The sequence below is a fragment of the Agromyces sp. Marseille-P2726 genome (assembly GCF_902809835.1).
In the GTDB taxonomy this organism is placed as follows: domain Bacteria; phylum Actinomycetota; class Actinomycetes; order Actinomycetales; family Microbacteriaceae; genus Agromyces.
Window position 1 is genome coordinate 1 of sequence record NZ_CADDWM010000007.1, and the last position, 114,728, is coordinate 114,728.

Sequence of the window (114,728 nt, forward strand, 5' to 3'; positions counted from 1 at the left end):
GGGTCGAGGAGCGCCCGCCGTACCTGCGGGGACGTCTCGACCCGCGGACGTGGGGGAGGGGCGCTGATGGGGTTCTTCGAGCGAGCGCTCGTCGCGGCCATCGTCATCGGAGCCGGCGCCGGGTTCGTCGGCGCACTCGTCGTGCTCCGACGTCGCACCTTCTTCGCCCAGGCGCTCACGCACGGAACCTACCCGGGAGCGGTGGCGGCAGCCGCGCTCGGCATCAGCGTGCCGCTGGGGGCGGCCGTTGCCTCGGTCGTCCTCGTCGGGGTGATGGCCGGCATCGCCAGGGTGCGACGCCAGGGCGCGCAGGTCGCCGCAGGTATCGTGCTCACGGGCGGGTTCGCTGCCGGCGCCTTGCTGCAGTCCCTCCTTCCCGGCGTGCCCGTGCGGGCGGAATCACTGCTGGTGGGCTCGATCCTCACGGTGACCGACGGAGATATTCTCCTCGCGGCATCCATCGCCCTCGTCGCCGTCGCGCTCGTGGCGATGTTCGGCAAGGAGATCGCGTACTCGACGTTCGATCCGGCGGGGTTCCGCGCCGCCGGATACCGCGAGTGGCCGATCGAGCTGCTCGTGCTCGCGCTCACCGCCGCGACCGTCGTGAGCGCCCTGCCGGCGGTCGGCGCGATCCTCGCCATCGCGCTCATCGCCGCACCGGCGGCGGCGGCGCGCCTGGTCGTGCCGACGTATCGCGGCATCCTGATGGCGACGCCCCTGATCGGTGCGGCGTCGGGAGTGCTGGGCGTCCTGGCGTCGCGCGCGTTCGCCATTGCAGCCGGCCCGTCGATCGCCCTCGCGGCGACCGCGTTCTTCCTGCTCGCCTTGGGCATCTCCAAGCTGCGCGGGCTACCTTGGAACCGAGTCTCCATCCCCGTGGAGACCGCAGAGGATGCACGCATCGCATGAAACGCAACACCTGGCAACGCGAAGCCGTTCGCGAGGCGCTCGACGCCACCGACGGCTTCATCAGCGCGCAGGCGTTGCACTCGTCGCTGCACGCGACGGGGTCCCCGATCGGCCTTGCCACGGTGTACCGCGCGCTCGGCGATCTTGCCGCGAGGGGTGAGGCCGATTCCCTGCAGTCGCCAGAGGGCGAGGCGCTCTATCGGGCGTGCACGACCACCGGCCACCACCACCACCTGATCTGCCGCAACTGCGGACTGACCGTCGAGATCGCCGCCGACGAGGTCGAGGCGTGGGCGAAGCGCGTGGCGTCCGAGCACGGGTTCACGAGTGCCGCCCACGTCGTCGACGTCTTCGGGCTCTGCGAGAACTGCACGAAGTCCTTCGCAGGCTGACCTGCGCTCGGTGCCGTCGTCGTCGCCGCGTCTCAGTCGGGCTCGTGCCGGAAGTGCTCGCGAAGGAGTCGCGCCGGGGCGACCGCCGCCCACGCCTCGGCGACGACCTCCCCGAGCCGGCGCCGGGAGATGCGGTCGAGATGCACGAGCACTGCGGCGTAGCCGTCGAAGTGCGGCGTGGTGAAGAACACGGAGGGATCCTCGGAGATGAGCGCGAGCTTGACTGCCTCGTCTTCGGTCTTGGCGCCGAGCACCGGACCCGGCTGCTGTGCGATCCCGAGCGACTCGAGGTCGGCCCGGCGCAGGGGCCGCTCCCAGACGAAACCCTTCGCGTGCACCTTCCACTGCGCGTTGCCGCGCGAGAGGTGCTCGCTCGCCTCGGGTAACGCGAGCGCGAGATCGCGCACGTCGTCCCACGTCGCCATGCGCGTAGGATACGCCCGCGGATGCCGCGCCGCATGCGCTCCTTGACAGCGCCGCGTATAGTGACAGTGAACACGTCACTCGCGGACCTCCACCGTCGAGGGGACCCGCATCCGAGCGATCAGCCGATGCGGAGGGCGGGGAGGTCGGCCGCCGATGGGGGATGACTGATGCGAGTTCGTTCCGTGCTGTTCTCGGCCGGCCTCGTTGCGGTTGCGTCGGTGACGACCGCGTGCTCGGGCTTCGTCGACGTGGCGTCGACTCCGACGCCGCATGCGACGGATGCCTCGGAGACGCCGGGATCGGCACCGGGAGCCTCCCAGCCGGCCGACCAGGTGAGCGCGATCCTGGTCCAGCCGATCCACGACGCCCAGGTCGTCCTCGGCAGCGACGAGATGAACCACGTCGAGTACGGGCTCCTCGTCGTCAACGTGTTCAGCGATCCGGTGACCTTGACGGGGGTGACGGTCATCGGTCCGGATGGCGCAGAGCTCCAGGAGATCGACGGGGGCGACCTCGCGGCAGCGACCCAGTCGCTGTACACCCATGCACCGTCCCCGGTGGTCGCCGCATCGGCGGCCGTCTCGGTGGACGTCGACCTGATGCTGCCGCCCGGCGACGCGCCCGAGCGCGTGACGCACCGGATCGAGTACACGCTCCCCGAGGGTCTGCCTGGAGGCGTGATCATCGATGATCAGGTCGTGCACGGTCCCGAGGTCGTCGTCGACCGCAGGGACGCCATGGTGATCGCACCCCCCGTCGCGGGCGACGGGTGGATCGCCACCTCCGCATGCTGTTCACCCAACGTCCACCGGGATCTTCGACTCTCGATCGACGGACTCCGCATCGCGACGGCCGAGACCTTCGCCATCGACTGGGCCCTGGTGAAGGGCGATCGGGTCTACGACGGGGACGGCAGCAGCAACGAGCAGTTCTACGACTTCGGAGCGGACGTGCTGGCGGTCGCCGACGGAACCGTCGTCTCGGTCAACGACGGCGTTCAGGAGTCGATCCCGTTCAACTCCACGCCCCCTGAGACCAAGGAGGGCTTCGGCGGCAACCAGGTGATCCTCGAGATCGCCCCCGACGTCTACGCGGCCTACGGGCACCTGCAGCCGAACAGTCTCACGGTGGCGGTCGGCGATGCCGTCGAGGCGGGGGACGTGGTCGGCAAGCTCGGGAACACCGGGCCCTCGCAGGGTCCGCACCTGCACTTCGGCCTCCTCGACAAGCCCGACCTCTTCGCGGGACGGAGCCTGCCCTTCGTCCACGAGCGGTTCACCCTCGTCGGCACCGTGGACTTCTCGGCCTTGACGGGCGATGAGCTCCTGATCTCGCCCGAATCCCGCGAGCTCTCCGCGGCCTACCCGCTCTACGGCAGCATTGTGAACTTCCCCGACCGCTGAGCGCTCTGCCGCGACATCCGCTCGATTTCAACCGCGATCAGCCGATCTGGTAAGCTCTCCCTTTGGCTGGGCGCTTCCACCGCTCAGACCGTGGACAATCCCCCAGTATCGAACCGCGCGAGCGGATGGGGTTGCGTCTGCAGACAAGAGACCTTGGGAGGGGCATCCGCCCCTCGGTATTGGAGGAAAGACCAATGGCAGCAGTGTGCCAGGTGACTGGAGCCGTTCCCGGCTTCGGGCACAATATCTCGCACTCGCACCGCCGGACGAAGCGCCGCTTCGACCCGAACGTGCAGAAGAAGACCTACTACGTGCCGTCGCTTCGTCGTAACGTCACCCTGAACGTGTCCGCCAAGGGCATCAAGGTGATCGACGCCCGCGGCATCGAGGCCGTCGTCAAGGACATCCAGGCACGTGGGGTGAAGCTCTGATGGCGAAGCAGCAGGACATCCGTCCCATCATCAAGCTCCGTTCGACGGCCGGCACCGGATACACCTACGTGACCCGCAAGAACCGTCGCAACAACCCCGACCGTCTCGTGCTCAAGAAGTACGACCCCGTGGTGCGCAAGCACGTCGACTTCCGAGAGGAGCGCTAAGACATGGCGAAGAAGAGCAAGATCGCGCGCAACGAGCAGCGCAAGGCGATCGTCGACCGGTACGCGGCGAAGCGCCTCGAGCTGAAGAAGGCGCTCGTCGACCCGAACGGCACCGACGAGACCCGTGAGGCCGCTCGCGTCGGCCTGCAGAAGCTTCCCCGCGACGCGTCGCCCGTGCGCCTGCGCTCGCGCGACGCCATCGACGGTCGCCCCCGCGGCAACCTCTCGAAGTTCGGCATCTCGCGCGTCCGCTTCCGCGACATGGCGCACCGTGGCGAGCTGCCCGGCATCACCAAGTCGAGCTGGTGAGCGAAGACGCTTGACACGAAGGGCACGTCCTCGAGGACGTGCCCTTCGTCGTTCGTCGGCCCATCTCGTCTCTGCGTCAGTTTCCCGCGAGCCGCGGATCCGACGACGTGCCACAGGCCGCACCTGACCGCCGAGGGCGGGGTGCGGCATCCGCTCGATGTGGACCGCTCGCGAGATCCATCGAAAAGTCCCGGAAATCCGCGAGATTCCGCGGATCTCTGTTACATTCGAGGCGGCCTGACGGCCATGGGGGCGGTTGAACGATCGTTCCCGAGACTCTCATCGATAGCTGTACCGAACAGCGAAAGTCCGAGGAGGACACTCAATGGCTGACAAGTCGCTGAACAAGACCGAGCTCGTCGCGAAGATCGCTGCGTCGACGGGCCAGAGCCAGGCCACCGTCGACTCCGTGCTCGGCGGTCTCTTCGAGGCGCTCTCCGAGTCCGTCAAGTCGGGCACCAAGGTCTCCATCCCGGGCTGGCTCGCCGTCGAGCGCACCTCGCGCGCCGCTCGCACCGGTCGCAACCCGCAGACGGGCGCCACGATCGACATCCCCGCCGGCCACTCGGTCAAGATCTCGGCCGGCTCCAAGCTCAAGGCTGCCGTCAAGTAGCATCAGAGGCTCTGCGAGGGGCGTGCGGCTTCGGCCGTGCGCCCCTCCGTCGTTTCGGCGCCGGGATGCCTCGTCGGCGTTGGCAACGCAGGAGATGGGGACCTCGCCTGCCTCCACAGCCGGGCGAGGTCCTCGTTTCCTGCGTTACGCCCCGGAGTGAGTGCGGCGCCCCTGCGCGGCCCCCTCGGGCGACCCCTCGGGGGTCCTCGGAGGCCGCGCCTTCAGGCGCGCCGTCTAGGCTGGTTCGGTGCCCCGCTCTGTTCGTGTGCTCGGCCCTGCCGTGCTGCTCGCGGTCGCGCTCCTCGCGCTGATCGCGGGCCTCGCGTACGGCGGCGGCGCCGCGCCGCTCCCGATCCAGGATCCGGGCCCGGTCGCCCGCTGGGGCCTCCCCGTCTCGAAGCTCGTGGTGAACCTCGGCGCGGCGGGCATGATCGGCGCGCTCGTGCTCGCGCTGTGGGCGCTCAGCCCGAAGCGACGCGAGTTCGACCTGGCACTCGACGTGGCCGCGGCATCCGCCGCGGTGCTCACCGTGGCCAGCGCCGCGACCGGCGTGTTCACCTTCATCGTCGTGACCGGCACGCCCGTCGACCTCGGCAACGAGTTCGGCGCACGGCTCGGGCAGTTCATCACCACGATCGAACTCGGACGCGCCTGGCTCACCACGACGCTCGTCGCCGCGGCGGTCACGGTGCTGTGCTTCGCGGTGCGCAACCACACCGCCCTCGTGTTCGTGGGCGTGCTCGCCGTCTTCGCGCTCGTGCCGATGGCACAGCAGGGCCATGCGGCGGGCGCTGCCGGCCACGACGCCGCGGTCACCGGGCTCGGGCTGCACCTCGTGTTCGCGGGCGCGTGGCTCGGCGGACTCCTCACGATCGTGCTGCTTCGCCGCGAGCTCGGCCCCGATCGGCTCCCCGAGGTGCTGACCCGGTACTCCACCGTCGCCCTGATCTGCTTCATCGTCGTCGCACTCTCGGGCTACGCCAGCGCCGCCCTGCGCATCGGCACCTGGGACCAACTCGCCACCCAGTACGGCGTGCTCGTGCTCGCGAAGGTCGCCGCCCTCATCGTGCTCGGGCTGTTCGGCGCCGTGCAGCGTCGGTTCCTGATCGAGCGCATGGTTCGTGCGGATGCCGCGGGTCTCGACGCGCGTGCGACGTCGTCGCGCACTCCTCGACCGGCGTCGAAGACCGGCCCCGCGGCATCCGGGCAGAAGGACTTCTGGCTCCTCGTCGTCGTGGAGCTCGCGTTCATGGGCATCGCGTCGGGTGTGGCGGCCGCCCTGGCCCGCACCGCCACGCCGGTCGTCGAGGACGTCGGCTCGCTCGCCCGCACCCCTGCCGAGATCCTGACCGGCGAGCCGCTGCCACCGTGGCCCGAGTGGTGGCGCTTCTTCACCGAGTGGCGGCCCCACCTCATCTGGGGGCTGGCGTGCGGGTTCGGCATCTTCTTCTACGTCGCCGGCGTCATCCGCCTGCGGCGCCGTGGCGACCGTTGGCCGATCTACCGCACGATCCTCTGGATCGCGGGCCTGCTGCTGCTGGCGTACATCACGAGCGGCGGCATCAACGTCTACGAGAAGTACCTGTTCTCGGCGCACATGGGCGCCCACATGGCACTGACGATGGCCGTGCCCGTGCTGCTCGTGCCGGGCGCGCCCGTGACCCTCGCCGCCCGCGCCATCCGACCCAGGAAGGACGGCTCCCGCGGTGGCCGCGAGTGGATCCTGCTCGCCGTGCACTCCAGGTTCGCCGGCATCATCGCCAACCCGATCGTCGCGGCCGTGCTCTTCGCGGGCTCGCTGTGGGTGTTCTACTACTCACCCCTCTTCCGGTGGACGATCGTCGACCACATCGGGCACGAGTGGATGATCGTGCACTTCCTGATCACCGGGTACCTGTTCGTGCAGTCGCTCATCGGCATCGACCCGGTGCCGTACCGGTTGCCGTACCCGTTCCGGCTCCTGCTGCTGCTCGGCACCATGGCGTTCCACGCCTTCTTCGGACTCGCGATCATGTCGGGCACCGGGCTGCTGCTGGCCGACTGGTACGGCGCGATGGGGTGGGGCACCGATGCGCTCGCCGACCAGCAGGTGGGTGGCGGCATCGCGTGGTCGGTGGGTGAGCTGCCGACGGTGGCGCTCGCCATCACGGTCGCGGTGCAGTGGGCGCGAAGCGACGAGAAGGAATCGAAGCGGCGCGACCGCCACGCCGACCGCACGGGCGACGCCGAGCTCGAGGAGTACAACGCGCGGCTCGCTGCGATCGCCGACCACGACCGGCAGGGGTGACCGGGGGCGGATGCCGCGGCATCCCCGCTTCACTTCAACTGGATCGCGATGCTGCCGTCGGGCCTGATCGAGGCCGTGAGGGCGAGCGTGAACGGTCGGTCCTCCTCGACCTGCGAGAACTCGCCGTCGAAGAGCGACTGCACCTCCACGGAGACGTGGGCGACGCCCTCGGTGGGCGGCATCTCGAACGCCGTCTCGCCCGGCACGAGCGTGACGACGGGCGACGTGACGATGCTCCACACCGGCGGGCTGACGACGCGGTCGTCGATCTGGATCCCGAACGGGCACCCCGCGGGCTGCAGCACCTCCTGGTCGGTGCACTGCTGCAGGTACTCGTCGACCTTCAGCTGCACGCGCTGCACGAACGTGGCCGTGGGGACGGAATCGACCGTGACGGCGGCGTTGGCGGCCGGCTCGACCACCACCTCGGTCGGCACCGCCTCGAGCAGGTCGGACGTGTACCCGAACTCGTACACGGCGGGCGCGATCGCGAGATACGGCGCGACCTGCGTGAAAGCCGCGAGCTCGTCGCCGGTCTTGTTCGCACGGGTGTCGAGCGTGAGCGTGCCGACGGTGAAGAGCGGGTTGTGCGCCGCCGTCACGTTGATGACGGCGATGGGACTCACCGCGAACTCCCAACGGTGCAGGAGGCCGTACAGGGGTTCGATCGGGCGGACGTCGAAGGTGGTCTCGACGATGGACGTCTCGAGGCGGTAGCTCGCGGTCACCGAATGGGAGCCGTCGGGGTTCGCGATGTCGCTGACGATGCGCACGTCGTCGGGCCCGGATGCGATGACGTCGGAGCGGAACATGGCGGTCGAGACGCCCTCGGGGAGGCCGAGCGCCGCGATCTCGCCGGCGTCGAGGGCGACGCCCGGCGTGGTGGACGCGGTGGCGATGTCGTCGTCGGCGATGGCCTCGAGGTAGCGCTCGACGAAGCTCGATGACCCGTAGATCGTCTGGTTGAGCCCGCCGAGCGCGGCGAGGAAGGCTCCGACGAGCAGCATCGCGAGGAGCACCCAGCCTCCGACGGCCATGGGTGACAACCGACCCCTCGCCACCCCTGATGCATCCACCCGCACAAGTCTAGGTGGGCCCCATCGCGGACTCGGGCGAGGTATCCCCAGCCCTTCCCGCGCTCGCGCCCCGACCGGCCGGCGCGGTCTACAGTGGGAGCGCGCCCACTCGGCGCCATCGCCGCGGGGCCGCTCGCGGCATCCGATCGCCAGCTCGAAGGCAACACCGTGCAGAACGTGACCCTCACCCGCGAACAGGCCGCCGTGTTCCAGGCGATCGAGGGCACCCGCGACCACGTGTTCGTCACGGGTCGCGCAGGCACCGGCAAGTCCACGCTGCTGAACCACCTGAACTGGCACACGAACAAGCAGATCGTCATCTGCGCGCCGACCGGGGTGGCCGCCCTGAACGTGGGCGGCCAGACCATCCACTCGCTCTTCCGGTTGCCCATCGGGGTCATCGCCGACCACCAGATCGACCAGAACGACGCCGTGCGCAAGATCCTGAACGCCATGGACACCCTCGTCGTCGACGAGGTGTCGATGGTGAACGCCGACCTCATGGACGCGATGGACCGGTCGCTCCGGCAGGCCCGCCAGCGACCGCACGAGGCGTTCGGGGGTGCGCAGGTCGTGCTCTTCGGAGACCCGTACCAGTTGGCTCCGGTGCCCGGGGATCTCGACGAGCGGCGGTACTTCGCCGACTCGTACGCGTCGATGTGGTTCTTCGACGCCCGCGTCTGGAACGAGGCCGATCTGCGGATCTTCGAGCTTGGCGAGGTGCATCGCCAGCATGACGACGAGTTCAAGGTCATGCTGAACGCGGTGCGGCACGGGCGTGTCACCGCCGAGATCGCCGGCGTGCTGAACGATGTCGGCGCACGGCGGCCCCTGCCCGAGCACGGAGCGATCACGCTCGCCACCCGCAATGACATGGTCAACCGCATCAACGCGACGCAGCTGCATCGACTGCCGGGGCATTCGCAGGCCAGCGAGGCCGAGGTGAACGGCGACTTCGGCGGCCGGGCGTTCCCCGCCGACGAGCGGCTCGAGCTCAAGGTTGGGGCGCAGGTGATGTTCCTCCGCAACGACACGGCGATCGGCCCCGAGGCGCAGCGGTGGGTGAACGGCACGATCGGCACCGTGACCTCGATACGACGGGAGGTGCGGGTCGAGATCGACGGTGAGGAGCACGAGGTCGCACCCGTCACCTGGGAGAAGTACAAGTACGACTGGGACCCCGTGCGCAAGAAGCTCGAACGGCAGGTCGTCGCCGAGTTCACCCAGTTCCCGTTGCGACTCGCCTGGGCGGTGACGATCCACAAGTCGCAGGGGGCGACGTACGAATCGGCGATCGTCGACCTCGGCGCGCGGGTCTTCAGTCCCGGCCAGACGTACGTCGCGCTGAGCCGGCTCACCGCGCTCGACGGCCTCTACCTCAGCCGGCCGCTGCGCCCGAACGACATCATGGTCGACCGCGACGTGGAGCGGTTCATGTCGGGCGCGGTGCACGAGCTCGGCGGGGCGCTCGACCCACCCGGCACGACCGGGCCCACGAGCGAGGCCGAGTAGCTCACCCGACCCGGTTCGAACGCCGCCCCACGGCGGAAATGGTTGTCGCCACCTCACCGGGTTACAATCACTGCGGACACACGGCAGGGGGCTCGGTGGCTGAACGTCTGCGAAGCACACGACGGCGGGTCCTTCCCGCCGTCGTCGTACTGGCCGCCATCGCGCTCACGGGATGCACGGGCGGCGGACTCGATCCCGCGGCCCAGTTCGATCCCGTCGACGCCTCGCTGCCCGACGACCTGACCACCGAGCTCGAGGCGGTGCTCGACCAGGCCGTGCTGCTCAGCGGCTCGAGCGGGGGCGTGGCCGGAGTGTGGGCTCCATGGGCGGGGGAGTGGACGGGAGCCTCGGGTACGGTCGACTTCACCGAGGGCGCCCCGGCAGTGAAGACCGACACCGAGTTCCGGATGACTGCGGTGACCACCGAGATCACGTGCACGATCCTGCTGCGACTCGTCGACTCCGGCGAGGTCGCGCTCGACGACGAGGTCGCCGAGTACGTCGACTGGATCCCGGGACTCGACGGCATCACGCTCGAGCAGCTGTGCCGCCACACGTCGGGCCTCGCCGACTATTACCCCTCGTTGCGCAGCCACTTCGTCTCGAACCCCGAGCGCAACTGGCCGGTGAACGAACTGCTCTCGAACGGGCTCGCCCTGAGCCGTACCGGCCCGCCCGGTGAACAGGTGCGGATCTCGCGCACCGGCATCATGCTGCTCACCGAGGCGCTCGAACGGCGCACGGGTCGCTCATGGTCGGAGCTCGCCGAGCAGTACGTGTTCGATCCGCTCGGCCTCGAGGACACGCGCCTCCCCGCGCCCGAGGTGATGGAGCACCCGGGGGTGCTCGGCGGCTACTCGGCGGGCATCGCCCAGACCGGTGCGGTCGACTGCGCAGTGGTGGTCGACGACTCCGACCAGTCGAGCTCCAGCGGCGGCACGGCGGCCGGCGCGGTGTCGAACCTCGAGGAGACGGCCAGGCTGAACGAGGCCTTCGCGACGGGCGCGCTCCTCTCGGAGGCGACCGCGCGGGCGCAGTGGACGGTGGTTCCGCTGGGCGGGACGACGCCTGCGTGGCAGTCGGCGGGCATCGGCGCCCAGCAGTACGGGCCGATGCGTGGAGCGGCCGGTGAGTCGATCGGCGCGTTGTCGGCCGCGTTCACGGATCCCGACACGGGTCTCACGGTCGTCGTCGCGCTGAACAACTCGACCTCCGGTGCCGATTTCGTACGGGAGGTGGCCTTCGCGCTGGCCTCGCTCGGATCGAAGGCCACCCCGGCCGACGGGCGCGAGCTTCCGCTGGTCGAGCTGCCCTGGTCGGTCGACCAGGCGACGGCGAAGATGCTGGAGCTGGCGAAGTGCCCGCCGCCCGGCGAGGCGCCGGCGGCCGGCTGACGCCGCAGCGGTCGGCGGGACGAACGCCCAGGGAGGACGCCATGGACGTGCAAGGGGCTCCATCGCCCACCGATTTCGCCGGCCGGGCAGCCTTCGGACGCGAAGCGCGTCGCCGCGTTCCCCGCTCGAGCCACGCCTCGTGGGTGCCACCCGCCGATCGCTTCGACCCGATCTCGCTGCTCGAGGAGCAGGCCACCACGCGGGTGCCCGAGCTGGTGCCGATCCGACACGCGCGCATGTCGGTCTCGCCGTTCACCTTCTATCGCGGTGCGGCGCTCGTCATGGCGGCCGACCTCGCGGGCACGCCCGTCTCGGGCATCACCACCCAGATCTGCGGCGACGCGCACCTGTCGAACTTCGGGGTGTTCGGCACGCCCGAGCGCCGGCTGCTGTTCGATATCAACGACTTCGACGAGACCCTGCCGGGGCCATGGGAGTGGGACCTGAAGCGGCTCGTCGTGAGCTTCGAGGTCGCCGGCCGCCATCGCGGCTTCAGTGACGCGGAACGCGACGCGGTGAACCGTGCGGCGGTGCGGGGGTATCGCACGCGCATGCGCCGTGCTGCCGAGTCGCGAGTGCTCGAGGCCTGGTACGACCGGCTCGACGCCGAGGCGGCCTCGATGTGGGTTCGTTCCGAGAAGGAGGCCCGTCGCCTCGACAAGCGGTTGGTGAAGCGCACCGAGGCGGCCCTCGCGAAGGCCCGCGGCCGAGACAGCCTCCGGGCATTCTCGAAGCTCGTCCGCGTCATCGACGGCGAGATGCGGATCGCTGCCGATCCGCCCCTCATCGTGCCGCTCGAGGACCTTCGTCCAGAGGGCCGCACGCTCGAGGAGGACGTGCAGCAGATGCAGGCGATGCTCGAGAGCTACCAGGCGACACTGCCCGGTACGCGGCATCCGCTCGCCGAGTTCAGCTACGTGCACATGGCTCGCAAGGTGGTGGGCGTCGGCAGTGTCGGCACGCGCGCGTGGATCGTGCTGCTGCGCGGTCGCGACGACGCCGACCCGCTGCTGCTCCAGGCGAAGGAGGCGGAGGGGTCGGTGCTCGAGCGGTTCCTGCCGCCCAGCGAGTACCCACAGCACGGCGAGCGCGTCGTGCGCGGACAGCGACTCATGCAGGCGGCGAGCGACATCTTCCTCGGGTGGCAGCAGGTGACGGGGTACGACGGCGTGACGCGCGATTTCTACCTGCGGCAGCTGCACGACTGGAAGGGCGGTGTCGACGTCGAGATCATGGTTCCCTCGGGTGCTGAGCTCTATGCGAATGCCTGCGGTGAGACCCTCGCTCGTGCGCATGCGCGTTCAGGGGATCGGGTGTCGATCGCGGCCTACCTCGGCTCGACCGACCGGATGGACCGGGCGCTCGCCGAGTACGCGATCGCCTACGCCGACCAGAACGAGCGTGACTTCGCGGAGTTCCGTGCGGCGGTCGACTCGGGGCGACTGGAGGCGGCAGCACTCGCCTGACGCGACCGGCACGGCGGGCCGCTCGGAAGGCGACTCCACGTTCCCGCGCCGCTCCGACCCGACCGCCAGGTCACCGGGGTCGAGCCGTGGATGATCTCCCGGCGGGCGTGCGCACCACGCGGGCGAGCCGCTGCGCGGCACGACGGATGGGCGAGCGGGCATCGGGGAAGGCGCGCACCGGCGGGAACTCCTGACGCGCGCCCTCGGCCTCGAGCGCGATGGAGCAGACCAGCGTGTTGCGCCCGCCGACGAGCCTGCTGCGCTCGGCATCGAGCCGCCACGTCAGTCGTGCGTCTCGGGCCGGCATGCGGGTCTGCACGAATGCGCCGCTCTTCGGCTGACGCAGGGAGATCGCGACCCGCGCCCCCTGCGGGACACCGCGCAGGTTCGCACTCACCAGGATGCGGCCCCGACGGAAGCGGAGCCTGACGTTCTCGAGCGAAGCGTCGAGCGGCGGAGTGGGACGCGCGTGCCATCGCGCCGCGTCCGCCAGCACTCGTGCCCACTCGGCGACGACGGCCGCATCCTCGTGCCGCGTTGCTGCCCGCCTCGCCGCCTGTCGCATGCGGCGCTGCACGTCGGACGGCAGGTCGGCGATCCGTCCGATGGCAGCGCCGGCCGCCGCCCTGTCCCCGTCGGGCACGAGGAACCCGTCGACGCCGTCGTCGATGAGATCGGCCGGCCCGTATGGGATGTCGTAGGCGATGGGAAGGCAGCCCCGTGACATCGCCTCGGCGAGCACGAGTGGTGCGCCTTCGAACTGGCTGGTCAGGAGGGTCCACGAGGCGTGCCGGAAGGCCTCCGCCGCATCCCGGCGATGGCCCGCGAAGGAGATGGACTGCTCGAGACCGGCGGCAGCGACGCGCTCGGCGAGCGCCGGAGCCTCAGGTCCGTCGCCGTAGATCGTGAGCGAGACCGGCGTACCCGCATCCCGGCGCGCCGCCACGATGTCGACGGCGTGGTCGATGCGCTTGCGTGGGGTGAGGCTGGCGAGCACGACGCCGGCAGTCGGGTCGCGGTCGTCGTCTGCGGCGTCCGCGGGACCGGCCGCGGGCAGCTCGACCCCGTTCGGCACGACCGCGAGGTTGCCGGGGTCGGACAGGAGCTCCGCGGCATCCGCTCGCTGTCGCTCGGTCAGGAAGACCACGGCATCGAACCGCTCGAGGTGCGCGAAGACCGACCGGCGCGATTCCCGCAACAGGCCGAGGGGCCGGTCGCCGCCCTCGAGGTGCGAGTTGTGCACGACGTGCGCGGTGACGACGCTGGGGCGGCGGTACTGCGCCATGAACCGCGCGGTCGTCTTGCTGTCGACGATGGCGAAGGCCGGCTGGTCTCCGATCAGACCGTCGAGCCACGCGGCGTACCGCTCCCACTTCGTCGGCCACTGCCCCGAGAACCTTCCCTCGCGAACGTCTTCGTGGAGGTTGTGCAACCGGATGCCGGGAATCAACTCGCCCGCATCGATGAGCCGCTGCCGCACGGCGGGGTAATCGGGGCGCTCGTCGAACGTGACGACGTCGACCTCTCGGCCTGCCAGCCGGACGAACGCTCGCGACCGGTGCAGGAGGGCCGACGTCATGCCGCCGAAGTCGTCGGGGATGCCCCACGTCACGGCGAGCAGCCGCCCCTCGGGCAGGCGGACGGTCGACGACCTGGTCGGCGCCTCGTCTCGCATCACCTCACCGTACTCACCGCCGCCGTGCCACGGGAACAGGCGCGCGATCGACCGCCCCAAGCGGAGGCGTTTCACTCGTATTGGGTGATGCCCGCAGCACGGGCAGGGCGGTACGGTGTGGCATCTCGTCCACCGTTCGAAGGAGAGCCATCGTGGTCGGTCCTCGCCCCGGAGGGGTCACACTCGTCGCCATCATCGCCTGGATCAACGGTGTGCTGACGCTCATCACGGGCATCCTCCTGCTCGTCGGTGGCGCGGCCTCCGACGCCGCACCCGTCATGTGGGTCGCCTGGCTCAGCATCATCATCGGCATCCTGACGATCGCCGTCGGCGTCGGCCTGCTGCGGGGGAACAACACCGCCCGGATCGTCGCCGCGGTGGTGTTCGCGCTGAACCTCGTCTCCGCCGTGATCACGATGTTCACCGCACCGAACCAGCTCTGGTCGGCGATCATCTCGGCGGCGCTGGCCGTCATCGGCCTCGTGCTGCTCTTCAGCGAGAAGGCGAACGAGTTCTTCCGCACCGCGTGATCGGTGGCCGGCGGCATCCGGCCGAATCGAGGTGTCCCATGTGGGCGAAGGCGGTCGCCGTGACTGCAGTCGCAGGTGCGGTGATCGCCCTTTCGGGGTGCGCCGCATCGCCCGACGGGCCCGCTGACGACACGACGACCTCGGCGTCGTCCCAGCCGCCGTCGCCCGAGCTGGACGTGGCCGGCACGTTCGACATCGGCGGCGGACGACAGATGTACCTTCAGTGCAGCGGCACCGGCACACCGACCGTCCTGTTCGTGTCGGGGCAGCGTGCCTCCGCCGACGACTGGCTCATCACGGCCGACGGCGTCGACTCGGCGCCAGTCTTCTCCCTCGTCGCGGAACAGACGCGGGTCTGCTCCTACGACCGGCCGGGAACCCCCGTCGGTGACAGCCCGAGTCGAAGCGACCCGGTGCAGCAACCGGCCACCGCGGCAGCCATGGTCGACGACCTGCACGCCCTCCTGGCTGCCGCGGAGATCGCCGAACCGGTCGTGCTCGTCGCCCACTCCGCAGGCGGTCTCGCGGCGCGCCTCTACGCCTCCACATATCCTGACGAGGTGGCGGGAATGGTGCTCGTCGACGCGCTCTCCGAGGGCCTGCAGGACGCCATGACGCCCGAGCAGTGGCAGATCCAGATTCCGCTCCTGAGAGGCGACATCGACGCGGCGATCGCCGAGTATCCGCCGCTGGAGTGGGTCGACGCCGACACCAGCTTCGACCAGTTGCGAGCGGCGCCACCCGTGTCGCCGATGCCGCTCATCGTGCTCACCTCCGACGAGCCGATCGGCCCGACCATCCCAGCGCTGAAAGCGGCCGGGGTGATCGGCGACGAGATCCCCGACGACTTCGGGTATGTGACGGATGCCGCGCGGGCCAAGAGTCAGGCACGGCTCGCCCAGCTCGTGCCCGGTGCCGTGCACATCACGAAGACCGACAGCGGTCACAACGTGCACTACGAGCAGCCGGCCCTCGTCGCGGAAGCGGTCGTCACCGTGGTCGATCTCGTTCGTGAGGGGGCGGATTCCGCCGGTGGGTGACGCCGACGCCGCGATTGCGAAGGAAGCAGCACGCTTGCACGCGCTCGTCGATCGCCTAGCGGATGCCCGACCGGAACCCGCGCAGGCGCAGGCTGTTCGTGACGACGAACACGCTCGAGAAGGCCATCGCCGCGCCCGCGAGCATCGGGTTCAGCAGGCCGAACGCGGCCAGCGGGATGGCAGCGACGTTGTAGGCGAACGCCCAGAACAGGTTGCCCCTGATCGTCCCCAGCGTGCGCCGCGAGAGGCGAATCGCATCCGCCGCCGCGCGGAGGTCGCCGCGGACGAGGGTGAGGTCGGCGGCCTCGATGGCGACATCCGTTCCGGTTCCCATCGCGAGGCCGAGGTCGGCCTGCGCCAGCGCGGCCGCGTCGTTCACCCCGTCACCGACCATCGCGACGACCTTGCCTTCGGCCTGCAGGCGTGCGACGACGTCGACCTTGTCGTGCGGCAGCACCTCGGCGATCACCTCGTCGATCCCGACCTGCCGGGCGACATCGCGGGCGACCGCCGCGTTGTCGCCCGTCAGGAGCACGGGGGAGAGGCCGAGGCGGCGGAACTGCCCGATCGCTTCGGCGCTCGTCGGCTTGACGCGGTCGGCGACGACCAGCACGCCTCGCGCGGCGCCGTCCCAGGCGACCAGCACGGCGGTGCTGCCCGCCAGTTCGGCGTCGCGAACGGCCACGTCGAGCTCGTCGGGCACGTCGATCGCCCAGTCCTGCAGCAGGAGGTCGCGACCGACCACGACGAGGTGACCGTCGACGACCCCCTGCACCCCGCGACCCTCGAGCGCCGTGAACGACTCCACATCGGGCAGCGCGCCGGTGCGTTCGGCTGCCGCGGTGGTGACCGCGCGTGCGATCGGATGTTCGGATGCCGCCTCCACAGCGCCGCCGTAGCGCAGCACGTCGCGCTCGGCCGTGCCCGCAGCCGTGTGCACCCGAGTGAGCGTCATGGTGCCGGTCGTGACCGTGCCCGTCTTGTCGAGCACGATCGTGTCGATCCGGCGGGTCTGCTCGAGGACTTCCGGACCCTTGATCAGGATGCCGAGCTGAGCGCCGCGGCCGGTGCCGACCAACAGGGCGGTCGGCGTGGCCAGCCCGAGTGCGCACGGGCACGCGATGATGAGCACCGCGACGGCTGCGGTGAAGGCCGCCTCGGGCGGGAACCCGCCTCCGAGCCACGCCCCGAGGGTCGCGACGGCGAGCGCGATCACGATCGGCACGAACACCCCCGAGACGCGGTCGGCGAGTCGCTGCACCTCGGCCTTGCCCGATTGCGCGTCCTCGACGAGCCGGGCCATCTGCGCCAGCTGCGTGTCGGACCCGACGCGGCCGGCCCGAACGACGAGTCGCCCACCTGCGTTGACGGTCGCCCCGATCACCGTGTCGCCTACGGCCACCTCGACCGGAACCGACTCCCCCGTCAGCAGCGAGGTGTCGACGGCGCTGCGCCCCTCGGTGACGACGCCGTCGGCCGCGATCTTCTCGCCCGGTCGCACGATGAACTCGTCGCCCACGGCGAGCTGCTCCACCGGGATCCGCACCTCCGCGCCGTTGCGACGCACCGCGACATCCTTCGCTCCGAGCTCGAGCAGCGCCCGCAGTGCCGCGCCCGCCCGCCGCTTGGAGCGCTTCTCGAAGTAGCGTCCGGCCAGCACGAACATCGTCACGCCCGCGGCGACTTCGAGGTAGATGTTCGATGCTCCATCGGAGGGAGCGATGGTGAGCTCGAACGGATGCGTCATGCCGGGCATTCCGGCGGTGCCGAGGAACAGCGCCCAGGTCGACCACAGCAGGGCCGCCATGGTGCCGACGGAGATGAGCGTGTCCATCGTCGCGGTGCCATGGCGCAGATTGACGAGCGCCGCACGGTGGAACGGCCACGCGGCCCACAGCACGACCGGTGCGGCCAGCGCGAAGCAGAGCCATTGCCAGTACGTGAACTGCAGGGCCGGGATCATCGACATGGCGATCACCGGGATGGTCAGCACCACGCTGGCGAGCAGCCGAGTGCGCAGCGACCGCAGCTCGTCATCGCGGGGGTCTCGTGGTTCGGCCCGCGTCGACTCGCGTGACGGGACCGGCAGCGTCGCCGTGTACCCGGACTTCTCGACCTCGGCGATGAGTTCGGCGGGGTCGTAGCCGGCCGGCGCCTCGACGCGGGCCTGCTCGGTGGCGTAGTTCACCGTCGCGGTGACCCCGTCGAGCTTGTTCAGCTTCTTCTCGATGCGCATCGCACACGACGCGCACGTCATGCCCCCGATGTCGAGGTCGAGCCGTCGCGTCGATGTCGTGTCGGTCATCAGCTCAGTTCCCGTGGTCGGTGTCGGTTTCGGCGTGGGTGTCGGTATCGCCGCGTCCGTCACGGCCCGCATGGCCCGAACCGGCATTGCCGGGCGCGACGGTCGTCGATGCCGTCGCGGCGAACGCCGCGGTGTGCACCTGCCCGTCGATCTTCACGTCGAGGTACAGCAGGTAGTCGCCGATCGTGGGAACCTCGGCGGCGAACGACACCGTCGCGGCATCCGTCGCATCCCCGTGCTCGGGATGCACATGCAGGTAGGCGAGGTCTCCGGTACGAAGTGCCACGAGGTGGCCGTTCGCACCGAGGTACGGCTCGAGCACGACGGGCGCGCCGTCGCGGGTGATCGAGAAGGCCAGCTCGGATGCCGCGCCCGCGACGAGCTCGCCGTGCACCGTGACCTCGTACGGGCCGGTCGTGACGACGGTGGAAGCGGGCGGGACGGGCGACGTGGCGACGTCGCCCCCGACGTGCAGCGAGCTGGTCAGGGTCAGGCTCTCGTCGAGCGCTCGGGGCAGGAAATCGGCGAAGATCCGATAACCGCCCGCGGCCCGCCACGTCCACGGGATCGACCAGGTGCCGTCGCTCGCGAGCGTCGGGTGCACGTGCCGGAACTCGGCGCCATCCGTGCGCACGACGATCAGGTGCAGGTCCTTCTCGTGCTGGGTCGTGTAGTCGGTGACCCGGGCTCCGTCGGGTCCGGTCAGCACGAACGCGAGCGTGCCCGGCTCGCCGACGACGGCCGGCGCCGAGACATCCTGCAGCGAGTACCCGTTCTCGCTCGAGGCGACTCCCTTCACGGATGAGCCGGAGTGTGCGGCATCCGCGGGTTCGCGCTCGGAGTCGGATGCCGCGTGCGTGCCCTGCTCGGCGCCCCAGCCATCAGCCGCCGACGACGGAACGAGCACGCGTCCGCCGCCGAACGCGGCGACGAACACACCGACGAGCGCGGCAGCGAACAGGCCGAGGCGCAGCGGCGCGCGCATCTCAGACGCGCTCGGCTCGGTAGCCGGCCTCTTCGACGGCGGCGATCACGGCGGCGTCGTCGATCGGAGCCGTCGCCGTGACGACCAGGCGGCCGCTCGCGACCGAGACATCGACGGCAGAGACTCCGCCGAGCTGCTCGACCTCTTCTCGGACCGACATCTCGCAATGCCCGCACGTCATTCCGGTTACCGTGAACTCCGTCGTTGCCATGACTCTCCTTGATAGGTCCCAGGGGTATACGAACGGTGAAGACTGTATACCCCCCACCAGTATTGCGCAAGCGTCCGAATCCTGCGCTCGCACGCTTCGGTTTCCACTCTGTGCATCCGATTCCGCTCGAGGCATTCGACTCTGCTAAGAAGAGATGGTCTGCCCTACCAGCGATTGGATACGCGTGATGAATCAGTCCCACCTCGAAGAGCGCAGTGACTACGCAGTGGTGGGAGGGGGCCCGGCGATCGCAGCGGTGGTCGACCGGTTCTACACACTGGTGCTGGGCGACGACCGGCTGCGCGGGTACTTCGAGGGGATCGAAATGGTCCGGCTCAAGCGTCACCAGGTGGCGCTGGTCTCGCAGGTCATGGGCGGCCCCGTCGGCTACGCGGGGCGCGACCTGCGCGCGGCTCACGAGGGAATGAACATCTCCCGCGAAGACTTCGCCGCAGTTGCCGGCCATCTCGTGACAGCCCTGACGGAGGCGGGGGTCGAGCCCGCCATCATCGACCGCGTGACCGGCGCGATCCTCGGCACGGAGCCCGACATCGTCGGGGCCGAGGCTGCGGGCGCCTGACGAGTGGATACCGCGGCGCTGAAGGAGACGTGGGCGCTCGCCGAGGGACTCGGCGACGAGGTGCCCCAGTTCTTCTACTCACACCTGTTCATCTCCCATCCCGAGTTGCGGAGCATGTTCCCGGTCTCGATGGCGAACCAGCGAGATCGGCTCGTCGGAGCGCTCGGCCGAATCGTGTCGGCTGTGGATCAGCTCGACGAAGTCACGGAGTTCATCCAGCAGCTCGGCCGCGACCATCGGCGCTTCGAGGTCATCGCGGCGCACTACAACGCCGTCGGTGCGTCGCTGCTCGCCACGCTGAAGCACTTCCTCGGCGAGCGGTGGACCGATGACGTTGCGGCGGATTGGGCCGAGGCCTACGGCGTGATCGCCACGGTCATGGTCCAGGCAGCCGAAGAATCCGAACTGACCAGCCCGGCATCCTGGGCGGCTCAGGTGATCTCGGTCGAACGGCGCGGCCTCGACCTCGCGGTCATCCAGGTTCGCCCCGAGTCCGAATTGCCGTACGTGCCCGGCCAGTCGGTGGCGGTCGAGATCCCGTCTCGTCCGCGGCTGTGGCGGTATCTCAGCCCCGCCAACGCGCCACGCGACGACGGCACCATCGAATTCCATGTCCAGATGGTTCCCGGCGGCCAGGTCAGCAGCACGATCGTCCGCTCGCTCCCGGTCGGCGAGACGATCCGTCTCGGAGCCGCCGTTGGTCAGGAGCTGACGTTGAACGAGGCCGAGCGCGGGCGTGATCTCATCATGGTCGCGGGCGGAACCGGCCTGGCGCCGCTCCGCGCGCACCTGGAGCGAATCGACCAGGAGTGGAAGTCCACCGGAAGGGCTCCTCGGGTCCATCTGCTGCACGGCGTGCGGCTGCCGTGGAACCTGTACGAGAACCGGTTGCTTCAGAACCTCGCCGGCCGGCCCTGGTTCACGTACACACCCGTGGTCTCCGACGACCCCAGTTACCCCGGCCGCAAGGGCTTGGTCGGCGATGTCGCCGCCGAACGTGGAGCGTTGCATGGACTTCTTGCGCTGGTGTGCGGATCGCCTGAGATGGTTCGGCACACTGCCGCCCGTCTTCGTGCCGCGGGAGTCGACCCCGCCGACGTCCGGTTCGAGCAGTTCGCGACCCTCGACGAAGACAGTCACGCCCTGCATCACCACACTCATGACCCGCAGCCGTCTCGGCTGCCGCAGAAGGTATAGGGGACTCCGAATGACACAAGATGCAACCGATCCTGACGGCCTCGTCGCCCCGCCGGCCACGACCCCTGAGGAGGCGCTGGCCGTCGCCGTGAGTCATCTGCCCGACGCTCATCCGGTGCCCTTCACCATGAAGATCAGGGGCGGCGCGTACGACCGACTCGAGGTCGACACCTTCATGAGTCGCCTCTCGCAGGCGATTACCGAGGTCAAGTCAGCCACGACGGCCGTCCAAGAGGAGGTCGCTGCGCTGCGTGCCGAGAAAGGCAAGGCCCGGGCGAGCAATGCCGGCGACGAAGAGGAGATCACGGCGAGCGCGGTCGGGCTGCTGACCCAAGCCCAGCTGATCGCCGACAAGGCGGTGGCCGACGCCGAGCAGTACGCTCGCGACTTGGTGCTCACCGCTCGCAATCAGTACCGAGAGATCCTGGAACGGGCCGAGAGCAGTGCCAGTCGGGCGACTGCCACGCTCCCCAGGCAGCAGAGCCCCGTCGTCCCCGAGATCGAGTACGTGCGAACGTACGCCCAGGTCGCACAGATCCAATTGCGTTCGGTACTCGACGCGCTCACCGAACAGGTCGACCGCCTCGGCGCCGTGCCTCCGCCGACGCTCGACCCCGCGGCCCAGCACGAGTCGGATGACGGTCCCGCAGGCGAACCCGAGTGGCAGCCCTCGATCTCCGGAGTCCCCGCGCCGCAGCCGCACTGACGAACGTCGGGCGCGGCCCCTTTCGGCGCCTTGGCTGCCCCGAATCCGGGGCTGTGCGAGGCGGCGTCGGTAGCATTCACCCATGGACTTCACGGTCCGCCCCGCCCGCATCGAGGATGCCGCCGCCATGGCGAAGATGCACATGCAGTCGTGGCGGGAGACGTACCGCGGCCTGATGCCCGATCGAGTGCTCGACGACCCCGGGCTCGTCGCCGCTCGTGAGCGGTTCTGGGTCAGCATCCTCACGGATGACCGCTTCCGCGCCAATCGCACCGCGCTCGCCGAGCGCGACCGAGCCGTCATCGGCGTCGCCATGGCCGGACCGGCCGACGACGGAGCCGAGCCAGACGGGGTCGCCCACCTCTACGTGCTCTACGTGGTGGCTGCCGAGCACGGCTCGGGTGCGGGGGCCGCACTGCTGAACGCGGTGCTTCCGCCCGAGCAGCCGGCGACGCTCTGGGTGGCCGACCCGAACCCGCGTGCGCAGGCGTTCTATCGCAAGCACGGGTTCGTGGCCGACGGCACCGAGCAGGTCGATGACGGCGTGCGGGAGATCCGGATGGTGCGCCGGGCGCAGTAGCCGCGGGAGCCGCGGAAGCCGGGGCCGCGATCAGATCGCCGCCCTGAGGCGCTCGAGCGCGGCCGTCTCGGCCTCGTACATCGCCATGACGGAATCGCCGACCGGAGGCGGCACATCGGCGGCCTCGTCTCTCGCGCGTTGGAGCTGCCAGCGTGCCGCGGCCGTCTCGGGGCCGCCGTCGATGAGCGCCCGCAGCTCGTCTCCGGGCGGCAGCGCGGTGTCGACGATCCGCTCCCAGGCGTCGGCGGCGACCCTCCACGCGTCAGATCCGAGGTCCCGTCCCAGCAGGATCGCCGCCTCATCGAGGAAGTCCGCATACAGGCCCCGGAGATGTGCGCCGTGGGCGGCATCCGAGTAGATCGACGCACGCAGGCTGCCGATGCCGAGACCATCGGCGAACACGTTCGGCCAGCCCTTCTTGTTGCGGGTGTCGGTGGTCATGCGCGCCCACTTGCGCCACGCGGGCAGCGAGAAGGAGTCGGATGTCTCGCTGAGATGCTCGACCTGAAGCCGGAGCCCCTCCTCGACGGCCCGGTGCAGCTCGAGGTCGACCCGTTCGGGATCGATCGTGATCAGCCGGTGCTTGTAGGAGCCCACGCGTGCACGCGCGGCGGCCAGCCGCGCGGCAGACACGACGATCGGTGCCATCGAGCGGTCATCGATGGCGTACGAGTCGCCGTTGCGCTCGTAGACGATCACTGGCGGGCCGCCGAAACCGTCGCGCGACTCGGGCTCGCCCCGGTGCCCGAGCGTGTACGGGTCGATCCAGGCGATCGCCGGGAGTCCCTGATCGAGCTGGGCGTCGAGCGCCGACGCCGCGGACTTCGCGCCGCCGGTCTCGTGCAACTCGGCGTGCAATCCGAGCCGCTCGGTCGTTCCTCGCGCCCAGCGGTCGGGGTACTGCCACTGCCGCCGGAACCCCAGCGTGAGCACCCGCGAGCGCAGCGGCAGCGAGTCGAACTCCCACATGATGTAGCCCGCGCCGAGTCCACCGCCGACGCCGAGCACCATCGCCTCGGTCAGCGGCTCACCGGTGTGCGGTGCGACGACACCGAGGTTGGCCAGGACATTGGTGAGCGCGGCCGCCTCTCCGTCGAGCCCGCCGCGGAACTCCCAAACGGTCTCGCTGGTCTCGGCGCCCACGATGTGCCGCCGCGCGACGGTGTATGACTCACCCGTCTTGCGCATGCGGTCGCGGACGAGGTGCTTGAGGTGCTTGCGAGTCGTCATCTTCGTTCTCCAACCGGCGTCGGCGCTCGGACTCCACGCGACCGAGGCCCGCCGGAAACGGGAACGGTGTACTGCTCGCACAATCCCCGAGGACACGAATCCCCTTTGCCCCCGCGACGTCGGCCGGCGTGGACGGCCGATCAGGGGGTCCGGCGCTGAGGTACCGCCGTGGGGCCGAGGATACACGGTTCTGGTGGCGACCTGAACAGGGGCGTAGGCTCTGGCCACGAGCCGTCGGGAGATGTGGTGGGAACCTACTCCGGAGCAGCGCTGCGACATCCGGCAACGCCGAGCGACCTGCTGCGCGCCGGGCTCGAGCGGGACCCGCGCGGTCCGGCCGTCGTCTCTGCCCGGTCGCGCCTGAGCTGGGAGGCACTCGACGAGTTGACCGGCCGGCTCGCGGCCGGCTACCTCGCCCTGGGACTCGAGCCCGGTGATCGCATCGCCTCGCTCATGCCCAACCGGTACGAGCTCATCGCGCACTACCTCGCCTGCTTCCGGGCAGGCCTGATCGCGACACCGCTCAACTACCGGTACACGGTGGCCGAGATCGACCACGCCCTCGACGTCAGCGAGGCACGGATGTTGCTGACGCACGTCGAGCGCGAGCCAGACCTGGCGGCGAGTGAGCGAGTGGCCCGCCTGCCCCTCGGCACGATCGGCTACCTCGAGGCCGAGAACGGCGGCTCCGCATTCCAGGGATTGGTGGAACGCGAACGGCACGGCTCAGACCCGAGGCCGATGACTCCGGAGCCCGGCGCGCCCGCGGTCATCTTCTTCACGTCGGGCAGCACGGGTCCGCCGAAGGGCGTGACGCACACGCACCGCACCCTCGGCTGGATGTTCGCCACGGCGGCGGCCGCGCTCGAGTTCGGGGCCGGCGACCTCGTGCTGGCCGGCTCCTCGCTCTCGCACGTGGGGGCCTTCTACGTGTCGTTCGGAGCGCTGAGCGCCGGCGCCGCCATCGCTATCGCCCGCACGTTCGACGGAGACGAGCTCCTCGGTCTCCTGCGCGACGATCGACCGACCGTGTTGTCGATGCTGCCCTCAGCCCTCTTCGCGCTGACCCGCGACCACGGCGCCACCCGCCATGACTTCGCGTCGTTGCGACTCTGCCGGGCCGCGGGTGACAAGGTCTCGGCCGAGCTCGAACGCGAGTTCACCGCGCTCACCGGGTTCACCATCGACGAGGCGTACGGGCTGTCGGAGACGGGCCTCGTGAGCGTGAGCCCTCCCGCCGCGATCAGGATCGGGTCCGTGGGCCAGGCCGCCCCCGGCGTCTCGCTGTCGCTCCGCGACGATGCCGGTGACGTCGTCGAGGTCGGCGGCGAAGGTCGCGCCTGGATCAGGACGGAGGCCGCCTGCGTCGGGTACTGGGGCGATTCGACGGCGACGGATGCCGCATTCGCCGACGGTTGGCTCGACACGGGCGATGTCATGCGCGCCGATCCCGACGGCTACTTCTACTTCGAGGGACGCCGCAAGCAGATCATCGTGCATGACGGCTCGAACATCAGCCCGCAGGAGATCGAGGACGTCCTGGAGGACCATCCATGCGTCGACAGCGCCGGAGTGATCGGGATCCGCGACGAGATCCACGGTGAGAACGTTCGCGCGTACATCACGTTGCGCGAGGGGACCGAGCGGCCGCGCGACGTCGAGCTCATCCGCTTCGCACGAGCGAGGGTCGGCTACAAGGCGCCGGAGGAGATCGTCGTCCTCGACGAGATGCCGTGCACCGCCACCGGCAAGGTCGACCGCGCCGGCCTCAAGCGCATGGCCGAGGCTTCGATCCATCGGGGACGCGTCCGCTGAGGGAGCGCATCGGTGCGGACGGGGAAGCGGCGGCTATGGCCGCGCCTCGGACTGCTCGTCTCGCTCGGCGAGCCGCTGGAGTTGCCACCGATGCACGTCGGGCAGCCAATCCAACGGGGCCGATGGGCCGACCCGGGCGTCGTCGAGAGCGCCCCCGTTTCTCAGGGCGTCGACATACGCGCGATCCATTTCGATTCGCGTTCTGAGCTCTTGGGCTCGACCGACTGAGCCGTGGCCGGGGATGACGGCGTCGATCTGGTCGGCCACCCGTTCGAACAGCAGCAGCGCGGCGAGGTAGTCACCGATCGGATCCGCCGCCTCGAGGTCGAGGAACGGCATCAGGATGTCGGAGAGCATGTCGCCGGCGACGAGGACCCGGCGCTCCTCGATCAGCAGCGCCGCGTGGCCTGGGGCGTGGGCCTGATGCTCGAGGATTCGGACCTCGGGGCCATCCCATGGAATCCGTGCGGTGCCCGCGGGCAGGCCGGTGATGAGACCGAGCAGGTCCATCGGGATGTCGTCGGCGTACTCCGGCGGTAGCCCCTCTGCGACCTGCGCCTCCCAGTCGGCGTTCGACAGCAGCTCCCGCATGGCGGCAGCGCAACGCGTTGTGCCGTAGCGGGGCGCGTCGCCGAAGTCGGCGTGCCAGAGCACGTGGTCCCAGTCGGGATGCGTCGAGAAGCCGGCCGCAACGCGCTGGCCCGACTCGCGAAGGTCGTTGGCGAGATCGGCCATCTCGTGGCTGGTGATGCCGGGGTCGACGAGCAGCACCCCGTCGCGGCCCTCCACGACGACGGCGTTGCTCTTGATGAACTCGCTCTCGTGCACGAACACACCGTCGGCGACCTGGTTCAGCATGGATGTCCTCCGCTCGTCTTCGAAACCGCTTCTCGAGACGGTAGTGCCTGCGGATCGCAGATTGCGAGCCTCCAGCGCGAACGGCTCCGGGTTCATCCGATCACGACGGCTTTCGGACCCCCTCGGATGTCCCGCCGCGGTCGTACAATCGCCCTCAGGGGCGGTTCTGGTCCGCCTCGGGGTGGTGAACGCCGATGGCGTCGTCGACGAAGCGAACGATCGCGGTGGTCGGCGCGACCGGCCGTCAGGGCGGGCAGGTCGTCCGCCACCTGCTCGCAGACGGTTGGCGCGTCCGCGCACTCAGCCGCACACCCGCCGGCAAGAAGGGTGCGGAACTCGGCGGACTGGGCGCCGATGTGGTGTACGCCGACCTCGAGGATGCGGCATCCCTCGACGTCGCCTTCGCCGACGTCTCCGGCGTCTTCGTCATGCAGCCCCCGGGATCCCGCTCGATCGAGATCGAGGTCGGTCAGGGCATCAACGCCGCAAACGCCGCCGCCCGGGCGGGAGTCGCGCACGTCGTCTACGGATCGGCGGGGCCGGGCAATACCGAGACGGGTGTGCAGCAATGGGATGCCAAGCTTCGCGTCGCGCGCGGCATGGAGGACCTCGGCTTGCCGCTCACCGTCCTGCGACCCATGGCGTTCATGGAGCTCATGGTCGATCCCAGCTTCTACCCGCAGAGCTCCACGTGGTACACCATGCCGCGGCTCGCGGGCGTCGACAGCCGGATCCCGTGGCTCAGCGTGCGCGATCTCGGCGCGGTCGCGGCGAGGGCGTTTGCCGAGCCCGAGCGGTTCATCGGGAAGGACCTTCGGCTCGCCGCGGACGTGAAGTCGTTGGCGGAGTGCCGGCGGGTCTTCCGCGAGGGCAGGGGCAAGAACCCGCCGCGGTTCCCCATGCCGTTGTTCCTCTTCCGGCGATTCGTCGGCGACGACATCCTCACCATGTGGCGGTGGCTGCGGGAGAACCCGGTGGATGCCGACACCGGCCCGACCTACGAGGTGTTGCCGACGGCGATGGACGTGCAGGCCTTCCTCCAAGCCGTGCGCTGATCGCGCCACACGGCGCCGGGCGCGGCATGGCGGTGCGGCTTGGCCGTGGCACAGCGCGGAGAGCCGATGACGGGAATCGAATCGGCGCTGCGGCGGCGTTCCTTGCCGCGATCTGCCGCATGCTCGTGGCCCAACAGCCTTTCGATGAACAGGCGTATCTTCGAAGAAGGCTCAATCGCGGACGGTGGCGGCCGTCACTTCACGAGACACACGCCAGACGAGGGGGAGTTGTGCAGGGAGAGACGAACGACGGTCGGTCGCGTCCGCATGGCGGTCGCATGCCGGTCCTATGCGGGTGACCCGCCTCGGACTTTGTCAGTCGAGTGCCAGTACGGCTTGGAGTGCGGCGTCGATGGCGCGCATCTCGGTATCGTCGAGTCGGCCGGCAAACTCTCCGAGCCGCGACTGCGGGTAGATCACGGTGAGTTGTTCGATCATCACGCGGGTCTTCGTGCCGTTGATCTCGATCTCTGGCCGGAACGATGCTGGCCGTCGGCCGGTCGAGGTCGGGGCGATGATCCACGTCGACAGGGGCAGGTCATCGGACTGCAGCACAACGGCGTAGCGTGCTCCCGCCTGCTCGTGGCCGCGGACGTCTTTGGGTGCATTGAGCCGGTAGAGGTCACCACGCACGGATCGCGTCCATCTCCGCGGCCAACTCCCGCGAGGCGGCGACGTCATCGGGGTCGTCGCGCAGGCTCTCGGCTTCGGCCCGCAGCCGTGCACGACGGTGTGCCCGTTCGGTTTCCAGGATTGCGTTCCGGGCCGCCTCTGAGCGTGACTGTCCCTCGCTGGTAAGCGACTGCAGCGCCCGTTCGACCTCGGCATCAGTACGAATCGTAAGTGTGCTCATGTGACGAATTGTACTACGGAACGCACGGCGTTTACGGCGACGATTCAGCCTAGCCGCGCCAATCGAAAGTACCTGCGCCGTGCAGCCCGTGGGAGGATCCGTTACAGGGCCGCCGGGGGTCCAGGAGGTGCGTCGCGATGCTGCCGTTCGTCGGCAAGTCGAAGGGTGATTCCTCGGCCTTGGATCTCATCGATGGGCGCGTCGGCGGTCACCGATGTCCTGCTGGAGGCATCGATTGGCCAATCGATGCGCGGGGTGACCCGATTCAGGTAGTTCGATTCGTACGTCGAAAGTGCAGTACGCCCTGGATCGACTGACTGGCGCCGTGATCGACCCGGTCTCAGGGTCCTGAGCAAGAATCCTACGGCGATCAACGCCCACAACCCGGAAACGATCCATACTTGCACGCCCGGAGCAGCGACCAACGCAACCGCCCACCCGACCAGCCCCGCGACAAGCGCCAGCGCCAGAAGCAGCGCCTTCACCAGCGGTGCTCGCACATCACGCGAGCTCATCCTGGGGCGGCGGGAACCGCCAGCGGCGGGGACGATCAGCGATCCGATCGCCGCGCAGCCGCCGGTCGATGTAGACCATCACCAACCCGCCCGCGACAAGCGCCGCACCCAACGGAGCGAGCAGAGTCCGGGCGATCGCCACGACGATCTCCAGCACGCCGAGCGCCGAATACCACTCATCCGTGTTCGGCGCCCACCACGCGCTCAGCGTGAGCGGCGCGGCGGCGACCAGGATGCCGCCGGCCAACCCAACACCCACACCGACCCAGATCACGGTCCTGGGCATCGACTGGACACTCATGCAACTCCCTCGCCACCAAGACACGTGCCCGCAACCCTACCCAAGGGTCAGCAGGTCCCGCGATTGCCGTGAGTGCGCCGAAACGAAATTCCCTCGGGAGCGGCCGTCCGATGAGTAACGGGTTCCAGCCCTGGTACTCACCCGCTTCCAGATCGATCCTTGACGAAGATCGGCTGGCCGCGCGGTCCGTTCTGCGAACCGGCCCGCAATACGATGATTCCGACGTGGAGGCGCTCACCGCGCCATTGGAGGCAATCGTGTCCCAGTCATTTCAGAGCGGCGGGATGTACTTCAGCGAAGCCGAGGTCCGGGCTCGCCAGGGCCGACTCGATCGTGAACTAGCTGACCTCCGCGCCGAAACCGAGCGTAGGCAAGATACGCCGCCCACCCCAGCAAGGAGAGAACGGCGTGGTTGGCTCCGCTGGCTTCGGCGGTCCTAGGGCTGCTGCATTCAGTGTCGATCGCACCCCAGCGGCCGCCCATTCCCGAGTCGTACTGCCGGGCTCGGCGAAGGGGGCGATCGTTGCCCTCCGACGGATCGGTCATCGGGCGATCAGCCGGTGATCGCTCGCGCGTAGATACCGAGCGCCACGATCGCGCCGAGGCGGCTCTGACCAAATGGTTACAGGCCATTGGGTTAGGGCCGCATGTAGATTCGCCCGAGGGCTCGTTTCTGCGCTCGTGCGCCGCGCGCTTGCGCGTCGCTGCTCTAATGCCCGTCGGCTCCTTCAGTCCACGCTTACGTGCGCCACGGCACTGGCTGGCGGATAATCTGGCAATCGTGCGGGTCCGCATTCTCTGGTCCGTCGCAGCGATGTTCATCGCGGCGACCCTTTGCGGCTGCTCGGCGAGCCCGCCGATCCACCCGATCGGCACAGGGGTACCTCTGCCCGAGCTTCTACCGGTGCCGACGGTGAGCCCAGAGGAACTCGAACGGCTACTCGAGACGGGCAACGTCATGACGGAGGAGCAACTCGAGCTCTCGAACAGCGTGCAAGCTCACTTCGGCGCGGATGCATCGTTTTCGGGGCTCGAGTGGGTTCAGGAGCGAGAGGTCTACGTCGTCTGGTGGTACGGGGAGCCACCATCAGAACTCGTCCAGTTCGTCGACCAATCCGATAATTTGCTCGAGATCCGCCCGACGGTGAACGCGCCGAACGATGTCGCCGCGGCTGTAAGGGCGATCATGGAGCCCGGCGCCATCCCTGGCGTTCAGGTGTTCGGCGCAGGTGCGGCGATCGACTGCTCGAAGCTTCACGTCACTGCCGAACCGGTCGATCCGCTCCTGACTGATTCCGATGTGCGGGCGCGCATCGAGGCCGTAGCTCAGTTCCCCATCGACCTCGAGATCGGTTCGATCGTTCCCATCACCGGCTGAGTGGTCATTGAGTGTTCCGTCGGCATGCGCGCGCAAGCTGGGGAAAGAGGCGAATCCTTTTGTTTATAAAATGCTTCTGATCAGGGAATTTATCTCGGAGCCGATGACGGGAGTCGAACCCGCGCTGTCTGCTTGGGAAGCAGAAGATATCCAGTAGTGATTCACTCGACTTCACCCGGGCTCACGAGCCCCGGAAACACGGGGAACTGTGAACTCGAGCGAACCACCGTGATCCCGATTTTGTGACTATTAAGTGACTACGAGCAGCTCCTGCCGACGCGTCAAAGGGTGCGGGGATGTCGTTCTGTACGATTCGGGCCATCCGGGGGCTCCAATGATTACCGTTGGGGCCAGCTGTGCGGGATCTTGCCCGTTGTGCGGCCGTGTAGTCGACCATCGTCACCGACTCGGACGGTCATCGTTCTGTACGCGGGCGGTAGGGGGATGTGCCGCATGGTCATTTCCGGTACTCGTCTTGTCTCCCTCCAGGTCCTACCCGTCGCTCATTCGGCGCATTTATCTCGGCACGGAAGGCATGCTCGGGGTGGAGGGGGCACCCGATCATCTTCCCGCATGTCGCGTTGGAGCGGGGCCGATGCGGAGGAGATGCACATGCGAGCAGATGCCTGCCGCTCGCACTTAGTGCCGGAGTCGCGACTAAGCCTCGATGCACCGATCGGCTTGGGGATGGCGGGGTAGGCCTGGCTCGGGAGCGTTGGCTTGTCGCGGGCAGGAGTGAGCTACGGGCGTCGCATCCCGGTCGTCCACTGGTGGTCCTCGGTCGTGCCGCGTCGCGGCGATGGTCAGTTGGCCGCGGATGGTGGCGCGTGGGTCGTTGTGAACAGCCGCGCGAACGCGGATTCCCATGGCCAGGCTTGCGGGAGGTGGAGCGTGATGCGGCGTGCGGAGCGAGCCAGCCGCGCGGGCACCGCGATGAGGGTGCGGCGGATCGTCGCGGTCGTCGCTTTCGCCAATCGGCCGGCCTGGTCGGCGATCACGCCGGCGGCGCGGGTGAGGTTGAATGCGATGACGGCGAGGACGAGCCAGGCGCTGTTCGCGGTGAACACCCCGGAGGGCAGGTGCGCGAGAGGTCCCGCTTTGAGATCGGCGTGGACTTGCTCGATGATCGCGTGACCGCGGTGGGTCTTGTCCGCGACCACCGTGTCCATCACGTCGGGATCGGTGGTGGTGAAGAACGCGTGATGCCGGAACGTGTCGAACAGCGTCGGCTGTTCCAGATTCTTCGGGTTGAGGTCGGGGATGCGCCGCACCACCAGACGCCCGGTGGTGCGTTCGGCCTTCTTCCTGGAGCGAAACGCGGTGAACGGGATCTCGGCGACCTCTGCTTTCGAGACCCACTGTCCGCTCGCCTCGTCACGGACCGCGTCGGTGTACTCGATCATCGTCCACGCATCCTCGCTGATCGTGGTGATAGCGGCCTTCACGGCCGGGTTCATGCGGACGGAGACCGAGACGTCGGCGCCGGCTTTGATGGCGGTGCCGACATCCTCACCCCATCGGCTCCGCACGGAAGATCTTCGAACATGAGGTCACGCTACGCCTGCAGCGGGTGGGCAATCCGAGTCCAGCTGTATGTGTGGAAACTGGCTGGCCGGTAGGCCGCGACACCACCGTAACGGCCTCTCCGAGAGCCTCCTCGGACTCGGTGAGAAGCAGCGAGCCATCGAAGTTGGGGCGGCAAATCCCGCCGTGACTATTTGTGACCTCTCAGGCATTGCCGGACAATACAGAATGTGAGCACCGTCGGATCGGACGAAGCCGCGTTGTGGAGACGCAGTGTCGCGGGTGAGGGTATCGCTTTCGGTGCGCTGTTCGATCTTCATCGTGATCGAGTGTTCCGACACAGTTTCTGGCTCTTGGGTGATGTTCACGAGGCTGAGGATGCGTCTGCGTCAGCATTCATGGAATTGTGGCGTTGTCGTGGACAGGTCCGGCTCGTCGCCGGTTCGGTCTTGCCTTGGCTTCTTGTGACTACGAGCAATGTGTGCCGAAACCTTCGTCGGGCACGGCGTCGCTATCATGCCCTCCTGGATTCGCTCCCCCGGTCGGAGCCGGCCCTGTCGGCAGAGGACACCGCGGTCGAGCGGCTCGCAATCTTCGACGCGGTATCCCCTGAGTTGGCGGACGCCCTCAAGGACGTGTCGGAACGGGATCTCGGATTAGTGTCGCTGACGATCTTGGAAGGGTTCTCGATCGCCGAGGCTGCCGCGGCACTCGGGATGTCACCGTCGGCGGCAAAGACGCGGCTATACCGTCTGCGAACCGGACTTCGGCAAAAGCTCGCAGCACCGGTGAACGCGCTTGATCGGCAATTGGAGGGGTGATGACGATGCAGATGGACGAGCGTTTCGCAGACGAGCTGCGGGCCGCTCTCGTGGCCGAAGCGGGACGCAAACGCACGCGCCACGCGCGGAGAGCCTGGTTCGCGGGTGGGGCCGTCGTCGTCGGAGTACTCGGCGGTTCCAGTGTCGCGACCGGTGTGCCCATTCCAATCGGTGGGATAGCGGATCCGGCGGACAAGCCGGGATCTGCCGCAGTCGATCCCGTCGAGCGTGCGGAACACGACTCGATTCTCGACTTACCGTTGGCAGACGAGATCCAGTCGGTCGAGCAGGCGCTATCGCAGCTCGGTGTATTCGGTGAATTCCCCGATGTCTTCGGGGCAACGGAGGTCAACTATGACACGGCGGAGCTCCTTGTGTACTACAACGAGGCTGCGGCGCCGGAACGAGTCGCGACATTCCTTGCGCGCGTCGACGCCGTCAGCGCGCCGGCGGAATTGGGCATTGTCGCCGTCGCTGCCGGATATGCGCGTGCCGAACGCGAACAGGTTCTGCGCGGGCTACTCATGCGGGCAGGCGAGCTCGCCAGCCAACTCCAGGTGTCCGAGATAAGCGGAGGCGGCATAGATCATCGCACCGGTCAGATCGTCATCCACACAACCGACGACATGGGAGCCCGCACAGTGACGATAGGTAAGGAGTCGATTCGTGTCGTCGGGTCAATCGGACCAGCCTTCACCGGGTCCACACCACGTAGTGGCATGGACAGCATGTGAGCCCTCGGGCTTGATTGTTTCTCGACCGCGCGCGAGACGGAGGTGCAAGCCGACCCAACAGTCAGTTGGGGTCACCTCGTGGCCAGGGTTGCACTCATCGCGAAGCTGATGTCTTGAACGTGGAAATAGAAGCAGTTCTTGACACCATTGACAAGGATGTGGCCATACTGCTGGCCGTGCGCAATCGCGTCTCCGGTGGCCGTGGTCGTGAGCCAAGGCCCCCCGGAGTCGCCCTCAGCGCATTCCTGGTAGTTCGTCCGGACGAACGGGTAAAGGAAGATGCCGCCTTCACCGATCGTCGCCTGTCCAACTGCGTTCACCCATCCGATATCCAATCCTGAAACGCCACCGCTCAGCGCGACGGGTTCTCCGATGGTCGGGGTTGCATCCGCGCCGGTGACGGAGCGGATATCGGAAGTCGCGTAATTGCCAACGAAGACGCTTGCGCTGAACTGGCTCAGCGGTGAGCTACGGATGAGCATGGTGTCAATTGCTAGGTCGGAACCGAGCCTTGTGCCAACATACTCGCCGTAATTGTAGAAGGTGGATACCCCACCCAAGTAATTGCAATGCTCGGCGGTGCTGCCTCGAAGCTCGAGGTTTGACCAAACCTGCCAAGTGAAACCGCTCGTGCAACGGATAGTGCTTGTGAGCCCGGTGTCGGCGACCAGCCTCAGCCCGCCAGTCCAGGGAGCATAGTCGTCATAACGCGTTTGCGCTTCAGGTTGCCCGGACGAACCAACGATCGTGAAGCGTTCATCACCGACGGTGACCGGCACGTGCGTCCGACACTCGAACTCGACGGTCACGGCGATCAGTGTCCCACCTCGGGCAAGTCGATAAGTCGGAGGCGCATGACCGCCGGCCACGGTCGCTGAGGCGAAGGGTCCGCTCGAATTTGTGACTATTAAGTGACTACGAGAGCGGTTCTGCAGTCGAGAGTCGCGGGCCCGCAGTAGCCGAAATCCCTGATCAGCCACGCGAACCTATCGAGGTGCATCCGCGTGGACTGTTTCCGTGCGTAATGTGGGATTGCCTGCCTGCTGCCGGAGCATCGAAAGGGCGCCTGATCAGCCAGTTTGCAGAGAGCCGATGACGGGAATCGAACCCGCGCTGTCTGCTTGGGAAGCAGAAGATATCCAGTAGTGATTCACTCGACTTCACCCGGGCTCACGAGCCCCGGAATCACGGGGAAGTGTGAACCCGAGTGAACCAACGTGATCTCGATTTTGTGACTATTAAGTGACTACGAGCTCCTGTCCAGCCTGCTTGAGATGTGCACGAATCGAGTCACCTCCGGCGATCGACCGCCGGGCATTTCATCGCACGCTTCACCATATTGGCGACGCCGGTAGGCGCCCATTCCGTCGCGAACTGGTCGCGTCGTCGCGTCGAGGAGTGCCCGAAAGGATGGCGCGATGCAGTTAGGGACCGTCATCCGCGCGCTTGCCGACCTCTGACAGGCTCGCGCAGACCCGTTGCGCTACGTTCTCTCCACCCACAGGCTTCTGCATGCCGACGTGCGATGCGGGCCGTACTGCACACCCATCGTTGATACCTGATCAAGGTGGATTAGCTCCGCAGAGCCGCTTCGAGTTCAGCCTCGGTGAAGCCGAAGGTGTAGTCCTCATCTTTCCCGTGGGACGCCCAGATGTCCGCTGCCTCGTGCACGCTCAACGACTCACCACTCAGCTCATCGTCCTCATCGTCAAGCCCGAGCCTGCAGCTTTCGCAGTACATCTCGGAGTAGACGTAGCGCTTGGTCAACAACGTCCCGCAGCGCGGGCATGGAGGAGTATCCCCGTGGTAGGCGTCCGTCTCTTGCCAGGACTTGTCTCGGAAGACGTCGAACAGCCCCATATACAGCCCCAATCGCTTCGCCAGACCGGCCTGCGTCCTGCCTGTACGGGTGTTTATAGCTTATCCGGCGAGTGTCCCTCGGCGCAGGCGCAACGGTGCTAGATCAGCACTCATGATCAGGATTCGGTCGCGCTGTCCGATCAGCTCGGTCTCGTTTGATGCAACGGAGGCCGAAGACGTGCATCGCGTTCTGCGCTGGCCGCAAGTTGAGTACGAGGTGGTGTTCGCGGCCCTCGATGCGTTTCGCGAGAAGGCAAGCCAGAGCGACCGGCGCTGAACGAATCCCGCACCGTTGCGCTGAGGGATCGTCCGTGCGTCGCCCGCGGACCGGAATTGAGCACGCTCCAGGTGGCTTGCGCCGGCCGTCGCGCCCCGCCGTTGTCCGCGCTGCCTCAGTCGGCCCCGAGTGCGGAGGTGTATCGAATCGCCACCCCGACACTGTCGGGTGTACGTCGGCCATACAGCCAAGCCCAAAGGACGGCTGCCGCAGCGCCCGCACCTGCGATCGCACCGGCCCTCAGAGCATCGTCGGGTGTGCTCGACGCGGCCACCGCCGCCTCGATTGCTACAGGGACGCCTCCTGCTTTTAAGCGATCTGAAAACGAGGCCTTCGCAACGCTCGCTCGGAGCCGAATAGACGACTCGACCATTCGCTCGCGAAAGAGTAGTCCTGCGCTATCAGCATCTCCGTCCTCCAGTTCGTTCTCGAGTTCGTCGAGCGCAGAGTGAAGGTCAGCACGAAACCCAGCGAAGGTATCGTGGCGCCGAATCGCCAAGGCGTCGTCACTCGATAGATCAAGGCGGTCCATGTTCGGAATCTCACCGGCCGACGTTCGCACTAGGTGGCGGCTCAGATGGACCCCACTACTTTGATGAGGGCGCACGAGTGCCGACGTTTCAAGAAGGTAGTCGAGCAGCGAGATCTCTGTTGCGCTCGCAAGTGCGACGTCGATAGCGGGATCACCCGCTGTAACAGAGAGCTGCCAGCTGAGGTGAAGAAGTGCTTGCCCCAGCTGCTCGACGCGCTTCCGTGTCTCCTCGACCTTGCGGTTCAGCGACCACGACGGCTCCATCTCGGGGACGAGTAGACCAAACGCAAACAAAAGCTCCGATCCTTGGTCGATGTATGAACGGGCCGCTGACCCGCCGAGCATTGCCGCGGTGTCTGCGGCTTCCGCGAAGTTGGTAAAAACACGCATATCCGGATCGACACCAAAAGCCCGCAGGACGCCCTGCCTGGATCTGTCAGCAAGAGCTGGTCGGACAGACCGGAACTGAAGTGTGCCAGCCGCCATCAGGGACTCGACCTCTGCCAGTAAGCCGGTCAGTTCAGTGAGGGCCGCCGCGGCGGCCTGGACACCGCTGCGGGTCCTGATCTCCTCGATCTCACGCACAGGGTCGGAACACACGAGCCCGTCGTGTGCCAGCAGCATTCCGAGCGCACGCCCCCCTATCGTCTCGCGTGAGCCAGTGCCAAAAAGCGACAGCTTGTTGAACCGATGATGACTGAGCAGTGGGTAAACACGCCCGTGTCTGCTCCGCCGCGCGGGGGTCGTTGGCGCGTCCAACGCGAGTTGCCATTCGTCCAGAAACGCCTCGAGTTGCGCTGATGAGATCGTTTGCTTGGTCATATCGAGTTGAGCCGGGCGAAATCCAAGCGATGCCTCATAAACGGCAAGCAGATCCATGAACCACACCGTAGCGGCGGTGGTCCTCGCGCAACGCTCCCACACGGATGGCGATTACAAAGTGGACGGGTCCGCACTCGACCTTCCCTCTACACGCAGTGCGCAGAAGGGATGGCTTCGAACGCGCTCGGAGGCTTACTCGTGGTTGCCCTCGCCGGGCGATGCCCGTACGGATCGTCTGTGCGTCGCAGGCAGACCGGCAATCGAACGACCCTAGTCACGGGCCAGAAGCCACTGTTGATTGCGAACGACCGAAGTTGGGGGCTGTTGCCGCGGCCTAATGCGTCGAATGGAGCAGTCCAGGCTTGTCCGAAGGACCAGTTTCGAGGGGCGAAGCCCGTCCCGAGCGTTAGCATCGTGCGGTGAGTCACCTCGGCCGAAAGGGCATCGACAGGAAGTTCGAACATGCGCTGGAGGTAGCCGGCCGCGTGGATCAGTTCGCCGCTGACTATTTCGCCAGCGAGCCGATCGAACTCATCCCAGTCGACGACAACCCATTGGGCATGGCGGAAGTCAAGGTGCGCCTTCCGCTGGACGAGATGTCCTTGGGCATCCTCGTCGGGGACGCGGTGCACGCGGCGCGAACCGCCCTCGACCACCTGGCGTGGCGTCTTGTGGAGGTCGGCGGCGGAAACCCGTCACGATCCACCCAGTTCCCAATTCAGGAGACCTCCGCTGGGTTCGCTGATCTGGCGAGAAAGCAATTGAAAGGAGCCAGCCTTCCCGCGCGGCAGATGGTCAAGGAATTGCGGCCCTATCTCGGCGGGGACGAGAGATTCGTTCTGCTGAACCAACTCGATATCGCGGATAAGCACCACATGCTCCTGCCAACGGTCTTCACGGCCACCGGCCTGATGTTGAGCGCACAAGCGGGGCGCCGCGTCGACGGTCAGATGGTGTACGAACCACAAGGGATGGACGTAATGCTTTCAGCCGCGGATCCAGATCCAGTCGTGGACGGACTGCTCGTGCAGCGGCCGTCGGTTCTAAGTCCGTTCGACGACGATCCCGAGCAGGAGATCGGCCTTCGCATGGGGCATGCGCCGGCGTTCGCGATCCACGTCGGCGCGAAGTCCGCCGGCAAGGATTTGAAGGTCAACGAGATTGCGCCTCTGATCTCAGGTATCCGGGCTGCGGTTGAGCCGATTGTCCAGCTAGTCGCGTGACTAAGGAGCGCATGCTCCGGTTGGGCCGCACCGTTCACCGAGACCGAGCGGCACCCCTCGCCTTTGGGCGCACGATCAACGACGGGCTAACGGGCGGCGGCTTCGCTGGGCGTGTACGCCACCGCCACGATGAGAGACGGGCCCCCGGCAGCCGACCTAGGATGATGCGGTGTCTCGCATGCTGCTCGTGCTCTGTCTGGGGTTCGCTCTAGGTGCGCTCGTATGTGCGATTCAGTACGTTCTGATTCGCGCTGGACGCTTCCCTCGAAACCCATACATAGGGCTCCCCGGCTACGCTCGCGAGTCCGATGAGGTGTGGGCACGAGCGCACAAGGCGGCACTGCCGTGGATCGGTCGCGCCGGCCTGCTTGCTGCGGTCACAGCTACCATCGGGGCGTTTGGCTTGGCGGTCGGTGCTGGCATTGAGGCATGGGACCCTCTGAACGTCGCCTGCGGCATCGGCGGCGCTGTCGCCGCGGGGCTCTATCTGTTCGGAGCGAATGGCGCTGCTGACGAAGCCACAAACGGATGACCAGACGTCGGTGAGCCCAGCTGACGCTGAGGGATCGCTTCAGGCGCCAAACCGTCGGCGGAGAGCCACCGGGATCGAGCGCGCCGGGATCGTCGTCTGACCGCGTCGTGTGGAGGTATGCACCGTCCCCCGATCGTCGACGATGCGGGCCTGGCATCGCACGAGAGCAACCGTGTGCGGCGTCGAGCTGCCGACGTCGACCGTGAGCGATGCTTCTCGCACCCAACCGACCGGTATGTGTCGGGCATCGAGATGGCGCACGAGATCTCGCTGGAGCACCTCTGCGACCGCGCGAACGTCGCCGGACGCGGGTATGGCCGTCCCAGCGATCATGTCGAACGCGTACACCGTTCCCTCGCCTGAGCGAACCGCCTGGGCGATGTGCGCGAGCGGCCAGTCCGGGTTTGCGGGCGAATCGAAGATGACGTGCCCCGTGATGCCATCGGCGACGTCCGCAAGTTCACGCCTTCGAGCCACGATGAGACCCTATCCGCGGACAATGCCACTCGCCCGCTGTCGCATTGGCCGATCCCGCGTTGGCCGTCGGGTGGCGGGATCGCCACCGACCTGCGTCGACCGATCGTCGCACCCCTTCGCTGATTAGTGCCCACATCGCAGCCCAGCACGAAGACCTCGAAGCCATCCGCCGCGGGGTGTCTCGAGCTCATCTGCAAGCGCCTCGTCGAACCACCGAGTCCTGTTCGTGGCTCAGCTCCGACCCGATGTCGCCGCAGCACAATATGATCTGGCCGGAGAAGGGCGGCCTGCTTGATGACTGATTTCATTTCCGCCACCGCGGACATTCGTGGCGATTACCGCTACACGCTGACCCGCGTCTGGGACGCAGCGCTGCCAACGATCACGTTCGTGCTGCTGAACCCGAGCACCGCCGACGCGGAGCAACTCGATCCGACGCTGCGGCGGTGCGTCGGGTTCGCGGAGCGCGAGGGGTACGGCGGCATGGTGATCGCCAACCTGTATGCGTTCCGTACCAAGTCCCCGAAGGTGATGATGGCCGCAACTGATCCTGTGGGACCGGAGAACGATCGCGTGCTCGGCAACGTTACTGGCATCGTCGTAGCGGGGTGGGGCACGAACGCCGATCCGGCCCGTGTCGCGCAGGCGGTCGCGCTGCTGCCGCCGCTCAACGCATTGGGCGTCACGAAGGATGGGCACCCGAAGCATCCGCTCTACGTGCATCGTGATGCGCCGCTCATTGACTGGCCGCCCGCCGGGTGAGGTAGGCGCCTCGCCTTAGTCATTCGACTTGTTGGGAGGCCTGGATTCTCGCTTTGGCGAACGCGGTTCGGCCTCAGACCGGGCGAGCTGCTCCGCCTCGTACGCGGCGCGAAGCTCATCCTCCTCTGCCCACCACTCGTGAACCTCGTTCTGTTGCTGGCGAAGAACACCGAGTTCATGTGCGACGTCTTGTGCCAACACCCGCTCGCCTCGGAGCCATGCCGACACCACTTCGAGACCGGCCCGTCCAGCGCGCCGAACAGCCTCGCTCTGGCTACGTGCATATCCCACCTGCTGTAGGGCGAAGGCCATCCCGATTCCCTCACGCACGGTCGTGAGGTCGCTCCGGACCTCGACAGAAGGAATCAGCGCGATCTCGCGTTCAAGGAGAGGATCCTCGTCCTCCCATGACTCGGGAAACCAATCTTCAAAGTCCGGCCGATCCCGATCTGGCGGCTGGTAAGGGTTCGGAGGTGAGGCGCTTCGAACGACTCTGATCAAGCGCTCCCGCACCGCCTCGGCTGCGGGCCGTGACATTTCCCAGAGCTCTCTCTCGCGGTCCTCCTCGCGATGAGCACGAGCCTCCTCTCGGGCTGTTCGCTCACGCCGAGAGCGCAAGAGTTCGACGGTAACTACGCCGGCGAGGGTCAGGATCGCGCCCAGAATCGCGCCGGCCACCTGCGGATTGAACGCCACGGCCGCCAAGTCCATGCTTCACCGTACTTGATCGGGAGTCGCAAGTCTTCGGACCGATCGGCCGCTCTTGGTAGCTACCCGGCTCGCGCGCGGTTGGCGACCGGCTGCTGTCGCGCTGCTGCGAGCCCGCGCAAGTGCGGCGCGACGCGCTTGGCATGCGCGTCGCCGCACCGTATTGGTGCCCAGGGATGCCGGGTGTGCGAAATCCCCGGGATCGCACGCTCGCGGCCGCCGACCCGCTGGGTAGGGTCACGACATGGGGATTGCTGGGGAGCGTGCTCGGGTACTGGTGACGGTGAAGGCGTCGCCCCAGCCGTCAGCGAAGTACGGGGACACCGTGTGCGTCGCCGGGTTGCGGATCGATGAGTCGCCGCACCGGTGGATTCGCTTGTACCCAGTGCCGTTCCGCTGGTTGAGCTCTAGCAGCCAGTTCAGCAAGTTCGACGTCATCGACGTGACCGTGAATCGACGAGCGCAGGATAGCCGCACCGAAAGCTTCGTCCCGGATACGCAGTCGATCCAAGTGGTGGAGCATCTGGATGGCTGGGATGCTCGGGCGCCTTACATGAACATGCTTCCGACGACGACGACCTGTCGGCTGACAAATGAGGCGGAGCGTGATCATGCGGCCCCCTCGCTGGGGATGGTGAGGGTAGCGAGCCTAGAAGGGTACGCGCTAGAGAATCACCCGGGCTGGACCGCCGAGGAGGAAGCGAAGATCGCGAAGGCCATGCTGAGCTCGGAGCTAGATCTGTTCGGAACGAATGCTCCCCCGGCGACGAAGCTCAGAGCGCCGCGACTGAAGCTCCGGTATCAGTACAAGTGCCTGGAGCCCGAGTGCCCGACACATCAGGGGTCGAATCTGGACTGGGAGCTGACCGCGCTGCAGAACCGGTATCACCGTGAGTCGATCGATCGCCTGCGGGAGATCGTCGAGGACAAGTTTGTCCGACAGATGTTCGAGGGCCGCCGACAGACATCGTTCTTTATGGGGAACTTCGAGGCCCCGTTCAAGCGGTCGAAGTTCAGCGTGCTCGGCATCTACTACCCGCCGTTGGCGGTGGCCTCGAAGGTGCCCCTGTTCTGAACTGCTACGCGCTGACGAACTCGTTCATGCGGTTGCGGATCGCAGTAAGAGCCTCGCGGCGATGACAGTGGAGCTCTGACGCTTCGAAGCAAAGCAACGCGACCTTTACGGTGCTCGCCAGATCCGCGAGCTCATCGATGGCCGCGGCCGCGTCGGGCATGGTCAGGCCATCGGCATACTTGGCACGCGCAGCGCGGCCGAGGTCCGTGCGCCACTCCTCCGAGAAGCCGGCGCGGTTGTCACGGGCGTTTCCGAGCTCGGGTCGATGTTGGTAGGAGATGCCGGCGGCCTCGACGGCATCGGCAAGCGCGCGCTTGGAGAAGCCCTTCTTGCGCGAGATGGCGTTGAGCCGGACATCCACCAGGACGGTCACCCCGAGGGCGGCCAGGTCTGCAACCAGCAGCTCGATGGTTTTCCCCTCATAGCCGACGCCGGTGAGGCCCCCAGTCTCAGTCCACATGTTGCCCAGCGTACCCGGCGCGATATGGGCCCTCTGGATGCCGCGGCCGCCATTGACACGGGCGGAGTAGCGCGGCGAGTTGCCGGCCGCGAGCGCCCCGCCCGGATTCGTTCACGCAGTCGATCACGCGCGGGCCACAAGACGGCGGGGGATGAGGCTCACCTGGCCCTTCCGTATCCACTGCTCCGCCCGAGCGAGCCTCGCTACGATGACGAGCATGACCCGGCCGCAGCCGCTCCAAACGTTCGATGCCAGTGGAGACGACATTCCGCTGATGCTTGCACGAAGCTGGGCGGATGCGACGTTCGAACTGCTCAACAGTTCGAAGGAAAGGCGACGGCGCCACCACAATCTGGATTCGATGCACGAGCGAGTGGACGGTGATGGCATCACCTGGGAGGCGGTCGAGGAGTCGCTTCGAAAAGTCTGGACAACCGATTGTCTTCTGATCCTCAGCGCCGCCAACCTAGAGGCATGGGTGCGCAAACTCTACATCGCACGCCGACGCCGGGTACCCGAGTCGCTCGAGAATCTGAAGCGACTTCGGAACGCCATCGAGCATCTCGATGAAGCGGACCTCGATGAGGAGTCATGGACTGCGACGGCGAGGACCGCTGTCGCCCGTACTCGTGGAATCGGCGCGTTGCCCAATCAGTCACTCGCAATTGGCGTGACCGGCGACGGGAAGCTGTTCGGGGTGATGACCCATGACGAACTGGAGGGCCTCGTTCGTAGTTTGCTTGATGAACTCGCGCAGGAGCTCGATGACCACGCGCGCGACTGGTTCGAGTTTGCGCGGTCAGGTCGCTAACGGACGGAGGCGCAGCACCAGGGGACGAGCTCAGCGGTTACGACTAACCCCAGGCTTGGCGTACTCGTGCCTGCGTCTAGTTTGTTGACTTATTCGGCACAAGGTAGTGGGGGCCCACGAGGCCGACATGAACGATCTTGGTGGGCCCATTTGTGTCGTCGTAGAAGTAGACGCGAGGAGCGAGGGGGCCTCCACCTTCGGAGATCTTGAGGTGCGCGAGCATCTTGACTTCCCCTAGCTCGTTCACTCGGCGGTCGACCTTGAAAACCCGAGACCGGCCGAGGCTGTTCTGGACATACTCACTCTCGGTCATCGAGAGCTTCTTGCTCGTAGCCGGCCATCCCAGCACGGGCCCCGAGGCACACCACTCCCAGAATCCGCCGGCGTCCCATCCGCCAGCTCGGTCTTCGGCATACGCAGCAAGCGCACGCAATCCACGCCACGTGGTGTTGCCCCAGGCGTAGGCGTTCGGGGCAGTGTCGATGTCGTCAAGTTCCCGAACAGCGGTGTCAGGCAGGGCAAGCCAACGCGGAAGGTACGTCTGCGCGGCGAGCACGGCCTCAGAGGTGTCCTGCACCTCGTCGGGAATCGATGTAGCATCTTCATGCTGGGTCCCCCAGAGCACATCGGCGAGGCCACGGGAGATCAGCTCTTCCTTGAGGCGCGCCAGGTGGCCGTTCGCGGCGGCGAGCTCCTTCTCTAGTGCGCTGTGCTCGTCGCGAGCGAGCTCGCGTTCGAAATCCCACTCATCCCGCGCCGCCACCAGCTCCGCGGCCGGAATCATGCCATCGAGGGCATCGGCGGGGAGGCCGTTCTGCTCACCGAACACACGGAACACCTCGGGAACACGACGCCGAGCGGAGAGTTGGGAGACTGAGTACACGATGCGGTTGATCGTCCGCTGTCTCGCTTCCTCGAACAGCGATCCGAGATAGTAACGGTGACGCCATCCCTCGGACTCGGCGGTGACAGGTCCAGGAATGTAGACGCGGACGCCTCCGCCCCAGATCGCGAGCGCGCCGAGCCTGCTCCGGAATGCCGTGACGGCTGCGTTGTCGAGCGTGAACACCACGGCCACGCCCTCCGCGCGCCGCGCGATCGTTTCGGCCACCCTTCGCCATTCGCCGATGTGGTCTCCGCCCGGCTCGGTGCAGACGATCACGGGTAGCGAGCGATCCGGGTCCGCTAGGAGGCCGACGAGGATGTCGATACCGTTCGCCGGGATCGACAGCGTCTGGGTGAGCACAGTGCTGCCGCCCAGGCTCGGCTTCTCGGACGCCTCTAGAAGCTGGTGAACCACCAGAGGCCGGCCGACGATCACCCTCTGAGTCAGGTTGTCCGACTCCATGCGGTTCTCGACGAGGATGTGCACGCGGGCCTCGTCCACGACCACCCGGATCACGACCGTCCACTCGGTCGGCTCGCCGGGAATCTGGTCCGTCACGATGACCTCGAAGGCCGCGGCGCCGACCGGTCGATACTCGACGCGGCGCTGGCGCTCCTGCGACACGACCAGTTCGCTCGGCCCCTCGACCAGGGCCGCCGGTTCGGAGGTCTCTTGAGTCCAGCCGGCGACGCGCCGCTTCAGGTCGTCGAGAACCTGGCCGAGCCCTGACGCTGGCTTGTCAGACCAAACCGCCCGATAGAGAACAGTCACCGCAACCCCCTTCGCGCCGAGGCGCCTGCAGTCGCCTTGGCCCGCGCCATGGACACCGTTGACGACTCTAGTGACAACGTGCGACCTGGGCGCGAGCCCCCCGAGACCATATGGTGTGTGACTGTTGCTCGGTGGATGGCGGCGGCATTCTGTTATCGCCCGTGTCGCTCGGCGCACCGTCTCGGCAAGCTGTGGCGCCCCGGCCGCGCGCCGTCGGCGGAGCACGCCATCATGGCTTCATGGAGCAGCGTCGGGTCTTCGAGATTGCGAATGAGTTCAGAGTCGACACTCGTACCGTCCTCGAAGCGCTGCGCAGCATTGGTGTGGTTGCGCCGAGAGAGGAGACCCAGCTCAGCGGTGAAGTCACGCAGCAGGTTCGCGCGCTGCTGGAAAGCAGGCGTGCACTCCCGCGCCAACCAGGCGGAGCGAAGCCGTCACGCCCACGCGAACAAGGCGCTGGGAAGTCGTCACGCCCACGCGAGCCGGGCGATAGGAAACCATCGCGCCCAAAGTCGGCGCTCGCCCAAAACCCTCTTCGCGGAAAGCACAACCGCGCAATCAGGGAGCTCATCTCCACGATGGCGGCGCGACTACGGGCGTCGGTAAGGCCCGCTGCAGATGTCAGTGTCATCGTCTTCTTCCACGACCGCGAAGCGACGACCCCGTACGGAATCTGCACTCTCGACGGCGACCCACTGACCTCGGCCGCAATCGATGACGCCGACGTCGCAGACGTGCTCGCACCCATGCGCGACGCCGACCGCGACTACCTCCGCCGGGACCGGACGCCACCCAATCTGTACATCGCGTTCGATCTCGTCCACCAGCACGTCTGGTACGGCAGGTCACTGAAGACGGTTCAGAAGCACAGCGGCTCTCGCCTCGATATGGAGACGCTCGTACGGGTCCCAGATCCGTCGACCGGTGAACCTCCACGCCTCGCCCCACAGGCCCAGCTCTTCACACCGGACCAGGTGCCACGTCTGACTGCGGCGATCGCCACGGGCGAAGACCGTCCAGAGGAGTCCTTCCTGCTCGACGAGGAGTTCCTGCACCTCGCCGTCGACAGCCTCGTGGACGCCGAGCTGCTCGAGCCCTTGCCCGTCCACATCAATGCGCTCTGGGTCTTCTCGCGACCGATCATCATGCAGCGCCCGGACCACAGCGACCGCCATGTTCGAGCCGTCTGGTTCCGGCAGGGTGCGACACTGTGGCGCATGCGCACGTACACCGCCGGAGTCGGCGCCGGCATGAGGGTCAGGCAGGTCGGCGCTCAGCTCGCCGGACGTGTGCCATTCGTGCCGGTGTGGGACGACACCCGACCGGAGCAGAAGCTGCTCGCGGCCGTCTGGGCGCTGATGGCTCAGGGCGGCGTCGCGGAATCTGAACGCATCGGCTTAGGCGGCGCTGTCATCAACGGGATCCCGGAGCGCTCGGGCGATCTCACTGTCGTCCGCGTGAAGGCAGGGACCGATCACGCGACCGTGTACCGAAGAGAGGGCGCCGGCGAGCGATCGGATCGCGCGGCTTGGTCGGTGCGCGGGCACTGGCGACGGCAGCCGTACCCATCGCTGGGACTCGATGAAGACGGCAATGTGCGCACCAGACCGATCTGGATCGCCTCGTATACGAAGGGCAGCCGCGAAGCCCCAGTGGAGCCGAAGGTGATCACGGTCCATCCGTAGGCGGACGAGCCATCTGCCGGCTGGTGCGCCTAAGCCAATAACGATCGTTTTGGCGCGGATCACGAATGTGATCCAGTCGTCGACGAATCGCCGTCGTCGTGTGACATACGGTGGTACTTCGGCGGCATGGAGCCGGTGGGATGCGAGTTCCCGCCTGAGGGGAACAAGCTCGTACCCGTCGTCGCGATCGGGGCGCCACTGTTATGTCGGTGCAGGATCTCTCGGATGACGAGGCGAGCGGACAGGGCGACCGAGTTCCGCGGCACGGACGGTGCGAGCGTTTGCGGGACAGACCCGCGCGATAGCTTTGCGCCACAACGAACGCGAATGGGGAGCGCGGTGGACCGGAAAGAGAAGAAGAGACTCCGCGAACACGTCGGTGAGCACCTGGACGTCTCGCATGCACGCCTGACCGACGACGAGGCGGTGAAGTGTGCCCAGTTCGTCGACGAGTACGACGAGAATTACAAGGGTCACAGCGTGACCCGGACTCATAGCCACGACGGCTGGAGCTCCGACGGAAAATCCACGAGGGAGGAAACCTTCACGGAGACGTTCACCGATGATGTCGGCATCAGATTCGACTACGAGTATCGCGATGACGACGGCCAGACCGGATCGTCGACCAGCGTGGTCAACGATGCGCGGGGAATTCTGAACTGGCTCCGCCGCAATTGAGGCCTCATGTCGCTGACGAGTCACCTGAAGGACGCCGAATCGCCGGTCAGGCAGTTTATCCACGAGAGTGCGCCGGAGCTTGCCCTCGCTGGCACCCGAGGCGCCGACGGCAAGGCGGCGGCATCGCGACTCGGCTTTGATGAGCTCACAGCGCTTGAGACCAAAATCCCCATCCCGGCCCAGGTGAAGCCCGCGGAGCGCAAGAGCCACGCGATCGTGGCGGGCATGGCGCTCGACTACCGCATCCGCATGGATCTGCCGGGCTTCAACCTAGAGGAGACCACAGCGAGGAAGGGGCTGGATAGACTCGCGGCCAACCCCGATGTCGTGCACAGAGGCAAGCACATCTACAAGTTGCTCCACACGGCCTACGGACTCACCTACCTCACGGTGAAGAACGATCCACATCCGTTGAGCCTCGCTCGCGCGTCGGTGCTACTGGCATGGTGCGAGTCGATCTATCGGGCGGGGCCGATCGCAGCGCTTACGAATGACCTCGGCCGGCACATCAAGCGGGCGAAGGACTCGTCCGGCCTGTTGATGAGCATCGACGCCCCGTTGATCTTCGATATCGCCGACATGCACAAGCCGCTCGTGCCTGTGCTTGACGAGTGGAACCAAGCGGCCGCCAAGGGCATCGCCTACGTTCCCAACCCGACGTTCCTCGGAAGCGTGGCTGTGGGGGGAGCAGATGGTGACTTGGTACTCAATGACCTGCTCGTGGACGTCAAGACTCGGGAGGAGATCACAAACCCGTGGCTCCGTCAGAGCCTGTTCCAGCTTCTTGGCTACGCGCTCCTCGACGTCGAAGACTCGCTCGGCATCCGCCGCGTCGGAATCCTGCTTCCTCGACAGCCGTATTTCTCGGTCTGGAAGCTGGACGATCTCCTCGGCAAGGACGCCGAGGATGCCCTGCCCGAACTTCGAGATCGTTTCGCCGGCCTGCTCAGTGGGATGCTCCGCGCTCGTCCCATCTGAGCAACGTCGCGATCGTGGACCATGTCCGGGCACTTCATCGGACAGGCTTCTGCGAATGAGGGCTATGTCTGGTTCTGGCGAAGCGCCGCTGCGACGGCCGGCGCGGCCCCAATGGCTCCTGTCCGGGCGCTTCGCTCGGCGATTCGCAGCAGTAGGTCTGCGAGGTGAATGATGTCGGCCGCTTCGGTGGGATGGTCGAACTCAACCGCTCGGTGACTCGCCGGGTTCTTGAACGCACCGATTGTGCCGGCGAACAGATTCGCGATCGCCTCCCTCTCCGATTTCAGATCTCCCGTGGCAAGTGGGCCGGACTCGGGATTGAATGCGGCTCGCATGAGTCGGTCCCCGTACAACTCTGGACCGGCACCCGACAGCTCGCGCACACGCAGCTCAACCTGGTGAGTGGCAGCGAAGACTGCGGTCTGGTAGCTACCGCGCTCGAACAGCGTCCTCGCCTCCTCCAATGCCGGGTGAAGATCTGCGTGCAGGCGGTATGACGCCTCCGCGCGGCCGATGTCAGCGGACTCCGCCGCCGCGATGCCAGCGGTGGTCAGGCTGTACTCCCCGGTCGCCCCGCTGTTAAGGGATGCTGGCCCGACGAGGGCGCGTGAGATCAGCCAGGCGAACGCGTCAGTCAGCACCTGCGGGAGGTTGAGCTGCAGGTATGCGTCGGGCAGCTCCCGCTGGTTGTTGACGCGTCGGGCCTGCGCGCGCGCGCTTGCCTCGGCGTGTGCGCGCATGTTCGGGACTGACCACTCCGGCTTCTCTGAGAGGTGCATGGCGCGGGCGATCAGCAGCCCGGCCTCGGAGGGGGTCATCAGTCCCAGCTCGCGTGCGCCCACGGTGAGGACCTCCGCGATCGTGACTGCTATGTCCTCGGACGGTTCGGCTGCGATGCTCATTCGCGAGTTCCGTGCATCCGCATTTGGTCAACGTAGCGCACCGCATCCACCGTGCGGCACAGTCACCACGATTCGAATTGGAGCCTCTTCGGGTCGGCGCCACGTGCGAGCACGGCGCTTCTCTGCCATGCGTGAGGCGCGACAGGGACCTTGCTGCCCAGGCAGCCCTCACGAACCATGCCGTTGCATGAGATCACCACGCCGTTCCTGGTGATAGCTGACCGGCGCGCCGCGAGCTTTAAGCGCTGCCGCTGGAACCGGCCGTACGGGGCGTTGATAGGGCCGCGGTGGCATAGTCTTCGATCGTGGCTGATCCTGCGAAGTTCGATCATGACAGACTTGGACATCTCCTCTCCGACCAACTCCTCGTCGTTCCGCCCTTCCAGCGACGCTATTCATGGCTTGAAGAACATGTCACAGAGTTCTAGTCAGACATTGAGAAGGCGAGGGCTGATGGAAATTCGTACTTCATGGGCACAGTTGTGCTTGCCGACGCCCCGAATGGAGACAATCGCAAGCTGATAATTGACGGTCAGCAGCGCATTACGACGACCGCGCTGCTCATCGCAGCCGTTCGTGATCGTCTTCGCGAGCTCAAGAAGGACATGCCCGCCCAGTCCGTCGAGAGCACGCACCTAAGCAACTACGTGCTTGCCGAGGAAGAGACCATCTCGAAGCTGACGCTCAGTCCCGAAGATCAGCCGGCGTACGATGCCATTCTGGTCAGCACGCCGCGCGTTGCGAAAGCGGATGGTGTGTCCCGTTCCTATTGGCAACTCAAGGCCCGTGCAGACGATCGCGCTCCGTCGGAGGATGACTACCGGCAGTTGATCGAGCTCGTAACATTCCTCGATAAGAACGTCCAAGTCCTGCTTGCGGTCGCGACTGGTCTGCCCGAAGCGTATGTGATTTTTGAAACTCTCAACGACCGGGGGGCGGACCTCACGACCGCGGACCTCCTCAAGAACTTCCTCTTCAGCGAGGCAGGAGCGAGCGCCATCGCGTTCGCTCAGGCGTCGTGGACTCGAATGAGCTCGCGGTTTGACAAGCCAGAAGACTTCGTCAAGTTTCTTCGGTACGAGTACATGTCTCGCCGAGGCCAGGTTACGAACCGTGGACTATACAAGGCGTTGCAGGCCGACATCAGCGGTGGTGCGGCAGGGGTGCGTAAGTACCTCGAGCACACCGAGAAGGCCTTGGCGCGCTACGTCGCATTGCGCGAGCCCGATGACGCGTCATGGTCCTCGCAGGCCATTGAGATCAAAGACTCGCTCCTAGCATTCCGGCGCTTCGGATTCGAGGCAAGTACGCCGCTACTTCTTGCGGCCTTTGCGAATTGGTCCCATTCGAACGCAACCCGCTTCGTCGACACTGTTGCCGCGTGGTCGGTCCGCGCGCTGATGGCCGGCACGCTCGGCGGTGGAGTTGCCGAGAAGGCCTTCTGCGATGCGGCAGTGGCAGTCACGAGCGGGGCCGCGAAGTCCGCGACCGATATCCGGCCGATGATGGATGACCTAGTTCCAGATGACTCAGCGTTCCGACAGGCCTTCATGGCTTTCGGTCCGATCACGACCACGCGAGCAAAGTACCTGCTGGCCTGCCTGGAGCGTCAGTACCTCGATAATCTCGGCGAGCCAACAGACGCCATGCCCGACTGGAGCGCCAAGACGGTTTCAGTCGAGCATATCTTTGCCAGGTCTAGCAACCGCGAGCGCTTCGACACGGACGATGACTTCGATCGTTTCGCACTGCTGCGAGATCAGCTGCAGAATCTTGCACTACTTGAACGAAGTCTGAATGGCAATCTGGAGGACAAGCCCTTCGAGGAGAAGGTCGCGACGTACTCGGAGTCGAAGTTCGCGCTCACGCGCCGGCTTTCCGAGCTTGAAAACGGTTGGAACTTTGGCGCCGCTCAGCAGCGGGCAGAAGAGCTCGCCGGGCTCGCCATCGGAGCTTGGCCCCGTTGAATTTTCAGCATGCGTCCCTAGCGGCGAACGCTCTGTCTACTGGCCAATCCGATGGCTGCGCGATACTGCTCCTGCACGTCAGCGGGGATGCGGCCGCGAGCCGGAACCACAATGCCGTGATCGGCCGCCCAAGCGCGGATCTCCTTCAACGTCGCGCCGCTGGAACTGACGCCGCGGCGGGCGGAACGGCGGGCGGTTCTGCGGGCCACCGCGGTGTACGGCGCAAGCGCGGAGCGGAAGTTGGCGGCGTTGTCAGCCGAGAGGTCGATTTCGTAGCTTTTGCCGTCGAGGGTGAAGGTGATGGTCTCGGCCGCCTCCGTACCGTCAATATCGTCGATGAGCGTGACAACCGTCTTCTTGGACAATGACGCATTCCTCTCGCTGGTTCAGCCCGGGCATGTGCAGCATAGTGACCCGCGCCTTATGACGAAGTGCGACCATCACGGCAAGTTACGCAGAAGATGGTATTGATCACTTCGGCGCACCCCAAGGATAAGCGGGCCGCCGCGGCCAGCGTCTCTGGCGAGGCATCTATGGCGCAATTGCGCCACGCTATCTTGCGCAAGCCCGGCGACGGGTTCAATATCCGCCATCGCAAGGAGTCCGATGCCGATTCAGGAGGGCACCTCTTGCTCGCCCAGCCGGTCCACTTCGCCGGGTTGGTACGCCGGGTTGCCGGCGCCTGGTCTGTTCACCGTCCAGAGCACCGCGATCTCGCAAGTGCGGCAGTAGATCACGCCGCCGAGACCAGTCACGCACCTCGTGGCACAGCTCGGACAGTCGGGCTCAGTTGAGGCAAACTCCTGCACGCGGTCAGGCTATCCGGCGTCGCCAAGCGAGCTGCGATCCGTGAATCGGTATCCACAGGCAGCCGCACTTCGCACTTACCCGGCGCTCCCAACCAACGCGAGTTCGATGTCTCGAGCCGGCCGGCATCCCATCTGAACACTCCATGCTCGCATCTGCGTGTCGAGCCGCAACCCCGAGTGCGGTGGGCGGATGGCTCGGGACGGTGCTCCGCACCATGCGTGGAGACTTCCAGCGCTTGGGGTTGCACCACGCCACTCCGATGCGCTCACTCCGCGTATCAGATGGGATGCCCTCCGAAACGGTGGGGCCAACGGAAGGGGATGCGGGGATGAGCAGGATCACGGTCTACAGCAAGCCCGACTGCGTGCAGTGCACGGCAACGTGTCGCGCGCTCGACGGCGCGGGACTCGAGTACACGGTCGTCGACCTCTCGATGGACGCGGCCGCGATGAGCTACGTGTTCGACGAACTCGGTTACCGGCAGGCGCCCGTCGTCGTTGTCGACGGTCACGGCCACTGGTCGGGGGTCCGCCCCGACCACACCGACCTCATCGCCAAGGCCGGGCAGGTGATCGCGTGACCGCGGTGATGCAGCTCGAGTTCGACCTCGCCGCTCTCCTGCCGCCGCCGCCCATTCCCGAGTACACGGGTCGTGCGCCGATGCATTACACCGGCGATTTCTACATCGTCGACGACCTCGCAGCTGCGTTCCGTGCGTGGGTCGCCCGGCACGGGAGCTTCGGGAGCCACCCCCGCTCGCACATGTGGGTGTCGGCCACCGGCCATCCGGCGCCGGCTGGCCACACCTTCACGACCATGACTGCGGATCTCCGCTGCAGCGTCGCGTACGACCATCCGCGCGGCTGCAGCTGCGTCGGCGCTCTCCTCCACCGTGCACAGTGCGACGCCTGCGAATGGGTCGCGGCCGGCAACGAGAACGGCGTCGTCGAGGCGTGGCACGACCACGCATGGCCCGGGTGGCGCGACCTGCCGGTCATGCCGCTCAAGGACCACGAATCGCCCGCCGCCCGCTCCAATCGGATCACGAGGTGGGCGCAGGAACACCAGCCGGTCGACTGGCAGGTCGAGGGCGCGCCGATCCGTACCGCCCGCGCCAGCCTCGCCAGCCGCCACGTCGAAGGCCGATCGCCGTGGAAGGGTTACGACCTCGCGGACACGGAGAACGCACGATGAGCCAGGTGCTGCAGCTCACCTTCGACTTCGACCTCGACGACGACTGGGTGCCCCTGCAGGATCCGCCGTTCGACTGGGCCAGATACGAGGCTGCGCCGAAGGCCGAGCGCCGCCGGCTTTGGAAGGCGCACCTCGCCACCTACCGATGCCGCGACTGCGGCAGCGCGAAGGGCCTCAACCAGGGCGGATCAAGCGGTCACGTCTGCGACGACTGCGCCCACCTCGACGAGTGCGAGAGCGGCCGCTACGGCCAAGACGACGGTCTGCACCACTCGAGGTGGGGCGTCCCACCCCACGGGCCAGCCGAACACGTGACGCTCTCCGCCGCGCGAGCGCGACGCCGCGCGCAGTACCGCATCAGGAACCAGAACCGTTGACGAAAGGCATCGCAATGAACGACATCGAATCCCGGGTCCGAGCCTGGGCCCGAGGCCTGTATCCCACCGAGGCTGGCGTCGAGCTCCTCATCCGGCAAGGCAAAGCCATTCGCGAGGGCGCGCCGTGGCTCGCCCCGCACGGCGACCTCGTCGCCATCGACGTCGACCGGCTGCTCGCCGCGGCCGGCGCATGGTCGGGAGGCGAACAGCGAGTGGTCGCGATCGCCGCGTCGCTGCTCGGTGGACCAGCCGTCGACCTCTCCGAGGTCATCCCCGGTCTCGACCGCGACAACGCCGCGCTCGTCCTCGCTGCGATCGCGCACGCAAACGGCTCCCGCGAGCACAGCGGCGTTCGCTTCAGCGACGGAGGTGTACCGGTCGGCTTCTTCCAGGAAGCCGCCCTCTTCCCGTGGCCGGCGGTGGCCCAGCAGACCTGACCGATGACGGCCTCACCATGTGCGGATGTCGCGCCTCGTGTCGTGGGTGACATGTCGCCACCTCGCCGTCGATCGTCGCCGGTCTCCGTCATCGGCGGCTCCTGTCCAGCCGCGACCGGATACGCGGCGGCGACGTCCCCAATGGGAGAGCGTGAGGCGTGGCGTGTGTCGACGCCTGCACCGCGACATGAGGGTTCTCGTTCGAGGACGATGTTGTCTGGCACGTGTGCGTGCCGGCTTGAGAGGGCGAGCTCGGCTCTCGGACGCGAGGACTCGACACCGAGAGCAGCGAGCGCTCCGGGACTGTCGCGGGTGGAAAGTTGCCACGAGCGAGTCTGACTGCGTCGGGCGTCCCTGAGGCACAGCGCGAGCCTGCCACAGATCATCCGACGGGGCGAGGCCGGCCTGCGCCTCGACCGACCCCAGGCGGTGCCTGCCGCTTATCGAAGCAGAACACGTCTGGCACTTGAGGGCGGCTGCGTCGCAACCGCGTTACATGAAATGCGCGGGCGTCCCCATCGGTAGGGCATGAAACAGAACAGCTACCCGTGTGGGGGTGCGGCGGATGCGCCTCGCGATCGCTGATCCCCCGTACCTCGGCCGCGCGAACCGTTGGTACGGCGATGGTCGCGGCGCGGGTCGCGTCCGTTCGGACGGCGGCGGCAGCGGTCGGAACGGGCGCAAGCCGGACCATCACCCTGAGGCGAGGGTGTGGGACGACCCGGCTTCGCATGCGGCGCTCGTGGAGCAGCTCGCTGCCGAGTACGACGGGTGGGCGATCGCCGGCCATGCGACGTCGACCGCGCTGTTGCTCGCGGCCGCGCCGGAGGGAGCGCAGCTCGCGATCTGGAGCCGACCGAACGCACTGCCCGGCGGAGCTCGCGTCGTCAATGCGTGGGAGCCCGTCGTGGTCTACGTGCCGCGGCCGAGGCGCGATCGTGCGACCGGGCTAAGGGTCCGCGACCTCCTCGTTGCGTCTGTACGCCCGCAGGGCTTCCTCGGATCCAAGCCACCCGAGTGGACGCGTTGGGTGCTGGACATGCTCGGCTACGACCCCGCAGCCGACGAACTCGTCGACGTGTTCGCCGGTTCAGGTGCTGTCGCGTCCGCCGCTGACGGGATGCTTCCACTCGTCGCCAACTCAGGGATGGAGGCGACACGATGACGCGTCAGCTATCGCGGGCGATGACGCTGCTCGGCGACGCGGCGCACGCGCCGCAGCGCATCGGACATCGACGGTTCGCGTCGTGGTGTCGCGAATGTCGTCGCCGGTTCGTCGGGGGCACTCAGCACACGTCGTTCTGCTCGCAGGCGTGTCGTGACGCGGCCCGTCGCCGTGTGTCGCGCCAGGGTCGCGACGCGGCGACATCCGTACTGGCGCGCCGTTGCGAGGGTTGCCTGTCGTGGTTCGTGTCGGCCGTGTCGCGTCAGCGGTTCTGCTCGGCGACATGCCGCAAGCGTGCGTGGCACGACGCGGCTCGTGTCGCCGCGCCGCGACGGACGACGTGCGCGAACGCATCGTGCCAGGCCGACATGTCGCGGGCTCGGGCAGGTCAGCAGTACTGCTCGACGCGATGCCGCGTCGCGGCGTTCCGGGCGCGACAGGCGACGTCATGATCTCGATGGTGAAGATCGCGTCGGGCGAAGACGCGTGGCGGTACTTCCAGGATTCTGTCGCGGCCGAGGCCGGCCGGGGCGACGCAGTCGACTACTACGCGGCCGAGGGCACGCCGGCCGGGCGCTGGTACGGCGCCGGTGTCGCTGGTCTCGGTGTCGCCGAGGGGCGAACCGTGACGCCTTCCGAGCTGTCGCATCTCTTCGGTGCCGGCGCACACCCGTTGACCGGTGAGCCGTTGGCGCGGAAGTACGTCGTCGTCGCGACACTCGAGGAACGAATCGACGCGCGCGTGAAGAAGCTCGACACGTCACTAGATGACGCGACGCGCGAGCACGCGGTGGCGAAGATCATCGCCGAGGAGACGGCGCACACCCCGCCGTCATCCGTCGCGGGGTTCGAGTTGGTGTTCAATCCGCCGAAGTCGGTCAGCGTGCTCTGGGCGCTATCGCCAGCTTCGGTGCAGGAGCAGATCAAGGCCGCACATGAGCAGGCCCTGGAGGAGACCCTCGCGATCCTCGAGCGTGACGCGCTGCGCACCCGAGCCGGCGCCGGGGGTGTCGCTCAACTCGAGGTACTTGGCGCGGTCGCGACCGGGTTCGACCACTGGGACTCGCGAGAGGGCGACCCGCAGCTGCACACCCACCTGCTGATCGCGAACCGGGTCCAGACGGCGGACGGACAGTGGCGCACCATCGACTCGCGGCATGCGCTGTCGCCTCACGTCGTCACGCTGTCTGAGACGTACGACGCGGCGCTCATGGACGCGCTGTCGAACCGGCTTGGCGTCCAATGGACGGAGCGGTCGGTGGATCGCCACCCAGAGCGGTATGCCCGATTCCTCAACGAGCGGAACCTCAACGACTCGCAGGAGAGCCGCGCGCTGTTCGCGGACGAACTCGGCGTCGCCGCACGGAATCGGAAGTGGGAGATCGACGGTATCCCGTCGTCGCTGCTCGACGAGTTCTCGCAGCGATCGACGCAGATCGCACAGGCCAAGGACGAGCTCATAGAGGAGTACCGCGCGGCGACCGGCAAGGAGCCGTCGCGATTCCAGATCTGGCGAATGCGGCAGGCGGCGACCCGGCGCACCCGCGCATCCAAGACCGTGCATTCGCTCGAGGAGCTGTCGGCGTGGTGGCGAGAGCGCGCTGCACGCATCACCGACCCCGACCGGCTCGTCGGACGCGTCGTCGAGGCCGGACACCGGCGCCTGTCGTTGCAGTCACAGTGGTCGCTGCACGGCGACGACCTCGCCAACGTCGTCGACGTCGATGAGGTCGCCGGTCGCGTCCTCGCCGCGCTGACCGCGTCCCGCACGACGTGGACTCGAGCCAACGCGCTGGCCGAGGTGCACCGGGCGCTCAAGCCCGTTACGTTCCGCAGCATCCTCGACCGCGATAACGCCTCGCGTCGGGTGCTCCACCAGGTCGTCGCGGCCGCGGTGCCGTTGACGCCTCGGAACCCACTGCACGCACCACGCGAGTTCCGGCAATCGGACGGCGCCAGCGCATTCGCGCCGACCGCGCGGGAACTGTTCACCACCCGCGCACTTCTGGATGCTGAGCGCCGCCTGGTTGCGGCATCCCATCAGGCCAGCAACCTAAGCGTCGGCGCGGACGCGATCGCGGCCATGCTGGATGCTGCCGACAACGACGGTCGGATGCTCGGAACAGACCAACGCGACGCGGTCGCCCGCATCGCCACGTCAGGACTCGCCGTCGACGTGCTCGTCGGCCCCGCCGGGGCGGGCAAGACGACCACGCACGCGAAGCTGCGCGAGCTATGGGAGCACCAGCACGGGCAACACTCCGTGATCGGGCTCGCCCCATCGGCCGCGGCCGCGCGTGTCCTCGGCGACGCGCTCAGCATCGAGACCGAGAACACCGCGATGTGGATCACCGGGTCGACCGGCGATCGGCCCCGGTTCGCCATGCGCCCGGGGCAACTCGTCATCGTCGACGAGGCCGGCATGAGCGGCACCCTCGCCCTCGACGAACTCCGCGCGCAGGCCGCGGCGGCGGGGGCGAAGCTGCTGCTCGTCGGCGACTGGGCACAGCTCGGCGCGGTCGATGCGGGTGGCGCGTTCTCGCTCATCGTCGCCGAGCGCGGCGATCGCGCCGCGCAGCTCGACCAGGTGTGGCGATTCACGGCCGAGTGGGAGCGGGATGCCTCGGTGCTGCTACGACTCGGTGACGTCGGAGCGATCGACGCATATGCAGCGCACGATCGCATGGAGTCAGGAAGCAGCGACGAGATGCTCGCCGACGCGCTTGCCGCGTGGAGGGCGGATGTCGCGGCGGGCCTCGAGTCGCTGCTAATCGCGTCAGACAACGCCCAGGTTCGTACGCTGAATCTCCACGCCCAAGAGTGGTTGAGGGAGGCTGGCAAGCTCGGCGACGAGTCAGCCGGGATCAGTGAGCAGCTGCGCGCACACCTTGGCGACAGGGTCGTCACTCGGAACAACAACCGGACGCTGCGCGACTCGCATGGCGAGTGGGTGCGCAACGGTCAGGAGTGGACCGTCGTCAAGCTACGCCGGAACGGTGAAGCCGTCGTTGAGAACGCGGATGGCGCACGCGTGACGCTCCCGGTCGCGTACCTCAGGGAGCACGTGCAACTCGCTTACGCCACCACGGCCCACCGGTCGCAGGGCCGCACGGTGGACACCGCGCACATGCTCGTCGACGAGACCACGACCCGAGAGGTCGCGTACGTCGGCCTCACCCGCGGCAAGCAGTCGAACAAGGCGTATGTGACGGCGGGTGTCCCCGACTCGGACACGAGCCGGCAGCTCGAGCGGGGTTGGCGCGACGTACTCGAGTCGGTGCTCCGTTCGACCGGCGCGGACACGTCCGCAACCGCAACGGCTCGAGGCGAGCAGGCGCGAGTGTCGAGCATCCGGCAACTCGCGGCCGAGTACGACACCCTGGCCGCGCACATCGCCGCGGAACGGTACGGCGCCGTGCTGAGCGCGTCGCTCGGGGAGGAACTACACGCGCAGCTTCGCGGCGATGGCGGCTACGACGCGCTCGTGGCGCTCATGCGTCGCCTCGACGAGCAGCAACTCCCGGTCGCGGAGATCATCACGGAGGCGGTGCACGCTCGTCGCCTCGACACCGCCAACGACGCGGCCGCGGTCGTCCACCAGCGACTCACCGACCGTCTCGCGATCGCCTCGGCGAACGCCCCCCAGGCGAGGCGCGAACGCATCGCCGGCCTCATCCCGGTGATCTGCAGCGACCACGCCGACATGCAGCGTGCGCTCGACGAGCGTGCGACCGCCATCCGTGATCGCGCCGAGCGCGTACTCGACGACGCTATCGCGGCAGGTGAACCATGGACATCGAGGCTCCGCATACCAGGCGGAGACGACTGGCGCGAGCACGCGGTGACGATTGCCGCCTACCGTGACAAGTGGGGCGTCACCTCGTCGACGCCACTCGGCCCAATCGATGACCTGAACCATCAGCGGCGCACGGACTACGAGATCGCCCGCACGGCGCTCCCCCACGTCGAGGCAGCCGCCCCGGCCGTCAACGTGCCGCGTTCGGACGACGCGTCGCGTTACTCACAGATGCCCGCCGAGCAAACGACACGTCAGCGGATCCGTCTACCGTGAGCGCTATGCGGCACGACGATCACTACGAGACGCTCGGGATCACCCCTGGCGCGTCTGCCGAGGCGGTGGAGGCGGCGCTCACCGAGCGCGCGTTTGCCACGCACCCCGACCTGGTCGGTAATCGCCGCACCACGCGTGAGCACGCGCGCGTCGTCTCCGCCGGCGAAGTCCTCACCGACCCTGCACGTCGGGCCGCGTATGACGCTCAGGCAGAGAGGGCGCGCGAGCGCCGCAAGATTCCGAGGTGGGTCGCCGTCGTTGCAGCGATCATCGTGCCTGCGGTCGTGCTGACGATCGCTGCGGCCATGCTGGGAGCCGGGATCACTGAGATTCCCGCTGCAAGCGGGCCCCCTGCAGTGCTGCAGATGGTCTCGCTGCAGATGGTGATCGTCGCCCTGGTGGTGGCGATCGTGCTCGCGTACCTCCCACGACGGAGCTTCCTACGTCGATCCTTCGCGGCACTCATGGTCACGGCAATGGGCATGGCCCCGGTGACGGTCAGCCCCGCGGGCCTCGGTGCCGACGGGCTTCTCGTGCTAGAGGGCGCGCTCCTGATGGGACTCGCCGTGCTCGCCGGTGGCGAACTCATGCTTCAGCTGATCGCGGTTTGGGCTCGGAAGCGCTGGGTCAAGATGCTTGAGCTCGCCGAACGCGCGAACATGCGGCTGCTCTATGCCGAGCGCGCACTGCTGTTCCCCTCACACTCACAGGTGCTCGGATACGACCTTCGCGCGGGCGAATGGCGGACGGTCGACCTGTGGGGTCGCGTCGTGACCGGATACTGGCAGCTCGTCGACGACCGTGGCGTCGTGAGTGTCAAGCCACGATTGAGCGGCCGTAATCAGCGGCTCACTGACCGCTGACTACCCGTTCGACTGGCTGCTTGAGGCGGACACGTACGAGCCATCGGCTGCACCGTAGGTGGCTGACGTCACCGGGGTCTCACTGAGGCGCTCGAGGACGTGGCCCTGCTCGCAGAACCAGGCAACAGCATCGGCGTCATCGGCAGGTCCGAACCTCTCCGCCGGGCACGCGGCATCCGTGTGACTGCAGTGAGCCGTCCACCGTCCTGCGGGCACGCATCCATGATCTGACCCTACGTCCCCTCGCGAGCATCCCAAGCGTGCGGTTCGAACTTCGGGTACCCCTGGAACGGGCCGGGCCCATGTGACCTTACGAACGCCAGATGAACCGCCTCGAGCGCAGCGCGCAGCGTCCGGTAGCGGCCCACGAGCTGGCCGTCGAACTCGCTGACGTAGCCGACCTCGTCGGCGATGCGCACGATCCTGACGCGCCCGTAATCGCGGCCGAGCGAGTCGACAAGCGTCCACACACCTGGCTCGCGCTCGTCCGCCGCAAGGAACGGATGCCAGCGAGGGCGGTGTTCGAGGGGCATCGGCCGGGCCTCCTTCTCGGCAGCGCGCCGGCCCGCGATGTGATGAGTCTACGACTGCCCTTCGCTGTCGAGGTCCGGAGAATCCGAAGCGGCAAACCAGCCACACGTCCTGCGGTCATCGCGACGCGTCGATCCGAGGTTCGCTGCTCGGAGGCGAACTCGCCGAACGCGCCTGAGTCGGCACGGTGCCTACCGGCGTGGGGCAGTAGATGCGTGCACGGCGCCGAATGATGGCGGCTCCGCGCCCGTCGAGCGCGGAGCCGGACCCAGGGAAGGCACGCTCGGCGCGTTACCAACTCCGCCGTAGAGCGCGCGAATGTGCGCCGATCGCCCAGCGGTGGTGCCGAACTCCCGGACCTCGACTCCAGCGCGGCCGATCGTGAGCAGTCGCGCGTCACCGTACTCGTCACTGACGAGGAGCACCTGCTGGGGCACGACGCCTGCACGTGCGGGCACGATCCGCCAACCGGCCCGGACATTCGCCCTCACGAGCTCGCGCACACTGCCGGCGGTCACCACCGCGCCGCTGCGGTGCGCTTCCAAGATCCGGCCCGTTTCGTGCTCGCGGGCCTCACCTTCCCGGATCGCTGCAACGGCGCGTCGCCGTACCTCGAGGAGGATGTCGTACGGCGGCTTGCCGACCAACTCTCGTGCGCGCGAGTCCAGGAGAACCTCCTCGTGCAGCCGCTCGGCGTGCTCGAGGTGATACACGTCCACCGCGCGCCGGAACCGTAGCCGCTCCCGAAGCTGCGCGGTCCGGTCCTTCCACTGGCTGATCAACTCGGGCGGGGTCGGCTCGTCCTGCCTCCTGATCCTCGTCAGCTCGACGTCAGATCGCCGGCGAACGATGAACGCCTCGTCCTCAGCCGCGTTCCTGCGCCTCTCGAAGGCGAGGACCCGCTGGAGCTTCCGGGGAGGGAGACCGGCCCTGGCAAGGGCACGTTCGACCCGCTTCTTGTCGCGTTGCTGAGCCTGGTACCGCGCGCGCTGCTCGGGCGACGGCGGCTTCGCCGGCTTCGTGCGATCTCGCTTCTCATTGTCTCGTCGCGCGTCTGCCCGCACCTTGTCCGGCGTGCGGGCAGCATCCCGGCGCGCCTTGATCGCCTCCTTGTTGCGGTGGTAGTAGGCCCGCTGCGACTCGCGGAACTTCTCTGGGTTCGCAGTCTTGTATCGCTCCCGCGCGGCCTGGCGCTTGTCGGGGTTCTGCTTACTCCACTCGCGGACGCGCTCGACTTCGCGCTCTCGCCGCTTCTTCTCGGCGGCTTGGGCTCGCATGTAGTTGCGATTCTGCTCGCGAAGCCGCTCGAGATTCTTCTCGCGATGTTCCGCGCGGTAGTCCGGATTGGCGTCCCACCAGGCACGCTTACGCGCCCGGTCTCGGGCGATGCGTTCCTCTTCCGGGAGGGGCCGAGTCATTCTGCGGTGGCGTCCGGGTCCGCCAGATCGGACAACGCCGCGAAGAGCTCTTCGCGGTACTCGCTCGGATCGACGATCGCTCGTCCCACGGATTCCCTCACCGACGCGAGTGCGTCACCTTCGAGGTCACCGAGCGGTTCGACGCACCAGTCGACGTCCTCGTCGAGACGATAGTCCGGCTGATCGACGTGGATCTGGCGGTAGTAGATGAACGCGGCGATCGCAGTGCGCTGAAGGGCGGTGTCGATCTGGTCTTGGGTGCTCATTCCGGCGGTTCCTCTCTTTGGGTGTTCGCGCTCGACGCTATTCACCGTCGCGGCGGCTCAGTCGACACGACGAGTTGCTGTGGATTGGTGCTGACTATCTCGCGGCCGCCCTCGCGCACGTCACCGGCGCGGACGGATGATCGCTGAGCTGGACGCCGTCCCTGACGGCATCGGTGTGGCTGCGCCCGCGCTGTAGCGGACTTCGGATGCAGGCGGAGTGCCCTGCTGATCCGGAGCCGGCCCACGATAGGCCGCCGGGAGTCGCCCGGACGGGTACGCGGCGATATCGCGGGGGCCGTCTGCTTCCCCGGTGCGCCAGAGATCCTCGGCGACGGTGTCGACGTAACGCTCGCGCTGTTCGACGGAGTCGAACTCCCATTCCTCGGTGTCGCCCTCGATGTACAGCAGCGCTCGTGGCTTGTCGTAGTCGTCGCTGAACATGACGACGGTGGTCGGCCACCGCCCGAGATCCCATCCCTCGGCAGCCCAGTCGGGGACGGCGCGCCAGCCGACGCGCTCGTTGATCGCGATGAATGCGTATCCGTCGCCGTGCGTGGGCACGACGCCAGAACGGTGGGAAGGGACGGGGACGCCGCTTTCGCGCGCCTCCGCCGGTCCGAGGGCGTCGCGCGCCAGGTCGTCGCGCTCAGCGGATGCCGCCGCAGTGAGCAATCCCCGGTTGGTGATGTTCGCCGCCATGGCGATCTTCCTCTCGCTCATCGTGCCGGCCCCCACACGAGATCTCGCATGGGGGCGGTGACGGGATGTTGGTCAGCGTGCGAAGCTCGCGGCCTGCTCAGGCGTGTGGTGCTGCGCCTGCGCGGGCGCTGGCGCTTTTGGGCCGCGTTCGATCACCACCCGCCCGCTTGCGAGGTCGGCGCCGATTGTCTGGATCGCGAACTCGTGCGACGAGCGCGAGTTGCCATCCTTGTCCTCGTAAGTCGAGAACCGAAGGTCGCCGGTCGCGACAAACGCGTCGCCGGAGCGCAGCGTGCCCTCGATGCGCTCGGCGAGGGGCCCATACCAGACGACGGCGTCGTGGAATGCACGGTGCGACACGACGGGGTATCCGTTCTCATCGCGGACGAGCTGGCCGTTCTCGCGCTTGTAGTCCTCCTCGACGAAGCGGAAGCGGAGCTTCGGCCCGCTCTCGTGCTTGGACCGCTCCGGGTCGCTGACCAGCCTCCCCTTGAGCGGGATGTTCTCCTTGGTGGTTGCCATGACTCCTCGACTCTCGATCGGGGTCCAGTCGCTCTGAACCTCTATCCCTCAGATGCGGTGGGGTGCGCAGCGCGCGCCTCGGGGCACGGTGCACTCCGGCGAAGCACGGCGAGGGCGTGTGCATTCGCAAGGTGAAGAGGCATTCTTCGCCGGAGCCTGAGGCGGTCGAGCAGATCGTGGACGTCATCGTGCGCTTGGCGATGGAGCGGCACAAGGTCGTCATGGTGTTCCGCGCCGAGTCGCGAGTACTCCATGTGGTGGAGGTCGTCCCGGCGGATGTCCCACGGGTGCCCGCAGACCGCGCACACGATCGGCCCGGGCGATCGGCGAAGATGCTCGGCAGCCCATTCCTCTCGTCGGCGCCGCCACGCTTCGGAGTCGATGTACGCGTCGTAACGCCGCCTTCGGGTCAGTGCAACGCCCGCCCGGATGTCGCGACGCCGCATTCGGGTCATCGGTTGTGCTGCTCGTTCCACTCGTGGAGACGCGCGGCATACGGGCTCGCAGCCTTGAGCCGCGCGGCGACGAGCTCGCGGTCCCGCTTGAGCTGGTCGGCGATCGGGAGTTCGATCCACGGCGAGAGCTTTGCGATGGCAGGCTTGAGCTGGCGGAAGAACACGAGCGCGGTGCCGAATGGCAGCGTTCGAATCTCGCTCGCCCGCAGCACCCGCTTCTCCTCGCGCGCGTACTGGTGTGAGACGCCGGCCTCGGACGTCGAGTAGGAGCGACGCTCGAGTTCGACCTCGCCCACGAGCGTCTCCAGGTCCTTGAGGTCGGACGGGTCGGATGCGCCCGGCAGGACGATCTTGAGGCTCGCCGCGCCCCACATCGCTCGAGCGCCTTCACGTCCCCACGCCATTTCCGCCTGTGAGATGGACTGCAGCACGACGATGACCGTCAGACCCGAGCCGCCGCTGTAGCTGATGAGCTTCGGCAGCGTCGGAATCTTGAAGTTCGCGGCCTCGTCGAGGATGAACTGCACGGGAGGGTCCAGCCGCGCGGCCGGGGACGCGCCGGCGATGCCCTGGGCGACCGCGGAGATCTCCTCGACGAGGGCCACGATCAGCGGTTCGAACGCCGCGGCCGACGCTGCGTCGCCAATCAGGTAGAGCGTCCCGCGCGACATGATGAACTCGAACGGGTCGAAGGCAACATCTTCCGGGTCGGGGATCATGCAAGCCCGCACCTTCGGCGACGCCATGTATGCGACATCCGCATACGCAGCGGCCCAATCGTTGCCGCGCTGTTCCGGGCTGCCGGTAAGTACGGCGTTGAGCGACCGTGCCGTGGCCCGGTCGGCATCGGGCGAGGTACTGAGGATGTCGAGCGCTTCGGTCTTCGCGAGGTTCGGGTCGCTCATCCACCGCCAGAAGTCCTCGATCGTGCGGCCGTCGAGCGCGGCCGCGTGGAACAAGGCAAGGATGATCTTTTTCGAGGTCGCCTCCCAGTAGCCGGCGTTCTGCACACCTTCGAAGCCATCGCCGGGGATCAGCGACGCGAGTCGGCGCATCGCAACGTCGAGGTCCTCGGCGCCCTCGAGCGGCGACCAACGCAGCTCGCTGCCAGCGCCCGCCGCGACGCCACCCGGGTCGAACACGAACACGGGCCCGCCGGTGCGCTTGCGGTGCTCGATCGTCAGGAGCAGGTTGTCGGCACGCGTCGACGTCGTGACGATGGCACCCATCGCCTTCGTAAGCATCGGCACGATGAAGTTGAAGCCCTTGCCCGACCGCGACGGGCCGACGAGGATCGCCGAGTCTTCGACGCTCATCCAGATCGGTAGCCGCTGCGAAACTCCGATGCAGTAGCCGACGTCCTCGGGGTTGGCTATCTTCGCGTCAACGGACGGTCGAAGCGTGCTCGCTCGTGCGGTGAGTTGCGGAGCACCGGCGTACTTCTTGAGGTCCGTCCGCCGGGCCGTCCCCCTCCGGATTGCGTCGGACCTCGCGGAGCGCTGTCGGCGCTTGGCCAAGTATGTCAGCGGCGTGACGAACGCAGCGACCAAGAGAGCAACGAGCGCCCAGTGGACGAGCCCGAGCACAGGCTGCGCCGTGATGGACGTCGGATCAGGCTGCCCGTAGAGCCCGAGCATCTCCCACGACGTCAGCGGCGGGTACGCGGTCGACGTGATCCCCGCCAGAATCCAGAGCACCGCGGCTTGGACGGCGACAAGAACTCCGGCGACGCCGACCCCACCGACCGCCAAGTTTGCGCGCCATGAATCCGGTGAACGCATCTCTATAACCCCCTTCGGTCACGGTTGTGATGCGGATTCGTGCGCATTCACCGAGAGGACGATCGGCGAAGCAAGGGGCCGCGAATCGTGACGCTTGCGAGGACATCCCAAAGCCAGATCCGTAGGCGCGTCCGGGCGCCGACGCGCCTACGCTCGTCTCATGAGCAGCAGCTCCTGGGCGTCGAGTCCCGCAGCGCGAAAGGTCATGCAGGCTAATCGAAGCCGTGACACGAGCATCGAATGGGCGGTGCGAAGGATCGCCCATTCGCGCGGCATGCGGTACCGAGTGAATGCACGGCCGGAGCGGGACATCCGACGCACAGCCGACATGGTGTTCGGCGGGCCGAGAGTCGCCGTGTTCATCGACGGCTGCTTCTGGCATGGTTGCACGGCTCACTACACGCGCCCTGTGGCGAACTCTGACTACTGGGGCGACAAGGTCTCCCGGAACCGCGCGCGTGACATTGAGACCAACAACCTGCTTCGCGAAAGGGGTTGGACGGTCTTGCGCTTCTGGGAGCATGAGAAGCCCAGCGAGGTCGCTGATGTGATCGAACGGGCTGTGCGTGGCGTAGAAGCTCATCCTGAAGGTTCAGGTCCGCCATCCAGTGGTGCGGCAAGCGAGGGGCGACGCCGCCTGGTATGAGTTCATGCCCCGACGCGAGGCGAGGGACGCCGACCCGTCCCAATGTGCTGATGACAGCCCGGGCAATCCCATCAATGATGGCCATCTCGCTCTTTCTGTGACCGTGCTTACGATGTGGACCGGATCCACCCGAGGGCTCGGCACCAGGGTTGGGCAGTCGGCTTTGGAGACAAGCCGGGCCGCGGCGGTGCACCGGCCCAGCGGTGGCATGCCACGATGGGTCCCATGCCGGTTCAGGATGACGCTCGTGAGAACCAGATGATTCAGCTCTTCAATCTCACCGTGCCTGAGGACCGCGGCCGCAGCGACATCGACGCGCACCTGAACATCGATGGCCGGGTTATCAACTTCGAGCTCAAGTCGACCACGAGCGGATCCGTCTCGACTGTGCGCGACTTCGGGCCCGACCACATCCGGAAATGGCGGGACGACCTTCACTGGATCTTCGCGTTCTACGACAAGTCGGGCACGAAGCTTCAGCAGTGCGTCTACGCATCGCCCGACGACATGGAGCCCTGGATCGCGGAGAAGGAGCGTTACGTCCGCCCGGACATTCTGCTCGCCAACTCGCTTCCGGGCCTCGTCACCGCCGACATGGTCACTGCGATCCTCGGCGAGAAGGAAACATACTCACTCGTCGACGCTAAGTGGATCATGAAGAACCAATGGCGCGCGGCGCAGTACCGCGAGCAGCAGGATGTCGCGGGTGGATACTCGCTGGGACGGATGACGGAGATCCTTCAGCAGCGGGCCCGCTACGTGATCCTTCGCGGTGCCACGCTGAACAACCCACACATCGAGTCGGGGTACTTCGAGGACTTCGAGAAGATCACCGAAGAGCACGCCAGCAAGTTGCGCGAGTTGGTTCGCGCCTACCTCAGTAAGGCGTCCGCGACGGACGACGCGACTGCGTAGCCGACTGGCGGCGCGACCGAGTTGCCGATCTGCCCGAGTTGCATGTAGACGGCTCCGGAGAACCGCCAGGACTCTGGGAACCCCTGCAATAGGGCGACATCGGGCACAGAGAGGCGGAAGTGGCCGTTCTTCGCGACGAAGGCCTGCGCCGCCTCTCGAGTCGCGGCCACGCCGTTCGGCCAGATACGCAGCGCCTCGAAGCGCTTCTGCGCAGACACGCTGCTGAGAATTGAGGTTGTGTGACGCGGGCCGGAAAGGGCACTTCGAATAGTTGGCGACAGGTCGTCAAACCCGGTGTCGGGAAGCCCGAGCGCGGCGCGAACGCCCATCGTCTCTGGAAGTCCGTTGGCGGGTGCGCCAGTGCGCCGGAAGCGGGGGGTCGGTGCGACCCAGCGACGCTCAATCGTCCTTGTTCGGAAGCCGAAGAAGACGACACGCTTGCGTACCTGCGGCACCCCGTACTCGTAAGCCTGGAGCAGCACCCGGTGGATGCGGTAGTGCCTGCCTAGGCGAGCGAGGATCGTCTGTTCGACATAATCGGAGAACGTCGCTGAGGCCAGGGCGGCTACGTTCTCTGCTACAAACACGTCTGGGCGCGCCTCAAGGACGGCGCGCACGAACTCCGGCCACATGTCCCGGGGATCCGCTGCGCCGCGCTGCTTGCCGGCATTACTGAATGGCTGGCACGGCGGGCCACCGTGGACGATCGCGACATTTTCCCTGTAGACGTTCCAGTCGACCCCACGTACATCACCGTCTTCACCGCCGTGAACGTTCCACTCTGGGTGCGCGGTCTTCAATGTATCTGCGGCGTCGGAGAGGATCTCCCATGAGCCCACATGCGAGAAGCCGGCCCGGTCGAAGCCGAGATCTAGGCCACCACCGCCGCTGAACAGGGAGAGCGTCGGCAGTCCATTCGGGTCCCGCTCGGGCATCAATGCCATCGGGTCGAACTGGGGAATATTGACCTCGTGAATCGGCTCTTCGCCGCGCCCGTCGAGGGCGGCTTGGCGACGGAGTCGAGATTCGCGAGAGCGCTGACGGAAGACCTCACGCTCGGCCTCGGTGAGCAGCCATGGCTCGTGCAGAGGATCCGTGGACTTGATCCGGCTGGGTACGTAGTCGGTCGAGAGGCTCACGTGCTCACGGTAGCCGGTGCCACCCGCTTTGTCAGCTGGGCGCACCGAGGTGAGGTGCCTGACTCCTCTCTCCGTGCGAGCAAAATGCGCTCTCACCGGGTCATGTTGGTCGGAGCTCTTCCTCGAAATTCCTCGCCTCGCGGCGGGACCACGCCTCACGGGGGTGACCAGATGTGTGCTCTCACGGACGCGGTCGGGCCGATCACCGCTGGGATTGGCCCCATTGCCTGCGGCGTGATCATCTCGGTGGGCGCGGGTGCAACATCGGATTGCATCGCATCGACGAGCGCAGCAAGCTTCGCCTCGGTGTCAGCGAGCTCGGCCATGCGCGGCCATGGCTGGTCGACCGTCTGCCGGATCAGCTTCTCCTCGTCGACGAGCGAGCTGATCTTCGCGCGCACGGCGCGATCGTGCTCGTCGAGGTTGTTGACCCGGTGCTCGAACCGCTGCGCGATCGCTGAAGGCAGCGCTCCGCGCAGCTCGTCGAGCTCGAAAGTCACCGACATCTCTGTGCCAAGCTCAGCGTCGCTTCGCGCGTACCCGTACGGGTCGAGCCGCGTCAGGTCAAACCGCACCATCGGTTTGTTCGTCGTGGCGTGCCGATAGCTCTTCGCCGTGAAGCTCACGCCGCCGACCGTCGCAATAATGCGCGTGGGCGTCGGAATAGTCGACGGCTGGTACCAGGCGGTGTGGAACTGCTCCACCGCTGCCTGCACCTGCGCGGCGAAGCGGGTGCGCTCATTCGTCGCGAACGCACGGGAGGCGGTGCCGTTCGTGCAGTACCCGGTGAAGCCGTCGCCGGCGGTGTCGCGGCGCTCCGCTCGGATCGCGTCGAGGTGGGGGAGTTGACCGCTCAGCCCGTCGCGGATGCTGATGACATCCCGCAGTCGGGCCTGAGTGACCGCCTTCTCGCGGTGGAAACCGCGCTCGAGGCTCTTCAGTCGCTTGATCGTGTTCCCGAGCGTGATGCGCTCCATCACGCGAGGGTCGTCGATGCCGCCGGTCGCCGCTTCGACCATGTTCTGCACGTCCTCGGATGGGTCGAGCTCGTAGTCACGCGCCTCGGATGTGCCGGCCATGATCTGCTCGAACGCCGCGGCCTTGCGCGTGACGGTCTGCCACATGTACGCGTCGAAGGAGCCCTGCTGCACGTATCGCAGGATCTCGATCTCTGCGTTCTGGTTGCCTTGTCGGATGCCGCGGCCCTCGCGCTGCACGATGTCAGCGGGTCGCCACGGGCAGTCGATGTGGTGCAGAGCAGTGACCCGGGTCTGGATGTTGGTGCCCGTGCCCATCTTCTCGGTCGAGCCGATGATCACGGACACGTCGCCGTCGCGGCAGGCCTTGAACAGCGCGGCCTTCTCGAGATCGGTGTTCGCGTCGTGGATGTATCGGATCGCGCGAGGAGGCATCCCGGCCCCGATGAGGCCGGCCTTGAGCTCGTCGTACATGTTGAACTTGTCGCCCGGGGTTCCTCGGTCGCAGAACACGATCTGAAGGCCGCCCCGCGTGGCATGGGTCCGGCCGAACACATCGCGGTATTCCGTATCGGCGTGAGCCCGGTGCACGCGCATGACCTCGCGCACGACAAGGTCTGCCTTCGACGGCGTGTTGACGTCGTACTCCCACGCCGAGTCGAGGAGCCGTAGGTCTAGGGCTGCGAGGCGGGCGTCGTTCGAGAGGGACAGCATGTTGTCGTCCCGCGGATCTACGATGCGTGCTCGAATAGCTTCGGCTCGGGCCTTCAGCTGCTCCTGGAACTGCTTCGTCCCGTCGTTCTTCGGCACGAGCACGACCCGCGGCGCCCTGCGTCCGTCGGGGAGCGGCGTGAGCAGTGGCACGGGGAGGTTGAGATCGCGGGCCGACTTCACGTCGCCGGCGATGTGGAACATTCGCAGCAGCTCGGGCGTGTTCCGGAACTTGCCGATGCGGGTCTTCATGCGCAAGTCACCGGCGGGCCCGACCTCTGGCGCCCGCACTTCTTGGGTGAACTGGCGGGCCCAGTCATCGGCCGAGTCGATGCCGGCGTCCTTGAGCACGTCGGGCCGAAGGTACCGCTGCATGACGTACATCTCCTGCAGTCCGTTCGCGACGGGCGTCGCGGTCGCGAGCGTGACGACGCGAGTGCGGCCAAGCGTGTTCCGGAGGTAGTCGAGCTTCATCTCGAGCGCCGTCCGCTGGCCCGAGAACATCCGAACCCAATGGGCCCACGCGGTGCGCGGCACCGAACTCGAGTGGATGACGCCCGTGTCCTGCCGCAAGGCGGTGGCGACCTACCTCGAGGCCGCAGAGGACATCGAGGCCGCCAGCGAGCAACTTGGGCACTCCAGCTCGCGCATCACATCGCGCTTCTACGTCCCCCCGAAGATCGACCGGAGCGACTTCTCATCACGTCTCGATGCGCTCGGCGGCGGTGCCCAAGCCTCCTGAGGCCGGGCGGCGGGGCCCACGGCGTGTTGATGAAGAGGCTTCGGGGTGCCGTCAGTGGCTCACCGGTACAGTCTCAGCGTGTCCAATTCGCGAGTATGGGTCAAGTGCAACCTTTGCCTTCTCTTGCTCGAGTCTAAGGACGCCTACTCGCGGCCACCCAAACATCCCTCCTTCGACGCCGAGACCTTCTGCACAAACCAGGACTGGACTGTCGTCCCTGAGCCCGACTGGGAGACCCAGCGTGCCCTGCGACAGCAGCTGCGCGACCTCTGGGCGGACCGCCACGAGTTCGAGGAAACCGGAGAAGCAGGAATCCGGTCGTCTCGTGGCGCAGATTCACCATGGGCTGGAGTGCGCGCGACTGAGGTCCGTCAGGTCTATGGCCAAGCTGGATCGCCTGGGTCGGGGAGAAACGCCTAACGCCACCACGCATTGCTCTGCGGCGGGGATCTTCAGCCGGCTTGGATGATCGTCACCTGGAAGGCGATCGATTCGAGGGTCGCAGTCGCATTTGCGCCGTTTGAAACCTCGGCGTCAACTGAGAGCTGGACTCGTCCAGTCTCGTCGTCGTGGTCGGCGTCGACGCCTGTGATGTTCCACCTCGCAGTTCCGGCATCGACGGATTGGCCCACCGAAGCCAGCGAGGCCGTCGCGATCGCCCTGATGAATTGTGCCTGTGCCAACGTTGGTCCGACAAGCGTCGTGAACGTTTGGTTAGCGCTTCCGCCTGTCGCAGAGAGCCCCAGATGCCCGAAGCCATTGATGATGTGTACCGTCCACTGAGCTGCCCCATCACCGAGGATGCCGAACTTCACACCCTGGACTGCAGTCACTTGCATCTCTTGCGGCATTGAATCTTCCCTCGCTATCGGCCGCGACCCTGACACGAGACTCGAGCGCGTCGCTATGCGACATGCTGGACCAGGCCCGTCTGGAGCGTCAACAGGGCTAGGGCCTCGGAAACTGGTGGACGGTTCTGCCAAAGTCATTTCGTGGTGTTGAACAACTGGTGGGCGAACGACCCGGCCGAGATCTATTGGATGGAGATCCGTAGTGAGCCGGAGGGCCTCGGAGAATACCTTCTGGCACCCCAGCGAGACGGCGGCGGCAACGAAAACTGGTCGTACTCGCTGACTTCGTACGTGCAGCCTGGCGACCGGATCCTTCACTGGCACAAGCCCGAAAGGGGGGAGCCGGCCATCATCGGCTGGTCGGAAGCTGTTGGACCACTCGAGACACTCACATGGAGTTGGCAGGCGCGTGGAACGAGGGGCCGGGCTCGTGGCGTGCCGACGGTCGGACCCGCGTGGCGGATGCCGCTTGCGAACTACACCGAGCTCGAGCGGCCTGTGACTCGGACGACGCTCAACGCGCAGCGATCAGAGATCCTCGCCCTCCTCGACGACATCACCGCGAGCGCCGGCAAGCCGATCTATGCACCGTTCCAGAACTACGGGGATCGTGAGCTTCGAGCACAGCAGGGATACCTGACGAAGTTTCCGGCCGCGCTCGTCGCGCTCCTTTTCGATCATCCGGCCGACACGCCAGCCATCGCCGACGATCGTGTGCGGACAGCACGCGCGTCCGGGGCTCAGGGATACATGGCGGACGCCGCGAAACGTGTCGCACTCGAACGTCACGCGGTGAGCATCGCTATCGCGCACTACCGGGGGGCAGGCGCCACCGAGATCGAGGAACGCGGCAAGCCGTACGATCTCCGCGTCGTCATTGATGGAGTGGTTCGGCACGTGGAGGTGAAGGGTTCGATCGGCGTCGGGGTTCAGAGCGTGCAGCTGACTCAAGGTGAAGTCGAGCATGCCCGCGCCTACCAGCCGACCGACCTGTTCGTCGTTGACGGAATCATCGCTGAGAACTCGGGTGACACCGTCACGGTCAGTGGCGGGAACGCGCGGATATGGCCCGATTGGCTTCCCGACGACGGGGACCTGCGGCCGACGCATCTTAGGTACTCGTTGCCGTAGGGGGTCGGCGAGTTTCAGTGGTGCTCGCAGGCTGGCCGCGAGGGCGCATCAAGGCCAGGCGCATTCAGTCGCCATCGGCGCCCTTGTTGAGTCGTATCTCGGCGATGGCTGACGGACCACGGGGTCGGCGAGGCCGAGTCCAGCGTGGCGATTCCGGTCGGTCGTTTCTGACAGCGTTGCGATGCCGTGCCGCTGCCAGCGCCCGTTGAATCACCGTTCGACGATGGTGCGACGGGCCCAACTACCTTCGGAGGGGCCAGCAGGGCCGGGAATTTGTGACTATTAAGTGACTACGAGGCCTGTTTGCAATCGAAAGCTGCAGGTCGCGCGAGGGGAAAAATCCCTGATCAGAGCCGATGACGGGAATCGAACCCGCGCTGTCTGCTTGGGAAGCAGAAGTTCTACCATTGAACTACATCGGCCTGCGGCATCCGTTGGGTGCAGCGCTGACCATCGTAGCAAGCCCGAGCAGGCACGTTGCTACGCTGTCTGCGTGCTTCTCTCCGACCGCGACATCCGTGCCGAGCTCGATCGCGCGCGCATCCGGCTGGAGCCCTACGACCAGGCCATGATCCAGCCGTCGTCGATCGACGTGCGGCTCGACCGCTACTTCCGGCTGTTCGACAACCACAAGTACCCGTACATCGACCCCGCCGAAGACCAGCCCGAGCTCACCCATCTCATCGAGGTGCGGCCCGACGAGCCGTTCATCCTGCATCCGAACGAGTTCGTGCTGGCCTCGACCTTCGAGGCCGTCACCCTGCCCGACGACATCGCCGCTCGGCTCGAGGGCAAGAGCTCGCTCGGCCGGCTCGGACTGCTGACGCACTCGACTGCAGGCTTCATCGACCCCGGGTTCACCGGGCACGTGACCCTCGAGCTCAGCAACGTCGCGACGCTGCCCATCAAGCTCTGGCCTGGCATGAAGATCGGGCAGATGTGCTTCTTCCAGCTCTCCTCCGCGAGCGAGCGCCCGTACGGGTCGGCCGAGTACGCGAGCCGGTATCAGGGGCAGCGTGGCCCGACTGCGTCGCGCTCGTACCGTGACTTCCACCGAACGGATGTCGGCGTCACCGACGCAGGCGCCGGCGGCATCCTGGACAGGGCACCGGCATGACGAGCCGGCCCCGGGTGGTGCTCGCGCACGATTATCTCGTGCAGGCGGGCGGTGCCGAGCGGGTGGTGGCCGAGTGGGCGAAGGGCCTCGACGCGCGCACGATCGTGACCCTCGCGTACGACCCAGAATCGACGTTCGATGCCTTCGGCGGCCTCGATATCGAGGCGAGCCTTCCGCCATGGCTCGCAAGCCAGGTCGAGCGGTTGCTTCCGCTGTTGCCGTCGATCGCGGCCCGCACGAACGTCTCGGGCGGCGATGTGGCGCTCGTCTCCAGCAGCGGATGGGCGCATCGATTCCGCTTCCAGATCCCGCACCTCGTCTACGTGCACAGTCCCGCTCGCTGGCTCTACGCGGCCGATGACTACAGGGTGCGCTTGAGCGCCGTGCGCCGCGCTGGGCTCAGCATGAGCACGCCGCTGCTTCGCCGTGGCGACGCGGAGGTCATGAGCCGTGCCCGCGCGATCGTGGCGAACTCGGCCGTGACGCAGGAGCGGATTCGGCGGGCATACGGGCTGGAGTCGACGGTGGTGCATCCGCCGGTCGAGCCGGTCGCGGTCGAACCCGAGGCACCCGCCCGCGAGTTGCCCCGCGAGTTCGCGGTGGTCGTCGCCCGCGACCGCGGGTACAAGAACGTGGCGCTCGCGTGCGACGCGGCGCGCGCGGCGGGCCTTGCGATCGTCGTCGTCGGATCCGGCTCGGAGACGCTGGATGACCCGGCTCACGGCGTGCACGGTCTGGGCCGGGTGACGGATGCCCAGTTGTGCTGGGTGTACCGCCAGGCCGCGGTGCTGGTGGCGGCCGCGCGGGAGGACTTCGGTCTCACCGTGATCGAGGCGGCCCTCGAGGGAACCCCTGCCGCGACCATCGCCAGCGGTGGATACCTCGAGACCGTGAACCCGGGGGTGAACGGGTTCCACGCGGCATCCGCCACGGCACCCGACCTCGCAGACGCGATCCGCAGGGCGCGCGACCTCGATCCCGAGGCGTGCCGGGAATGGGGCCGCGGCTTCAATCGCGAGGCGCACGTGGAGCGCATGGCGCGGGTGATCGAAGACGTGCTTCCGCGGCCCGTGATGTGACTTCAGGTGCAGCGGGCGTGAACGAGTCCCAGGTGAGCGTGCCGCTTTGGGTGCGCCTGCGGTTCGGGCACGCGGCCGTCCAGTACATCGCAGACGAGGTCGGCGTCGACCTGCTGCACATCAAGGGCGCAGCGGTGGATCCGTCGCTGCGGCCGTCGGAATCGGGCAGCGACATCGACGTCCTGGTGCGTCCCGGCCACGTCGACCGGTTCGACCGAGCGCTCAGGGAGCGCGGCTGGACGCTCTACAGCACGTTCACGTACGGGTCACCTTTCGGCCATGCGCAGACCTACCTGCATGACGCATGGGGCTACCTCGACATCCATCGGTTCTTCCCGGGGATCCGCATTCCGCCCGCCCGTGCGTTCGATCGGCTGTGGTCCGACCGGCACACGATCGAGATCGCGACCATCGGATGCCCCGTGCCCAGCGTGCCGGCGCAGGCCCTGCTCCTCATCCTGAACGCCGCCCGCTCCCGCACGCCGCAGCATCCCGATATCGGGACGGCGTGGCGAGATGCGCCCGACGAGCGCCGGATCGAGATCGAGGCGCTGGTCGCCGACCTCGATGCGCCCGTGGCGTTCGCTGCAGCCGTCGGCGGGCTCGAGCAGTTCCGGCGTGAGCGCGACTACCGCCTCTGGAAGGTGACGTCGCGTGGTGGGTCGCGCTCAGAGGAGTGGTGGGCCCGCGTGCGGGCGGCTCCGACGCTCGCCGCGAAGCTCCGCGTCATCGCCCGTGCTCCACTGGTGAATGTGGACCACCTCGCGCACCGCCTCGGCCGCCGTCCGACGGCTGGCGAGATCGTGGTGGAGTTCTTCCGACGACCGGCGCAGGCGATCCGTGAGACGTGGCGCGGCCGACGGTCGGGCGTCGGAGCGAACCGATGACCGGGCTTCGGCCGACCCCCGGGGTGGGCACGCTGGAGGGCGACGGCATCATCTACGCCGCGCGCCTGCCCGATGGCCCGATCGTGGTGCTCGACGGCATCGCCGCGCTCATCTGGAACGAAGCCTGCTCGGGCGATCAGGCGACGATCGCTGAGCGGGTCGCAGAGGTGACGGATGCCGCAGCCGACGACATTCGCGCGCACGTCGACGACTTCGTCGCCAACCTCGTGGAGCGAAGGTTGCTCGCGCCGCTTGGGCTTAGTTCGGAGTGGGTCTGCTGATTCTTCGGTTCAATCCGGGTTCATGATGCCGGCGGCCGGGCTTATCGCCCGACCTCCGTTTCCTCGTGCAAGTCGCCCTCGATCCCAGCCGCGTTTGCGACTGTGCCGATCAATTTGCACGGGGATGAAGACCGGAGGTTTGCGCTTCATCCACTTCTCGCCGGCGCGAGCTTCCCCACGGCTCGTACGAATACTTCGGAATTGGTGCGGCCGCAGCATAGGTCGCTTGGCTTCGCAGTTCCGCTCATCGACCGGCAGCGTGGGTCGGGTGCATCCGCGCGGTGGATATTGGGGTTCACCGGCGGAAGGGGTAGTTACTCACCGAGGCCGGCCCAATGGGGTTGTCGGCCCGCGAACGGCCGGGGCGGGCTTCTCCATGTGTGGCCGAGCGCAGCATGGCATAGTGCTATTCATGCTTGCCCTGGTCACGTCGTTGCGCCATCCGCACAACAGCAACGACTACCCGCGGGTCGAGAGACTGTTGTACGAGTCCGTGGTGTCGTGGCTGCGTCAGACCGAAGACCGGTTCATGATCATCGTGGTCGGCAACCAAGAACCTAGGCTTCCACCCGACTCTCGAGTGAGATACGTCCCCGTAGCTTTCCCACCACCATCGCCTATTGCATCTCCCCGTACAGGTATCCCAAGCATTCTGCGGGACAGGGGAACAAAACTCGCCGTCGGTCTTGCAGCGGCGCGTCAGCATGGCGCGCAACACATCCTGTTCATCGACGCAGATGATTTCGTCAGTCGCCGCGTTGCCGCCCATGTGGCTGCTCACCCCGAGGCTATCGGGTGGCGCGTAAATTTCCCGTGGCGAGTCAACGTCGAACGGCGAGCCATTCATTCCCACGAAGGTGGCACGTTCAGTATCGTGCGCACCGACCTCTACCCAGACCCACAACTGCCGCTCGATGCCACGCAAAGCGAGCTCTACGACGGGTACGGCGAGAAGCTGGAACGTTGGCTGGGATCGCACCTGCACATCGGATCGGATCTAGGGCTGCCGCCGTTGCCGTTCGACGGGGCGCTGTATCGCGTCGGCACGGGGGAGTCGCATTCCGGAATCTCCATGGGGGGACTTGGGCGCCCAATTTCACGTGCGCTTGCTCAGGAGTTTGGGGTTCCCGCGACGCCGCGCACGCCAGCGGGGCTGCTCCGGGCTGTGTTGCCATCGCAGCGGGCATGGAAGGATCGCTTGGCCCCGTTCCGAGGCGCCCGCGGCTCAGAGCGCTGACGGCCCACCCGTCTAGAAGCTGGATGGAGTTCTTCGGCTTCAGCAAGCGCGACTTTCCGTGGCTGACCCGAGCCACACAGCGACCGCGAACATCATCGAAGAGGCTCGCAAGTACATCGCATCGACACGTGCCTGGGTAGCGGTGCAGCCGGCGAACTAACTGCCTGTCCTGTGCCCGGAAGCGAGCGTCGTCTATCCTCGACATCAGCGTGCAGCGCCGCTGCAATTGATCGAGGGCACGGGGACAGATGGATCACAGCGGAGCGTGGAACCGGCGCTCTCGCGCTTTCCGGCAGTACACGCGAGCCGCGTTCGTACCCGGAATAGTACGCCGTGGCTCCGTGGTGGGCGCCTACTGGTGGATCGGTCTTCCCAACTTCGGTGATGCCCTCACGCCGATGCTACTGCCCAGATACGGACTCGTTCCGGTGCATCGGCGATCTGTCGATGCACGTCTTGCCGGAGTCGGCAGCATTGTGGAGCACTTGCCGCCCGGCTTCTCAGGCGCAGTCTGGGGTAGCGGGCTCTTGCACGATGCAAGCCACCCGATGCCTGAAGCTCATCTGCTTGCCGTCCGTGGAGTACTCACGGCCGAGCGCGTTGGTGCTGGGGAGCGCACCGCACTCGGTGACCCCGGTCTCCTCGTTGGGAGGCAGCGCCGACGCCGAGAGCCGAAGTGGGACGTCGGCATCGTGCTGCACTTCTCCCAGCGTGGCACCCGTTCTCTCACGCGTCTCGCTGAGGGGTCAGGCTTGCGGGCGCGTTTGATCGACGTTCGTCGTGCGGCGGCGCCCGTGGTTCGTGAGATCTCGCAGTGCGCGACGATCGTGACCACGTCGCTGCACGGTCTTGTCACCGCAGATGCCTTCGGTATTCCAACCGTGTGGCTGACGGCTGAGCCGGGACTCCGAGAGGGAACCTTCAAGTTTCGCGATTACGAGTCGGTGGTCACCTCTGGCTGGAGCCGCCACCTTGCGTTCGATGAGCGAATGTCGCTCGCGAACGTCGTCGAGCATGCCGAAGCGGCGCCGCGCTCGACGGTGGATGCGGCTTGTGAGGGTCTCGAGGCCGCGATTCATCGTCTTCCAGAAGTTCTCGTTAGTCCGCTCGAGTCGTTCCCATGGGGCATCCCAACCGTCATGCAGTCGCGTACGCCGACGCCCAGGTCCGCATAATCACTCTGGCAGGGTTCTGGTCGACGCGACGGCCCGCAGCCTGCGGACCATCAGATCTATTCGATGCCGAATTCCTCGTCCTGCTCGTCGGACGACGGCTGACCACCCCGATGGGAGCGAATACCCGAGATCAGCAGCGAACTCCCTGATTTCGATGTGGTATGGCTCGTTGATAGTGATCACACGGTCGATGAACTTGCCACGGACGGCTCGATACGCGTCCAGATCGAATCTCTCGCTGTAGGCGTCGAGCTGGCCAGCGATCTCTAGGGTGAGCTGGGTGCGCAGGCACTTGTAACAGGTAGAGCAGTTCCGCCCGTGCGCGGGCAGCCAGGTGCAGACGTTCAGACTCTGTCGTGCAGCCGGGATTCCGGCGATGAGAACCGTCTTTTGTGCTCGGGTGAGCCGGTCGCCATGGGAACTTGGGTGAAACTGGCTGTTGACCAGGAGCGGGGTTGCGATGGAGTCGGCGTGACCAGTGGTCGGGCTTGCGAAGACACCGAGATCACGAAAGGCGTAACTCCCCGCCGCAAGGTAGCGGCCGATTCCCCCCATCAGCAGCGCTGCGGCGGCGAGGTTGCGGGGCCCGTGGCTCTGTCTGAAGAAATTCGACGGGTAGAAGTCGTCGAGATTCGAGTCCACGGCAACGAGCGGGAGTCCGATCTGCTCGGTGGTCGGCGAGAGCAATTCGTGTAGACGTTCAAAATCGCGTCGACCGGCGTTTCCCGAGCCGGTCGCGCCGACGTTGAAGAGGGTGAGGTGTGTGAGCCGCAACCCGGGCGGGACGGGTGAGTAGTGGTGTTCGGCAAGTACCGCGAAACTATCAACGCCCGCCGAGAAGCCGGTGGCGACGCCCGCGGCCGGCGGGGCGGGCCGAAGCACCGAATGCGCGTCGATCGAAATCTCTCGCACGCGTGACAATACTGTCGCGAGTATCTGCTGATAGCCGTGGGTCAGGCTGTGCAGCAACTCATCTGTCACTTGCCCGTCGATTTCGATCGATTCGCCGTGCAGCATGGCCGGAATCAGCAGACCGATGACCGCTGGATCTGCACGTTCGGTAATCAGTCCCTCGTGAGAATCGGATACTTCGAACCACAGCTGTTCGGGAAGTTCAGACTTCCCATCGACGACAACAGCCCACCTGATTCGATCCCCGCTTTTCGTCATCTTGGGTGGGCCGATACGCATGCTGCGAGACTATCGAGTCGCGGGCGACCGCGAGCGGGCGATCGCATGCAGCTCTGGTGACTCCGGGGCAATGGGTACACGGTTCGTCTGTCCGGGGGATCCCCCACGACTACCCTGTTGTCCATGCGCATCCACCTTCCGAGCATCGGCGTACGCACTGAAATCTCGGCAGTGCGCGACTTCGAAAGGCTGGCGCAGCTGAGCGGCTCCGCTCGGCATGATCTCGTAGCTGATCCCGCTGAGGCAGACGTAATCCTGTTCACCGAACTCCACCAGCTCAACGACCCGATCTCACTGAGCCGTGTCTGGCAGTCGCCGGAGTTCAAGACGCACGCACACAAGTGCTATGTATTCGACCAGCGCCCGCGCTCGTACTGCAGTATGCCCGGCCTGTACACGAGCGTTCCGTGGCGCTCGCTCCGCCGGCAGTACCAAGTGCCCTGGAGTTACCACATGATCACGGACGTCCCACACGCACCAGACCGCGAGCCCGACCTGCTGTTCTCGTTCGTCGGCACAGCCCGATCGCACAAGTGTCGCGAGCAACTGTTCGGGCTCTCCCATCCTCGCGGTCTCGTGCGCCGCGTTGACGGGCACGTCAACTGGCGTCCCAATGACCCCGGGTTCGCTGAACGTCGGGATTCGTTCGCGGACTCGGTGACGCGCGCGTCGTTTGTGCTCTGCCCACGGGGACGGGCTACCTCGTCGTTCAGGTTCTACGAGACGATCGCCGCAGGTCGGGTCCCGGTGGTTCTGGCCGATGACTGGGTGCCGCCGGCGGGAGTGAACCTCCAAGAGTTCGCGATCGTCTGGCCCGAACGCAATGTGAGCGGCCTCGTGGATTTCCTGGAGGGCCTGGAGCCGGACGCATCAGCGATGGGGCGGCGTGCTCGCGAAGTGTTCGAAGAGCGGTTCGCTCCCGAGGTCATGTTCGATAACATCGTCGACGCGCTCAATACATTGGCGGCCACGCTACCGTGGGAGACGTTCCCGCGTTTCGGATACCCGCCCGATCGCCGAGTCGTGCGCCACCTTGTGGGGCGCTCGCGGAAGCTTCTCGGACAGCTCACCCCGTAGCGGGTCGTCAATGCACGTTCTCTGGGTGAGCGTCGAGGTGCCCGACCGTAACGGGCAGGGTGGGCAGCGGCGGCAATACCACCAGATCAAGGCCCTGGTCGCGCTGGGTCACTCGATCACCGTCCTTTCTCCCACTGCCGGCGCGGCACCGACCGACCTTCTCGCCGTGGCCTCGCTCATTCGGCCACGACTGCACATCCGTGGTCGCCGAGTTCCGCTCGCCCTTGCGAGGACCCATCGGTTGGTAACAGACCCGAGGTGGGATGGGATCGTCCTCTCGCATCCGGGGTCAGCTTGGCTCCTTCCAGAGACAGTCCGTGCACCCGTACTGCTCGATATGCACAACGTCATGAGCTTCTGGCATCGAGCGGCTGGCAGACACGAGGAATCCCTTCGATTCGAGTTGCTCGAGGCGGAGGCGATCTCGCGATCTGACGCGGTAATGACCTGCTCGCAGGTTGAGACCGAGCGTCTGAGGTCAATGCATCCTGGAATGGACACCACCACATTCATTGCGCCGCTCGGCATCGATCCATCTGAGTGGCCGAGCCAAACGTACTCACGGGACCGGGCGCTCGTTGCCCTGTTCGGCAATTGGGGTTGGGAGCCGAATCGCCGAGGCCTCGAATGGTTTCGCAATGAGGTGTGGCCCGCCACGAGATTGAGGTCACCGGACGCTGAAGGTCTCGTAGCCGGAACGGGCGCCGGCGATACGCGTGAGTGGCCCGATGGCCTCCGTTTCGTCGGGCGCGTCGAGAACCTCGCCGCGTTCACCGCGGAAGCCGCTGTGGTGGCCGTTCCGGTCGTCGAAGGTGTCGGTGCTCCTCTGAAGTTCGGCGAGGCGCTGGCAACCGGGAGCGCGGTCATCGCTACGCCCGACGCCGCGAGCGCGTTGCCGTCGAGCGGAGCTTACACTTCAGCGAATCCCGAGGAGTGGGCCGATTGGATACATCGGCGTTTGGAGGGACGGCGGGCAGAACCAGCGCCCTCCCCGATCCGCGCTCACGCACTCGCTGAGTTCACTTGGATGCGGGCAGCGGCTCCCATAGACGGCTGGCTCCGCATGAACGTGGCCACTTGACCGGGATCGCACCCCTACGATCACCTCGTGCAGACAAACGGGCTTGACCTAGTCGAGCCTGCGCTCGAAGCCACTCCCCGCGATCACCGCCGCCGGCGGCTTCGCCGAGACGGTGCGCCCTGGTCAGGGGATTGCACGCGGTATCCGTCGATACGGGGAACGCTCGCACGGCGGTCTTCACAGTGAGGATCGCGTTGGCCATCGATCCAGCCCGGCTATGATGCCGGAAGTGCCCGACCCGAGGGCGCTGCCGGAGGAGAGGCGATGGCACCAGCGCCGCGTGAACAGAGCCTGCTCGACCAGCTCCGTCTGACTCTCCTCATGGCTGACGTAGAACCCGGGCGCTGGGTCGCGGGCAACATCGTTGCTTCTGTTGCGCTCGCTGCACTCGACACCCTCGGCGTTGCGGCGATGATTCCGCTCATGCAGCTGGTCAGCGGTGACGAGAGCGGCTCGTTCATCGTTTGGATCTCGGAACGCCTCGGCACTTCATCTCCGTCGGTGCTCCTTCCGGTCGTTGCGGGACTCATCGCATTTGTCTTCATCGTGAAGAGCCTCGGCAGCATCGCATTCCGCTGGTGGCTCCTCGGCCGCACGACCAAGGTGTCCGCACTCGCCTCGGCAGAACTCGCGCGACGGTATGCCCTCGCGCCCTACGGAGATCACCGTGCCCGGCGAATGAGCGAGATCTACCGCAATATCAACGATGCTACGACCCAGTCGGCGAGCGTGCTCCTCGCGGTCGTCAGCGTCGCCTCGGATGCGCTCACACTTGCCGCTATCACCGCGGTACTGTTCGTGACCGCACCGTTCGTGACGGTGTTCGCGATCGTATTGTTTGGCGGACTCGTGTTCGGGGTGCAGCAACTCCTGCGTCGACGCCAGTACCGCCTCGGTGAGGAGATTGCGGCCGCCGGCCTCGAAGCCTGGCAATTCCTGCTTCCCGGGCTCGACGGATTCCGTGAGGCGCGTCTCACGTCGAGTTCCGGGAGGTTCATCGACGGGTTTCGGCGCGCACGGCTGCGCCGCGCCGACGCCGCTCGACAGATGGGCCTGCTGTCGGACCTGCCGAGGTACCTCCTCGATGTCGCGTTCGTCGTCGCGATCCTCGGTATCTCCTTGATTCTCTTCGCCACGGGAACGCCTGCGCATGCACTCACTGTGCTTGGGGTGTTCGCTGCGGCCTCGCTGCGTGCACTGCCAACGCTCAATCGCATCGCGGGCAGTCTCGTAACGGTTCGCACTGGCCGGGCCGGCCTCGATATCGTGACACGAATCGTCGATGAACTCGATGCGGGCGGTGCTCACGAGGAGCGACCCAAGGGCATACGCTACCGGGGCGACATCAATCTGCACCAGCTGGGCTTCAAGTACCCGGATGCCGAAGAACCTGTGCTGACCGGAGTGTCGTTGCGCATCGCCGAGAATCGCACGACCGCATTCGTTGGCTCCAGCGGCGCGGGCAAGAGTACGCTGCTCGATCTTGTGCTCGGACTGCTCGACCCGACCGAGGGAGTGATCGAGGTTGGCGGACGTTCGATCGCCGACGACCGTGCTTCGTGGTATTCGGGCCTCGGTGTAGTGCCGCAGGACGTGTTCCTCCTCAACGCATCCCTCGCCGCCAACATTGCATTCGGGGTGGCCCCGGATGACGTCGATCGTGCCCGGATCGACGAGGTGGTTCAGCTGGCCCAGCTCGAGGCACTTGTCGACGAGTTGCCACTTGGACTTGACACGACGGTCGGCGAGCGCGGAGTGCGACTCTCGGGCGGACAGCGCCAGCGCGTTGGCCTCGCCAGGGCACTGTACCGCGAGCCTAGGGTTCTCGTGCTTGATGAGGCGACCTCGGCGCTCGACAACGTCACCGAGCACGAGATATCCGAAACGCTCGGGAGGCTTCGAGGCAGCCTCACGATTCTGATCGTGGCGCACCGACTCTCCACAGTGCGCCATGCCGATACGCTTGTCTTCCTCAAGGACGGGCGACTCGTCAGCGAGGGAACTTTCGAACAGCTTCGTGCGGAGAACGCGGACTTTGCGCGACTGGTCGAGCTCGGAGAGCTCGACTGAGTGAACAGGGGGTCCCCCTCCACGCCTGCAAAGCGAACCCGCGGGATGAATTCATTCACTCGTGCGTTCCCTTCCTATTGCGAACGGCGGTGAAGGTGACGTCCTCCGGGCGGGACGTGCACTCCCCGACCCCGACGGCCACTTCCCCACCTGCGATACTGGAGCGAATCTCAGCAAAGGACAGAGCCATGGCTCCCATGAGCATGCGCGGAGAAATCTGGCGCGAGCGCATCGTCGACTGGTGGTCGGGCGCGTGGCGTTGGGTGTTGATGGCGGCGGGTGCCATTGTTTCCGTGTACGTGGTGCTCGACCAAGGGCTCGAGCATGGGGCGATGACCGCGATTGCGATTTCCGGACTCGTCATTGGCGTCGCGATTTCCAGGTCCCAACCCCTCGCGATCGTGCTCATGGCGTTGCCGGGTCTCCTGATCGTGGAGCGAGTCGGTCTTGGGGGAACGGACCTGTCGGTGTCGGATGTCGCGCTCGCCGCGGCATTCGGGACGGCCGTGCTCCTGGGCCAGCGCCCGTACAACCGGCCGCTGCGGCAGCTGCTCTGGCTCAACCTCTTCTACCAGTTCACGACGCTGTTCACCGTCATCGTCAACCCGTACGTCGCGAACACTGTCGAGTGGTTCCACGCGTGGCTGCTCATTTCTGGCGCGCTCATCGTTGGATGGGCCGTTGGCGCGGGCGGATATGCACGCCTCGGACTCTCGCTCCTCGTCGGAGCGGCCTGCATCATCGGCGTAATCACGATCATCCAGGGTGCGATCGCGTATGCCTCGGGAGACTTCGGCCCGGTGTATCCGTCATGGCCCTTCCCCATGCACAAGAACTTCGTGGGAACCGTGGTGGCGGTCGCCGCGGCGGTGGTCTATGTCAATCCCGATTGGATCGGATGGACCAAACGGTGGGCGTGGACCGCCTTCTGGTTGCTGGTCGTGGCTCTCCTCCTCTCGCAATCCCGCCAGGCGCTCATCGGCCTGATGGCCGCCGTGCTCATCGCGGTCATCCGGCGACGGATTACGGAGCGTTCACGGTTCGTGTACCTACTGCTGATCCCGGCAGCTTGGCTCATCGTCAGCATGGTGATCGAGCAGATCGAGTCCCAGAATCAGCACAACTCCGTCTTCCAACGGCTCAACTGGTTCCGGGAGGTCTACCACTACTGGCGCGAGTCGCCGGTGTTCGGACACGGCTTGCGCTATTGGTACAACGACTCCACGGTCCCCTTCCAACCGCCGCAAGCCGAGGTGGAGGTGCTCGCCTCTGCGGGAGTCGTCGGTCTCATCGGCTTCATCGTCATGTGGATCGGCATCATCGTGGTGCTGTGGCACGTCGACCCCCGATTCGGAACACTCGCGGTCGCGGTCACCTTCGCCCGTATCGTGCAAGCGCAGTTCGACTTATTCTGGGCCGCCGCGTCCGTGTCGATCCCGTTTGTCATCGTCGGCATCTGCCTCGGTGCCATGGCACGTGAGCAGCGCGGTGATCCGACCCGATCGACCGACGCGAGCATCACTGTGTCCCCACTCTCCCGCGCTCCGCTGCGTTGACCTGCTGAGCGCACCTGGTTGTACTGCGGACCCGCGCCGAAGTCCGTTGGCATACCATTGAGCCAATCTCGAATACGCTCAGCCCTCTGAGGCGGGCGCACAGCTGACCGGAGGGTTGCATGGAGCTCCGCGACTACCTGCGTGGTCTGCGCCGACATTGGATCGCCATCCTCCTGATGACGATTGTCGGCGCGGGTGCGGGGTATGGCTGGACGTTGCTTCAGACGCCGGTCTACGTCGCGGGTGCGAGTGGTTACGTTTCGTCGACCGGCGTCGAGGATCTCGGCACTTCGACGCTCGGTGACTCGCTCGCTCGCTCCAAGGTCGCGACGTACCTCGAGATCGCTGGTTGGCGCACCGTTGCCGAGGACGCGATCGAGGAGCTCGATCTCGACACCACGCCTGAACAGCTCGTGAATCGCATCGAGGTCTCGAACCCGCCCGACACGACATTCATCAGAGTTTCTGCGCAGGGCGCGTCGCCTGAGGAAGCTCGGGCACTCGCCGAAGCATGGATCGACGCGATGAAGGTCCAGATCGACGAAATCGAAGGTGACGGTAGTCCTGGTTCGGCTCCCGTCACCATTCTTCCGGGTGACGAGGCGTCGCTCCCTGCATCACCGAGCTTCCCCGACGTGCAGACCGCCGTGATCGTCGGGGGCATCCTCGGCTTCGGCTTCGGCATCGCGTTCGCCATGATCCGCACAGTCTCCGACAGACGCATCCGCGCGGGCGACGACGTGGAGGCGCGGACCGGCGTCTCTGTCGTCGGAACCATCCCGATCGTGCCGGGCCTCGACGGCGAGCACCGCCTGGTCGAATCTTCGACGCATTCGAACGGCAAGAACAACACGTTCGCCGTCTCGGAGGCGTTGCGCGCGCTCAGAACCAACCTTCAGTTCATGGACGTCGACCACCCGCCGAAGACGATCGTGGTCACCAGTCCGCTCCCGGGCGATGGCAAGTCGACCATCGCGTGCAATCTCGCGCTGACCCTTGCGGCCGGCGGGAGCACCGTGGTGCTGGTCGACGGCGACCTGCGCAGGTCGACGGTCGCGAAGACCATGGGGCTTCCAGGAGGTGCGGGGCTCAGCGACGTACTCGCCGGAAGGGCAACTCTCGTCGATGTGCTGCAACGAACGCCGAAGTCGAGCAATCTCTTGGTGCTCGCGGCAGGAAGCGTACCTCCGAACCCGAGCGAAGTGCTCGGATCCGAGCGCATGCACGCACTGATCGCCGATCTCACCAAGCACGCGACCGTGATCATCGACGCGCCGCCGCTCCTTCCGGTGACGGATGGCGCGGTGCTGACCCATCAGGCCGACGGCGCGCTGATCGTCGTCACCCTTCGGAAGACGACGTTCGATCTGCTCGACAAGGCCCTCGACACCCTGAAGAAAGCAAGAGGACGGCCGCTCGGCGTCGTGTTGAACCGTGCGCCGCTGCGTGGAGCCGACGCAGCCGCATATTCGTACGAGTATCGGCGCGACTACAAGCCCTCCGCAGCGACGGCAAAGCTACTTCCTGCCGAGCCGCCGACGCCGGCCGCGCTTCCAAGCGAGTCTGATTCCGATCTCGACGTCCTTGTCAGCGAGACTCCCGCGGCGTCGCGTCGGGGCGCCCGTCGCAACTGACGCGTGGATCAGCGGACTCCCGGCATAACCCACGCTGACGCGGTCGGCTCGGTGCGAGCGCGTGTGGCGCTCGTGAGCTCTTCGTACACACCGTACGTCGGCGGCGTCGAGGAGCACGTGCGCCAGGTGGCTCGTGAACTCCGAAGCGATGGCGTAGGGGTGGAAGTGTGGACTGTCGATCGTGGCGAGTCGCTCGGCGCCAGGGAGGTGGAGGGCGTGATGGTGCGTTACCTTCCGACGCCGCTCCCTGCCGCGTCGCCGGGCGCAGTGCTCCGGTTCCTGTTACGGTTTCCGTCAGCCTGGCGGCACTGGACCGCTGCACGACAGCAGTTCCAACCCGATGTGGTGCACGTACACTGTTTCGGGCCGAACGGTGCGTACGCGCTCGCGGTGAGCCGGCGATTCAAGCTCCCGCTCATCATCACGTCGCATGGAGAAACCATTGCTGACGACCACGCGTTGTTCGAGCGGTCGGCGCTGCTCCGGTCGGCACTGCGACGAAGCCTGAGGTCCGCGACGCACGTCACGGCACCGTCGCGGTTCGTCCTCGACGACCTACGGGCGAACCATGCTTTGAACGGCGGGACGGTGGTGCGGAACGGCGTCGTTCTCGACGCTCCCGAGAGCGCCGCGAAGCCGGCTCGCAGCGGCCGCTACCTGCTCGGCGTCGGCCGACTGGGCCGCATGAAAGGCTTCGACCTGCTGATCGACGCCTTCGCACGTGCAGACCTCGACCGCGACATCCGACTCGTCATCGTCGGTGACGGCCCCGAGCGGTCTCGACTTGAGGAGCAATCCGATCACCTCGGTCTGGGGTCCCGCGTCGAGTTCACTGGTCGACTGGATACCGCGGCAGTTGCTGGCGTGATGTCGAACGCCCTCGCCGTGGTCGTTCCCAGTCGCACGGAGGCCTTCGGCATCGTTGCGCTCGAGGCGTGGCGTAGCGGAGCGCCGCTCGTCATGACGAATCGGGGCGGTGCGCCCGAGTTCGTCCACGACGGTGTCGATGGGATCTTGGTGGACCCGGTCGACACGGTAGCCCTCGGTGAGGCCGTGACGCGAGTGAGCGTCGACCAGCGACTGCGGTCGCAGCTCGTTGCCGCTGGACGCGAGCGGGTGGGCGAATTCACGTGGGCGCGCGTGGCGGAAGCCTACGAGGAGCTGTACGCGGCGGCATCCGCACCGAATTCAGGAGCGGGATGAACTACTCAGGCCCGCTCACACGTCGACTCCGTCAACTCCGCCGTATCGCGACTGCTTCGACCCGGCCAGCGATGTGGCGCGGTGGCGTTGTAGTGCCGGCGCACTGGTGGGACGGGCATCCGAACTTCGGCGACGATCTCACCCCGTGGCTCCTGCCGAACTACGGCGTACTGCCGATTCACCGCGTCGCCTCGCGCGCGCGCCTCGCCGGCGTCGGAAGCATTCTCGAGTTCCTGCCAGCCGACTGGGACGGCGTGGTCTGGGGCAGCGGCCTCATGCTCGGCGAACCACACGCCCTGCCGCACGCGCGGGTGCTCGCGGTGCGCGGGCACTTGACGCGGGAACTGGTCGGAGCGCCCGACGATGTCGCGCTCGGTGATCCCGGTATCCTCGTCGGGCGTCTGCGACCGCGGCCCGTACGGCGGTGGGATGTCGCGCTCGTGCCCCACGGTCACCATCGATCGCACATGCCGTTCCTCGCGCTCGCCGAGACCGCCGGGTACCGGGTTCGCGTCGTCAACGTGCACCAGCGCGCGGAGCGAGTGGTGCGGGAGATCGGGGCGAGCGGCGCCGTCATCACCACGTCGCTGCATGGGCTCGTGACGGCCGACGCGTATGGGATCCCGGCCGTATGGACCACGCTCGAGCCACCACTGGGCGGCGGCCCATTCAAGTTCCACGACTACGAGTCGGTGGTCACGCCGAGCGCGACGCGATTCGTGCGATTCGATCCAGAGATGTCGCTCGCCGACCTCGTCGCGTCGACCGCAACCTCGCCTCGTGAGACCGTCGACGCGGCTTGCGACGCGCTCGAGGCTTCGGCGGCACAGCTGCCCGATGCCGTCCGCGCGCCCGGACGATTCCCACGAGACGTACCGCGAATGCTCGTTGGCCGCGCCTGACATCGGTCAGGCCAGCGACGCCCACACACGGGCGTGTTCCTCGGCGCACCGTTTCCACGTGAAGTGAGCAGCTCGTTCACGCGCCGCCCGGACGAGCGCGCCGGTCGAATCGCCGCGCGTCGCGTCGAGCATCCCGCTGGCGAGTCCGGGGCCGGTCGGGTCGACGAGGAGACCGGTGTCGCCGACCACTTCGGGTAGTGAGCTCGTCGCCGCGGCGACGACAGGCACGTTGGCCGCCATCGCCTCGAGAGCGGGCAGGCCGAATCCCTCGTAGAGGGAAGGGACGACCACCGCTGCAGCCGCTGCGACGACCCCTGGCATGAGCTCGTCGGGCAGGCGTCCGGCGAGCACGACGCCGGGCATTCCATCGAAGAGTTCATTGCGACGTCGATGCGTCGGACCGGTGAGCACGAGACTGAGGCTCGGTCGCTCTCGCTGCACCAGCGGCCAGGCCTCGGCAAGCGCCTCGAGGTTCTTCCGGCGGGATGCACCACCGGCGTGGAGCACGTACTCCTCGGGTATTCCGAACGATCTACGGGTGCCGCTGGGCAGTGGATCTGCGTCGAAGAATCGATCCTCGACGCCGTTGTGCACCACGTGGGGCTCGGTGATCCCCAGCAACTCGGCCGCTTCCCGGGCGCTGAACTCGGAGACGCAGATCACCGCGGCCGCCCGCCGGGCCTCCCCGATCGCCGCGGGCACCGGTGGCGACTCGTCGGGGAAGCGCCATGCAACGACATCGTGGATCGTGATCACATCAACGCCCGGCGCTGGCGGCAGTTCGAGGTTCATTCGGTGCGTCACCGTGTCGCGGCCGTACAACAGTCTTCCGACCTCACGCCGCATACCAGCGGATGCCCCGACGACTCGGGCCATCGGCAACCGGCGGTTGCCTGGGAGCCTCGAGCGGAGTGAGCGCGCAACGATCCGACGAACGCCCCAGTCACGATTGTCGACGCTTCGGAGCGCCGATGCAGCATTTGCTGCCACCTGCTCCTGGTAGACCTGCGCACCCATCGGGCTGTCGGTCGCCATGGTCGCGAGCGTCAGCCTCGGGCGTGCGGCATCTGGGCCGATGGTCGCCTCCTCCGTACTCGTCAGGGCGTCTGGCGGTATCAAGGTTAGGCGAGACGGCGATGCGTCGTCCGCCGGAAGGTAGGCTCCGCGTATGCCGACCACCTTCAACGTACGCGCGCTTGCGAGCACCGTCCGCATCGAACTCGATGACTCGCTGAGCCAGGCCGACCGCGAGGCGATCAAGGCGCACTGGGTCGATCTTGTCCCCGACGGGGAAGATGAGGCCGATCTGGTCATCCGGGCAGGCCTTGGCGTCCACTCGGTGTCCGCCGGTACGCAAGTGGTCAAGGCCGATTCGCCCACGTCGCTCGCCCAGCGGATAACCACCGAGGTTACGCTCGGCGCCATCGGTGGGCTCCGTGGCGGCGCGCTGATGCTCCACGCGAGCGCTGTGGCCCTCGACGATGGGCGCGTGATCGGGTTCGTCGGGCCATCCGGCCGAGGAAAGACCACCGCCGCCCGAGCCCTCGGGCGCTCGTACGGCTACGTGACCGATGAGACGCTGGCGGTGCGCGCCGATGGTTCCGTCATCGCCTACCCGAAGCCGCTGTCGATCGGGTCGCGGCCCGGTGTGAAGACCACCGAGCCGGCGTCGATGCTCGGGCTCCGCGGGGCGCCAGCCGACAATCTGCGGTTGGTGGCGCTCGTGCTACTCGACCGGCGGCCCGAGGCCGACCAACCGTTCGTCGAGTCGGTTCAGATCGTCGACGCATTGGCAGAACTCGTGCCGCAGACGAGTCACCTTTCGGCGCTCGAACACCCGCTCCGAACGTTGACAGAGGCGATTCTCTCAACCGGCGGCGTGCGACGGATCGTCTACTCTGAGGCATCCACCCTGCCGACACTCATGGATGAGGTGCTGAGCGAAGTCGACAACGATACGCCGATGCTCACTGATATCTCGAGCATGTCCCAGCGGGGATGCGAGGGTCTCTTGGGCCCTGCGGAAACCCGCCCGGGTGCTTCAGCATCGAACCAGCCGGGCGCGTACTGGAGAGCAACCTGTCTCGATGCGCTCCTCGTCGATGACGCATTGATCGTGCTCGTGCCGGGTAAGGCGGTCGTGCTCGTCGGCATAGGGCCGACACTCTGGCTCGCGGCCGACGGACTTACCGAAAGCAAGCTGCTCGAGGTCGCGCTCAGAGCGTTTCCGGAGCCACCCGCGGGTGTCGATGTGGCCGAGGTCGTCGCCCGCGCATTGGCCAGCATGGTTGAGATGCAGATCCTCGTCCGTGATTGAACCCCCCGGAACGAGGGGGCAGTAGCGTTCGACGAATTGCCCCTGTAGCCTCTACAGTTGGCTGAGAAACCCGACCCTGGGGGTCAGCGCCATCCACCATAGGAAAGGCCCAACCGTGAGTGACCTCGAAGAACAGAAGCCTGGGATCAGCCGCCGCACAGTTGCGAAGGCGATGGCCTGGTCCGTCCCGGCGATCGCTATAGCTGCGCCGGTCCCAGCCTTTGCAGCATCGCCGGTGCCCCCCCGGTTTTCGACTTCGGCAACGCCATCAAGAACCCCGGCAATAGTTGCACGACTGCCTGTATCCAGAAGCAGTCCTATGGCGTTCCGGTGACCGTCTCCAACCCCACCGACTCCGACCTCGTCATTCAGTTTACCGACTACAACTTTGGCGCCGACAGCAATGGAAATGGTGGCGCTTCGATCGGAGTGAACAACGTCGGAGTGGCCTATCCGCAGTCTCCGATCAACTGCAACGTCAAGGTAGCTTCCTGCGCGCCCCTCCCGTGTGGTGCGGCCAACAACAGTGTTTGTGTGCCAGCAGGCTCTACGTTGATGTTCTGGGTGTTCTCGAACGAGTTCGGGTCCAGCCCGAACACCAGTCAGTACATCCCGTGGCAGTGGTTGGACCCGAGCAACGGCTGTGCTGTCGTGCTGAACAGCGCCGCATACTCGCCCACGTCGCCGCCGAACGACGCCTGCTAGCGAGCCTTCGCGCTGGTCCGGAACACCCGGAGCAACGGAGAGGATCTCATCGACCATGTGCGTGGATAGCAGGCGCTGACTGGCCGGCACCGCTGCATGCACGATGTGTCCGAGGCTAGTCACGGCCCGGTCGCGCTCGTAGCCGTCCGCGCGGATGATGCGCCGCTGTCAGAAGCGATCCTCTCGAGCAGTGCAACGTATCGCTTCGCGGTGGTGTCCCAACCGCGGTCTTGTACGCTTGCCCGTGCACGACCCCGATAAGCGATCGGGTCGCCTGCGGCGAGCTCCTCGAACCGGTTCCCAATCTTGACGGGGTCCTGGTCGACGAGGAATCCGTTCTCACCATCGTGGACCAACTCGGGCGCGAATCCCACTGGAGTAGCGACCACCGGTAGTCCGCACGCGAGTGCTTCGAGCACGACGAGCGCGTTGGCCTCGTAAGCGCTGGGCAGAACGAAAATGTCGGAAGCCGCGAAGAACAGCGGAAGATCGTGACGGCGCCCGACGAACAGCACGCGCTCAGCAACACCGTGTTTCTCTGCCAGCGCGCGCGCTTTGGGGATGGAAGCGGCGTCTCCTCCCACCACCAGAAGCATCACCGTGGGCGCGTGCGCTAGTGCCTCGATCGCGTAGTTGAGCCCCTTGCGTTCGAATTCATGGCCAATGAATAAGACGACTCGGTCGTCGTCGTCGAGACTGAACACCTCGCGGGCCTTGGCCCGTTCGGCGAGTGTAGGCGGGCGGAACCGGTCCAGATCAACGCCGTTGGGGATCACGGCGATCGGCGGGCGAACTTGACCGTAGGTCCGGCGAAGGGTGTCGGCTTCGGACGCCGACAGCGCAACGACCGCTCTGTGTATGCGGCTGCGGTAGCGGATGTAGTCGCGGACGAACGTGAACGGGTGGGTTGGGTTGCGAAGCATGCGCCATAACCCGTGGCCACGTGCCCGCATAGCCGCGCTTACGACTCCGTGATTGACATAGACATCGCCGACCATGGCGTTGTTGTGACAGATCGATATTGCCCCTGGACGCTCGGCGAGGAAACGCCGCGCCCGCGCTGTGCCGAAAATGGTGAACCACACCATGCGCCGGAACAGCGCGAACGCGCGGAACAAGCTCGGACGATGCATGCGTCGCGCTGCTCGGCGGCGAGCGGTGCCGTACGTGAACGATTCGACGGTGTGCCCGAGAGCACGCAACTCGTGCTCGAGGTGCCACGCAACTCCGGAGACCCCGCCGCCCGGCCCGATGATGGGCACGATCTGAACAATGTGCATCTGGCTGTTCCTCCACGGAACACTGTGCGGGCGTAGCCTTGACCATTCGTACCCCCGCAGCGAAGTGCGCCTGCTGCAACCCTAGCCGGGGATGGTCAGATAGAATCTGCTGGTGCCAGGGCCCTTGACGATCGTGCCGCCACTAATCCTCGCAGCGGTCTTCCTCTGGAGCGGGATCGCGAAGCTGCGGCATCCCGACACTCTGCGCAGTTGGGCGGACTTGGGCGTGCCGGCACAGCTGCGTCAGACGTGGTTGCTGCGGCTGCATCCTTGGGCTGAAATGGTCTTGGCTCTCGCGTACGCGTTGCTCGGCGGCATGCTCGGCTTCTTGGCAGCCACAGCCGGCATAGTCCTGCTGGCCACGTACCTCGTGCTCGTACTGCAAGCGCTGCAGAAGCTGCCCGATGCAGCATGCGCATGCTTCGGCACGACTCAGCCCGTGACACGGATCACCGTTGTCCGAAATGCCTGGCTGGTGCTGATCGCCGTGGCCGCCCTCGCCATGAGCTGGATGAACCCGACGTTCGGCGGCCCTGTCGCCGCTGTGGAAGCCCAGGAGTGGGTATGGGTAGTGAGTTCGGGGGCAGTTGCGGTAACCGTCCTCCTCATCGCCTGGCCCACACTGCCGCAAAGCGGCGAGCTGACCGCGCAGGATCTCGTTCCTTCGGCGCCCGCCATGAACGCGACCGATGCCGACGGCGAGCTCGACTACATTCGCACTCGCACGCCGGCGGTTCCGGTCACGCTGGCCGACGGCACGTTGGTGAACTTGCGCCAGCTCGCGTCGAAGCGCCCGATCTTGTTGCTTGCGGTAACGCCCACATGCGGACCGTGCATACCGGTAATCGAGAACGTCTCCGAGTGGCGGAGGACGCTGCCCGAGGTCGATATCCGGCTCTTGCTTCAGTACGAACCGCACGACGGACAGCTTGCTGAGATGTCCGAACCACAATCACTTCACGATCCGCGCGGCTACGTGAGCGCATCGATTGCGGATTGGAAGACGCCGACAGCCGTGCTGCTTGGTGCCGACGGGCTCCTCGCCGGGGGCCCGGTTACTGGATTCGATTCGATCTCCGAGTTCATTGGGGACGTGTACGAGAGTCTGCATGGAGAGCGACCACCCGCAGTGGTGTAGCGGAACGTACTCCTCAAGAGCGCAGTGCGCCGCTGGCGTCGTGGGTGACGCTCCTGCATGAAGCGCTTCAATATGGCGGCCCGCCGTCTCGCCCGGGTTCAGCCTGGTGCTGCGGCGTCCAGACGCCGCACCACCTCGCCCATCGCGGCGACGCGGTCGCTCCAGTCGGCGACGGTCGCGTCCGCTCCATCGGGGAAGTGCGATGACGCCGGCACCGAAGCGGCGACCGCCGCCGCGAACGCGTCTCCCGATGCGATCGTGATGCGCGGGTCATCCGCGTCCCGGAACCCTGCGACCGAGGTCGCAACCACGGGGCGGCCCACCGCCTGGTACTCGTAGAGCTTGATCGGGTCGAGGCTGTCGGTGAACTCGGTCACTACGTGCGGCACGACGAGCACGTCGGCGTGCTGGAGGTAGCCGACGACGGCGTCGCGAGGGCGTGGCCCGAGCAGCCGCGCGCCCGCGTCGCGCAGGCGCGCAGCTTGGGCAGGTGCGAGCAGGTTGGGCCCGACGAGCACCAGCGTTCCCGACGAGCCGAGCGCGCGCGCGGTCGCCTCGCAGAGGTCGATGTCGATTCGGTCGGGATGCACGGTGCCGAGGTAGAGGGCCACCGGGCGGTCGGGCAGATCGGCAGGTCGAGGCGTGTGACGCCGGTACGCCTCGACGTCGACGGCGTTCGGGATGAGCTCTACCTGCCGGGTCACGCCCTTGCGCCGCATCAGCTCGGGTGAGCAGACCACGACCTCGCGGGCGATGTCGAGCAGCCGGGCCTCGTTCACCGCGGCGCGGCGACGCTCCGACTCCGGGCGGTCGGCAGAGAGCCAGTCATCCGTGATGTCGTAAAGGGTCGGCCAACCCGAGAGCTCGGCCAGCGCGACTGTACCGGGGTCGTTGATCCAGAGCAACGGATGCCGCATGCCGAGAGATTCGGCGGCCCGCATCACGGCGCGCGCGAGACGTTCATCGGTGCGCGAGTCGAGCCGGCGCGGTATCCACTTCACGGCGCGCATCGTGAAGAGCCGGCCTGGCGCGACATCCGGAACCTCGCGAACGCCGTGCGCGAATGACGGACGCCGCCCAGACCGCAGGTCGTGCGTCGGGTCGGCCGGCGGCTCGACGAAGAGCACGCGCAGGGAGGGGTCGGATCGCAAGAGGCCGGCCACGAGGTGCTGATTGCGCCGCCACACGTCGTCCCACGCCTCGAGCGACACCACGACGAGGTCGGTCATCTCGCCCTCCGGTAGACCGCCTCGGTCGCGGTGGCCTGCGAACGCAGGGAGAACTCGCGCTGCTGCCGCTGACGTGCCGCGTGCGCGAGCGCCTCGCGACCCTCGTCATCCTCCGCGAGGGAGCGAAGGTTCCGCGCCGCCTCGTCGACATCATCGGGTTCGAACGTCGTCCGCGGGTCGAGGTCGGCAAGCAGATCCAGATGACCGGCTGCGCCGGCGGCGACGACGGGAAGTCCGCCGGCCATCGCTTCGAGAACCGTGAGCCCGAGCCCCTCGACGGGGCACGGCGCCATCAGCAGGCCGGCGCGGTCCATGACGTCGGGCAGGTCGTCACGGTACCCGAGGAATCGCGTCGCCGGGCGGATGCCGAGCTCGTCCACCATCGCCTCCAGCGCCTGGCGTTCGGGCCCGACGCCCGCGATCTCGAGGCTCCAGCCGTCATCGGCGAGGCCGGATGCCGCGAATGCCCGAACCCCCACATCGGTGCGCTTCTCCGGCTGGAGCCGCTGCGCGATGAGCACGATCCGATCCCGCACCCCGGTGTGACGGAGCGCGCGGTTCTCGATGCCCGAGTGCACGACCGTGCTCGGGCCGTCGACGGCGTCGGAGACTGCGCGGCTGATCGAGATCTGGCCGTCGATGCGTCTTCGCACCAGCGGGCCGATCGCCACGGGCCCGACCCGCCCCCGGGCCTTCGCGAAGTGCCGGGTCGCGAGGATGGTGGGTCGGCGTGAGCGGCGTGTGAACCAGAACGCCGCGGTGGTCGCAACGTCGGCCGCGGTCATGTGCGTGTTCACCACGTCGACGCCGCGGCGCAGCCGCCGCAGCGCGCGTGCGACCTCGAACGTGCGTGCAGCCGGCACGTGGTCGATGCCGGCCTCCTCGAGGGCGGGACGCATCCGGTCGGTGGCGCCGCCGATCACCGTGACGCGGTGGCCGTCTGCCGCCTGCGCGAGCGCGAGGCGCAGGACGAAGCGCTCGACGCCCGAGAAGCCGTCGGAGCGGATCGCGTGCAGGATCCGCAGCGCACCACTGTTCGCGGCCGCTCGATCGGCGCTCAGGGACTCCACGAGGTCGAGGTACTGCCGCGCCACGCGCGACCAGGAGTAGCGCTCGGCCGTGTGCCGGGCCCGAATGCGCCACGCTGCGGCATCCGTCTGCGACAGCTCGTGCAGACGGGCTCCGACGGCCGCGGCGTCGCGCTCGACGAGGAACCCGTTCTCGCCGTCGACGATGACGTCGGGTGCGAAGCCGACGCGTGTGGACACCACCGGGAGACCGCACGCGAGCGCCTCGAGCACGACGAGCGCATTCGCCTCGTAGGCGCTCGGCAGCACGAGCACATCCGTCGCCCAGAAGAATGGGATGGGGTCGCGGTGCGTGCCGGCGAAGTGAACTCGAGCTCCGACGCCGGCGCGTCGCGCCTGTTCCTGTGCCCTCCGGATCATGTCCGGCGATCCGCCGACCACGAGGAGCAGCTCGTCGGGTGCCGAGCGCAACGCCGCAATGGCGATGGGCAGCCCTTTCCGCTCGAACTCGTGGCCGATGAACAGCGCGATCGTGGCGTCGTCGCCGACGCCGAGGTTCGATCGAGCCTGCGCCCGCTCTGCGGCATCCGGCGGCCTGAACCGCTCGGTGTCGACGCCGTTCGGGATGACGCGGATCGGTGCGCGCACTCGGCCGTACGTCGACCGCAGCAGTTCGGCCTCGTTCGTGGTCAGCGCGACGACCGCGCGGTGGGTGCGACCGCGATACCGGATGCGGTCGCGCACCGCGGTGAACAGGTGCACCGGGTTGCGCACCATGCGCCAGGCATAGTCGCCGCGGGCGCGCATCGCGGCCTGCAGGAGCCCGTGATTAACGTAGACATCGCCGGCCATGACGTCGTTGTGGGTGATCGACACGGCGTGAGGGCGTGCAGCGAGGAACCGTCGCGCTCGCCGCGTGCCGACCGTGCTGAACCAGATGACGTTGCGTGCCCGAGTGAGGTGGGTGGCGAGGGGTGTGCGGCCTCGGAAGCTTCTGGGCGGCCCGCCGGCCTGAGCGGCCGTGAAGCGCTCGACTGTTGCGCCGGCCGCGATGAACTCGCGTTCGAGTGCGTAGGCGACTCCGGCGACGCCGCTCCCGGCACCGATCGACGGAGCGATCTGCACGATGTGCGTCATCCGCTGCGCCCTGCGACCGGATGCCTCGGATGCGACGAGCTGCCGCGCTCGCGTTCGGCGAGCAGCTCCTCGGCGAGTTCGAGGTAACGCTCGGCGACGCCGCGCCATCCGTACGGCTCGACGGATTCACGCGCCCGGCGACCCCACTCGGCGAGCTCGGTGCGATCGAGGGCTGCGAGCTGCCGCATGCGTTCACCGACGGCGCGGCCGTCACGCTCGACGAGGAATCCGTTCGCGCCGTCGACGATGACCTCGGGCGCGAAGCCGACCGGGGTCGCGATGACCGGGAGACCAGAGGCGAGGGCCTCGAGCACCACGAGTGCGTTCTCTTCGGACGCGCTGGGCAGTACGAACAGGTCGGCCGCACTGAGGAACGACCTCGGATCACCCCTCGGTCCGACGAAGAGCACCCGTTCCGCGACGCCGAGCTCTTCGGCCTCAGCCTTGCCCGCCGCGATGATCTCATCGGTGCCCCCGACGACCAGCAGCAGCACGGATTCCGCGTGCAGCAGCCCGCGGATGGCGAAGGACACGCCCTTGTTCGTGAACTCGTGACCCAGGAACATGGCCACCCGCTCCTCGTCACCGAGATTCAGCATCTCACGCGCCGCTCGCCGCTCCGACTGGCTCGGCGGGGAGAACCGGTCGAGGTCGACGCCGTTGGGGATGACCACGACCCTCGGGCGCACGCGGCGATACGTCGATCGCAGCTCCGCCGCGGCCGCCTGAGAGAGGGCGACGACCGCTTGGTGTGTTCGTCCGCGGTAGCGGATGCGGTCGCGGAGGTAGATGAAGTCGTGCACGGGATTGCGGTACATCTCCCACGTGGAGCGGCCCCGTGCGCGCATCAGGGCGAGAAGAACCCCGTGGTTGACGAAGATGTCGCCCGCCATGACGCTGTTGTGGCAGATCGCGACCGCATCTCGGCGTTCCGCGAGGAACTGCCGTGCGCGCTTCGTGCCGACCGTGCTGAACCACACCTGGCGCCACCCGCCCGCCAGGCGCGCTCGCCATCGAGTCGTCGGCCACGGTCGGTCGACCTTGCCACGGCGCGCATCCTGGTAGGTGAATCGCTCGACGGTCACGCCGAGCGCACGGAACTGCTGCTCGAGGTTCCAGGCGACCCCGGCGACGCCGCTGCCGGGGCCGACCCGATTGACGATCTGCACGATCCGGGTCATGCGGCGGCTCGCTCGGCCCTGCTGTGTGCCCGTGCGAGGTAGCGCGCCTCCACGCGCACCGGGCCCAGGCGGTACAACGCCGCCCGCTTGCGCGCCGCATGCCCGCGTTCGCCCGGCAGCACGACCGATCGGAGCATGGCGCCGACCCATTGGCCGAGGCGCGCCCATTGCCAGCCGAGACTGCCGTAGTGTTTGCGCAGGTACCGCTCCTGCGACGCGTGGAAGTGGACCTCCCGCCGTCTCGGGTCGCCGCCGGTGCCAGCGCCGACGTGCGCCGCCGTGACCTCCGGCACGGCGGCGTGCCGCCATCCCAGCCGGTGAGCGCGGTACGCCCAGTCAGCCTCCTCGGCGTAGAGGAAGAATCGCTCGTCGAACCCGCCGACCTGGTCGAGTGCCTCTGCGCGCAGCAACAGCACCGAGCCGATCGCGTAGGTCGGGTCACGCCGCAGGCGCGCCAAGCCGATCGCCTCGAGCCATGTCCCGCTCGGCGACGGTAGCCACCAGTCCACGCGGGCAGGCGTGCCGTCGTCGTCGACCTGAGCCGGGCCGACACTTGCGAGGTCGGCGTCAGCGCGCAAAGCGCCGTGCAACCGCGCGACGTTGTGGGCGGAAATGACCGCGTCGGGGTTGAGCAGCAGCACGTCGGCATCCGGCGCGAGCCGATCGCTCAGCCCGACGTTCACGCCCGCCGCGAATCCGCCGTTGCGGCCGGGATCGAGGTAGCGCACACCGAGATCGTCGCAGATCGCGGCGATCTCGCGCATCGACGAGTTGTCCACGACGGTGACCGGCAGCTCGGCGATGGGCTCGAGCGCGCGGCGCAGCAGTTCGGGTGCGCCGTAGGCGACGACGACGACCTCGACGGGCGGTGCGGATGCCTCGTGACCGCTGGCGTCGCGGTGGGATGCCTCGTGCCGCACCGATCGGTACAGGCTGAGGTAGCCCAGTGCGACCGCGCTCCACGTGCACTCGGCGGCCCGGGCGAAGCCGCTGGCCAGGAGCTCCGTCGACCTCGCGCCGCCGGCGCCGGCCTCGACGAGCGCGTCGCTGAGGGCACCCGCGTCGCCCGCTCCGACCACGAGGCCCGCGCCACCGACCACGTCGGGCAGCGCGCCTGCGTCGCTCGAGACGACCGGCACGCCGCAGGCCATCGCCTCGACCGCCACTCGCCCGAACTGCTCCGTCCACGAGGGGGTCGGGAGCGATGGCACGGCGAGCACGTCGAGGCTGCGGTAGAAGGCGACCACTTCGGCCGGATCGATCGGGCCCGCCGTCTCCACGCGGTCGCCGATTCCCGCCTCCCTGGCGCCGCGGACGAGTTCGCCGGCGAGCGGTCCGGAACCGCCGATCCTCAGGTGAAGGCGCGGGTCGCGTGCGACGGCGTCGAGCAGCACGAGAACGCCCTTCTCGGGCACGAGCCGCCCGAGGAAGCCGACGACGATCCGGTCGAGGCCTCGAGACGCGTCGCTTCGCGTCGCTCCTCGACCGCCGGGGTTCAGTGCGGCCGCGGCATCCGTGGGCCTGAACCGCTGTTCGTCGATGCCGAGTGGAATGACGCGTGCGCGACCCGCGAAGCCCTTCTCCTCGGCGATTCGGGCAGCTTCGGCGTTGCAGGACGAGATGCCGGATGCCGCGGACAGCGCCCACCGTTCGAACCATCGGAACGGCACGGGGTAGCGCTTGCGCAGGTTCTGCGCGGTGTACAGAACGACCGGCGTGCGGCGCGAACGGCGTCGGAGGGCTCGCAGGAGCAGCAGCTCGGCCGTCGCGAGCGCGAACGGCTCTTCGTGGACGTCGATCACATCCCACTCCTCACCGAGGGCGCGCCAGATGGGTCGCGGGTCGTAGAGGAAGAGCGCCGGGTGGCGCCCGATCGTCGCGACACCGTGCACGCGTTCGCCTGGCAGGGGTCGGAGGCTGACCGGAGCGCCGCCGGCATGCCACCGTCTCGCGCTCAGGAGCGACACGTCGACGCCGAGGCTCGTGAGCGCGCGTTCGCGACCGCGCCACTCGTGGACGACGGCGCTGTGCGAGACGCGAAGTACGCGCAAGCGGACCCCCTACATAGACTCCTCTGGAAACCCTAACTGCGCAGCGGGTCGGGTCTTGGCCTGGTCGGGGGAAGGAAGCGGGGTGGATTCGGAGTCATTCGAGGTGCTCGTGGTGTGCACCGGCAACATCAATCGGTCGGCGCTCGGCGGGGCCCTGCTGGAGAAGTGGGTCGAGTGGTACGCGCCGGCTCCGCTCGCCGAGCGCATCACCATCACCAGTGCGGGACTCGGTGCACCGGTGGGGCGTTCCATCGGTCGTCGTACACGCGCGATCATTGCGGCGCTCGGGGCCGAGGGGTCGGCTCATCGGGCGCGGCAGATCACGGAGGCGATGATCCGCGACGCCGACCTCGTGCTGGCCGCCGCGAGCAGTCAGCGCGACGACGTGCTCGGATTGGTGCCGTCAGCGCTGAGATCGACGTTCACCATTCGCGAGGCCGGACGCATCCTCAGTTCGCTTCCCGCCGATGGAGCCCCGGGCTCGGTCGCGGAGATCCGTGCACGCGTGGCCGCGGCATCCGCGAACCGGTCGACGGCCGGCCTCGGCGCACATGACGACGACATCATCGATCCGCAGGGTCGGGACGAAGCGGCCTACCGCACCATGGTGCGCGAGGAGGTGCCGGCGCTCGCCCAGATCGCCGGTGCGCTCTTCGGCATGCCCGATGCCGAGATCGCCGCATATGCGGAGGCAGCCGCGGCTGCCGAGTTCTCGTTCGACGACGCCCCGGGCCGATCGGCGTCCGTCGCAGTTCGTGCGCGCCCCCGAGGGCGGCGGGAGGCGTGAGCTCGCGGACGGATTCCGACCGTCCGTCGGCGGAGGCGCGGCCGCGGATCAGAGTTCTGCATCTGGATCACACGGATGCCACGGGAGGCGCCGAGTTCGCTCTGCTGCGCATGCTGCAAGCCGACCCGGGTTGGGCTCCCTACCTCCTCCTGGCGCGAACCGAGCGCACCGGATTCGGCGTGTACGACGCGCTTCCCGCACGCGTACCGCGGCGACGTTCGGGCGTCCGGCAACCCGCAGGAGTGAGTGCGGGCGGCGCGGTGATGGCGGTGTCGAGCGGGCTTCGGGTGATCGCACAGGCCGTCGCAACGCGGTGCTCGCGCGTGTTCCGGAGCGCTGACATCGTCGACGCGAACAGCGCGAGGGCCGCGGCGTACGGTGCCGTCGCCGCCCGCTGCTCGCGGAAGCCATTCGTCGTGCATGTGCGGGATCTGGTCGACATCGAGTCCCTCGGTCGTGCCGGTCACGCCCTGATGACCCGCGTGGTGCTGCCCCGGGCCGACGGCATCATCGCCAACTCGCGGGCGACACTGGAATCCGCCAGGGCCTACGTGCGACCGGACGCGCTCATCGAGGCCATCCCGAGCGCGTCCGGTCTCCGGCCCGGCGCCGCCACGGTCCCGCCGCCCGACCCGTCGGCACCGGTGCGCACCGTGGGAATGCTCGCTCGAATCGATCCGTGGAAGGGCCAGCACGTGCTCCTCGAGGCGTTCGCCCGGGTATACCGCGGAACGGACGTGCGCTTGCAGTTCGCGGGCGATGCCCCATTCGGCCACGAGCAGCACCTCGACGACCTCCGCCGGCGGGTGCGCGAGCTGGGGGTTGCCGACCAGGTGGACTTCCTCGGTCACGTCGACGACATCGATGGCCTGCTTGCTCGGTGGGATGTCGCCGTGCACGCCTCGACGAGGGCCGAGCCGCTCGGGCAGAACGTGCTCCAGTACCTCGCGGCCGGACGGGCGACCGTCGCCGCCGACGAGGGCGGACCCGGCGAGTGGGTCACCAACGGCGTGAACGGACTGCTCGTACCGCCGCGGGACGTCCATGCGCTCGCGATGGCGCTACGTCGACTCGACGCGGACGCGGCGCTTCGCGCGCGACTCGCGGCCGCGGCATCCGTCACCCCTGGTCTGCTCGACGACGCAGCGGTGACGCGCGCCCACGAGAAGTTCTACGAGACGGTGCTTCGCTCGGCGTCGCGCTCGACGCCCTGAGCCCGCACCACCCCGGCCGCATCGAGCCCGTCGAGCCCGCCGACCGCGAACGCGGTGACCGCGTCGAGTGTCGGATCGACGCCGAGCACACGGGAGTGCCCGGCGCCCTCGGTGAGCACGAGCCGCGACCGCTCGCCGTGCGCCGCGTGCAGCCGCAGCGATTCCGAGACGGCGACCTCGCGGTCGCCTCGGTCGTGCACTACGAGGAGCGGCATGCCCGCCGGGAGCGGATCGGCGACCGCGTCGAAGCGGCCGAAGAAGTCGGGCTCGTCTGGCAGCACACGGGCGGCGAACCGCCGGCCCAGGGCGTCGGCGCTCGCCGCGCTCATGCCGACCCGGGCCGCGAAGGAGTCGACCAGGTGGCGTGCATCGGCCATGCCGGCGATCGTGATGACCCCACCCGTCGCCAGACCCTCCCGGGTGGCGGTGAGCACCGCGAGCGCCCCGAACGAGTGCCCGACGACGACCCGGAACATGCCGTGCCGCCGCTGCAACTCGTCGATCGCGGCGAGGTAGTCGCGGATGTCGGTATGCCGGCCGCTCGACGCCCCGTTGGCCGGCGCGTCGAAGGCGACCACACGGAACCCCTCGGCGGGGAGCTCGCGCACGATGGGTCCGAACTGCGAGGCCCGACCACGCCACCCATGGACGAGCAGCACGGTCTCGGGCCCGTGGCCCCAGGAGTAGGTGACGATCTCGCGCCCTCGCGCGGTCAGGCTGCTGCGCTCGGCGGTCTCGTGCACCGCGCGGTCGCCGGGTCGCACGGGCAGCGCGGGGCGCACCTGCCGGAACAGCGGGAGCGCGACCCGGCCCGCGAGCTCGGGTGAGACGCGGTCGGCGGCGCGGATGGCGGCGACCGAGGCCGAGGTGGCGGCGGTGTTCAGGTGGGTGGTGAGCTTCACGGCGGTCTCCCTCGACGTCTCCCGGCGGCATCCGGGAAATGAATACGAACGGTCGTGCTTCGACTATACGACCGTTCGTGCGTAAAATGAAGAGCATGGAGCACATCGATGGCCGACGGGCGCGTGGCGACGCCTCACGCCGAGTCGTGCTCGCAAGCGCAGTCGACCTGGCGTCGATCGACGGGCTCGACGGGCTCACGATCGGCCGGCTCGCGGCCGCCGCGAAGGTCAGCAAGAGCAACGTCGCCACGCTGTTCGGCACGAAGGAGCGGCTGCAGCTCGCCACGGTCGAGGCCGCCTCGCAGCGGTTCCGCGAGAGCGTGCTCGAGCCCGCGCGCGCGCAACCACGCGGCATCCGCCGCATCATCGCCCTGCTCGACCGCTGGATCGCCTATTCGCGTGATCGCGTGTTCGAGGGCGGATGCTTCTTCGCGTCCGCCGCGGTCGACCTCGATGCCAAGCCGGGTCCGGTCCGCGACGCGGTGGCGCAGGCGTTCGAGAGCTGGAGCAGCTACCTGCGTGTCTCCATCGGCTATGCCATCGAGCTCGGCGAGCTCGACGCCGAGACGGATGCCGCGCAGCTGGCGTTCGAGTTCACCGCCCTGCTCGACGGCGCGAACACCCGCTCGCTGCTCGGCGACACCAACGAGCCGTACGTTCTCGTGCGGCGTGCCCTCGCCTCGCGGTTGCTCGCGGTAGGCGCCGACGCCGATGTCGTGGATCCGTTCGCCGACGTCGACGACCTCGCGGCCTGAGTCCCCCTGCGTCACCCCGAGCCCTCGGCGTTTGTAGGACGAACGGCGGAATGTAGGGCACACAGCAAGGTAGGCGTCCTACATTCCGGGCGATGTCCTACGAACCGCGCTTGAGGTCGCGACGCTCAGAAGCTCGTCACGAGGTCGCCGAGCACGTCCTTGACCTTCGTCGGGTCGGTCGCGTCGTAGTAGTGCGCACCCGTCGCGCTCGCGATCGCCTGCAGCGTGGCGACATCCGCGTCCGCCCCGTATGCGAGCGTGAACACGAGCACCGGGGTGTGATGGTGATGCGCGCTGATGTTCGCCAGCATCTGGTTCGCGTCGACCGAGGGGGCGAAGGTCTCGTTCTTCCCGTCGCTGAGCAGCACGATCGCGTTGATGCGGTCGGGGTCGAAGGCGGCCGCCTGCTGGGCGACGAAGGCGTCGACGGCCGAGTACAACGGCGTGAACTCGATGGGCTTCAGCGCACCGAGGGCGCGCAGGAGCAGCGTGCGATTCGGGCCGATGTCGGCGACCTCGCCGACCATGCCGGGAGTGATGGGACCGGCGTCGATGTCGGAGAATGCCGCGAGGCCCACGTTGTCGCCAGCGGAGAAGTGCTCGAGGGCCTGCGTGATGGCGTCCTTCGCCGCCGCCAACTTGGTGTCACCGGTCGCGATCGGCTCGGCCATCGAACCCGAGACGTCGACGAGGAACAACACCTGGGCGCGCTTGCGCACCTCGGGGAACGCCTGGTGCGCGGTGATGAGCACCTTCTGCCCGGGGAACTGGAGCGCGCCGTGGGGTGACGCGGTGAACCGGCCGACCTGCTGCACGACGGGGCTCATCTCGTCGTTGAGGTCGCGATACCCGGCGTCGCGCACGATCTGCTGGCCCTGCTTGGTCACCGCGTAGCGCACGAAGTCGTCACCGGCGGCCTTCTCGTCAGCATCGACCCATGGCCCGATGAGCACGGCGGCCGGGTTGTCGGCGGTGTAGAAGCCGTCGGTCGGGTAGATCGGCACCAGCTGCTCGACCGGCGGCGTGCTCTGCACGCGAGACACGCCGTCGCGACTCGTGATGCCGCGGTTGTAGTCCCAGACCGACTTCTCGTCGACGATGACCGCCGAGAGGAAGTCGGCGACCGACCCCGTCTCCTCCGCTTGGCGCGCGTGCCAGAGGAAGTGCTCGGGGGTCGCCATGTAGTGGCTCGTCGCGAGCTCGTGCTGCCGCACCTCCTCGGTGACCTCGTCGTCCTCGATCTGCTCGGCGGTGAGATCGGCGATCGAACCCGCGACCGAGCCGTACGAGGCCAGCAGCGCCGCCTCGCCCGAGCTCGCGATGAGCGGGCTCGTCTTGCCGAGCTTGAACGCGCCCAGCTCGGGGCGCCCGACGTCGGCCCAGGCCTCCTCGTCGTCGGCGACGGCGAAGACCTCGCTCCAGCTCGGCCGCTCGTCGATCCATCCGATCGCGTCGGCGAGCGAGTCGGGCATGGCGAGCACGATGTGGGATGCCCCGAGGCTCGTGCCCTGCTTCGGCACACTCGCACCGCCACCCGAGTAGCGGGCGACGTTGAGCCACGACGTCGCGTCGGGAATCCAGACGATCGGGCGCTCGTCTTCGGGTCGATCCTTGAAATTGGCTCCGGCGTCGGTCGCCGCGACCCCGGACTTCTCCGTCTGGGCCACCACGGTTACGCAGGAGCCCTCGACGTCGCGGGGTTGCGCGTTGTAGCCCTCCACGAGCTTGGCCACCATCTCGGCGTTCTCGAACGACGAGAGCACCCGCACGGTGGTGCACGGCTCGGCACCGGCCTCCGCGGCCGGCTCGTCGTCGGGGAAGACGATGGGCCCCGTGTCGGCCGCTTGCGTCGCGGCGGTGTCGGCACCGTCATCCCGGTTCGTCAGCATGGCTGCAGCGACCGCCCCGCCAGCCGCCAGCAGCAGCACGACCACGGCAGCGCCGGCACTCCAGACGACGCGTCGACGGCGCCGGCGGCCTTCCTGGCGGAGTTGGCTCCGGTCGCGACGTGACGGCGTGCCCCCGCTGCTCACGCGCGGGCCTCCACGCGGCCGCGGCCGACTCGAGGCCGAGGGATCCTCCGTGCCGGGCGGGAGCGCTCCGCATCGAACATACGTCGTCCTCACATTGGGGGGAGGTGGGATCAAGGCTGAGCTTAGCTCCACGGCTCGGCACAGCCCAAGGCATCGGATGCCGCGGGCACGCCGATCGCGCCCGGTTCACGTCGTCGAGTTCAGCATGCCGATGAACACCGCGGTCCACCAGGCGATCTGCGACACGACGGCGCTCACGACGAATCGCACGCGGATGCCACGCGGCAACGCCTGGAACCTCGCGTTCGGCGGGATGCGCGCGAGATCTCCGGTCCACCGGGTCAGCGCCACGCCGTTGAGCGCCACGACGAGCACGGCGCCGAGCTTGACGGCGGTCGCAGGGCTGTCGAGGTGCGGTTGCAGCAGTGCGCCCGTGGCGAGCAGGACAGCCAGCCCTGCCCAGACCGGCAGGATCATCGTCTGGTCGACCTGCCGCAGCTCCCGAACCGAGCTCCAGCCGGTCGCCCAGAGCAGTGCGTGCCACTCGATGGCCAGCGCCGCCCCCAGCCCGATCACGAGTCCGACCAGGTGCCCGAACAGCGCGAGCGTATGCAGCCATTCGGGCGGCGCGAGCAGCGTACCGATCCAGATGGATGCCGCCCACGCGACCGTCACGGCCGCGTACGCGATGATCCGTCGCCGCTGTCGACGACGGCGCTTCTCGCTCAACGTGGACGTCACGAGGTGATCGAGACCTCCCGCTCATCGCGTGCGGCGGCGTGAACCGTGGCTCCCCCGCGTCCACACTATCCGAGCGGATGCCGCTTACAATCGCGCCGTGACGACTTCGATGCCGGCGCTCCCCGCAGGGCTGACGACGCGCCCGCTCACCCGTGAGGACTCGCGGCCGCTCTTCGAGCTGATCGCCGCCCAGGAGCTCGAGGACACCGGCCGCGTGGACATCGAAGAGGCCGATCTCGTGTCGGACTGGAGCCGCCCCAGGCACGATCTGGCCGCGCGCTCGGTCGCGGTGCTCGACGGCGACCGGATCGTCGCCTACGGCGAACTCGTCGGATCCGACCGTGCCGACGCCGCGGTGCACCCCGAGTGGCGCGGTCGCGGCATCGGCACGTGGATCGCCGGTTGGATCCGCGAGGCCGCGCGCCGGCACGGCTCCACGGTCGTCGGCATGCCGGTCTTCGTCGGGTCGCCGGGCGACCGGTTGCTCACCGAGCTCGGCTACCGCGTGCGGTGGAACAGCTGGGTGCTCGAGCTGCCCGAGGGTGCCGAGGTGCCGGCACGGCAGTTGCCCGCGGGCTACGTGATCCGACAGGCGGGCCAGGACGACCTGGCCGCCATGCACGACGTGCTCGAGGACGCATTCCTGGAGTGGTCGGATCGCGAGCGCGAGAGCTTCGACGACTTCACGGCGTCGACGCTCGGTCGTCCCGGCTTCGAGCCGTGGAACCTTCGTGTCGTGACGGATGCCGCCGGCGAGGTGGTGGCCGCGGCCGTCGTCATCCTCAGCGACGACACGGCCTACGTCGACCGCCTGGCCACTCGCGCAGACCACCGGAACCGCGGGATCGCGCAGGCGCTGCTCGTGGACGCGTTCGCCCAGGGGCGCCGGCACGGGGCCACCGTCTCGGAGCTCAGCACGGACTCGCGCACGGGCGCGCTCGGCCTCTACGAGAAGGTCGGCATGGTCGTGACCTCGAACTACGTCAACCGGGCGATCGACCTCTGACCGGGACGGGATGCTGCTCACATGTGCATGGATGCCGCATCAGCGTGCACATCTGCGGGGTTCACCGTCTCTTCATCCGCCCGGGTCTTCCCTTGAACGCGACCGCTCGCTTAGTCTGACCATCGTCTCGGGGGTCACGTGGACACCCGCGCAATGAGGCTTGGGGAGTCACGATGATCCGTTCTGTCCACCGTGTCACTGTCGCGATCGCAGCGGGCTCGCTGCTCGCGGTCGGGCTCGCAGCAGCTCCGGCAGCGGCCGCCGAGGCCGCCGCTCCGACGGAGTTGTTCATCAGCGAGTACGTCGAGGGCTCGTCGAACAACAAGGCCATCGAGATCTACAACGGCACGGAAGCGTCCGTCGACCTGAGCCAGTACCGGCTACGGCAGTACTCCAATGGAAACACGACCACGAGCCTCAACGTGGTGCTGAACGGCACCCTCGCCTCCGGTGACGCGTTCGTGTTCGCGCAGTCCACTGCCGGACCCGCGATCCTCGCTGTCGCCGATCAGACGACGACCACGGGTCTGTTCAACGGCAATGACGCACTCGTGCTCGTGAAGGGCGAGACGGTCGTCGATTCCTTCGGGCAGGTTGGATTCGATCCGGGTACGCAATGGGGTGCCGCGCCAACCTCGACCCTCAACACCACGCTGCGCCGTGCCGCCTCCGTGTGCGTCGGCGACACAAACCCGAATGACGCGTTCGACCCCGCGGTCGAGTGGGTCGGGTTCCCGCAGGACACGTTCGACGGGCTGGGGGCGCACACCGCGACGTGCAGCGACGTGACCGAGCCCGCCGCGGTGGTCATCAACGAGTTCTCGGCGAGCACCACGGGCACCGACGTCGAGTACGTCGAGCTGTTGACCGAGCCCGGCGCTGATCTCTCGCAGTACGCGGTGCTCGAGATCGAGGGTGACACCGGTTCGCCGATCGGAGTCGTCGATGAGGTCATCACGCTCGGCACGGCAGACGCCGCCGGCCGCCTCCTCGTCAACCTCGCCGCGAACGCCCTCGAGAACGGCACGATCTCGCTCCTGCTGGTCACCGGGTTCGCCGGGGCACTCGGCGATGACCTCGACACGAACGACGATGGCGTGCTCGAGCTGCCCGAGGGCGTGACGATCGTCGATTCGGTCGCCGTGCACGACGGCACGGCCGGTGACGTGACGTATGGCGGCGTGACGCTCGGCGTCTCGTACGACGGCCTCCCGTTCGCGCCGGGTGGTGCGTCCCGCATCCCCGACGGGACGGACACCGACTCCGCCGGCGACTGGGTGCGCAACGACTTCGACCTCGCGGGCATCCCGGGCTTCACCGGAACCCCCGTCGTCGGCGAGGCATTGAACACTCCGGGCACCGAGAATGCCGTGTACGTGGCCCCGCCCGCCGACGCCGTCTGCGAGGCGCCGTCGACCGTGGCCATCGGCTCCGTGCAGGGTTCGGGCGATGTCTCCCCGGTCGTGGGCCAGATGGTCGATATCGAGGGCGTCGTGGTCGGCGACTTCCAGGCGACGGGCCAGTACGACGGCTACTACCTTCAGGACTCGGGTGACAGCGACTCCGCGACATCCGACGGCATCTTCGTCTACGCCCCTGGAGGGCTGGACGTCGCCGTCGGCGACGAGGTGCATGTCGTGGGTGAGGTCAGCGAGTTCTTCGGCATGACCGAAGTGACGGCCGCTGACGTTGCAGTGTGCGACACCGGCCTCGAGGTGCCGGCGGCCACCGAGTTCAGCATCCCGGCCGAGCCCGAGGAGTACGAGGCGCTCGAGGGCATGCTCGTGACGCTGCCGCAATCGCTCGCGATCCTCGAGACCTTCGAATACGCGCGTTACGGCACGATCGATGTCGGGGTCACCCGGCAGATGACGCCCACCGCGGTCGTCGAGCCGGGCTCGCCCGAGTACGACGCGCTGGTGGCGAAGAACCTCGCCGAGCGCATCACGATCGACGACGGCCGCTTCTTCCAGAATCCCGACCCGGCGATCCACCCGAACGGCGGCGAATTCACGCTCGACAATCGGTTCCGCGGCGGCGACCTCGTGACGAACCTCACCGGCATCCTCGATCACCGCAGGGACGGAACCGACAATTCGACGATCCGGTGGCGGGTGCAGCCCACGCGGGGCGCGGACTTCACCGCGGTGAACGAGCGTGAGGACAACCCGGTGCCCGAGGTCGGCGGCACGACGAAGGTCGCGAGCTTCAACGTGCTGAACTACTTCACGACCCTGAATTCGCGGGGTGCGAACGACGCCGTGGAGTTCGAGCGCCAGGAGGCGAAGATCGTGGCGGCGATCGCCGAGATCGACGCCGACATCGTCGGCCTCATCGAGATCGAGAACAACGGCGACGTCGCCGTGGGCACGCTCGTCGAGGCACTCAACGAGGAGATGGGCGAAGGCACGTACGACTTCATCTCGACCGGCGTGCTCGGTACCGATGTGATCACCACGGCGCTGATCTACAAGCCCGCCGAGGTTGCGCCAGTCGGCGCGCACAAGGTGCTGACGGAGGAGATCGACGCGCGATTCAACACCGACCACAACCGGCCCGCCCTTGCGCAGACCTTCGAGGACCTCCAAGCCGGCGGCAAGGTGACCGTGGTGGTGAACCACCTCAAGTCGAAGGGCTCGGCGTGCGCCGGCGACCCCGACACCGGCGACGGTGCCGGCAACTGCAACCTCACGCGCACCCTCGCCGCTGAGGCGCTCAGTGACTGGCTCGCCACCGACCCGACGGGTCAGGGCGCCGGCAACGAGCTCATCATCGGCGACCTGAACTCGTACGACAAGGAGGACCCGATCGACGCGTTCCGCGAGGCGGGCTACACCGACCTGCTGTTCGAGTTCCAGGGTGAGAATGCGTACTCGTACGTATTCGACGGTCAGCTCGGATACCTCGACTACGCGCTCGCGGGCACCGAGATCGTCGACAACGTCACCGGAGCGGCCGCTTGGCACATCAACTCCGATGAGCCGAACCTGATCGACTACGACATGACGTTCAAGGCACCCGCGCAGGACGCGCTCTACGCGCCCGATGAGTGGCGTTCGAGCGACCACGACCCGGTGATCGTCGGACTCGACCTCGACGTCATCGCGCCCGTGCTGACGGTGACGGCGTCGGAGGACACCATCTTCCCGCCGAACAACAAGTGGCGCTCGGTGACGTTCGACATCGAGGCGACCGACAACGTGGACGACGACGTGACGGTGGAGATCATCAGCGTCGAGGCCGCGGGTCACAAGGCCGAGATCCGAGAGGTCTCCGATACTGAGGTGGAGGTCCTGGCCCGCCAGGGCGCGGTCTACACGGTCACCTTCGAGGCGACGGATGACTCGGGCAACTCCACCACCCAGACGGTGACGATCCGAGTCCGACCCTGACCTCGGACCCCGACCCGAAATCGGCACCGGTGACGGCGGGCCGCCCCCTCAGCTGGGGCGGCCCGCTCACCGCGTTCCGAGCACGGTCGGTGTGGACCGACACGAACGTTCCGTCCTTCGGTACGGTGAGGCATCGACAAGGAGACGCTCATGACCGGCGAGATCGCCACGGACTTCACCGCATCGCTTCCTCCCTGGCTCGTCGATGACCTCGACCGCATCACCACGGAGCCGCCGGCCACCACCGAGGCGCGCATCGCGGTCGTGAACCGCCTCGCCGACCGCAACTGGCGAGAAGGCAACGGCGGCCCGTTCGCCGCGATGGTCGTGGACGCGGCATCCGGTGCGGTCGTCTCGGTCGGCGTCAACGTGGTGCTGCAGAGCAACCTCAGTGCGATGCACGCCGAGATGATGGCGCTCAGCCTCGCGCAGCAGGCGCTGGGGCGCTGGGACCTCGGTGCGCACGGCGCCGAGTACGAACTCGTGGTCAATTGGCGCCCGTGCGTGATGTGCTACGGCGCGACGATGTGGTCGGGCGTGCGCGCGCTCACCATCGCAGGTGAGGGCGCCGAGGTCGAACGGCTCACCGGATTCGATGAGGGGCCGATGCCGCCCGATTGGAAGGGCGAGTTCGAGCGTCGCGGCATCCGCGTGTCGGTCGGAGTCGGGCACGACGATGCACTCGAGGTGTTCCGGGCCTTCGGTGCGTCGGACGCCGTGGTCTACAACGCGCGGGGCTCGAGCGAGGGGTAACACGGGCGCACGCACACAACAGAGCCGAGAGCGCCGAAGCGCTCCCGGCTCCGCCGAGGCCTCGAGTGTTCAGGCCCCGGAATACCGCCGGCCGCCGCGCTCGCCGTGGTGCTCACGATCGTGCAGGTGCACGTGGACGTGAACGTCCTGAGCACGGGGTTGCGGCCCGAACCCGGGTCGCGGGCCGAAGCCGTGGCGGCGGCCGCCTCCGTGCCAGCGGCCGAAGCCCTGGGCTTCGCGCATTCCATGCCACGAGCCGGACGTGCGGCCTCGCCCGCCGCGGCGGCCGCGCGGGAGTGGCTCGGACTCGTCCCAGCCGAGCTCGCGGGCGATCGCCTCGAGCGTTCGCACGGTCGTCGCGAAGTCATCGGCCGAGACGGCGCCGGCGACACGCGCACGGAGCGTGCCCACTTCGCGACCGAGTCGCTCTCGGGCCGCGCGGCCGGCATCCGTGAGCACGGGCGGAGTCCCCGAGATCCAGCCTCGCTCGGATAGACGGTGCAGTACGTGGGGCTTCGCGCGGAGCCGCTCGGCGAGCCGCTCGTCGTGCGCCTCCCCCGCGATGAGGTTGAGCAGCCGCCAGTCGCGGCGGGCGATGCCGTCAGCGGCGAAGAGCGCCTGCATCTCGTGCGAGATGCGGCGGTCGACGAGCTTCAGCCAGAACCCCAGGGGTCGGTCGACGGGTGCGGATGCCGCGGTGCGATCGTTCTCGTCGTCGCGGTCGGACCGGTCGGATTCGATGTGGTCGGTGTTCATGATGTTCCTTCCTCGGTGCGCCATGCGGCGCCCGGCGCGCGATGCGCGGATCAGATTGCATGTCACGTGACATGTATATGTACAATGACATGTATGGGAGGCGACCGTCAAGGGGATCTCGGCGAACCCTCAGGTTCCGGCGACATGGGTGAGTCCTCGAGCGGTCCCGCCGATGCGGTCGCCGCGGTCGAGGCGGCACTCGGTGCGTTCCGTGGTCGAGGGCCTCTGGCGCTTATACACATCGGACGCGGCCGACGAAGAGGACAGTGGAGAACGCGGGGGGAGCGGTATCTGTGAAGAGGAAGAGAATGGAGAGGAAAAGAAGACAGAGGCAGGGGAGCGGCACGGCGACCATGGCGACCATGGCGCACACGGCGTATGGGGCGGCCACGGCGCACGCACCGGCCGCGGCGGTGGCGCGGCCCTCCGGCTGCTCGCCGCACTCTCGAAGCACGGCCCGAGTTCGGTCAGTGACCTCGCGACCGCCATCGGGGTGGATCAGCCGCGCGCCAGCCGCCTCGCGCAGGCCGCCGTCGACGCGGGCCACGTTCGACGCGAGGTCGACCCGCGCGACGCGCGCCGGAGCATCCTCGCCATCACGAAAGCCGGCCGCGAGGCGCTCTCGGCCGTGCTCGACCACCGGCGCTCGGCCATCGAGCGCGCCCTCGCGGACTTCACCCCCGCTGAGCGCGACGAGTTCGCGCGGCTGCTCTCCCGGTTCGCCGAGGCGTGGCTGCGGGAGTAGTCAGGCTCCGGTGACCGCCGCCCGCTCGGCGGGCACCTTCACGAAGAGCATGAGCACGAACCCGGCGGCCACCACGATGATGATGCCGAGGATGCCCCAGTAGGTTGCGCCGAACGCCGCGATGAAGGCCGCCCACAGCAGCGGCGAGAGGAAGCTCGCCGCCCTTCCGGTCGTGGCGTAGAGCCCGAAGATCTCACTCTCCCTGCCGGCGGGCGTCACCCGGGCGAGGAACGACCGCGACGCGGCCTGCGTGGGCCCGACGAAGAGCGTCAGCGCGAGGCCGAAGATCCAGAACACGAGCTTGCCCGCGTCGTGGAGGAAGAACAGCACCAGGCCGGCGATCGTGATGCCGGCCAGCGCGAAGAGGATGACGGCTCGGGGCCCGAATCGATCGTCGAACCGGCCCGCGAGGATGGTCGAGAGCCCCGCCAGCAGGTTGGCGGCGATGCCGAAGATGAGCACCTCGTTCGTCGTGAAGTGGAAGGCGACGGCCGCGATCACCGCCCCGAAGGCGAACACGCCGGCGAGCCCGTCGCGGAAGACCGCGCTCGCGAGCAGGAACCAGAAGGTCGGGCGGGACTCGCGCCACAGCACGATGATGTCCTGCACGAGCACGACGTAGCTGCGCCAGAAGGACACGCGTTCGCGATGGGGTGCCGGTGGCGCCTCGGGCACGAAGGCCAGCACGGGCCAGGCGAAGAG

General features: G+C 67.3%; 104 protein-coding genes, 1 tRNA gene and 1 pseudogene (1 of these 106 running past the window's edge). 64 read left to right on the forward strand and 42 right to left on the reverse strand.

The features are described 5' to 3' along the window. The first annotated feature begins 66 nt into the window (after positions 1-66). Entirely contained in the window at positions 67-909 is an 843-nt protein-coding gene (locus HUS56_RS01655; protein ID WP_173921684.1) for a metal ABC transporter permease, read from the forward strand. Next, positions 906-1,301: a Fur family transcriptional regulator gene (locus HUS56_RS01660; protein ID WP_173921685.1), complete on the forward strand. Its 396-nt coding sequence runs from the start codon at positions 906-908 to the stop codon at positions 1,299-1,301. Before HUS56_RS01655 ends, HUS56_RS01660 begins: the two co-directional genes overlap by 4 nt. Before the next feature lie 32 nt (positions 1,302-1,333). On the opposite strand, the gene HUS56_RS01665 is transcribed toward HUS56_RS01660, so the two are convergent. Further along, positions 1,334-1,726, reverse strand: a complete 393-nt coding sequence (locus HUS56_RS01665; protein WP_173921686.1) for an MmcQ/YjbR family DNA-binding protein — start codon at positions 1,724-1,726, stop codon at positions 1,334-1,336. Positions 1,727-1,894: 168 nt separating this feature from the next. On the opposite strand from HUS56_RS01665, the gene HUS56_RS01670 reads away from it, so the two are divergent. The 6 genes from HUS56_RS01670 (at position 1,895) to HUS56_RS01695 (ending at position 6,937) form a co-directional block, all read left to right on the forward strand. Further along, on the forward strand, positions 1,895-3,130 hold the full coding sequence (locus HUS56_RS01670) for a M23 family metallopeptidase (protein ID WP_173921687.1): 1,236 nt from the start codon (positions 1,895-1,897) through the stop codon (positions 3,128-3,130). Between the two features lie 194 nt (positions 3,131-3,324). Next, complete coding sequence (gene rpmB / locus HUS56_RS01675) at positions 3,325-3,561, forward strand: 50S ribosomal protein L28 (protein WP_136708936.1); 237 nt, start codon at positions 3,325-3,327, stop codon at positions 3,559-3,561. Continuing rightward, entirely contained in the window at positions 3,561-3,728 is a 168-nt protein-coding gene (rpmG, locus tag HUS56_RS01680; RefSeq protein WP_021760158.1) for a 50S ribosomal protein L33, read from the forward strand. Before rpmB ends, rpmG begins: the two co-directional genes overlap by 1 nt. Positions 3,729-3,731: 3 nt before the next feature. After that, positions 3,732-4,037 (forward strand): 30S ribosomal protein S14, encoded by a 306-nt coding sequence (rpsN, locus tag HUS56_RS01685; RefSeq protein WP_173921688.1) that lies wholly within the window; start codon positions 3,732-3,734, stop codon positions 4,035-4,037. Positions 4,038-4,362: 325 nt separating this feature from the next. Continuing rightward, the gene (locus HUS56_RS01690) at positions 4,363-4,650 is read left to right on the forward strand and encodes an HU family DNA-binding protein (protein ID WP_173921689.1); all 288 of its coding nucleotides are present in this window, start codon (positions 4,363-4,365) and stop codon (positions 4,648-4,650) included. A 247-nt stretch (positions 4,651-4,897) separates the two neighbouring features. Further along, the gene (locus HUS56_RS01695) at positions 4,898-6,937 is read left to right on the forward strand and encodes a cytochrome c oxidase assembly protein (RefSeq protein ID WP_217423910.1); all 2,040 of its coding nucleotides are present in this window, start codon (positions 4,898-4,900) and stop codon (positions 6,935-6,937) included. Positions 6,938-6,966: 29 nt separating this feature from the next. Here HUS56_RS01695 and HUS56_RS01700 read toward each other — a convergent pair whose 3' ends face one another. After that, positions 6,967-8,013 carry a hypothetical protein gene (locus HUS56_RS01700; protein WP_173921690.1) on the reverse strand — a complete coding sequence of 349 codons (1,047 nt, stop codon included), beginning with the start codon at positions 8,011-8,013 and terminating at the stop codon, positions 6,967-6,969. A gap of 168 nt (positions 8,014-8,181) precedes the next feature. Here HUS56_RS01700 and HUS56_RS01705 point away from each other — a divergent pair, with 168 nt between their 5' ends. From HUS56_RS01705 to HUS56_RS01715, 3 genes are all read left to right on the forward strand, one after another. Continuing rightward, entirely contained in the window at positions 8,182-9,525 is a 1,344-nt protein-coding gene (locus HUS56_RS01705) for an ATP-dependent RecD-like DNA helicase (RefSeq protein WP_173921814.1), read from the forward strand. 95 nt (positions 9,526-9,620) lie between these two features. Then, the gene (locus tag HUS56_RS01710; RefSeq protein ID WP_173921691.1) at positions 9,621-10,919 is read left to right on the forward strand and encodes a serine hydrolase; all 1,299 of its coding nucleotides are present in this window, start codon (positions 9,621-9,623) and stop codon (positions 10,917-10,919) included. Positions 10,920-10,960: 41 nt separating this feature from the next. Beyond that, a complete protein-coding gene (locus tag HUS56_RS01715) occupies positions 10,961-12,385 on the forward strand; it encodes a DUF2252 domain-containing protein (protein ID WP_173921692.1) in 1,425 nt (474 codons plus the stop codon). Between the two features lie 70 nt (positions 12,386-12,455). Here the strand turns inward: HUS56_RS01715 and HUS56_RS01720 are convergent, their stop codons facing one another. Then, positions 12,456-14,135: a glycosyltransferase gene (locus tag HUS56_RS01720; RefSeq protein ID WP_173921693.1), complete on the reverse strand. Its 1,680-nt coding sequence runs from the start codon at positions 14,133-14,135 to the stop codon at positions 12,456-12,458. Between the two features lie 77 nt (positions 14,136-14,212). On the opposite strand from HUS56_RS01720, the gene HUS56_RS01725 reads away from it, so the two are divergent. Both HUS56_RS01725 and HUS56_RS01730 read left to right on the forward strand, forming a co-directional pair. Further along, positions 14,213-14,590, forward strand: coding sequence for a hypothetical protein (locus HUS56_RS01725; protein ID WP_173921694.1), 378 nt, complete (start codon positions 14,213-14,215; stop codon positions 14,588-14,590). 59 nt (positions 14,591-14,649) lie between these two features. Further along, positions 14,650-15,630, forward strand: a complete 981-nt coding sequence (locus tag HUS56_RS01730) for an alpha/beta fold hydrolase (protein ID WP_217423911.1) — start codon at positions 14,650-14,652, stop codon at positions 15,628-15,630. A gap of 55 nt (positions 15,631-15,685) precedes the next feature. Here the strand turns inward: HUS56_RS01730 and HUS56_RS01735 are convergent, their stop codons facing one another. The 3 genes from HUS56_RS01735 to HUS56_RS01745 are packed head-to-tail and all read right to left on the reverse strand — an operon-like array spanning position 15,686 to position 19,131. Further along, on the reverse strand, positions 15,686-17,935 hold the full coding sequence (locus HUS56_RS01735) for a cation-translocating P-type ATPase (RefSeq protein WP_173921696.1): 2,250 nt from the start codon (positions 17,933-17,935) through the stop codon (positions 15,686-15,688). A 4-nt stretch (positions 17,936-17,939) separates the two neighbouring features. Beyond that, positions 17,940-18,920 carry a heavy-metal-associated domain-containing protein gene (locus HUS56_RS01740; protein WP_173921697.1) on the reverse strand — a complete coding sequence of 327 codons (981 nt, stop codon included), beginning with the start codon at positions 18,918-18,920 and terminating at the stop codon, positions 17,940-17,942. Position 18,921: 1 nt separating this feature from the next. Then, positions 18,922-19,131: a heavy-metal-associated domain-containing protein gene (locus tag HUS56_RS01745; protein ID WP_173921698.1), complete on the reverse strand. Its 210-nt coding sequence runs from the start codon at positions 19,129-19,131 to the stop codon at positions 18,922-18,924. 187 nt (positions 19,132-19,318) lie between these two features. On the opposite strand from HUS56_RS01745, the gene HUS56_RS01750 reads away from it, so the two are divergent. The 4 genes from HUS56_RS01750 to HUS56_RS01765 all read left to right on the forward strand — a co-directional run bounded on the left by HUS56_RS01750 (position 19,319) and on the right by HUS56_RS01765 (position 22,194). Further along, on the forward strand, positions 19,319-19,711 hold the full coding sequence (locus tag HUS56_RS01750; protein ID WP_173921699.1) for a group 1 truncated hemoglobin: 393 nt from the start codon (positions 19,319-19,321) through the stop codon (positions 19,709-19,711). 3 nt (positions 19,712-19,714) lie between these two features. Beyond that, positions 19,715-20,908 carry a globin domain-containing protein gene (locus HUS56_RS01755; RefSeq protein WP_173921700.1) on the forward strand — a complete coding sequence of 398 codons (1,194 nt, stop codon included), beginning with the start codon at positions 19,715-19,717 and terminating at the stop codon, positions 20,906-20,908. A gap of 10 nt (positions 20,909-20,918) precedes the next feature. After that, the gene (locus HUS56_RS01760; RefSeq protein WP_173921701.1) at positions 20,919-21,614 is read left to right on the forward strand and encodes a hypothetical protein; all 696 of its coding nucleotides are present in this window, start codon (positions 20,919-20,921) and stop codon (positions 21,612-21,614) included. Between the two features lie 82 nt (positions 21,615-21,696). Then, on the forward strand, positions 21,697-22,194 hold the full coding sequence (locus HUS56_RS01765) for a GNAT family N-acetyltransferase (RefSeq protein WP_217423912.1): 498 nt from the start codon (positions 21,697-21,699) through the stop codon (positions 22,192-22,194). 30 nt (positions 22,195-22,224) lie between these two features. On the opposite strand, the gene HUS56_RS01770 is transcribed toward HUS56_RS01765, so the two are convergent. Continuing rightward, the gene (locus tag HUS56_RS01770) at positions 22,225-23,424 is read right to left on the reverse strand and encodes a BtrH N-terminal domain-containing protein (protein WP_173921702.1); all 1,200 of its coding nucleotides are present in this window, start codon (positions 23,422-23,424) and stop codon (positions 22,225-22,227) included. Positions 23,425-23,670: 246 nt separating this feature from the next. Between HUS56_RS01770 and HUS56_RS01775 the strand changes: the two genes are divergently transcribed. Next, entirely contained in the window at positions 23,671-25,239 is a 1,569-nt protein-coding gene (locus HUS56_RS01775) for a class I adenylate-forming enzyme family protein (RefSeq protein WP_217423913.1), read from the forward strand. Between the two features lie 33 nt (positions 25,240-25,272). On the opposite strand, the gene HUS56_RS01780 is transcribed toward HUS56_RS01775, so the two are convergent. Further along, positions 25,273-26,097: an MBL fold metallo-hydrolase gene (locus HUS56_RS01780; protein ID WP_173921703.1), complete on the reverse strand. Its 825-nt coding sequence runs from the start codon at positions 26,095-26,097 to the stop codon at positions 25,273-25,275. A gap of 194 nt (positions 26,098-26,291) precedes the next feature. Between HUS56_RS01780 and HUS56_RS01785 the strand changes: the two genes are divergently transcribed. Then, the gene (locus HUS56_RS01785; protein WP_173921704.1) at positions 26,292-27,152 is read left to right on the forward strand and encodes an NmrA family NAD(P)-binding protein; all 861 of its coding nucleotides are present in this window, start codon (positions 26,292-26,294) and stop codon (positions 27,150-27,152) included. A 315-nt stretch (positions 27,153-27,467) separates the two neighbouring features. Here the strand turns inward: HUS56_RS01785 and HUS56_RS01790 are convergent, their stop codons facing one another. The 3 genes from HUS56_RS01790 to HUS56_RS01800 form a co-directional block, all read right to left on the reverse strand. Then, entirely contained in the window at positions 27,468-27,785 is a 318-nt protein-coding gene (locus tag HUS56_RS01790; protein WP_173921705.1) for a type II toxin-antitoxin system PemK/MazF family toxin, read from the reverse strand. Continuing rightward, on the reverse strand, positions 27,775-28,005 hold the full coding sequence (locus HUS56_RS01795) for a hypothetical protein (RefSeq protein WP_173921706.1): 231 nt from the start codon (positions 28,003-28,005) through the stop codon (positions 27,775-27,777). The genes HUS56_RS01790 and HUS56_RS01795 overlap by 11 nt, the downstream gene beginning before the upstream one ends. A 501-nt stretch (positions 28,006-28,506) precedes the next feature. After that, positions 28,507-28,806 (reverse strand): hypothetical protein, encoded by a 300-nt coding sequence (locus HUS56_RS01800; protein WP_173921707.1) that lies wholly within the window; start codon positions 28,804-28,806, stop codon positions 28,507-28,509. A gap of 538 nt (positions 28,807-29,344) precedes the next feature. Between HUS56_RS01800 and HUS56_RS01805 the strand changes: the two genes are divergently transcribed. Continuing rightward, on the forward strand, positions 29,345-30,199 hold the full coding sequence (locus tag HUS56_RS01805) for a hypothetical protein (RefSeq protein WP_173921708.1): 855 nt from the start codon (positions 29,345-29,347) through the stop codon (positions 30,197-30,199). Between the two features lie 803 nt (positions 30,200-31,002). On the opposite strand, the pseudogene HUS56_RS01810 reads toward HUS56_RS01805, so the two are convergent. Continuing rightward, positions 31,003-31,704, reverse strand: a pseudogene (locus HUS56_RS01810) (transposase); the annotation flags it as partial. A 249-nt stretch (positions 31,705-31,953) separates the two neighbouring features. Between HUS56_RS01810 and HUS56_RS01815 the strand changes: the two are divergent. Continuing rightward, entirely contained in the window at positions 31,954-32,544 is a 591-nt protein-coding gene (locus HUS56_RS01815) for an RNA polymerase sigma factor (protein WP_173921709.1), read from the forward strand. Continuing rightward, the gene (locus tag HUS56_RS01820) at positions 32,544-33,278 is read left to right on the forward strand and encodes a hypothetical protein (protein ID WP_173921710.1); all 735 of its coding nucleotides are present in this window, start codon (positions 32,544-32,546) and stop codon (positions 33,276-33,278) included. The genes HUS56_RS01815 and HUS56_RS01820 overlap by 1 nt, the downstream gene beginning before the upstream one ends. 71 nt (positions 33,279-33,349) lie before the next feature. Here HUS56_RS01820 and HUS56_RS01825 read toward each other — a convergent pair whose 3' ends face one another. The 3 genes from HUS56_RS01825 to HUS56_RS01835 form a co-directional block, all read right to left on the reverse strand. Beyond that, positions 33,350-34,087: a hypothetical protein gene (locus HUS56_RS01825; RefSeq protein WP_173921711.1), complete on the reverse strand. Its 738-nt coding sequence runs from the start codon at positions 34,085-34,087 to the stop codon at positions 33,350-33,352. 763 nt (positions 34,088-34,850) lie between these two features. Further along, positions 34,851-35,138: a hypothetical protein gene (locus HUS56_RS01830; protein WP_173921712.1), complete on the reverse strand. Its 288-nt coding sequence runs from the start codon at positions 35,136-35,138 to the stop codon at positions 34,851-34,853. 392 nt (positions 35,139-35,530) lie between these two features. Beyond that, positions 35,531-36,826 (reverse strand): hypothetical protein, encoded by a 1,296-nt coding sequence (locus tag HUS56_RS01835; RefSeq protein WP_173921713.1) that lies wholly within the window; start codon positions 36,824-36,826, stop codon positions 35,531-35,533. 362 nt (positions 36,827-37,188) lie between these two features. Here HUS56_RS01835 and HUS56_RS01840 point away from each other — a divergent pair, with 362 nt between their 5' ends. Together HUS56_RS01840 and HUS56_RS01845 are read left to right on the forward strand one after the other, a co-directional pair. Next, complete coding sequence (locus tag HUS56_RS01840) at positions 37,189-37,992, forward strand: hypothetical protein (RefSeq protein ID WP_173921714.1); 804 nt, start codon at positions 37,189-37,191, stop codon at positions 37,990-37,992. 1,303 nt (positions 37,993-39,295) lie between these two features. Beyond that, positions 39,296-39,763: a DUF1643 domain-containing protein gene (locus HUS56_RS01845; protein ID WP_173921715.1), complete on the forward strand. Its 468-nt coding sequence runs from the start codon at positions 39,296-39,298 to the stop codon at positions 39,761-39,763. A 15-nt stretch (positions 39,764-39,778) separates the two neighbouring features. Here the strand turns inward: HUS56_RS01845 and HUS56_RS01850 are convergent, their stop codons facing one another. Beyond that, positions 39,779-40,474: a hypothetical protein gene (locus HUS56_RS01850; protein ID WP_173921716.1), complete on the reverse strand. Its 696-nt coding sequence runs from the start codon at positions 40,472-40,474 to the stop codon at positions 39,779-39,781. Positions 40,475-40,715: 241 nt separating this feature from the next. On the opposite strand from HUS56_RS01850, the gene HUS56_RS01855 reads away from it, so the two are divergent. Continuing rightward, entirely contained in the window at positions 40,716-41,546 is an 831-nt protein-coding gene (locus tag HUS56_RS01855; protein WP_173921717.1) for a hypothetical protein, read from the forward strand. Positions 41,547-41,550: 4 nt separating this feature from the next. Here the strand turns inward: HUS56_RS01855 and HUS56_RS01860 are convergent, their stop codons facing one another. Further along, the gene (locus HUS56_RS01860) at positions 41,551-42,006 is read right to left on the reverse strand and encodes a DUF488 family protein (RefSeq protein ID WP_173921718.1); all 456 of its coding nucleotides are present in this window, start codon (positions 42,004-42,006) and stop codon (positions 41,551-41,553) included. Between the two features lie 208 nt (positions 42,007-42,214). On the opposite strand from HUS56_RS01860, the gene HUS56_RS01865 reads away from it, so the two are divergent. Next, positions 42,215-42,817, forward strand: coding sequence for a hypothetical protein (locus HUS56_RS01865; RefSeq protein ID WP_173921719.1), 603 nt, complete (start codon positions 42,215-42,217; stop codon positions 42,815-42,817). A 76-nt stretch (positions 42,818-42,893) separates the two neighbouring features. On the opposite strand, the gene HUS56_RS01870 is transcribed toward HUS56_RS01865, so the two are convergent. Then, positions 42,894-44,474 (reverse strand): hypothetical protein, encoded by a 1,581-nt coding sequence (locus tag HUS56_RS01870; RefSeq protein WP_254431237.1) that lies wholly within the window; start codon positions 44,472-44,474, stop codon positions 42,894-42,896. Between the two features lie 239 nt (positions 44,475-44,713). Here HUS56_RS01870 and HUS56_RS01875 point away from each other — a divergent pair, with 239 nt between their 5' ends. The 3 genes from HUS56_RS01875 (at position 44,714) to HUS56_RS01885 (ending at position 47,815) form a co-directional block, all read left to right on the forward strand. Beyond that, positions 44,714-46,159, forward strand: a complete 1,446-nt coding sequence (locus HUS56_RS01875) for a hypothetical protein (RefSeq protein WP_173921720.1) — start codon at positions 44,714-44,716, stop codon at positions 46,157-46,159. Between the two features lie 327 nt (positions 46,160-46,486). Continuing rightward, entirely contained in the window at positions 46,487-46,837 is a 351-nt protein-coding gene (locus HUS56_RS01880) for a hypothetical protein (RefSeq protein ID WP_254431238.1), read from the forward strand. A gap of 6 nt (positions 46,838-46,843) precedes the next feature. Beyond that, positions 46,844-47,815: a hypothetical protein gene (locus tag HUS56_RS01885; RefSeq protein WP_173921721.1), complete on the forward strand. Its 972-nt coding sequence runs from the start codon at positions 46,844-46,846 to the stop codon at positions 47,813-47,815. A gap of 62 nt (positions 47,816-47,877) precedes the next feature. Here HUS56_RS01885 and HUS56_RS01890 read toward each other — a convergent pair whose 3' ends face one another. Continuing rightward, positions 47,878-48,717 (reverse strand): TIGR02391 family protein, encoded by an 840-nt coding sequence (locus HUS56_RS01890; protein ID WP_173921722.1) that lies wholly within the window; start codon positions 48,715-48,717, stop codon positions 47,878-47,880. Positions 48,718-49,151: 434 nt separating this feature from the next. Here HUS56_RS01890 and HUS56_RS01895 point away from each other — a divergent pair, with 434 nt between their 5' ends. Continuing rightward, positions 49,152-50,684, forward strand: coding sequence for a DUF262 domain-containing protein (locus tag HUS56_RS01895; RefSeq protein WP_305792485.1), 1,533 nt, complete (start codon positions 49,152-49,154; stop codon positions 50,682-50,684). A 17-nt stretch (positions 50,685-50,701) separates the two neighbouring features. Here HUS56_RS01895 and HUS56_RS01900 read toward each other — a convergent pair whose 3' ends face one another. Continuing rightward, on the reverse strand, positions 50,702-51,049 hold the full coding sequence (locus HUS56_RS01900) for an Lsr2 family protein (protein ID WP_173921724.1): 348 nt from the start codon (positions 51,047-51,049) through the stop codon (positions 50,702-50,704). Positions 51,050-51,822: 773 nt separating this feature from the next. Here HUS56_RS01900 and HUS56_RS01905 point away from each other — a divergent pair. The 7 genes from HUS56_RS01905 to HUS56_RS01935 all read left to right on the forward strand — a co-directional run bounded on the left by HUS56_RS01905 (position 51,823) and on the right by HUS56_RS01935 (position 59,602). Then, positions 51,823-52,074, forward strand: coding sequence for a glutaredoxin domain-containing protein (locus tag HUS56_RS01905; RefSeq protein ID WP_173921725.1), 252 nt, complete (start codon positions 51,823-51,825; stop codon positions 52,072-52,074). Further along, complete coding sequence (locus HUS56_RS01910; protein ID WP_173921726.1) at positions 52,071-52,688, forward strand: DUF6349 family protein; 618 nt, start codon at positions 52,071-52,073, stop codon at positions 52,686-52,688. The genes HUS56_RS01905 and HUS56_RS01910 overlap by 4 nt, the downstream gene beginning before the upstream one ends. Then, positions 52,685-53,065 (forward strand): hypothetical protein, encoded by a 381-nt coding sequence (locus tag HUS56_RS01915; RefSeq protein ID WP_173921727.1) that lies wholly within the window; start codon positions 52,685-52,687, stop codon positions 53,063-53,065. Before HUS56_RS01910 ends, HUS56_RS01915 begins: the two co-directional genes overlap by 4 nt. Before the next feature lie 14 nt (positions 53,066-53,079). Next, positions 53,080-53,502: a hypothetical protein gene (locus HUS56_RS01920; protein ID WP_173921728.1), complete on the forward strand. Its 423-nt coding sequence runs from the start codon at positions 53,080-53,082 to the stop codon at positions 53,500-53,502. Between the two features lie 565 nt (positions 53,503-54,067). Further along, positions 54,068-54,667: a hypothetical protein gene (locus HUS56_RS01925; RefSeq protein ID WP_173921729.1), complete on the forward strand. Its 600-nt coding sequence runs from the start codon at positions 54,068-54,070 to the stop codon at positions 54,665-54,667. Positions 54,668-55,007: 340 nt separating this feature from the next. Beyond that, positions 55,008-58,739, forward strand: coding sequence for a MobF family relaxase (gene mobF, locus HUS56_RS01930; RefSeq protein WP_173921730.1), 3,732 nt, complete (start codon positions 55,008-55,010; stop codon positions 58,737-58,739). 5 nt (positions 58,740-58,744) lie between these two features. After that, a complete protein-coding gene (locus tag HUS56_RS01935; protein ID WP_173921731.1) occupies positions 58,745-59,602 on the forward strand; it encodes a DnaJ domain-containing protein in 858 nt (285 codons plus the stop codon). Between the two features lie 233 nt (positions 59,603-59,835). Here the strand turns inward: HUS56_RS01935 and HUS56_RS01940 are convergent, their stop codons facing one another. The 6 genes from HUS56_RS01940 to HUS56_RS01965 form a co-directional block, all read right to left on the reverse strand. After that, entirely contained in the window at positions 59,836-60,135 is a 300-nt protein-coding gene (locus HUS56_RS01940; protein ID WP_173921732.1) for a hypothetical protein, read from the reverse strand. 189 nt (positions 60,136-60,324) lie between these two features. Continuing rightward, a complete protein-coding gene (locus tag HUS56_RS01945; protein ID WP_173921733.1) occupies positions 60,325-61,410 on the reverse strand; it encodes a hypothetical protein in 1,086 nt (361 codons plus the stop codon). Between the two features lie 137 nt (positions 61,411-61,547). Continuing rightward, entirely contained in the window at positions 61,548-61,862 is a 315-nt protein-coding gene (locus HUS56_RS01950) for a hypothetical protein (RefSeq protein ID WP_173921734.1), read from the reverse strand. A 75-nt stretch (positions 61,863-61,937) separates the two neighbouring features. Continuing rightward, entirely contained in the window at positions 61,938-62,537 is a 600-nt protein-coding gene (locus HUS56_RS01955; RefSeq protein ID WP_173921735.1) for a hypothetical protein, read from the reverse strand. Positions 62,538-62,588: 51 nt separating this feature from the next. Then, positions 62,589-63,038 (reverse strand): single-stranded DNA-binding protein, encoded by a 450-nt coding sequence (locus HUS56_RS01960; protein WP_173921736.1) that lies wholly within the window; start codon positions 63,036-63,038, stop codon positions 62,589-62,591. 451 nt (positions 63,039-63,489) lie between these two features. Beyond that, a complete protein-coding gene (locus HUS56_RS01965) occupies positions 63,490-65,274 on the reverse strand; it encodes a type IV secretory system conjugative DNA transfer family protein (protein WP_371808286.1) in 1,785 nt (594 codons plus the stop codon). Between the two features lie 160 nt (positions 65,275-65,434). Between HUS56_RS01965 and HUS56_RS01970 the strand changes: the two genes are divergently transcribed. Together HUS56_RS01970 and HUS56_RS01975 are read left to right on the forward strand one after the other, a co-directional pair. After that, entirely contained in the window at positions 65,435-65,920 is a 486-nt protein-coding gene (locus tag HUS56_RS01970; RefSeq protein WP_173921738.1) for a very short patch repair endonuclease, read from the forward strand. Between the two features lie 114 nt (positions 65,921-66,034). Beyond that, positions 66,035-66,835, forward strand: a complete 801-nt coding sequence (locus HUS56_RS01975) for a hypothetical protein (RefSeq protein ID WP_173921739.1) — start codon at positions 66,035-66,037, stop codon at positions 66,833-66,835. Here the strand turns inward: HUS56_RS01975 and HUS56_RS01980 are convergent. Both HUS56_RS01980 and HUS56_RS01985 read right to left on the reverse strand, forming a co-directional pair. After that, entirely contained in the window at positions 66,793-67,974 is a 1,182-nt protein-coding gene (locus HUS56_RS01980; RefSeq protein ID WP_217423914.1) for a DNA cytosine methyltransferase, read from the reverse strand. The two genes, HUS56_RS01975 and HUS56_RS01980, sit on opposite strands and share 43 nt — an antisense overlap. Before the next feature lie 155 nt (positions 67,975-68,129). Beyond that, on the reverse strand, positions 68,130-70,136 hold the full coding sequence (locus HUS56_RS01985; protein WP_217423915.1) for a helicase-related protein: 2,007 nt from the start codon (positions 70,134-70,136) through the stop codon (positions 68,130-68,132). Between the two features lie 52 nt (positions 70,137-70,188). Between HUS56_RS01985 and HUS56_RS01990 the strand changes: the two genes are divergently transcribed. Beyond that, positions 70,189-70,404 (forward strand): hypothetical protein, encoded by a 216-nt coding sequence (locus HUS56_RS01990; protein ID WP_173921741.1) that lies wholly within the window; start codon positions 70,189-70,191, stop codon positions 70,402-70,404. 452 nt (positions 70,405-70,856) lie between these two features. Here HUS56_RS01990 and HUS56_RS01995 read toward each other — a convergent pair whose 3' ends face one another. Beyond that, positions 70,857-71,255 (reverse strand): hypothetical protein, encoded by a 399-nt coding sequence (locus tag HUS56_RS01995; protein WP_173921742.1) that lies wholly within the window; start codon positions 71,253-71,255, stop codon positions 70,857-70,859. 141 nt (positions 71,256-71,396) lie between these two features. Here HUS56_RS01995 and HUS56_RS02000 point away from each other — a divergent pair, with 141 nt between their 5' ends. Further along, positions 71,397-72,386, forward strand: coding sequence for a protein NO VEIN domain-containing protein (locus HUS56_RS02000; RefSeq protein ID WP_173921743.1), 990 nt, complete (start codon positions 71,397-71,399; stop codon positions 72,384-72,386). Between the two features lie 351 nt (positions 72,387-72,737). On the opposite strand, the gene HUS56_RS02005 is transcribed toward HUS56_RS02000, so the two are convergent. Next, positions 72,738-72,808: transfer RNA gene (locus tag HUS56_RS02005), tRNA-Gly, on the reverse strand. A gap of 71 nt (positions 72,809-72,879) precedes the next feature. On the opposite strand from HUS56_RS02005, the gene dcd reads away from it, so the two are divergent. The 6 genes from dcd (at position 72,880) to HUS56_RS02035 (ending at position 78,162) form a co-directional block, all read left to right on the forward strand. After that, positions 72,880-73,503 (forward strand): dCTP deaminase, encoded by a 624-nt coding sequence (gene dcd / locus HUS56_RS02010; protein ID WP_173921744.1) that lies wholly within the window; start codon positions 72,880-72,882, stop codon positions 73,501-73,503. Then, positions 73,500-74,582: a glycosyltransferase gene (locus HUS56_RS02015; RefSeq protein WP_173921745.1), complete on the forward strand. Its 1,083-nt coding sequence runs from the start codon at positions 73,500-73,502 to the stop codon at positions 74,580-74,582. Before dcd ends, HUS56_RS02015 begins: the two co-directional genes overlap by 4 nt. Positions 74,583-74,614: 32 nt before the next feature. Beyond that, the gene (locus HUS56_RS02020) at positions 74,615-75,469 is read left to right on the forward strand and encodes a nucleotidyltransferase family protein (protein WP_173921746.1); all 855 of its coding nucleotides are present in this window, start codon (positions 74,615-74,617) and stop codon (positions 75,467-75,469) included. Then, the gene (locus HUS56_RS02025) at positions 75,466-75,750 is read left to right on the forward strand and encodes a PqqD family protein (protein ID WP_173921747.1); all 285 of its coding nucleotides are present in this window, start codon (positions 75,466-75,468) and stop codon (positions 75,748-75,750) included. The genes HUS56_RS02020 and HUS56_RS02025 overlap by 4 nt, the downstream gene beginning before the upstream one ends. A gap of 412 nt (positions 75,751-76,162) precedes the next feature. After that, complete coding sequence (locus HUS56_RS02030; protein WP_173921748.1) at positions 76,163-76,987, forward strand: glycosyltransferase family 2 protein; 825 nt, start codon at positions 76,163-76,165, stop codon at positions 76,985-76,987. A gap of 548 nt (positions 76,988-77,535) precedes the next feature. Continuing rightward, on the forward strand, positions 77,536-78,162 hold the full coding sequence (locus HUS56_RS02035; protein ID WP_254431246.1) for a polysaccharide pyruvyl transferase family protein: 627 nt from the start codon (positions 77,536-77,538) through the stop codon (positions 78,160-78,162). Here the strand turns inward: HUS56_RS02035 and HUS56_RS02040 are convergent, their stop codons facing one another. After that, positions 78,163-79,353, reverse strand: coding sequence for a hypothetical protein (locus HUS56_RS02040; protein ID WP_173921750.1), 1,191 nt, complete (start codon positions 79,351-79,353; stop codon positions 78,163-78,165). 123 nt (positions 79,354-79,476) lie between these two features. Between HUS56_RS02040 and HUS56_RS02045 the strand changes: the two genes are divergently transcribed. From HUS56_RS02045 to HUS56_RS02075, 7 genes are all read left to right on the forward strand, one after another. Next, on the forward strand, positions 79,477-80,430 hold the full coding sequence (locus HUS56_RS02045) for an exostosin family protein (protein ID WP_173921751.1): 954 nt from the start codon (positions 79,477-79,479) through the stop codon (positions 80,428-80,430). Positions 80,431-80,455: 25 nt separating this feature from the next. Beyond that, positions 80,456-81,511: a glycosyltransferase gene (locus tag HUS56_RS02050; RefSeq protein WP_173921753.1), complete on the forward strand. Its 1,056-nt coding sequence runs from the start codon at positions 80,456-80,458 to the stop codon at positions 81,509-81,511. Between the two features lie 264 nt (positions 81,512-81,775). Continuing rightward, the gene (locus tag HUS56_RS02055; protein ID WP_173921755.1) at positions 81,776-83,581 is read left to right on the forward strand and encodes an ABC transporter ATP-binding protein; all 1,806 of its coding nucleotides are present in this window, start codon (positions 81,776-81,778) and stop codon (positions 83,579-83,581) included. Between the two features lie 188 nt (positions 83,582-83,769). After that, entirely contained in the window at positions 83,770-85,137 is a 1,368-nt protein-coding gene (locus HUS56_RS02060) for an O-antigen ligase (protein WP_173921756.1), read from the forward strand. 119 nt (positions 85,138-85,256) lie between these two features. Next, positions 85,257-86,771 (forward strand): polysaccharide biosynthesis tyrosine autokinase, encoded by a 1,515-nt coding sequence (locus tag HUS56_RS02065; protein ID WP_173921757.1) that lies wholly within the window; start codon positions 85,257-85,259, stop codon positions 86,769-86,771. A 72-nt stretch (positions 86,772-86,843) separates the two neighbouring features. After that, entirely contained in the window at positions 86,844-87,974 is a 1,131-nt protein-coding gene (locus HUS56_RS02070) for a glycosyltransferase family 4 protein (protein WP_173921758.1), read from the forward strand. 92 nt (positions 87,975-88,066) lie between these two features. Then, on the forward strand, positions 88,067-88,876 hold the full coding sequence (locus HUS56_RS02075) for a hypothetical protein (RefSeq protein ID WP_173921759.1): 810 nt from the start codon (positions 88,067-88,069) through the stop codon (positions 88,874-88,876). A 6-nt stretch (positions 88,877-88,882) separates the two neighbouring features. Here the strand turns inward: HUS56_RS02075 and HUS56_RS02080 are convergent, their stop codons facing one another. Beyond that, the gene (locus HUS56_RS02080; protein WP_254431239.1) at positions 88,883-89,668 is read right to left on the reverse strand and encodes a glycosyltransferase; all 786 of its coding nucleotides are present in this window, start codon (positions 89,666-89,668) and stop codon (positions 88,883-88,885) included. A 376-nt stretch (positions 89,669-90,044) separates the two neighbouring features. Here HUS56_RS02080 and HUS56_RS02085 point away from each other — a divergent pair, with 376 nt between their 5' ends. Together HUS56_RS02085 and HUS56_RS02090 are read left to right on the forward strand one after the other, a co-directional pair. Next, complete coding sequence (locus HUS56_RS02085) at positions 90,045-91,193, forward strand: hypothetical protein (RefSeq protein ID WP_173921762.1); 1,149 nt, start codon at positions 90,045-90,047, stop codon at positions 91,191-91,193. 330 nt (positions 91,194-91,523) lie between these two features. Continuing rightward, the gene (locus tag HUS56_RS02090) at positions 91,524-91,898 is read left to right on the forward strand and encodes a hypothetical protein (protein WP_173921763.1); all 375 of its coding nucleotides are present in this window, start codon (positions 91,524-91,526) and stop codon (positions 91,896-91,898) included. A 119-nt stretch (positions 91,899-92,017) separates the two neighbouring features. Here HUS56_RS02090 and HUS56_RS02095 read toward each other — a convergent pair whose 3' ends face one another. Next, complete coding sequence (locus HUS56_RS02095; RefSeq protein ID WP_173921764.1) at positions 92,018-93,178, reverse strand: glycosyltransferase family 4 protein; 1,161 nt, start codon at positions 93,176-93,178, stop codon at positions 92,018-92,020. A gap of 112 nt (positions 93,179-93,290) precedes the next feature. On the opposite strand from HUS56_RS02095, the gene HUS56_RS02100 reads away from it, so the two are divergent. Continuing rightward, complete coding sequence (locus HUS56_RS02100) at positions 93,291-94,316, forward strand: MauE/DoxX family redox-associated membrane protein (RefSeq protein ID WP_173921765.1); 1,026 nt, start codon at positions 93,291-93,293, stop codon at positions 94,314-94,316. A gap of 98 nt (positions 94,317-94,414) precedes the next feature. Here HUS56_RS02100 and HUS56_RS02105 read toward each other — a convergent pair whose 3' ends face one another. Genes HUS56_RS02105 through HUS56_RS02120 form a run of 4 tightly spaced genes read right to left on the reverse strand, consistent with a single transcriptional unit; the run spans position 94,415 to position 100,942 of the window. After that, entirely contained in the window at positions 94,415-95,545 is a 1,131-nt protein-coding gene (locus tag HUS56_RS02105; protein WP_173921766.1) for a glycosyltransferase, read from the reverse strand. Next, positions 95,542-97,710 (reverse strand): glycosyltransferase family 4 protein, encoded by a 2,169-nt coding sequence (locus HUS56_RS02110; protein WP_173921768.1) that lies wholly within the window; start codon positions 97,708-97,710, stop codon positions 95,542-95,544. Before HUS56_RS02110 ends, HUS56_RS02105 begins: the two co-directional genes overlap by 4 nt. Further along, positions 97,707-98,891, reverse strand: coding sequence for a glycosyltransferase family 4 protein (locus HUS56_RS02115; protein WP_173921769.1), 1,185 nt, complete (start codon positions 98,889-98,891; stop codon positions 97,707-97,709). The genes HUS56_RS02110 and HUS56_RS02115 overlap by 4 nt, the downstream gene beginning before the upstream one ends. Further along, positions 98,888-100,942: a glycosyltransferase gene (locus HUS56_RS02120; RefSeq protein WP_173921771.1), complete on the reverse strand. Its 2,055-nt coding sequence runs from the start codon at positions 100,940-100,942 to the stop codon at positions 98,888-98,890. The genes HUS56_RS02115 and HUS56_RS02120 overlap by 4 nt, the downstream gene beginning before the upstream one ends. Positions 100,943-101,024: 82 nt before the next feature. Here HUS56_RS02120 and HUS56_RS02125 point away from each other — a divergent pair, with 82 nt between their 5' ends. Next, the gene (locus tag HUS56_RS02125; protein ID WP_173921773.1) at positions 101,025-101,729 is read left to right on the forward strand and encodes a hypothetical protein; all 705 of its coding nucleotides are present in this window, start codon (positions 101,025-101,027) and stop codon (positions 101,727-101,729) included. Further along, complete coding sequence (locus HUS56_RS02130; RefSeq protein ID WP_173921775.1) at positions 101,726-102,943, forward strand: glycosyltransferase; 1,218 nt, start codon at positions 101,726-101,728, stop codon at positions 102,941-102,943. Before HUS56_RS02125 ends, HUS56_RS02130 begins: the two co-directional genes overlap by 4 nt. Here HUS56_RS02130 and HUS56_RS02135 read toward each other — a convergent pair. Further along, entirely contained in the window at positions 102,901-103,845 is a 945-nt protein-coding gene (locus HUS56_RS02135; RefSeq protein WP_254431240.1) for a S9 family peptidase, read from the reverse strand. The two genes, HUS56_RS02130 and HUS56_RS02135, sit on opposite strands and share 43 nt — an antisense overlap. Before the next feature lie 95 nt (positions 103,846-103,940). Here HUS56_RS02135 and HUS56_RS02140 point away from each other — a divergent pair, with 95 nt between their 5' ends. Continuing rightward, positions 103,941-104,600 carry a TetR/AcrR family transcriptional regulator gene (locus HUS56_RS02140; RefSeq protein ID WP_173921777.1) on the forward strand — a complete coding sequence of 220 codons (660 nt, stop codon included), beginning with the start codon at positions 103,941-103,943 and terminating at the stop codon, positions 104,598-104,600. A 125-nt stretch (positions 104,601-104,725) separates the two neighbouring features. On the opposite strand, the gene HUS56_RS02145 is transcribed toward HUS56_RS02140, so the two are convergent. Together HUS56_RS02145 and HUS56_RS02150 are read right to left on the reverse strand one after the other, a co-directional pair. Beyond that, positions 104,726-106,633: a substrate-binding domain-containing protein gene (locus tag HUS56_RS02145; RefSeq protein WP_173921779.1), complete on the reverse strand. Its 1,908-nt coding sequence runs from the start codon at positions 106,631-106,633 to the stop codon at positions 104,726-104,728. A 186-nt stretch (positions 106,634-106,819) separates the two neighbouring features. After that, positions 106,820-107,374 (reverse strand): hypothetical protein, encoded by a 555-nt coding sequence (locus HUS56_RS02150; protein WP_173921780.1) that lies wholly within the window; start codon positions 107,372-107,374, stop codon positions 106,820-106,822. Positions 107,375-107,471: 97 nt separating this feature from the next. Between HUS56_RS02150 and HUS56_RS02155 the strand changes: the two genes are divergently transcribed. The 3 genes from HUS56_RS02155 (at position 107,472) to HUS56_RS02170 (ending at position 112,525) form a co-directional block, all read left to right on the forward strand. After that, positions 107,472-108,380, forward strand: a complete 909-nt coding sequence (locus HUS56_RS02155) for a GNAT family N-acetyltransferase (RefSeq protein WP_254431241.1) — start codon at positions 107,472-107,474, stop codon at positions 108,378-108,380. A gap of 173 nt (positions 108,381-108,553) precedes the next feature. Continuing rightward, on the forward strand, positions 108,554-111,772 hold the full coding sequence (locus HUS56_RS17100) for an ExeM/NucH family extracellular endonuclease (RefSeq protein ID WP_217423916.1): 3,219 nt from the start codon (positions 108,554-108,556) through the stop codon (positions 111,770-111,772). Between the two features lie 150 nt (positions 111,773-111,922). Next, the gene (locus HUS56_RS02170; protein ID WP_173921781.1) at positions 111,923-112,525 is read left to right on the forward strand and encodes a nucleoside deaminase; all 603 of its coding nucleotides are present in this window, start codon (positions 111,923-111,925) and stop codon (positions 112,523-112,525) included. A gap of 69 nt (positions 112,526-112,594) precedes the next feature. On the opposite strand, the gene HUS56_RS02175 is transcribed toward HUS56_RS02170, so the two are convergent. Next, the gene (locus HUS56_RS02175) at positions 112,595-113,281 is read right to left on the reverse strand and encodes a MarR family winged helix-turn-helix transcriptional regulator (protein ID WP_173921782.1); all 687 of its coding nucleotides are present in this window, start codon (positions 113,279-113,281) and stop codon (positions 112,595-112,597) included. 211 nt (positions 113,282-113,492) lie between these two features. On the opposite strand from HUS56_RS02175, the gene HUS56_RS02180 reads away from it, so the two are divergent. Then, on the forward strand, positions 113,493-114,026 hold the full coding sequence (locus HUS56_RS02180) for a MarR family winged helix-turn-helix transcriptional regulator (RefSeq protein WP_254431242.1): 534 nt from the start codon (positions 113,493-113,495) through the stop codon (positions 114,024-114,026). Here the strand turns inward: HUS56_RS02180 and HUS56_RS02185 are convergent, their stop codons facing one another. Next, a protein-coding gene (locus HUS56_RS02185) for an MFS transporter (protein ID WP_173921784.1) crosses the window boundary here: on the reverse strand, positions 114,027-114,728 show its final stretch. Its footprint extends 705 nt past the window's final position; 702 of the gene's 1,407 nt are visible here — the last part of the coding sequence; the start codon falls outside the window, past its right edge; the stop codon is at positions 114,027-114,029.

Excerpts from the sequence above, each read along its gene's own strand:
- HUS56_RS02095 (WP_173921764.1), bottom strand. The coding sequence starts at position 93,178 with ATGCACATTGTTCAGATCGTGCCCATCATCGGGCCGGGCGGCGGGGTC.
- HUS56_RS01660 (WP_173921685.1), top strand. The coding sequence starts at position 906 with ATGAAACGCAACACCTGGCAACGCGAAGCCGTTCGCGAGGCGCTCGAC.
- HUS56_RS02040 (WP_173921750.1), bottom strand. The coding sequence starts at position 79,353 with ATGCGTATCGGCCCACCCAAGATGACGAAAAGCGGGGATCGAATCAGG.
- HUS56_RS02105 (WP_173921766.1), bottom strand. The coding sequence starts at position 95,545 with ATGACCGACCTCGTCGTGGTGTCGCTCGAGGCGTGGGACGACGTGTGG.
- HUS56_RS01905 (WP_173921725.1), top strand. The coding sequence starts at position 51,823 with ATGAGCAGGATCACGGTCTACAGCAAGCCCGACTGCGTGCAGTGCACG.
- HUS56_RS01855 (WP_173921717.1), top strand. The coding sequence starts at position 40,716 with ATGGGGATTGCTGGGGAGCGTGCTCGGGTACTGGTGACGGTGAAGGCG.
- HUS56_RS01785 (WP_173921704.1), top strand. The coding sequence starts at position 26,292 with ATGGCGTCGTCGACGAAGCGAACGATCGCGGTGGTCGGCGCGACCGGC.
- HUS56_RS01880 (WP_254431238.1), top strand. The coding sequence starts at position 46,487 with ATGGGGAGCGCGGTGGACCGGAAAGAGAAGAAGAGACTCCGCGAACAC.
- rpsN (WP_173921688.1), top strand. The coding sequence starts at position 3,732 with ATGGCGAAGAAGAGCAAGATCGCGCGCAACGAGCAGCGCAAGGCGATC.
- HUS56_RS01740 (WP_173921697.1), bottom strand. The coding sequence starts at position 18,920 with ATGCGCGCGCCGCTGCGCCTCGGCCTGTTCGCTGCCGCGCTCGTCGGT.
- HUS56_RS01970 (WP_173921738.1), top strand. The coding sequence starts at position 65,435 with ATGAGCAGCAGCTCCTGGGCGTCGAGTCCCGCAGCGCGAAAGGTCATG.
- HUS56_RS01830 (WP_173921712.1), bottom strand. The coding sequence starts at position 35,138 with ATGGGGCTGTTCGACGTCTTCCGAGACAAGTCCTGGCAAGAGACGGAC.
- HUS56_RS02175 (WP_173921782.1), bottom strand. The coding sequence starts at position 113,281 with ATGAACACCGACCACATCGAATCCGACCGGTCCGACCGCGACGACGAG.
- HUS56_RS01865 (WP_173921719.1), top strand. The coding sequence starts at position 42,215 with ATGACGAGCATGACCCGGCCGCAGCCGCTCCAAACGTTCGATGCCAGT.
- HUS56_RS01985 (WP_217423915.1), bottom strand. The coding sequence starts at position 70,136 with ATGAAGCTCGACTACCTCCGGAACACGCTTGGCCGCACTCGCGTCGTC.
- HUS56_RS01940 (WP_173921732.1), bottom strand. The coding sequence starts at position 60,135 with ATGCCCCTCGAACACCGCCCTCGCTGGCATCCGTTCCTTGCGGCGGAC.
- HUS56_RS01965 (WP_371808286.1), bottom strand. The coding sequence starts at position 65,274 with ATGCGTTCACCGGATTCATGGCGCGCAAACTTGGCGGTCGGTGGGGTC.
- HUS56_RS01860 (WP_173921718.1), bottom strand. The coding sequence starts at position 42,006 with ATGTGGACTGAGACTGGGGGCCTCACCGGCGTCGGCTATGAGGGGAAA.
- rpmB (WP_136708936.1), top strand. The coding sequence starts at position 3,325 with ATGGCAGCAGTGTGCCAGGTGACTGGAGCCGTTCCCGGCTTCGGGCAC.
- HUS56_RS02080 (WP_254431239.1), bottom strand. The coding sequence starts at position 89,668 with ATGAACCTCGAACTGCCGCCAGCGCCGGGCGTTGATGTGATCACGATC.
- rpmG (WP_021760158.1), top strand. The coding sequence starts at position 3,561 with ATGGCGAAGCAGCAGGACATCCGTCCCATCATCAAGCTCCGTTCGACG.
- HUS56_RS01760 (WP_173921701.1), top strand. The coding sequence starts at position 20,919 with ATGACACAAGATGCAACCGATCCTGACGGCCTCGTCGCCCCGCCGGCC.
- HUS56_RS01795 (WP_173921706.1), bottom strand. The coding sequence starts at position 28,005 with ATGAGCACACTTACGATTCGTACTGATGCCGAGGTCGAACGGGCGCTG.
- HUS56_RS01945 (WP_173921733.1), bottom strand. The coding sequence starts at position 61,410 with ATGCGAGCCCAAGCCGCCGAGAAGAAGCGGCGAGAGCGCGAAGTCGAG.
- HUS56_RS02030 (WP_173921748.1), top strand. The coding sequence starts at position 76,163 with ATGCTTGCCCTGGTCACGTCGTTGCGCCATCCGCACAACAGCAACGAC.
- HUS56_RS01995 (WP_173921742.1), bottom strand. The coding sequence starts at position 71,255 with ATGCCGCAAGAGATGCAAGTGACTGCAGTCCAGGGTGTGAAGTTCGGC.
- HUS56_RS01960 (WP_173921736.1), bottom strand. The coding sequence starts at position 63,038 with ATGGCAACCACCAAGGAGAACATCCCGCTCAAGGGGAGGCTGGTCAGC.
- HUS56_RS01715 (WP_173921692.1), top strand. The coding sequence starts at position 10,961 with ATGGACGTGCAAGGGGCTCCATCGCCCACCGATTTCGCCGGCCGGGCA.
- HUS56_RS01885 (WP_173921721.1), top strand. The coding sequence starts at position 46,844 with ATGTCGCTGACGAGTCACCTGAAGGACGCCGAATCGCCGGTCAGGCAG.
- HUS56_RS01875 (WP_173921720.1), top strand. The coding sequence starts at position 44,714 with ATGGAGCAGCGTCGGGTCTTCGAGATTGCGAATGAGTTCAGAGTCGAC.
- HUS56_RS01820 (WP_173921710.1), top strand. The coding sequence starts at position 32,544 with ATGACGATGCAGATGGACGAGCGTTTCGCAGACGAGCTGCGGGCCGCT.
- HUS56_RS01670 (WP_173921687.1), top strand. The coding sequence starts at position 1,895 with ATGCGAGTTCGTTCCGTGCTGTTCTCGGCCGGCCTCGTTGCGGTTGCG.
- HUS56_RS01655 (WP_173921684.1), top strand. The coding sequence starts at position 67 with ATGGGGTTCTTCGAGCGAGCGCTCGTCGCGGCCATCGTCATCGGAGCC.
- HUS56_RS01690 (WP_173921689.1), top strand. The coding sequence starts at position 4,363 with ATGGCTGACAAGTCGCTGAACAAGACCGAGCTCGTCGCGAAGATCGCT.
- HUS56_RS02140 (WP_173921777.1), top strand. The coding sequence starts at position 103,941 with ATGGAGCACATCGATGGCCGACGGGCGCGTGGCGACGCCTCACGCCGA.
- HUS56_RS01800 (WP_173921707.1), bottom strand. The coding sequence starts at position 28,806 with ATGCCCAGGACCGTGATCTGGGTCGGTGTGGGTGTTGGGTTGGCCGGC.
- HUS56_RS02015 (WP_173921745.1), top strand. The coding sequence starts at position 73,500 with ATGACGAGCCGGCCCCGGGTGGTGCTCGCGCACGATTATCTCGTGCAG.
- HUS56_RS01915 (WP_173921727.1), top strand. The coding sequence starts at position 52,685 with ATGAGCCAGGTGCTGCAGCTCACCTTCGACTTCGACCTCGACGACGAC.
- HUS56_RS01935 (WP_173921731.1), top strand. The coding sequence starts at position 58,745 with ATGCGGCACGACGATCACTACGAGACGCTCGGGATCACCCCTGGCGCG.
- HUS56_RS01845 (WP_173921715.1), top strand. The coding sequence starts at position 39,296 with ATGACTGATTTCATTTCCGCCACCGCGGACATTCGTGGCGATTACCGC.
- HUS56_RS01770 (WP_173921702.1), bottom strand. The coding sequence starts at position 23,424 with ATGACGACTCGCAAGCACCTCAAGCACCTCGTCCGCGACCGCATGCGC.
- HUS56_RS02055 (WP_173921755.1), top strand. The coding sequence starts at position 81,776 with ATGGCACCAGCGCCGCGTGAACAGAGCCTGCTCGACCAGCTCCGTCTG.
- HUS56_RS01925 (WP_173921729.1), top strand. The coding sequence starts at position 54,068 with ATGCGCCTCGCGATCGCTGATCCCCCGTACCTCGGCCGCGCGAACCGT.
- HUS56_RS01920 (WP_173921728.1), top strand. The coding sequence starts at position 53,080 with ATGAACGACATCGAATCCCGGGTCCGAGCCTGGGCCCGAGGCCTGTAT.
- HUS56_RS01750 (WP_173921699.1), top strand. The coding sequence starts at position 19,319 with ATGAATCAGTCCCACCTCGAAGAGCGCAGTGACTACGCAGTGGTGGGA.
- HUS56_RS17100 (WP_217423916.1), top strand. The coding sequence starts at position 108,554 with ATGATCCGTTCTGTCCACCGTGTCACTGTCGCGATCGCAGCGGGCTCG.
- HUS56_RS01850 (WP_173921716.1), bottom strand. The coding sequence starts at position 40,474 with ATGGACTTGGCGGCCGTGGCGTTCAATCCGCAGGTGGCCGGCGCGATT.
- HUS56_RS02110 (WP_173921768.1), bottom strand. The coding sequence starts at position 97,710 with ATGACGCACATCGTGCAGATCGCTCCGTCGATCGGTGCCGGGAGCGGC.
- HUS56_RS01890 (WP_173921722.1), bottom strand. The coding sequence starts at position 48,717 with ATGAGCATCGCAGCCGAACCGTCCGAGGACATAGCAGTCACGATCGCG.
- HUS56_RS01955 (WP_173921735.1), bottom strand. The coding sequence starts at position 62,537 with ATGAGCGAGAGGAAGATCGCCATGGCGGCGAACATCACCAACCGGGGA.
- HUS56_RS02115 (WP_173921769.1), bottom strand. The coding sequence starts at position 98,891 with ATGACCCGGATCGTGCAGATCGTCAATCGGGTCGGCCCCGGCAGCGGC.
- HUS56_RS01665 (WP_173921686.1), bottom strand. The coding sequence starts at position 1,726 with ATGGCGACGTGGGACGACGTGCGCGATCTCGCGCTCGCGTTACCCGAG.
- HUS56_RS02065 (WP_173921757.1), top strand. The coding sequence starts at position 85,257 with ATGGAGCTCCGCGACTACCTGCGTGGTCTGCGCCGACATTGGATCGCC.
- HUS56_RS01780 (WP_173921703.1), bottom strand. The coding sequence starts at position 26,097 with ATGCTGAACCAGGTCGCCGACGGTGTGTTCGTGCACGAGAGCGAGTTC.
- HUS56_RS01745 (WP_173921698.1), bottom strand. The coding sequence starts at position 19,131 with ATGGCAACGACGGAGTTCACGGTAACCGGAATGACGTGCGGGCATTGC.
- HUS56_RS02085 (WP_173921762.1), top strand. The coding sequence starts at position 90,045 with ATGCCGACCACCTTCAACGTACGCGCGCTTGCGAGCACCGTCCGCATC.
- HUS56_RS02045 (WP_173921751.1), top strand. The coding sequence starts at position 79,477 with ATGCGCATCCACCTTCCGAGCATCGGCGTACGCACTGAAATCTCGGCA.
- HUS56_RS02035 (WP_254431246.1), top strand. The coding sequence starts at position 77,536 with ATGCCTGAAGCTCATCTGCTTGCCGTCCGTGGAGTACTCACGGCCGAG.
- HUS56_RS01835 (WP_173921713.1), bottom strand. The coding sequence starts at position 36,826 with ATGGATCTGCTTGCCGTTTATGAGGCATCGCTTGGATTTCGCCCGGCT.
- HUS56_RS02170 (WP_173921781.1), top strand. The coding sequence starts at position 111,923 with ATGACCGGCGAGATCGCCACGGACTTCACCGCATCGCTTCCTCCCTGG.
- HUS56_RS02025 (WP_173921747.1), top strand. The coding sequence starts at position 75,466 with ATGACCGGGCTTCGGCCGACCCCCGGGGTGGGCACGCTGGAGGGCGAC.
- HUS56_RS01765 (WP_217423912.1), top strand. The coding sequence starts at position 21,697 with ATGGACTTCACGGTCCGCCCCGCCCGCATCGAGGATGCCGCCGCCATG.
- HUS56_RS01735 (WP_173921696.1), bottom strand. The coding sequence starts at position 17,935 with ATGACCGACACGACATCGACGCGACGGCTCGACCTCGACATCGGGGGC.
- HUS56_RS02060 (WP_173921756.1), top strand. The coding sequence starts at position 83,770 with ATGGCTCCCATGAGCATGCGCGGAGAAATCTGGCGCGAGCGCATCGTC.